The organism is Okibacterium endophyticum, from assembly GCF_054780075.1.
The window spans coordinates 57326-170537 of sequence record NZ_BAAGXA010000008.1 but is presented as its reverse complement, the minus strand read 5'-3'; the positions used below and the strand labels follow the sequence as shown (position 1 = coordinate 170537).

Sequence of the window (113212 nt, the reverse complement as noted above, 5' to 3'; positions counted from 1 at the left end):
TGTGTTCGTTCCGAGGGTTCACGTGGTTCGCCTTCCGGATGAGGTGACAAGGAGCCAGACGAGATAGGGTGCGCCGATGATCCCCGTCACGATGCCCGCAGGAACCTGAGTCGCGGCTGAGAGCAGATTCTGCGCTGTCAGGTCGGCGAACAGGACGATCAGGATGCCGACCAGCGCGCTCTGTGGAAGGGCGAGCGACCCGTCGCGGAGCATCCGTCGCGCAATCGGCGCCGAGACGAAGGCGACGAACGCGATAGGCCCGGCGAAAGCGGTTGCGACCGCCGCGAGGGCCACGGCGACGACGAGCAGCAGGAGCCGCGACCGCTCGACAGGAACACCGAGTCCCGCCGCAGACTCGTCGCCCAGCTGGAGCATCCGCAGTCTCTGCGCAAGTATCGCGACGAGGGGCAGCAGGACGACGAGCGCGACAGCCACCACGGAGATGCCCTGCCATTCGGCTCCGCCGAGCCCGCCCACCGTCCAGGCGAGTGCTGCGGACACCTCGCGCTCGTCTCCGCGGCTGATGAGATAGCCGACCACCGCCTGCGCGACGAAGGCGAAGCCCACGCCGATCAGGACGAAGCGGAACCCGCTCACTCCCCCGCGCCAGGCGAGGAGGTAGATGGCGAGCGCGACGAGCATCGCCCCGCCGAACGCGATAGCCGAGACGACCGGGCCGCTGACCCCGAGCACGAGGATGCCGAACGCGGCGGCCGCGCTCGCACCCCCCGAGATGCCGATGATGTCCGGGCTGGCGAGCGGGTTGCGGAGAAGGGTCTGAAAGATCGCGCCAGACACGCCGAAGGCGACGCCCACCAGCGCGCCGAGCAGGATCCGGGGCATCCGCAGCCTCCAGACGACGAGCGCGTCTGCCGGTGAGCCGTGACCGAAGAGGGTCGCGACGAGATCGGCGGGAGCGAGCGCATACGATCCCAGTGTCAGGCTGGCCACCACCAGCGCGGCCACGATCACACCGAGTGAGATCGTCACGATCGCCCGCCGGCCGGATGCCAGACGGATGCCGCTCGTCTTCTCGCCCGCCTCGTGCCGGATGCCGCTCTCGTGCGACGCGGCCGGAGCGGTCCGGGCGGTCTCATCGGTGTCGCTGTTCATCACAGGCCTCCCGTCTTGACCCGGCGCACAAGGGCGATCATCGCCGGTGCTCCGAGCAGGGCGACGACGATCCCGGCCTCGAGCTCGCCCGGAGGGACGATAAGCCGGCCCACGACATCCGCCGAGAGCAGCAGGATCGGGCCGACCACCGCCGACCAGGCCAGGATCCAGCGATGGTCAGGGCCCGTGAAGGCACGGCACAGGTGCGGCACAACGAGACCGACGAAGACCATCGGCCCGGCGAGAGCGGTCGCCGCACCGCAGAGCAGCACAACGGCGAGTCCCGAGACGATGCGTGAGATGACGATGCTCTGACCGAGGCCCCGCGCCAGGTCGTCTCCGAGCGAGAGCAGGTTGAGCATCCGGCCCGAGAACGCGGCGAGCACGGCGCCGATCAGCAGGAAGGGCAGCAGCGCGGTCAGTGTGCCGAGGTCGCGCGAGGCGAGCGAGCCCACCGCCCAGAAACGGTACGTGGTCAGGGTGCCCGATCCGCTCAACAGAACGAGAGTGATGACCGAGGTGAGACCCGCTGTGACCGCCGTGCCGGCGAGGGCGAGGGTCACCGGGCTCGACCCCTCCCGGCTCAGCGTGCCGATCGCATAGACGAGCGCGGCCGCGAGCGCCGCTCCGCCGAGCGCGAACCAGATGTAGCCGGCGGGGCTGGTGATTCCCAGAAGCGTGATCGCGAGCACAACCGACAACGAGGCGCCCGCGTTGACGCCGAGCAGTCCCGGGTCCGCGAGCGGGTTCCGGGTGATACCCTGCATCACCGTGCCGGCCAGGCCGAGTGCGCAGCCGACCGCGAGGCCGACCAGGGTGCGCGGAACCCTGAGCTCACGGATGACCAGGTGATCGTTGTTCCCCAGCTGCGGATCGGCGAGGGCTTGGATGACCGCGCCGATGCCGACATCCCTCGTGCCGAGCGCGAGGCTGGCCCACACGACGACGGCGAGCACCACGAGGGCGACGACGATACCGAGCAGCCTGACCCGGCCCCCATGTGACCTTTCCGGACGGCGGGGCCCGTTGCGCCGGGCACCCCCGTCCGGAAAGGTCACATGGGGCCTGCGAGAGGGCTCACCGGGTCGAGCTGCGCTCGGGGTTGTGCCGTTCACTCCTGTGCTTCGACCTGGCCCGTGCCGGCGCGCAACGGGTTGCGGCGGCCGGCCTGCAATCGGTGCCGCACGATCGCCGCCGCAGACACTCGATACGGCCCGCATCCCGGGCACATGTCGTTCATCGGATGAGAGGTAAGCATCACCTAAGTATGGCATCCCCCGGCTACTCGGACACCGCTGCTGTCAACAACGAGCGGGATCCACCTCACCACGACGGGAGCGGGCCCTCGTCGTCCGAGGCCACGAGGTTCACCTTCAGGGAATCCACTCGTGTGGCGATGATCTCGTCCACCGCCCATCGCTGCGCGAGCCGCCGCATGATCGCGTCGAGCTCGTCGCGGCTGAGGCCATGCACCAGCTCGAGCTGCACAACGAGCTCCGGTCCGTGCAATCTGGCCCCGGGGTCACCTGGGGCCAGACGAACCCCGATCACACCGAGCTCAGAGCCGATCGACCGCACGAACGCCTCTGTCACAAGCGGGTCGGCGAAGCTCGGCGTCCACGGTGCCGACTGGGCGACAGCCCACACCGCCGGCCGTCGGAGGGCGAACTCGGTCTCGCTCGTCGGATCGATCACAACCAGGTCGGTCTTCTCACTCGCAGCCGCCAATGCCACACGGATGCCGTCTGCCGGCACAGGGCGCGCCGCGCGATTCCACCTCTGCATGGCGTCGACGGACGAGAACACGGGAAGAACACGGCGACCGTCAGGCCCCTCCACGGTCACTATGGAGAGTTCCTGCGTCTTGTCGACTTTCACACCGTCTTCGGTGTGGCCGATGTCTCCGGCCTGCGCGATCAACGGAATCAGAAAGCGCGAATCGCGCACCGCGTCGACGACCTCGACGTCACTCCCCTGACCGGAATGGAACCGGGAGATGGCGGTCATCAGGTGTTCGGGAGCGGATCCGTCATCGGCAGCGTGTGCGTTCTGTTCGAAGCTCCGTCCCGCCCAGGGCCGGCCGGCGGAGTCAGACGGATCAGTCCGATGCAACATCCAGCGCCTCCGCGAGCGTGAACGCCCCCGCGTACAGTGCCTTGCCGACGATGGTGCCCTCGAGACCGAGTGGAACAAGCTGCCGAAGGGCGGCGATGTCATCGAGGCTGGACACTCCGCCCGACGCGATCACAGGACGATCGGTGCGGTCGAGGATCTGCCGGAGCAGGTCGATGTTCGGGCCCTGCAGAGTGCCGTCTTTCGTGACATCCGTCACAACGTAGCGCGCGCATCCAGCTTCTTCGAGCCGATCGAGGACGTGCCAGAGATCACCGCCGTCGCGCGTCCAGCCGCGAGCGGCAAGGGTTGTGCCACGCACGTCGAGGCCGACGGCTATGGACTCGCCGTACTGGCCGATCACGTTGGCCGCCCACTCGGGGTTCTCAAGCGCGGCGGTGCCGAGATTGATCCGCTTGACGCCGAGCTCAAGTGCCGCTTCGAGACTGGCGTCGTCGCGGATGCCGCCAGACAGCTCGACGTTGACCCCGCGCACCTGCCTCACGACTTTGCGGATGACGCCGCGGTTCTCACCGCGACCGAACGCCGCATCGAGGTCGACGAGGTGAATCCACTCGGCACCCTGGGCAGCCCAGTCGGCAGCGGCATCGATCGGGCTGCCGTAGCTGGTCTCGGTGCCCGCCTCACCCTGGGTCAGCCGCACGGCCTTCCCGTCTGCAACGTCGACGGCCGGGAGCAGCACAAGCTTCGGTGTGGTGCTGAAATCATTCATGTCTCATCCTGGTTTCTCTCTCGCCACCGCCGCTGCGCATGACGGTCCGGTCCCTGACCGTTGTTCTCTTCGCTGCCGTTCACACCGGCCGATCTCAATGCCGCCGATATCAGAACCAGGTGCGATCTTAGCCCGGATCCAGCGATGATTCCGCGGCCAAGGAATCGGACCATGACGTTCCTGTCACCGATCCGCCCGCGGATGCCGGAGCATCCGCGGGCGGATCGGCGTCAGACTGAACTTAACCGCAGGTGGAGCGGTAAACCGCATCCGCACCTTCACTATCGATGTTGTCGGCCGTGAGAACGGTGAACCCGGTCTGGATCTTCTCCTCCGTTTCTTCACCGTCGAGGGCCGCGATCGCCTGGCCAACACCGTCGGAACCGATGGTCGCCGGCTGCTGGGCGACGAGCGCGTGAACAATCCCGCTGCGCAGCGCCTCAACCTGTGCCGGGCCCGCATCGAATCCCACGATCGTGACGTCATCCGCCTTGCCTGCCTGTTGGATGCCGGTGGCGGACCCCTCCGCGGCGAAGAGGTTCGCGGCGAAGATGCCGACAATGCCGGGGTCCTTCTGCAGTGCGGCCGTAACGATACGCGCCGCCTCGGCCGGGTCATTGTGGCTGTACTGCACCCCGAGCGACTCGAATGTCGAGTCGTCGGCCACGGCACCCTCGAAGCCTTCGGCCCGAGCATCCGTCGTCGAGATGCCGGGCTCATTCGAGACGACGAGCACCTTGCCGCCCTCGGGATGGGCATCCTGGATCGCCTGGAACGCGGCCTCTCCGCCGCCGAGGTTGTCGCTCGCGATCTGGGACACCGCCATCGACGGGTCATCCAGTGTGGTGTCGACAAGGACGACCTTGATCCCGGCATCCGCCGCCGCCTGGATCGGCGCCTGCATCGCCGCGACGTCTGTCGGCGCGATGAGCAGGGCGTCTGGCTTCGAGCCGACGACCGCGTCGACCACCGGTTTCTGCAGCGTCGGGTCGAACTCTGCGGGGCCCTGCGTCGTCACCTTCGCTCCAGCGGCCTTGGCCGCCTCTTCCACACCGCACTGCATGGAGATGTAGAACTCATCGCCGGCAACGCCCTGAACGAACGCGATGGTGTATCCGTCATCGCCGCCGTCGCCTCCGCCTGCAGACTGGGGCGAGGAGGAACATCCTGCGAGGACGAGCGTTGCCGCAGCACCGATGCTGAGAGCTGTCTTGCTCCACTTCATTGTGATCTACCGTTCTTGTCGTGATGGATGGATGGATGGGTGGGAGAGTAAAGCGTGGGGTCTAACCGGAATTGCCGCGGCTGAGCAGTCTTCGCCAGAGACCTTGCGTGTTGCCCCGGAGTGCAGCGGAACGACGCAACTGGTCGACGTAGACCGCGATGATCAGCACCGCACCGACAGCGACCTGCTGCCAGAAGGGTTGAACGCCGTTGATGACGAAGCCGTTCTGCAGCACGGCGGGGATGAACAGACCGACGACAGTGCCCACGATCGTGCCGACGCCGCCGAACAGCGAGGTGCCGCCGATCACGACCGCAGCGATGACATTCAGGTTCGTCTGCGACTGCCCGGCGATCGCCGTGGTACTGAACTGCGACAGCGACAGAATGCCGGCGAGACCGGCGAGAGCACCCGACATGGCATAGATCTTGATGAGCTGCGCATCGACCTTCACACCGACGCGACGGGCGGCGACCTCGCTGGATCCGACCGCGAACGTATACAGACCGAACCGTGTGAAGGCGAGCACGATCGCACCGATCACCACCACGACGAGGGCGATCACCGAGATGGTCGGAATGGTGCCGAACACGTTCCCGTATCCAATGCTCTGCGTGAGGACGACCGGGACCTCACGGATGTCCACGCCTCCGGTGATGATCTGAGCGAGGCCGAGCGCCATGCCGAGCGAGCCGAGCGTGACGATCAGCGGGGGGATTTTCGCCTTCGCGATGAGGAACCCGTTGAGCAGCCCCCAGGCGAGACCGGAACCGACAGCGACCAGAACGCCGACCGCGGCCACCCCCCAGCCCTGGCCGCCCATTTCGCGCATGACGAGTGCCGAGATCACGCCCGAGAACACGAGCACCGATCCGATGGACAAGTCGATTCCAGCGGTAATGATGACGTAGGTCATGCCAACGCCGAGCACGGCGAGGATCGAAGCATTCTGGATGATGAGGCGGAAGTTCGACCATTGCGCGAAGGTGCCGGGAGCAAGGAGGCTGAACACGACGATGATGGCCAGCAGCACCAGCAAGATCTGCAACGCCTGCGTCCGCAGGGCTCGTCGAGCGAAGCCGACCTTCGGCTCAAGGGTGCCGATCGTCACCGTCTCGGTGGGTGGCTGCGTGATGCTCATGCGTTCTCTTCTTTCGTGACCGCACCGGTCATCAGGCCCACGAGTTCCTCCATGCTGGTCTCCTGTGTCGTGACATTCGCGACGCGCGTGCCGAGACGCAGCACCTGCACGCGGTCGGAGACCTCAATCACGTGCGGCATTGAGTGGCTGATGAACACGACGGCGATGCCCTTGTCGCGCACGCGCCGAATGGTGTCGAGCACGTTCTTCGTCTGGCGCACACCGAGCGCGGCCGTCGGCTCGTCGAGGAACACGACGCGGCTCGCCCAGTGCACGGCCCTGGCGATGGCGATCGCCTGGCGCTGCCCCCCGGACATGTCTCCAACGGGTGAAGACAGTGAGCGCACGGTTGCCCCGAGCTCATCGAACGCGGCGCGGGACTGCTCCCGCATCTCTTTCTTCTTCATGAGGCCGAGCCATCCGCCGATTCCGTCTGCGGCGAGCTCCCGGCCCAGATACATGTTCTGCACCGGGTCGAGGTGCGGCGCCAGAGCGAGGTCCTGATACACCGTCTCGATCCCGAGTGCGCTCACCGCCGACGGAGTGCTCATGTCGAGCTCCCTGCCGTCGAACTTGATCGTGCCGGAGTCGACCGCGAGGTTTCCGGAGAGCGCCTTCACGAGCGTGGACTTGCCCGCACCGTTGTCTCCGATCAGCGCGGTCACTTCACCCGGATAGACCTCGAAGTCGGTATTGCTCAGGGCACGAACGTGCCCGAACTGCCGGGATAGCCCCCTGGCTTCGAGGACAGGCGCAGCTGCGGTCGTCATCGCGCAACCCTTTCGTCTATAGTGGCGGACGCTGCCGGATTCGGCAGGACCGAGGTCTCTGTGTGACGTGGACGGTCAGGTCGGCTCTGTCACAGCAATGCTCCCCCGAGGCGAGTTGACGAGATCGACATCGCGCACGATCGACCCCGGAATGATGCGGTCGGATGCCGGGACGTAGATCGCACCATCGGTCTGCACGCGCAGTCTGAAGAGCAGGTGCGCGTACCCCTGCGCTGCAACGCTGTTTCCGGCGGGTGCCGTCAGTGACGGGGAGTGAATACTCATGACGCCGCGTTCCTTCCCGATGGCTTCATCGCTCGACAAGTGGGTGTTGAGCAACGTACGCCGTCCATGTCACCGGTGTCAAGCCTGTTTCGGGAAAACCGTGTCACCGGTGTCTTTCGCTCGTTCCCTGAGGGAGGACATGACGACGGCATCGCCCCGTTCCGATGGCGGCTACAGCAGCCACTGACGAGTTCTCCGGTCCCAGAGTCAGCTCTCGGACCGGAGAACCCCCAGCACGCGGTCGAGCTGTCGCTCGGTCGACAGGCGTGCGTCGACCCTGATGTTGTCCACAACGACGCACATGCGAGCATCATCCGGCCGATGGGCGTCTCTCACAGCCCCGCGCTGAGCGCGTCGAGCCGCGAACAATTCCGCATCGCCGTCGAGATGCACGACATGGACCGTGGCGGGCGCAAGCGCCTCGGTGAGCGCTGCCCATTCCGCGCCACCCTGCAGCTCGGCGGTGAACGGCGCAACCATCACGACGGAACCTGCGCTGCGCAGCACATCCGCCGCCGTGTCCCGCATCACCGCGTATCGACCTGCCCTGATCTGGGCCGCGTGGGCGCTTTCCAACCAGTGCCCTCCGAATGCTTCAGCGAGGTGGTCGAGCAGTGGATTCGTGAGTGAGTCCAGGTCCAGGAGCGGAGCACCCAGGGCGCCCGCGATGGCGCGCCCCAGCGTCGTCTTACCGCTGCCGGCAATCCCGGTCACGGCGACGGCGATCGGATGCGGCAGTTGACAGATCGTGGCCATACACTCACGATAGACCTATCGAGACACCGGTGTCATGGCTGATTTTCCGGCGTTATTCAGAATTCGACCTCGACGAAGGAACTGCCCGTGACCAATGACGTGAAGGCGCTGTTCGGCGTGCCATCGCTGCCCCCGAGTCCCGCGGGACCGAGCCGGCTGGTGGCGGGGATCGACCTCGGGAGCACGGGGTTGAAACTCCTGGTGCTCGATCGCGAAGGCGACGAGGTGCTCGTAGAGCAGCTGCCGACCCCCTGGCGCTCGGGCGCTGGCGGAACGGCCGAGCTGGATGCCCGGAACCTGCTGTCAGCTGTGGAGACCCTGCTGCAGCGCGTATCGGAGCGCCTTGCCGAGACCACCTCGCACCGCATCGACGCCATCGGCGTCTCTGGGATGGGTGAGACCGGAATGGTCATCGATGAACGCGGGAACGCGATCGCGCCCGCATTCGCCTGGTTCGATCCGCGAGGCGCCGAGCAGGTCGCGAGCTTCCCGGCATCCGTCCGCGATGCGTTCGCCGGCCGAACCGGCCTTCCACTCGGCGTTCAGGTCACGGCGACGAAGATCGCCTACCTCCGCGATGCAGGGGTTCCGCTCGCCGGCACGCGCTGGCTGAACCTTCCCGAGTTCCTCGCCGCCGCACTCGGGGGCGACATCGCCCTCGAGTACTCGCTCACCTCTCGCACCGGACTGCTCGACCAGGACCGCGGCGTCGCCTGGGCGGAGATGCTCAACGCCCTCGGCGTCGACGAGTCGTTCCTGCCGCCGCTACGCGATGCCGGGAAGCCTTGGGGCCGAGTCTCCGAATCGTACGGCCCGACGTTCGCCGGAGCCCGACTCACCGTGGCCGGCCACGACCACCTGGTCGCCGCCCAGGCCAGCGGGGCATTGGAATCCGGCAATCACCACGTCTCGCTCGGCACAGCCGAGGTACTGCTTCGCGTGATCGACGGTCCACTCGGTTTCGATGCACGGCAGCGCCTCGCCGAGCACCTCATCAACGAGGTCCGCCACGTCGTTCCAGGCAAGCAGGTGCTCGTGGCCGGCGTGAAGACGGGACTGCTGTTGCGGCGGGTGCTGCAGCTCGCCGGCATCAACGATCGGGCGGGGCGAGACGCGCTGGATGCCGCAGTGATGGCGCTTCCGTTCGAAGGCGACATCGCCGCCGGCGGGATCGAAGCCACGGGCGCCAGGAACGATGACGGCGTGCTCGGGCTGACGCTCCGGACCGACGGCATCAGCCCGGCCGAGGTCTTCAACGCCGTGCTCCGCCACAGCAATGACGAGATCCAGCTCCTGATCGACGCGATGGATCGAGAGGTCCCGCCCGCACACGCGACAACCCTCACCGGAGGGTGGGCCGGCATGGCATCCGTCCAGCGCGCCCGGTCCCGAGTCCTTCCGAACGTCACCGTCTCAACCCGCGATCAGGACACCGCATACGGCGCCGCGCTCACGGCATCCCGCCTGCTCGATCACGTGTCGAAACAGCACCCAGATCACCACAGAGGAGATAACAGAATGTCAACGCTCACCACACTCGAACGCCGGGCGATGCAGTCGATCTCGACGGCGGATGGCCACATGCTCATCGTCGCCGCCGACCAGCGCAACGGCATGAAGGCAGCCGTGAAGGATGCCCCGAGCGGCTCAGACGCCATCACCCGCGACGAGCTCGCCGAGATCAAGGCCGACCTCGTTCGCCACCTCGCCAACAACGCTCCGGCCGTTCTGCTGGACCCCGAGGTCGCACTCCCCGCAATCGTCGACGCAGGAGTGCTCGCGCGCAGCACCGCACTCGTCGTCGGCATGGATGCCTCGGGCTTCGATACGGTCGACGGCCTGAGGTACACGCGTTACGTGCCCGGTGTCAGCGCTCGCACCGTGCGCGATCTGGGTGGCAGCGTCGCCAAGATGCTCTTCTACACGCGTCCCGATCGGCAGGATGCCGACTCCCGCGTCGCGCAGGAGATCCGTGACCTCGTCACCGCGTGCGACGACGAGGGGCTGCTCCTCATCGTCGAGCTACTGACCTATCAGCTCGAGGACGAGAGCGACGACGAGTACACGGCGAAGTTCGCATCGCTGGTGATTGACGGCGCGAAGCTCGCCGTCGAGGCGGGGGCGAAGGTGCTCAAGCTGCAGTACCCCGGCTCTGCCGAGGCATCCGCTGCGGTGACGGCCGCTGCCGCCGGCGTCCCGTGGGCCGTCCTCTCGGCCGGTGTCGACCACGAGACGTTCGTCGTTCAGGTCGCGACGGCGATGGCCAACGGTGCCAGCGGAGCGATGGCCGGCCGCTCACTGTGGAAGGACAGCCTCTCATTCGACGAAGCTTCCCGTGAAGACCTTCTCGTCCACCGTGCGCTGCCGCGCCTCCACGAGCTGCGGGCCGCCGTCGACGGCTCAGCCGCCTGATTCGCCCGGGTCCGGCGCGGGGCCCGTTGGCCCAGACGGTAAAGTATCCCCTGGGTCCAGCCCGAATGACGAATCCAGAGGTGCACAGTGGCGACGATGCGCGAGGTCGCAGCGCGCGCGGGAGTGAGTGCGAAGACCGTGTCCCGTGTCTTCAACGACGATCCGCACGTGCTTCCAGAGACCAGAGCACTCGTCGAGCGCGTCATGCGCGAGCTCAACTACGTGCCCAATGTGCTGGCGACCACGTTCCGCTCCGGGCGGGCCTGGGTCATCGGCGTCGCTGTGCCCGATATCGTCGATCCGTTCTTCGCCGCGATCGCTCGCGCCGTGGAGAAGATCGCCAGGGAACAGGGGATGTCCACGATCGTCACCAGCGTCGGAGACGATCCGGACAATGAGCGGCCGGCTCTCGAGTCGCTGCTCAGCCGACAACTCTCGGGGCTCGTCGTCGCCCCCGTCGGCAGAGATCATTCGTGGCTGGAGCGCTGGCAGGAGCACACTCCCATCGTCTGCGTCGACCGTGCGCCGATCGGGCTGAGAGCTGACACGTTCACCGAAGACGATGCGACGGGTGGCTACCTGGCAACGCAACACCTGATCGAGCACGGACACCGCCGCATCGCCTACCTCGGCGACGCCATCCATCTGTCCACCGAGACCAAGCGACTCGGAGGCTGGCGACGCGCTCTCAGCGAGGCCGGCCTCTCGGATGATGACGACCTCGTCGCCGTGCACGCCTCGGATCTCACAACGACGAGGTTTGCTGTTGAGCGGTTTCGCTCGTTGGATGATCCGCCGACGGCTGTCTTCTCGGCGAACGCTCGCTGCACCATGGCACTCGTCCACGTGCTGCGCGACGATCCGCTCCCGCTCGTGAGCTTCGGCGACTTCCCGATGGCAGACGTCCTCACTCCATCGATTACGGTCATCGACCAGGACCCCACCCGCATCGGCACCCTGGCCGCCGAACGAGTCCTCGCGCGCCTCACAGAGCCGACCGCCGAACTCGAACGAGTGAACGTCATCGACGTCGCCCTGGTCGAGCGCGACTCCTGCCGTATCGGCTCTTAAGACCAGCGTCTAAGACCAGCGCTCGCGATAGCTGACCGGCGTCCGACCGCATTCGCGGGACAGAGCAGCGAAGAAACGAGGGACGCAGCTCTGCGCGCCCGACTCACGCTGCGGAATCGGTGGAACGAGGCTATCCGGTGCGAAGGCTGGCCAGCCAATTCGACAGCAGACGGATGCCCGCATCACCTGACTTCTCGGGATGGAACTGCGTTGCAGAGAGCGGTCCGTTCTCAACAGCGGCAAGAAAGCGACAGCCGTGCGTCGCCCAGGTGAGGTGAGGCTCGGGAAAGGGCCGGGTCACCTCGAGTGTCCAGTTCCTGGCAGCAAACGAGTGCACGAAGTAGAAGCGTTCGTTGTGAAGGCCGTTGAAGAGCACCGAGTCCTCGGGCGCCTCGACGGTGTTCCATCCCATGTGCGGGAGCACTGGAGAGTCGAGCTCGTCGACGACGCCAGGCCACTCGCCGAGGCCCTCGGTGTCGACACCACGTTCCACTCCTCGTTCGAACATGACCTGCATGCCGACACAGATGCCCAGGACGGGGCGACCTCCGGCGAGACGTTTGTCGATGAGGTCGTCGGATGCCGAATCCCTCAGCTGCGCCATCACGGCGCTGAATGCACCGACGCCGGGCACGACCAGCCCGTCGGCTTCGAGGGCGCGCCTGCGGTCGGCTGTGAGTTCGACGTCCGCGCCCGCACGCTCGAGTGCCTTCACGGCAGAGTGCACGTTTCCGCTGCCGTAATCGAGCACAACGACGTTCGAAGCGCCACCGCTCACAGCGCGCCCTTCGTCGACGGGATGCCGGAGACAAGAGGATCGTATGCCTTCGCCTGCCGGAATGCGCGCGCGAACGCTTTGAACTCCGCTTCGGCGATGTGGTGGGGATCACGGCCGGAGATCACGTTGACGTGAACGGTGAGTGCCGCGTTGAACGCGATCGCTTCGAAGACGTGCCTCACCATCGAGCCGGTGAAGTGGCCCCCGATGAGGTGGAACTCGAATCCGGCCGGTTCACCGTCGTGCACCAGAAAAGGCCTGCCCGAGATGTCGACGACCGCCTGCACGAGCGCTTCGTCGAGCGGCACGAGCGCGTCGCCGAAACGCGAGATTCCCGCCTTGGTGCCGAGGGCCTCCCTGATGGCCAGGCCGAGCGCGATTCCGATGTCTTCGACCGTGTGGTGCACATCGATCTCGATGTCGCCCGACGCCCGCACGGTGAGATCGGTGAGCGAGTGCTTCGCGAACGCCGTGAGCAGGTGGTCATAGAACGGAACCGTGGTCTCGATATCGCTCACCCCGGTGCCGTCCAGATCGAGCGTCAGGTCGATGCTCGACTCACTGGTTTCGCGCTGGATGCGCGCGACGCGCTGCGAAGGACTCATGGCGTCGAGTCTAATGCGGCGATCGCCTCGAGGAACGCTGTCGTCTCGGCTTCCGTGCCCGCCGAGACGCGCAGGTGGCCGCGTATTCCGACGTCTCGGATGAGGATGCCGCGCTCGAGAAGCGCCTCGAAGGTCTGCTGAGGATCGTCGACTCCGCCAAACAGCACGAAGTTGCTGTGCGTGCGGTGCGGGCTGTACCCCAAACCACGAAGCCCTGTCGAGATGCGATCGCGTTGCTGCGCGATGTCGTCGACCATGGCGAGCATCTCGTCGCTGTGCGCGAGCGCGGCGGTCGCCGCCGCCTGCGTGAGCGCCGAAAGGTGGTAGGGCAGCCGCACCAGGCGCAGCGCGTCTGTGACGGCGGGGTCCGCCGCCAGATAGCCGAGGCGGGCGCCGGCGAACGCGAACGCCTTGCTCATCGTGCGAGAGACGATGAGCCGTTCGCGCCCGTCGAGCAGCGTGAGTGCGCTTGGGGTGCCCACCGGGGCGAATTCGGCGTATGCCTCATCGACGACGACGATGCCGGGCGCCTGGTCGTAGACAGCGGCGATGGTCTCGATCGAGAGCGGAGTACCCGTTGGATTGTTCGGTGAGCAGAGGAACACCAGGTCGGGCTGCTCGCGCGCGACGGCGGCCGCGGCCGTCTGCGGCGACACCTCGAAGTCGTCGTCCCGGTCTGCGCCGATCCAGCGTGTTCCCGTGCCGGATGCGAGCAGCGGGTACATCGAGTAGGTCGGGCTGAACCCGAGCACGGAGCGACCCGGGCCCCCGAATGCCTGCAGAACCTGCTGGAGGACTTCGTTGGAGCCGTTCGCCGCCCATACGTTGTCTCGTGTGAGCCCGTGTCCGAGATAGGCGGCCAGGCTGTCGCGCAGGCCGGTGAACTCACGATCCGGGTACCTGTTCACCCCGATGACGGCCGCTGCGATGCGCGCCACGATGTCGTGGGCGACTGCTTCGGGAATGGTGTGTGTGTTCTCGTTCACGTTGAGCGCGACAGGCACGGCCTTCTGGGGAGCACCGTACGGGGACTTTCCGCGCAGATCGTCGCGGATAGGAAGGTCGCTGAGTGAGGTCACCCCGCAAGTTTAGCCAGCTAAATTGCCCAGGTTTCACTCGGCGTCTGACGTCACCCCGACGTTTAGTCGACTAAATCGCCCGGAGTTCACTCGGTGTCTGACGCCGAATAGCTCGCCGGGATCGCGATCTGCTGCCCGGGCACGACGTTCGATGAAGACAGACGGTTGAGATCGAGGATCTCGTTGATGACGTCTCTGGGGTCCGCCTGGGGGGCGATGCGAACCGCGACCTGCCACAGCGACTGTCCGGCCTCGATCGTGACGTATTCGAACGACGCGCTGCTCGCCGTCGACGTGGCGACCGCACCGTCGGCATTCAGTCCGAGATAGGCGGCGACGGCGATCACGGGCACGGCAGCGAGTGTCGTGAGCACGAGGCGACCACGACGCGTGATCCGCAGACGTCCCGATGCGCGAGGTGCGGATACGCGAGGTGCGGATACGCGAGGTGCGGATGCGCGAGGCACAGACGCTATGGGCACAGACGCTATGGGCACAGACGTTGTGGGCACAGACGTTGTGCGCTGTGCGCCGACGAGGCCGGCGTGCTCTGCGCCCGCCATATGGGTGACGTACGCGCGTGGTCGGTTCATCCGGTGTCCGCTCATTGTGTTCGTCCTTCCGCCTCTGCTCGTTGTCACGGGCTCTTCCTCCTACAGGCTGCTTCTGTTACGTCCTGCGGTCATCCACCGTCTTCGTATGACCGGCATCCGCAGAGGCCGGTTATAAGAAGATGTGTTCCGAATCTATCTTCGATTGTTCGAAGATGCAAGATGCTTTTCGAAAACCGATGAGAAGAGAGTCGCGACACACTCGAACAGATGTTTGCCTCGCGCCCTTTTCACCGATACAGTTCGTGTGATGGTTGACACTCAATCAGCAACCACCGACACGGGTATCAGCGGCGGCGCCGCGTGAGCGAAAGAAGCACAATGACGGTCAGCGGAACACCGGCAGGCAAGGGCACAACGCGGCGGCGCAAGACCCTGAGCGACAAGCAGCTGGCGATCCTCGAAGTCATCCAGCGATCCGTGAGTCAACGGGGCTATCCGCCGAGCATGCGCGAGATCGGCGACGCGGTCGGCCTTGCCTCGCTCTCGAGCGTGACCCACCAGCTGAACCAGTTGGAGCTCAGCGGATACCTTCGGCGGGATCCGAATCGTCCACGTGCCCTGGAGGTGCTCATCGAGCTGCCGTCGGTCGCGTCCGAGTCGCTCGACTACGAGAACACCACCCCGATCGGCGACGCCGCGATGGTACCCCTGGTCGGCAACATTGCCGCCGGGGTTCCGATCACTGCAGAGCAGCAGGTCGAAGAGGTCTTCCCTCTGCCGCGGCAGCTCGTCGGCAAGGGCGACCTCTTTATGCTGAAGGTCAAGGGCGAGTCGATGATCGACGCCGCCATCTGCGATGGCGACTGGGTGGTCGTACGACAGCAGAGCACCGCCGAGAACGGCGACATCGTTGCGGCCATGCTCGACGGTGAGGCGACAGTCAAGGTGTTCCGCAAGCGAGACGGCCACGTCTGGTTGCTGCCGCGGAACAGCAACTTCGAACCGATCGTCGGTGACCTCGCCGACGTGCTCGGCAAAGTGGTCGCCGTTCTTCGATCCGTCTGACGCGTCACAGTTCGCCCGGATGACGCCGCCGTCGCGGTCATAAGCCTGAGGGTCCGACAAGCAGCCGACGGCGGTCGTTGCCGCCGACGTGGCTGCTGGTGGACGCTCGGCCGCCCTCAGACGGGTGACGCGTCAGGCAGTCACGCCGTCGCGACGCTTGACGATGAACTCATCCACCGATGCGGCGATTTCTTCTGACACCAGTGCGCGAACACGTGTTCCGGCCTCGAGATAGTCGATGTGCATCACACGCGCCCTGCGGTGAAGCATAGAAATGACCTCACCCCTGTCATACGGCACAAGCAGGGTCACCTCGATCGACGGGCTCGGCAAGAGAGCGGAAACCGCCTCGAGAATCTCGTCGATCCCCTCACCAGTGCGAGCTGACGCGAAGACCGCGTCAGGCTCGAGTCCGCGCAGCAGCAGCCGGTCGTCTTCGCTGATCAGATCGGATTTGTTGAAGACGACGAGCTCGGGGATGTCTCGTGCGCCGACGTCGCCGATGACGTCCCTCACCGTGGTCAGCTGTGACGCGGGGTCGGGATGCGACGCGTCGACCACGTGCACGATCAGTTCGGCGTCTGCCACTTCTTCGAGCGTCGAGCGGAAGGCCTCGACGAGCTGATGTGGGAGGTTCCTGACGAAACCGACAGTGTCGACGAGCGTGTATTGACGCCCGTCTTCGGTGCGGGTGCGGCGCACCGTCGCGTCGAGAGTGGCGAAGAGCGCGTTCTCGACCAGCACTCCTGCCTTCGTGATGCGGTTGAGCAGACTCGATTTGCCGGCGTTCGTGTAGCCGGCGATCGCGACGGAGGGCACCTCGTTGCGGTGGCGGTTCGCCCGTTTCGCCTCGCGTGACGGGGCGAAGCCCTTGATCTGCTTGCGCAGCTTCGCCATTCGTGTGTGGATGCGGCGTCTGTCGAGCTCGATCTTCGTCTCACCGGGGCCACGGGAACCCATGCCGGCTCCTGCGCCGCCGACCTGACCACCTGCCTGGCGGCTCATGGATTCACCCCATCCGCGCAGCCGAGGAAGCAGATACTCGAGCTGGGCAAGTTCCACCTGGGCCTTGCCCTCCCTGCTCTTGGCGTGCTGGCTGAAGATGTCGAGGATCACAGCTGTGCGGTCGATCACCTTGACTTTGACCACGTCTTCGAGTGCGCGCCGCTGACTCGGCGCCAGCTCCGTGTCCGCGATGACCGTGTCGGCGCCGAGCGACTGCACGATTGCCCTCAGCTCCTCTGCCTTGCCCCGGCCCAGGTACGTGCTCGGGTCCGGGTGGGGGCGCCGCTGCAGCATCCCGTCGAGCACAACCGCGCCGGCCGTCTCAGCGAGTGCTGCAAGCTCGCGAAGCGAGTTCTCTGCGTCATCGAGCGAACCCTGCGAGTAGACGCCGATGAGAATGACATTCTCGAGTCGCAGCTGGCGATACTCGACCTCTGTGACGTCTTCGAGCTCGGTCGAGAGCCCGGCGACCCGCCGAAGCGCCTGCCGTTCTTCACGATCGAGCTGCTCGCCATCCCGCTCATCATCCTCGCGCAGGGGCCTCTCATCGTTCAGAGCCTCTGCTCGAGCACGTCCAAAGAGGGTGTATCCGCTCGCGTGCGTGTCCGCGCGGTCGAGCACCCGGGACACAACATCGTTGTCTGGGGAGCTGCCATCGGCCTGGTGACGGTCATCGCCGGAATTCTCTGTCATTGACGTTAACCCTAGTTCGTTCTGGTCGAGTACGTTCTTCACTATGGGTAGCGATCACTATTTCACCGGGTCCCCAGGCAGTGACCTGAAGCAACGCAGGATCCGGGTCCGTCTCGCGGGCCGCGAGATCGAGGTCACGACCGCCGGTGGCATCTTCAGCCCCGACCGCGTCGACACGGGCACACAGGTCCTGCTCTCGAACACACCGGCGCCTCCCCCGAGCGGCAATTTTCTCGACCTCGGCTGCGGCTGGGGACCGATCGCCCTGACCCTGGCTATCGAATCGCCCCTCGCGACCGTGTGGGCTGTCGATGTCAACGAACGCGCCCTCGATCTCGTGCGCACGAACGCCGGATCCCTTGGACTCGAGAACGTTCGCGCGGTTCTTCCCTCCGAGGTTCCAGACGAGCTTCGGTTCAGGACGATCTGGTCGAATCCGCCGATCCGGGTCGGAAAGAACGAGCTCCACACGATGCTCGAGCACTGGCTCCCCCGTCTGACGTCCGGATCGGACGCGTGGCTGGTCGTGCAGCGGAACCTCGGGTCAGACAGTCTGCACCGATGGCTCAACGGAGCGCTTCCCGACGACTTCACCGTCACCAGGGCCGCCACGGGCAAGGGGTATCGGGTGCTTCGCGCCAAGCACAGAGTGGCGTCGCCCGCGTGACCAGAGCATCGGCGTGACCGTTCCTACACGAGCATCAGCTCACCGGTATAGACGAGCTCTGCCGGTCCGCTGAGAGCGACGTGTTCGCCGTCCTCGGTCGGGAACATCCGAACGCCGAGCGAGCCGCCCGCGACATCGACCCGCCACTGATTCGGTGCGCCGGCGCCCGCCCAGTGCCTGGTGGCCAGCGCAGCTGCCGCGATGCCCGTCCCACATGAGAGGGTCTCGCCGCTTCCCCTCTCGTGCACACGCATCCTGATTCTCGCGACGCCGTTGCTGATCAGAGGCTCGTGCGGCACAACGAACTCGACGTTCGCACCGTCTGCGGGAACCGGTTCGAGCCGTGGGGCATACGACAGGTCGGCCGCGTCGAGCTCTGCGTCGTCTGCCAGGGCGACGACCACGTGAGGGTTGCCCACGTTGATGCCCAGACCGGGCCGCGCAACCTTCACCTCTTTGGCACGGACGAGTGGCTCACCACCGTCGAGCGACCAACGGCCGAGATCGACCTGGTATCCCGCAGCGGAGAGCTGAACATCCCTCACCCCCGCACGCGTGCCGACGGCAAGCGTCTCGCCCTGGCCGAGCTCGGCCAGCCCGCGATCGATCAGATAGTGCACAAAAACGCGGATGCCGTTCCCGCACATCTCTGCGACCGAGCCGTCGGCGTTGTGGTAATCCATAAACCATTCGGCGTGCGGGTCCTCCGCGAGGGCGGCTGAGCCGGCATCGAGTGCGCGGGACCGCACTGCCCTGATCACACCGTCCGCGCCGATGCCGAAATGGCGGTCGCACACAGCGGCGATCTGCTCAGACGTCATCGGATGTTCACCATCGGGGTCGCTGTAGAGCACGAAGTCGTTGCCGGTTCCGTGGCCCTTGGTGAAATTCAGGGTGAATGACATGGCGTCAAGTCTACGGTTCACCGGAGGGCGGACCGCTGCCGCCATACATCGTGCCCGCACCCTCGTTCGCGGCTCAGAGGATCGACTGCAGTACCTGCTGCAGGAGCATATCGCTGTCGTAATCGAACCAGAGTGCGTCTCGGTATCTGGTGAACCAGCTCATCTGCCGCCTCGCATAACGCCGGGTGAGCTGTTGGGTCAGTTCGATCGCCTGTGCCCGCGTGAGTTCCCCGGTCAGTTCGCCGAGGGCCTGAGCGTATCCGATAGCCCGTCGCGCGGTGACGCCGCTCTCAAGCCCCCGGTCCCGCAACCTCGATACCTCGTCGACGAGCCCGTCGCGCCACATCTGGAGCACACGCCGATCGAGTCTCGTCGTCAGCTCGTTCCGGGGTGCACGGAGCCCGATGATCGTCGCCGGGGTCCAGTAGACCGGTTCATCCGGCAGCGAACCCGACACGGGCTCGCCGGTGATCTCGGCGACCTCGAGCGCCCGAACGATACGCCGTGCGTTCTGCGCGCCGATGCGCGCCGCCGCATCGGGGTCCACGTCTCTCAGCCGGCGATACAGCGCACCGCTTCCCTGCTGCGCCAGTTCATCTTCAAGACGCGCGCGGATCATCGGATCGGATCCGGGGAACTGAAAGTCGAAGATCACGCTCGACACGTACAATCCGGAACCGCCCACGAGGATGGGCCAGTTGCCCCGGTCGAGGATCGCGCCGACGACAGCACGCGCCTCGGTCTGGTATCGGGAAACCGTCGCCTCGTCGGTGACGTCGAGCACGTCGAGCAGATGGTGCGGAACACGTTGCCTGAGCTCGGCCGGGAGTTTGGCCGTGCCGATGTCCATGCCGCGATAGAGCTGCATGGCGTCGGCGTTCACGATTTCGGCACCGGCGCCGCGAGCGTGGAGCTCGCGGGCCAGGTTGAGCGAGAGGTCAGATTTTCCGGTGCCGGTCGGCCCGACGATCGCGATCAGCCTCGGGTCGGGCAGGTCTCGGCTGCTCAGCGGTCGCCGTCGTTCTCGTCTGAGGGGCGCACCGTGTTCGCCGACGGCTCGGCCGGGGCTCCCACTCTCAGTGCCGGAAGCCCGAGCGAGACCCGGCCGGGTTCGGCAGACTGCCCGTGCGCAGGGGTCGCACACGATTCGGCCTGTGCACGATCCCAGGCGTCGCCGGCCTGTGTGCGTCTGATGCGCAGCGGCGCACCGTCCTGTGAGTCTGCGATCAGGTGGAACGGCGCCGCCTGCGTGACGGTGACGGTGACCACGTCGCCAGGTCGCGGCAGGTCCGACCCGTCTGGAATGTCGAAATGCACGAGACGGGAGTCCTCCGCCCGACCCGACATGCGACGTGTTTCCGAGTCCTTCTTGCCCTCGCCCGTGGCGACGAGGAGCTGCACTTCTCGCCCGATGACGGATCGGTTCTCTTCGAGGCTTATCCGCTCCTGCAGCTCGATGAGCCGCTCATAGCGTTCCTGCACAACGGCCTTCGGCACCTGGTCGGGCATGGTGGCCGCAGGGGTGCCGGCTCGAATCGAATACTGGAAGGTGAACGCCGTCGCGAATCGCGCGGCTTCCACCACGCGCAGCGTCTCTTGGAAGTCTTCTTCGGTCTCGCCCGGGAACCCGACGATGATGTCTGTCGAGATCGCCGCATGGGGGATGCGGGCGCGCACACGATCGAGGATGCCGAGAAAACGTTCGCTCCGGTACGAACGCCGCATCGCCTTGAGGATCCGGTCTGAGCCTGACTGCAGGGGCATGTGCAGCTGCGGCATCACATTCGGCGTCTCTGCCATGGCGTCGATCACGTCGTCGGTGAAGGCGGCCGGGTGCGGGCTCGTGAACCTCACGCGCTCGAGGCCGTCGATGTCGCCGGCCGCCCGCAGCAGTTTGCCGAAGGCCTGCCGATCGCCGAACTCGACGCCGTAGGAGTTGACGTTCTGCCCGAGCAGCGTGACCTCGATGGCGCCGTCGTCGACGAGTGCCTGGATCTCGGCGAGAATCTCGCCTGGGCGCCTGTCTTTCTCTTTGCCGCGCAGCGATGGCACTATGCAGAACGTGCAGGTGTTGTTGCATCCGACCGAGATCGACACCCATCCGCTGTAGCTCGAGTCCCGTTTCGTCGGAAGTGTCGAGGGAAAGGTCTCGAGCGCGTCGAGTATTTCGATCTGGGCGTCGTTATTGTGACGGGCTCGCTCGAGAAGGCTCGGCAGCGAACCCATGTTGTGTGTTCCGAAGACGACGTCGACCCACGGCGCCTTCTCGAGAATGGTGTTCTTGTCTTTCTGCGCGAGACAGCCGCCGACGGCGATCTGCATCCCCTCGTGGCGCTTCTTGACCGACGCGAGATAGCCGAGGTTGCCGTACAACTTGTTGTCGGCGTTCTCGCGGACCGCGCAGGTGTTGATCACGACGATATCGGGTTCGTCACCCTCGGCCTTCACATAGCCGGCCGCTTCGAGTGATCCGCTCAGCCGCTCGGAGTCGTGGACGTTCATCTGGCAGCCGAAGGTCTTCACCTCATAGGTGCGCGTGTGGCCGGTCGCGTCGACCGAGGCTGCCGAGCGCTCGATGAGAGCTGGGGATTCAAGCAGGGAACTCATGATCCATCTAGTGTACGTTCTCGCTGAAGTGCACCCCTGAACGGCGGCGCTCGAGGGCGGTTGTGATGGCCTGTCTGGCGATATGCCCCGGATACCCGCGGCGGGCGAGATAGCCGACCAGACGGCGCTCAGCGGTCTCTGCGTCGACACGGGTGAGGGTCGACGCCCGCTTGGCGGCGAGTTCTGTCGCCTGTGCGAGTTCGTCATCGTCTGCGATGTCATCGAGAACCTCGCCGACGATCTCTCGGTCGATGCCCCGCGACGACATCGTCCGGGCGACGACCGCCCTGCTCTGGCCCTTGCGCCCGTGCAGGGTGAGCCTCAGCTGCTCGGCAAGCGCACGGTCATTAACGTATCCGAGCTCACGCAGGTGATCGAGCACGTCATTCGCCGAACGCGGTTCGAGACCGTGCGTCTTTATGGCCAGATCGAGCACCTCTGACTCGCTGAGCGAACGACGGGCCAACGAACGGACGATCACGGACTCGACTGTCGCGGCATCCGCTGGCTCGTTGTCGGCTTCGTTGTGGCCGGTTTCGCCTCGTGTTGAGACACGAGCTGTCGAGCTGCTCCGTTGTGAGCTGCGTGTTCCTGCGGAGCCCGACGATGAGGAACCGGGCATCGAGTCGCGGGAAACACCGGGAAGATAGGTCACGGGTGCCAGGGAGTCGTGCGCGTCTTCGGTGTGGGCCGCACCTTCTGGGTTCGCCGAATCGGATACATCTATGAACTTCACCACTACCGTGACCTTCTTCCCGTGTGTGCGCTAGGCCCCGCGGCGTGCCGCGAGCTGGTCTGCGCTCTTCGCGTCTGAGTCCATTACGGCTGGGCTCTTTGTGGCTGGACCCTTGGCCTGTGCGCCCGCAACCGCTGCATTCTGCGCTTCTGCCTTCTCGAGTGCCTGAAGTCCGATCTTCGCCTTGATCTTGTTCTCGATGTCGGTGGCGATGTCAGGGTTTCGCAGCAGGAAGTTACGCGAGTTCTCTTTGCCCTGGCCGAGCTGCTCGCCCTCGTAGGTGTACCAGGCTCCCGACTTCTTGACGATCGTGTGCTCGACGCCGAAGTCGATCAGGCTCCCCTCACGCGAGATTCCCGTGCCATAGAGAATGTCGAACTCGGCCTGCTTGAAGGGCGGGGCCATCTTGTTCTTGACCACCTTGACCCGTGTGCGGTTTCCGACGGCATCCGTGCCGTCTTTCAACGTCTCGATGCGCCGGATGTCGAGGCGGACAGACGCATAGAACTTGAGCGCCTTACCACCGGCGGTGGTTTCTGGGCTTCCGAAGAAGACGCCGATCTTCTCGCGGAGCTGGTTGATGAAGATCATCGTGGTGTTGGTCTGGTTGAGTCCACCGGTGAGCTTGCGCAGTGCCTGGGACATCAGGCGCGCCTGCAGGCCGACATGCGAGTCACCCATCTCACCTTCGATCTCGGCACGCGGCACGAGGGCAGCCACCGAGTCGATGACGATGAGATCGATGGAACCGGAGCGGACGAGCATGTCTGCGATCTCAAGCGCCTGTTCTCCCGTGTCTGGCTGCGACACGAGCAGTGCGTCGATGTCGACTCCGAGCTTCTGCGCGTACTCGGGGTCGAGCGCGTGTTCCGCGTCGATGAACGCGGCGATTCCGCCCGCTCGCTGGGCGTTCGCGATGGCGTGCAGTGTCAGGGTGGTCTTACCCGAGGACTCAGGACCGTAGACCTCCACGATGCGACCCCTGGGCAGGCCTCCGACACCGAGCGCGACGTCGAGAGCTATCGATCCGGTCGGAATGACCTCGACCGGGGCACGCTCGTCGCTGCCGAGGCGCATCACCGATCCTTTGCCGAACTGGCGATCGATCTGAGCGAGTGCGCTTTCCAGGGATTTCTCGCGGTCTGCTGCTGATGGCATGTCGTGCTCTCTTTCGTGCTCGTGTTCTGTGCGCCTGTAGGCTGTCGCGCCGCGGTTCGTGCGCTGCTGCGACAAGGCTGGGAGCGAGTGTCGCTGACAGTTTCGACTGTAAACGGAACATCTGACACGAAGGTCTCAGATGCCGAACAGTGGATAACGTGTGAGCGCCATGCCCTTGTGCAGGAGCTTATCGCGTCTCGAACGCATGTTCGAGGCCATCGGCGCGGCGTGTCGAAGAAGCCTTCGGGCTCAGATCGCTTCCCAGTCCACGCGCGCCTGATGGTTCGCGCCTCGCGATGCGAACACGGTGGGATGCACGGCGGGGCCGGAAGGCGCAACGGTGTGAGTGTCGGAGTATGACGGAAAACCGCATCGCCTCGAAAGCGACGCGCGGGAGGGAACCGCCCGACGGCTCAGCTCTCTTGCGGCTCCGGCCGCCCCGCCCCATACCAGCGCTCTTCCGGAACACCGAGCTCTCGGCACAGAGCCAGCCACACGACGCGCGGCTGCTCGCCCGCGCTGATTGCCGCGTTCGGTGTTCGACCGCCGAGTGATCCGAGAACCAGGTCTGACGCGAGCACCGACGCATACGACGTTCCGAACTCCTCGTTGAGTGCCTGGCGCAGTTCGCTCTGTTTCATCGTTCTCCCGTTTGTTCGGCGCCCTCACACGACGTCACCCCGAAGCGAGACGCTTCGGGGTGACGTATGGCCACAATCGGCGAACGGCGTAATGCCGATCTGGCTACTGTGTGACGAGGTCTGCGTCGAGTGCCGCCACGAACTCGTCTGGGACGGTGTCGGGAATCGGATCGATCCCCTCGATGACGGCCAACCTGTCGCCGACCTCTCGCATGATCACAGAGATGGGCGTTTCAAGCGCCTCTGCGACCGAGGCGAGAATCTCGCTCGAGGCCTCTTTCTGGCCGCGCTCGACTTCACTGAGATAGCCGAGCGCAACACTCGCCTTGCTGGCAACCTGACGGAGGGTACGCCCCTTCTGCAGGCGGAAGTCACGGAGAACATCGCCGATTTCTTGTCGAACCAGTACCACAGGACCCTCCTTCGTTCTGCTCGTCAGCCGCGAGCTGCGGGCTTCAGGATGGACAACACTACTACATCCAACCGTTACGAAAACCCTAGTGCGACTGACTGATTTTTTGTTGTGAGACCGACAGGAGTAACGCGAATGTAACACCGCCTATTCCGCGGCGGATCGCGCCTCGACGATTTCGAGGCGCAGCAGTTCGAGAGCATGCGAAACGGTCGCCGATCTGATGTCGTCGCGCGACCCTGAAAGGGCCAGGGCAACGGCGTGAGCGCCACGCTCGGAGCTGACACCGATGTAGACAGTTCCTGGCGCGTGCCCGCTCTGCGGGTCCGGCCCCGCAACACCGGTCGTCGCGATGCCTATCGAGGGGAGCACACCGGCGACGGCCAGACGCCGCCTGACACCCACCGCCATCGCCGTGGCGACATCCGGATCCACGGGTCCGCGCACGGCGAGCAGCTGTTCGTCGACACCCAGCACGGAACACTTGAGGTCTGTGGCGTAGGCGACCACACCGCCGATCACAACCGCCGATGCACCCGCGGGACGGATCAGCTCGCTCACCAGCATCCCGCCGGTGAGCGATTCGGCGACGGCGACGGTCAGGCCTGCCGCAGTGAGGTCGGCGATGAGGTCAGAGACGCCTCGGCCCGACGGCGACTCGTTCACGGCCGCCTGGACCTCGCGGCGGTCACGATGTAGTCGATTCCGCTCGCGACCGTCAGGGCGACGGCGATCGCCATCAGAACACCATTCGCCCAGAAGATCCAGTCTCCGACGAGGTTCCACAACGGCACAAGGGCGAACGACAGCGCAACAGCCTGGAAAACGGTCTTGAGCTTGCCCATCCACGCGGCCGCCACAACGTGATCCTGCGCAACGAGCATCCGATGGACAGTGATCCCCCACTCTCGCACGAGCACCACTATGGTGATCCACCACGGCAGTTCGGCGAGGATCGAGAGCACAACGAACGCGGCCCCCGTCAGCACCTTGTCCGCGATCGGGTCAAGAAGTTTGCCGAGATCGGTGACAAGGTCCCTGCTGCGTGCGATGGCGCCGTCGAGGCCGTCTGTGGCGATGGCGACGATGAACAGCACGGCGGCCCACCAACGCAACGCACCGTCTGCGCCTGCGTCCGCCAGCAGCATCCAGATGAACAGCGGAGCGCAGAGGATGCGGGCGACGGTGATGACGTTGGGCAGGTTCATGTTGCCTGATGGCGTGCGATCTGGAGCGCCGGGTAGCGCCATGCCTACTCCCTGCCGGTCAGCTGCCAGGCGTCTTCGTGCGAATCGCCGTCGTCAACATCGTAGCCCTCGTACTGCGCCTCGACGGGATCGTTTGCGTACCGGTCTTCGGTGTGAGCGGATGCCGTAGCCGCCGATGACGATGCGGAGGTCTGAGACGCGCCCGCGGCCGACGACGCAGACGACCCGGACGGCACCGGACCCGGCTCCTCACCCCGCAGCCGTGCGAGCACCGCGGGAAGCTGCTCAGCCGTGACGAGCACGTCGCGTGCCTTCGACCCTTCAGACGGACCGACGATCTCGCGGGATTCGAGCAGGTCCATCAGCCGCCCCGCCTTGGCGAAACCGACGCGAAGCTTGCGCTGCAGCATCGATGTCGAGCCGAACTGGGTCGAGACCACGAGCTCGGCCGCCTGCAGGAGCACGTCGATGTCATCTCCGATGTCTGCATCGATCTCTTTGCGTTCGGTGACGGCCTCGACGTCTTTGCGGTATTCGGGACGCGCCTGCTGCGTGACGTGCTTGACGACCTTCTCGATCTCTGCCTCGCTCACCCACGCACCCTGCACGCGCAAGGACTTCGACGTGCCCATCGGCAGGAACAGCCCGTCGCCCTGACCGATGAGTTTGTCTGCGCCCGGCTGGTCGAGGATCACCCTGGAGTCCGTGACGCTCGTGACGGCGAACGCCAGCCTCGAGGGCACATTCGCCTTGATGAGCCCGGTCACGACGTCGACGGACGGGCGCTGCGTGGCGAGCACGAGGTGGATGCCGGACGCGCGAGCGAGCTGGGTGATCCTGACGATGGAGTCCTCGACGTCACGCGGGGCGACCATCATCAGGTCGGCGAGCTCGTCGACGACGACCAGCAGGTACGGGTACGGCTTCAGCACCCGCTCGCTGCCGGACGGCAACACGATCTCGTTGTTGACCACGGCCCTGTTGAAGTCGTCGATGTGGCGGAAGCCGAAGCTCTCGAGATCGTCGTACCTCATGTCCATCTCTTTCACGACCCACTGCAGCGCTTCGGCAGCTTTTTTGGGGTTTGTGATGATGGGCGTGATGAGGTGCGGAACACCCTGATAGGCGGTGAGCTCGACCCGCTTCGGGTCGATCAGGACCATACGGACCTCACTCGGCTTCGCCCGCATAAGAAGACTCGTCACCATCGAGTTCACGAAACTCGATTTTCCCGAACCTGTCGAACCGGCGACGAGAAGGTGAGGCATCTTGGCCAGGTTCGCCACGACGTAGCCACCACCGACGTCTTTGCCGACGCCGATCGTCATGGGATGGGCGCTGTTCGTCGCGGCTGTCGACCTGAGCACGTCTCCGAGCGTCACGATCTCACGATCGGTGTTGGGGATCTCGACACCGATGGCGCTCTTGCCGGGGATCGGCGCGAGAATGCGAACCTCGTTCGACGCGACGGCGTAGGCGATGTTGTTCGTCAGCGCTGTGATGCGCTCGACCTTCACACCGGGCCCGACGGCGATCTCGTACTGGGTGACGGTCGGTCCGCGCGAGAACCCCGTCACGCGCGCGTCCACCTTGAACTGTTCGAGCACACTCGTGATGGCCGTCACGATGGCGTCGTTCGCTGCGGAGCGCTCTTTGTGGGGCGGGCCAGCCGCAAGGGTGGATGCCGACGGCAGGCGATACGGCGCGGGCGGCGGAGTCGGCCGCGATATGCTTCCCGGCTCGACATCGCCGAGCAGGCCGATGCTCTCCATGCCGGGGAGGATGTCTGTGTTGTCGTCTGGGCCGTCGTCGTGCAGCCCGCTCGTTCCCGTGCCTGTGCCGTACTGTCCCACCGCCGCCTCTGCGGCCGAGAGATCGCCGATCACCTCGGTGAGCGATTCGTCTGCGGACGCAGGGCGCTCCGCGGGCGCGACGGGCTCGAGCGCCGAGTCGAACTCACCGTGGCCACGCGACGCGGTGGTCCCGAGCAATTCGGTTATGTCATCCGACGGCGCCGACGAGTCGAAAGCGGGGTCCTCTTCACGCTGGCTCTTGTTGCGGCGCCACCATGGAAGCGAGTCGTCTTCCGTGTCGTCCGTCGCGCGCTCTTCTTTGGCCTGCCTGCGCTCGTCTTCGCTCGGCAGCTCAGCGCCGAAGGTGTAGGCGTAGAGCTGCCTGAACCTCGCGCCGACGCGATTGGGCGGTGTCTTGGTGATGATGAACAGGCTCAGCAGCAGCAGCAGCACCAGCACGAAGCCGGCGCCGATCGGGGTGATGACGAGAACGAGCGGTGCACCGACGACCCACCCGACGAGACCTCCCGCCACGGCGAGCTGCGGCATCCCCTCGCTCGGATTCGGTGTGCCGCCGAACACATGGCACAGGCCGGAGACCGCGACGAGAGCCAGGATGAGACCGACGCCGATACGTCCGTTGTCGTTGACGGAGCTCGGGTGACGGAACATCCACACGGCGAGCAGGAGCATCACAACGGGGAGCGCAAACGCCAGGCGGCCGAAGATGCCGCCGAAGGTCCACGCATCCAGGCTCTGTGCCACCGGGTTGTTGACGCCGAACCATTCGACGACCATCCCGGCGACAGCGAGAAGGGTGATCAGGAACGGGATGCCGTCACGACGCTCGTCTTTGGCCAGCTGCTCGGGACCGAAGGCGCGCGCGGCTCCGCCGACCAGGTGGGCGAGCCCCAACCAGAGTTTCACAAGCGCATTGTCGTGTGACTCTCTGGGATACGGCACGGTCTTCGCCGTCGACGTCCTCGACGTGTTCCTCGCAGACGTCGCTTTGGCGCGCGTCACGTCTGCGCGAGACGACGCACGACGCCCGCGGCCTGAGGATTTCGTGCTCGCAGCCATGCATCCACGATAGGTCGCACCGGCGTCATCCCCCGGTAACGACGCGGGAGTTGACGATCACCGCGTTTCGCCGGGGCGAGCTCGGCAGAGCCGTTGTCAGAACCTGATGGCGTCGATCACTTTCACCCTGAGTGCGATCGTCGCGGGAAGAAGCCCGGCGAGTGCGCCGACGACGACGGCAGAGACGAGGCCGAGCACAGCGGCGTCGACCGGGAAGGGCGGCAGATCGGCGACCATGCCCTGCGTCACCATGTCTCTGATGAACGGATTGCTCACGACCAGCACCGCCACGGCGACGCCGACCACGCCGGCGACGGTTGTGGCGACCACACTCTCCATCATGACCGAGAAGAACACCCTCCCGCCCGTCGCCCCGAAGCTGCGACGGATGCCGATCTCCCTGATGCGCTGTCTCACCGTGACGAGGGCGATGTTGAGCAGGCCGAGCGCACCGAGCACCAGGATGATCCCGGCGACCACCGAGGTGACCGTCTGGAACACGGCTGTCGGGTCTCCGGCATATGTGGCGTAGTCCATCCGGTAGACCGAGACCGAGGCCCCTTCACCGAGCTGCGTGGTCATCTCACCGGCGATGAGGCCGGAGAGCTCTTCGGAGATGTCCTCCGGCACCCACATCTCGAACTGGACGCTCGATTGAGAGGCCTGTGCAGGGTCGGTCAACGCCGGATACGTCGCCGCCATCATGTACATCGCCGGAGACGTGTCCCAGATTCCTGATGCATACACCCCGACGATGACGGCATCGATGCCGCCGAGCCCCGGCACGCTCACGATCGGATGCGTCGACAGGTCGGGCGAACCCAGGTTCTCCCAGAACGCCGTGTTCACGACCAGCGCGGGCACGAGCCGCTGCCCGTCGCCCGCGGCGAACCATGATCCTTCCGCGATCCGCGCCCGGTGCATCTCGGCGTACGGCTGGTCGACCACGGTCACCTGCGTGTCGAGGCCTCCCGTGGGAAAGCGCACCTGCCTGGTGTCGTGCAACACTCTGGACGCGTAGTGGATCTCGTGGCGCTCGAGCACGGTGAACCAGGCATCGGTCACATCCGTCGGGCTCGTCGCGGCAGCCGGATCCGTCGGGCCGGCATACATGGCGAGCATCGCGGGTCGTCCGCCTGAGCTCTCGCTCTGCTCGATGATCGCCTGCTGGGCGATCGCCGACACCGCCGCGGATGCCGAGAGTGCGCAGACGGCCACCGCGACTCCGACGAGGGAGAGCAGCACCCTTCCACGGTGGATGCGCACCTCTTGCCACGCCTCTGCAACGGCTCCCGCGATGCCCGTGAAGAAGCGGCTCATGCGTCGGACTCCGCTGGAGCGTGCTCCGTCGCCACGTGCCGGGGTTCGAGAACGGGCACCGCACGGGCGTCGATCTCTGCGGCCTCGAGAACGCCGCTGGTGAGGCGGAAGGTGCGGTCGCTGCGCATCGCGATCGCGGGATCGTGTGTGATGGTGACGAGAGCGGCGCCCTCGTGTTCGACGATCTCTTCGAACACCTCCATCACGGTGAGTCCCGTCTCGACGTCGAGCGCGCCGGTCGGTTCGTCCGCGAGGATCAAACGCGGGCGTCGCACGATGGCCCTGGCGATCGCGACGCGCTGCTGCTCGCCGCCGGACATGCTCGACGGAAGCGCGTTCGCACGATCTGCGAGCCCGACCTTGTCGAGTGCCTCCCTGGCGATCCGTTCGCGGTTCCAGAACTCGCCGCCCTTCGCATAGAGCAACGGCACCGCCACGTTCTCCCACGCGGTTCTGCCGTCGAGCAGATTGAACTGCTGAAAGACGAAGCCCACATTGTCGCCGCGCAGACGGTCACGGCGACGAGACCTCATCGACGCGACCGCCGACCCGTCGAAGAGAACCTCTCCGGTCGTCGGCAGATCGAGCAGCCCGAGAATGTTGAGCAGCGTCGACTTGCCAGAGCCGGAGCGACCCACGATCGAGACGCGCTCACCGGAATCGACGGTGAGGTCGACCCCGTTGAGGATCGTGAGGGGCTGCGCATCCGCAACCCCGACCGTGCGCGAGACAGAGGACAGCTCGAGAAGGCTCATCCAGCGAAACCAGCCTCGTCGCAGTACATCGAGCCGTCGGGCTGCTCGATGCACCCCTGGCCGGGTTCATCACTCGGATCGTCGACGGGAATGAACTGCAGCACCTGATCGTCTTCGGTCACACCCTCCACGATCTCGACGTTCGTCCCGTCGCTGAGGCCGAGTGTGACCGGGCGTTCCTCCTTCTGACCTTCTGCTCCGAGCACCCACACACTCCCTGACGCGGAGTTGCCCTTGACCGCCGTTGCAGGAAGCACGAGCACGTTCTCAGCGCTGCCGCCCGGCAGCGTGATCGTCGCGGTGAGCCCGGCGAACACACGGACGTCGGCCGGAACGTGGCATCGCACGACCGGCCCGGATGCTCCTCCGGCATCGGGCGCGGAGCCCGGGTCCGTCTGCCCCGCACCGGACTCGGAGCCGGAGAGCGGAGAGGTGATGGTGAGACCGGTGCACGTGAAGGCCGCCGGACCTCCGACGACGGTGACCTGTGCGTCGAGCGGCTGCTCGATGAGCCGGAACTGATCCTCTGGACGGATGCTGCCGGTCACGCTGAAACTCGGCGGCGCGACGTTGGCAACGAGATCACCGACGGCGAGCACCTGAGCGACGACGACCGGCACAGAACTCACCGTCCCCGACACCGGCGCCGTCACCGTCGCCGTCTTGTAGATCGGTTTCGGCTGCGTGAGCGTCGGGTTGCCCTCCGCGTCGACCCCGGCGACCGGTTCGACGGGGATATCCTGCCTGATCGTCGCGATCGGCGCGTCCAGCTCGACCTGCTGTCCGACCGCGACGAATACCTCGAGCACCTCACCGGCAAGCGTCGCCTTCGCCTGCACGGCGTCGTCAGCGACGACGGAACCCGCGACCTCGACGGTGTTGACGATCGAGCCGATCGACGCGGTTGTGACCTGTTCGGCGATCGAGGCGGTCGGCGTCGTCGGTTCGTCCTTCGCCTGCACGTCGGGAAAGAACGCGACCTTGACCAGGGCGACCGCGATGGCGCTGAAGATCACAATCCGGAGGATCGGGAACACCCATTTACGCCATACGCCCACCGTTGTGCACCCCTCGTCGTCGGACTCAACCGGCCCAGCCTAGCGAAGGGGAAACCCCCGGCAGATCATCCTCTCGGATGAGAATCGCGGCGCTGTGGTGCCGATGCGCTCCGGCCCCGGTCCTGTGCACGGCCACCCTCGACCGCGTCGAAGAGCGCTACGCCTCGATCCGTACCCACGCTCATCGACGCTCCGCTTCGCTACGCCTCGATCCGAGCCCACGCTCATCGACGCTCCGCTTCGCTACGCCTCGATCCGTACCCACGCTCATCGACGCTCCGCTTCGCTACGCCTCGATGACGAGCGGCACGATCATCGGACGACGACGGTACGACGTGTTCACCCAACGACCGACGGTCCGACGGACCACCTGCGAGAGCGCATGAGTGTCCCTCACGCCGTTCTGGGCGGACTCCGCGAGTGCGGCAACGATCTTGGGCTTCACATTGTCGAATACGGCATCGTCCTCGGCGAAACCCTTCGCGTGGATCTCGGGCCCGACAACGACTCTGCCGGTCTGCGCCTCGACCACAACGATGATCGAGATGAATCCCTCTTCACCGAGGATGCGACGATCCTTGAGGTCGGCATCCGTGATCTCGCCGACGGTGGCACCGTCGACATAGACGTAGCCGAGGTCGAGCTGTCCGACCACCTTCGCGACGCCGTCGCGCAGATCGACGACCGTGCCGTCTTCACCCACTATCGTGTTCTCGGCCGGAACCCCCGAGTCGATCGCGAGTTTCGCGTTCGCGACCAGATGCCTGTGCTCCCCGTGCACGGGGAGCACGTTCTTCGGCTTGAGAATGTTGTAGCAGTAGAGCAGCTCACCCGCTGCGGCGTGTCCGGATACGTGCACCTTCGCGTTCCCCTTGTGCACAACACTGGCGCCCAGTTTCGTGAGGCCGTCGATCACCCGGTACACGGCGTTCTCGTTGCCAGGGATGAGGCTCGACGCGAGGATGACGGTGTCGCCCTCGCCGATCTCGATCGCGTGCTCGAGGTTCGCCATGCGGCTGAGAACGGCCATCGGCTCGCCCTGCGAGCCCGTGGACATGTAGACGATCCGGTCGTCCGGAATGTCTTTCGCCTTCTTGTATTCGATCAGCACGCCGTCCGGCACGTTGAGGTAGCCGAGCTCGGCGGCGATGGTCATGTTCCGCACCATCGATCGCCCGAGGAGCGCAACGCGCCTGCCGTTCTCGGCGGCGGCGTCGAGCACCTGTTGCACACGGTGCACGTGACTCGAGAAACTCGCGACGATCACACGGCGTGGGGCCTTCGCGATGACCCTGTCGAGAACGGGACCGATCGTGCGCTCCAACGGGGTGAACCCGGGAACGTCTGCGTTCGTGGAGTCGACGAGGAACAGGTCAACACCTGCCTCGCCGAGGCGGGCGAAAGCACGCATGTCTGTGAGCCTGCCGTCGAGCGGCAGCTGGTCCATCTTGAAGTCACCCGTGGCGAGAACGGTTCCCGCTTCGGTGGTGATCGCGACGGCGAGGGCATCCGGAATCGAGTGGTTGACGGCGATGAACTCGAGAGAGAACGGCCCGAGCTTCTCGTGCTGGCCCTCTGTGACCGTGAGGCTGTACGGCTGGATGCGGTGCTCTTTGAGCTTCGCCTCGACCAGGGCGAGTGTCAGGCCCGAGCCGATCAGCGGGATGTCCTGTCTGAGACGAAGCAGGTAGGGAACTGCACCGATGTGGTCCTCGTGACCGTGCGTGAGCACCACGCCGACGATGTCGTCGAGACGATCGCGGATCGGAGAGAAGTCCGGAAGGATCAGGTCGACGCCCGGCTGGTGCTCCTCGGGAAACAGCACACCGCAATCGACGATCAGGATCTTGCCGTCTATCTCGAAGATCGTCATGTTCCGGCCGATCTCACCCAGGCCGCCGACCGGAATGACCCGCAGCGTGCCCTTCTCGAGGGCAGGCGGGTTGTAAACGGAATCGGGCATAGCCCCTCCTTGTGAGGTACGTGTGTCTCTAGCGGGTGGTGCCGTGCACCTTGGGCAGTGCGCCGCCGGCAGCCGCATTGCGGTCAGGGCGGAAGTTCGAAGCGTCGACACCCTGGATCTGCGTCACGAGGTCGAGCTCGTTCTCGATCTGCGCGGCCTCTGTCTCTTCTGGGCCGACGAGCGGCAGCCGAACACGTGGGCTGGCGATGCGGCCGAGACCATGAAGGATGTATTTGGCGGCGACAGTGCCAGGCACGTGGGTCATCACAGCGCGCACAAGCGGTTCGAGTGTCTTGTGCGCGGCGGTCGCCGTGGCCAGGTCGCCGGCGTTCACCGCGTCGACGATCTGGCGGTATGGCGCCGCAGCGATGTTCGCGGTCACCCCGATCAGGCCCGTGGCGCCGATGGACATGTGCGGCAGCGCATTGGCGTCGTCTCCCGAGAAGTACATCAGGTCTGTCTGGTTGAGCACACGGCTCACCTCGGAGAAGTCGCCCTTCGCGTCTTTGACCGCCAGGATGTTCGGGTGCTTCGCCGCGCGCAGGATCGTCTCGTATCGGATCTCGACACCCGTCCGACCGGGGATGTCGTAGAGGATGACCGGCAGATCCGTTGCGTCTGCGATCATCCTGAAATGGGTCAGGATGCCTGCCTGTGTCGGCTTGTTGTAATAGGGCGTGACGATCATCACACCGTCTGCACCGGCCTTCTCGCTGGCCTTGTAGAGCTCGATGGCGTGAGCTGTCTCGTTGGAGCCGCCACCGGTGATGATCTTCGCCCGGCCGGCGGCAACCGATTTTCCGACCTCGACGAGCTTCAGTTTCTCTGGGTCGGTCAGCGTCGACGTCTCTCCCGTGGTGCCGGTGACCACTATGCCGTCGGCGCCGGCAGAGATCACGTCGTCGATGTGCTTCTCGACCCCGGGCCAGTCGACCTCACCGTCCGCGGTGAACGGGGTCACCAGTGCGACCAAAAGCTGACCGAAGGGATTCACGACACTAGACACCCCTTTAGATTAGCCCGTCTGCGGGCTCACGGTCAGACAGGCACCCGTTTGCGACCGCCCGCCCGCGGCATCCTGTCGCAGACAACAGGTGCGAAAACACCGCACACGCCCTACGCTCGAGTCGACGGCGCGCTACGCACTGTCACCCGCCCTCGCAGAAGCGGAACCGGCAATCGATCCTGTTGGAGGACCACAATGGCTGTCACAAGCGAAGCAACGACCGTATGGAACGGAACCCTGACGGAAGGGTCGGGAGACGTCTCGCTCGACTCATCGAAGGCAGCGTCGCTTCCGGTCGACTGGAAGGCGCGTTCAGAGGGATCTGAGAGCGTGACGACGCCGGAAGAGCTGCTCGGCGCCGCACACGCGGCGTGCTTCTCGATGGCATTCGCCAACGCCCTCACAGACGCCGGCACTCCCCCGGAGAAGATCCAGACGACCGCCGCCGTCACATTCCAGCCGGGAACCGGGATCACCGGCAGCCACCTTCTCGTGAGCGCCCAGGTCCCCGGCATCACCGAAGAGGACTTCGAGCGCATCGCCAACGAGGCCAAAGCCGGCTGCCCGGTGTCGCAGGCCCTTGCGGGCATAGACATCACCATCGAAGCCAGCCTGGCTTAGCCTGCGACACGACCGGAGGCCCAGATGCGCGTTGTGATTGCGGGGGCCTCCGGACTCATCGGCGGTCACCTCACAGAAAGGCTGCGTGCGCGCGGCGACACGGTCGTCCGGCTGGTGCGCCGCCCGCCACGCGGTGACGACGAAGCCGCGTGGCAGCCGGCCGAGCATCGGCTCGACCCCGCTGTCGTCGACGGGGCGGATGCCGTCGTCAACCTCTCGGGCGCATCCATCGGCCGTCTTCCCTGGACGCGCGGATATCGTCGTGAGATCCGCGCATCGCGGGTGGCTGCGACGTCCACCCTCGTCGAGGCCATCCACGCGGTGCCCACGCCGCCGCAGGTGTTCGTGAGCGCCTCGGCAGCCGGTTTCTATGGTTCCCGCCCCGGAGAGATCCTCACCGAGCAGAGTGCAGCGGGTACCGGGTTTCTCAGCAACGTGTGCGCGCAGTGGGAGTGGGAGGCCCGCCGCGCCGCGGACGTCACGCGAGTGGTCATCGCCCGAAGCGGCATCAACATCGCCAGGGGCGGCGTGCTCGATCCGCTGATCCTGCTGACGCGGCTCGGGGTGAGCGGCCCGTTAGCGGGTGGTCGCCAGTACTGGCCGTGGATCAGCGTGTATGACGAGGCCGCTGCACTTGTGCACCTGATCGACTCCGACCTCGAGGGACCGGTCAATCTCGTCGGGCCGCACCCGTCGACGGCAAACCGCCTCATGACGCATCTCGCGTATCGTCTGCACAGGCCGTTCGTCGTACCCGCGCCCGGCTGGGCGATCGAAGGGCTGCTCGCCGACGCAGGCAGGGACCTTCTGCTCTCGAGTCAGCGACTCGTTGCGGCCAAGCTGCTCGCCAGCGGATTCCAGTTCGAGCACACAGACGTCGAGCAGGCCATCGACGCGGCTCTCGCGGTCAGCTGAGCCGTCGGGTTACGAAGACGCGCCGTGCAGCCTGATCGCCTCGCGGACGGCCCGGCGCGCCCGCCTGCGGTCCCCGGCGCCGTCATAGACGAGCCCGAGTCGGTACCATGCGCGCCAATCATCGGGCGACTCTTCCACCTCTGCGCGATATGCGGGAAACAGGGCATCTGCGGCTCCTCGTTCGGGGCGACCGCTCGGCCTCACCGGCACCTGCTCACCAGGGAGTGCGTGGTCTGCAGCGAGCTCGCGCCCCAGACGATCCGCCCGCACACCGAACATCAGCTCACGCACAAGAGCCCACGCGCCGATGACGGGGAGCACGATCAGCGCGACACCGATGGCGATGGCTATCGGCTCACCGGTCTGAACGAACCGCAACGCCTGCCCGGCGACGAGAACGAGGTAGACCAGCAACAGGAGCGTCATCACCGCGACGCCGATCCGAGTCGTCATGGGCGGGCGATCCCCAGATCGATGATCTGGTCGAGGCCGACAGTGATGCCAGACGCGGACCGCGCCGCATCGAGAGCGATCATGATGCCCCGCTCGTATGCCGTCGAGTCGAGGGTGTCGTGCGTGACCGTCAGGGTCTCCCCCACACCGCCGAGGATCACACTCTGTCTCGCCACAACACCCTGCAGGCGCAGGCTGTGCACGGGAATGCCCGCGATGCGGTCACCTCGTGCCCGCTGATCGATGTGCGGCGCCTCAACCGGGCCGAGTCCCGAACGCCTCTCTGCAATGAGCTCGGCCGTGCGCACAGCCGTTCCGCTCGGTGAGTCGACCTTCGTCGATCGATGGGCCTCGATGATTTCGATCGAGTCGTAGAAACGGCCGGCGATGACCGCGAGAGCGGTTCCGAGCACCGAGCCGAGCGAGAAGTTCGGAATGATCACGACTCCGACATCGGAGTCACCGAGCTCGTTCCGGAGCATGCCTATGCGGTCTGCGTGCCACCCCGAGGTGCCGACGAGCACATTGATGCCCTGACCTGTCGCATGCGTGACGACACCGTGGCTGACCCCCGGATGCGTCACGTCGACGACCAGGTCTGCCCCGTTCATCTCGTTGAGATCGCTTGACGACCCGAGAGCGGAGTGCATCTCGTACTCGGGGGAAGCGTCGATGAGCCGACGGAAGACACTGCCCAGCTTGCCGCTTGCACCGACGAGGGCAACAGTCGTAACCATGCTGCCAATCTACCAACCGTGGTGCGGGTGCCAGACACGGGCCAGACGAATACACTGTGTTCGTGCCGACCTTCGAGCCCGTTCCCGTCACCGATCCACGTGCTCAGCGGGCTCTCGACGAGTACTTCCACGGCCGCGAACTCGGCTTCATCGGGGGCGAATACCGGGTGACCTACCCGGATCCGCACAGCTTCGAACCTCCGGCCGGGCAGTTCCTGCTCGTGATCGACGATTCGGGAGACGCGGTCGGGTGCGGTGGCATCCGTCGGATCGGGCCAGATCGATACGAGGTCAAGCACCTGTACCTGCACGAGAAGACGAGGGGCAGGGGCTGGGGTCGCCTGCTGCTCGCCGAACTCGAGCGGCGAGCGTCTGTGCTGGGTGCTCTCGAGGTCGTTCTCGACACGAATGCCACACTCGCCGCGGCCGGCGGTCTCTACAGATCGGCGGGCTACGAGTCGATCGAGGCGTACAACACGAATCCGAACGCGACCAACTGGTACCGCAAACAGCTCTGAACGGTGACAGACCCGGCCTCACCCTCGATGAGTTGCGGTCTTCTGCTGCTCACGCTCGACATGAGCAACAGAAGACCGCAACTCGAGAGAGAACGGGCACGGGGTCAGACCGGCGAGGGATCAGGAAGCCCCGTGCGCAGCTCGACGGGCAGGTGCGCGAGGTCGTTGTGCGTGAGAAGCGTCCACGGACGCCCGGGCTTGCGCTGAAGCACGGTGAGGCCGCAGTGCGCCTGGTCGAGCGTCATCCACCGCCACGCCGGCGCGCCGAGCACTTCTCGCACGAACCAGGCGATGACGAAATTGTGGGTGATGACCAGCTCGTGGTGCTCTCCGGAGTGCGGTGCGAGGAACTCCGCGACGGCATCCGACATCTGCGCGGCCCCCGCTTCGACCTCTGCCTCGGTCACAGCACCGAAAAAGGGCTCGTAGGCCGATGGCGTCTCCGGCGTCTTGCCGGTCGGGATGCAGTCGAACAGGAGCGCGCTGGCCTCAGGTTCGAGAGACGGAAGGCGTTCAGCGATGATTGCGGCTGTCTCTGCCGCGCGCTGCAGCGGAGAGTGCCTGGCCGAGGTCAACGGAAGGCCCCCTATGCGTTCTGCGAGCAGCTGCGCCTGGCGCTGACCGCGGGGCGACAGCGGTCCGTCTGGAAGGCCGTGCTCGGCGTTCTGCTGCTCGCCGTGGCGAACGAGATAGAGATACTGCGTCATGGTTCTACTCCTGGATAGCGCTGCCGAAGCCGGCGAACACGTCATCATCGATGGCGCCGACGGCAGCGAGGGAAATCGGGCGAGACACAAGATCGTGGGCGAGCTCTTGCACGTCTCGAGCGGTCACAAGGGCGAGTCGGCGCAGGTTCTCGTCGAGATCGGTGAATTCTCCGAGGGTGATCTCGGCTCGGCCCAGCCTCGACATACGCGTATCGGAATCTTCGAGCGCGAGTGCCGACGCTCCTGACAGCTGTCCGTTCGCCCTGCGCATCTCGTCGTCCGTGACGCCATCGCGTGCAAGGCGTCTGAGCTCGTCGAGCATCAGCTGGGCGACATCGCTCGCCTTCGCCGGTGTGCACGCGCCGTACATCCCGAACACCCCGGCATCCGAATATGCGGGAGCGAACGAATACACCGAATAGGCGAGCCCCCGCTTCTCGCGCACCTCCTGGAACAGCCGAGACGACATTCCGCTGCCGAAGATCGAGTTGAGCACACCCATCGTCACACGCCGGTCGTCGGTCGCGGTGAGCGCGGGGACTCCCACGAGCAGGTGGGTCTGCTCGGTTGGCCTCGCCACCGTGCGAACGACATCGCGGCGGGCGATGGGAGCCGGAGCGGACGAGCGACGGGAAACAGGCGTCGCGTCGATCCGCAGGTCCCATCCGGCGGATTCGAGCGCGGCCGTCACCCGGGAGACGAGCACGTTGTGGTCGACAGATCCAGCTGCCGTGATCACGAGGTCCTGGGGACGATAGGTCGCGCGATAGTGCGCCATCACCGCGTCGCGAGTGGTCTGCGCCACTGTCTCGGGGGTGCCGCCCACCGGGCGCCCGAGCGGATGCTCACCGAACACCGCTTCGAAGAGGGTGTTGCTGGCCACGTCTCCCGGGTCGTCTTCGCTCATCGCGAGCTCTTCGAGGATCACACCACGTTCGGTCTCGAACTCGGCGGGGTCGATGAGCGATGACGTGAGCATGTCTGCGATCACGTCGACGGCCATCGGAAGATCGATGTCGCGCACCTTGGCGTAGTAGCAGGTGTACTCCTTCGAGGTCATCGCATTGTGCTCGCCTCCGACCGCATCGAAGGCCACAGCGATGTCGAGAGCCGTGCGGTTCGGTGTGCCCTTGAACAGCAGGTGCTCGAGAAAATGGGTGGATCCGAAGGCCGACTCCCTGGCGGGCGTGTGCGCCGTCGGCGGTCGGAACGGCAGCTCATCCCGTGATCCGACGGCCACCCAGTACCCGAGTGTCGCGCTGCTCGAGCCCGGCACGTTCTCGCTGAGGATCCGCACACCGCTCGGAAGTATCGTGCGCCTCACGAGCGCGTTTCCCGATGCCGGATAGGTCAGCTCGGCCATATCGAGCGGCAGGTGAACTGAGCCAGTCATCGCACCCAGCCTATGTCAGCCGGCTCCGCTTCACGCACCCGATCACGCACAATCACCGCAATCGCGTGATTCTGCGCGCCACATCTGCACACCGCAGACGCGCCCGAAGGCCGGCTGGATCGCTCAGCGCAGTGCCCTATCGAGCTCGAGCATCTGGCCGCGGGTGAGCTGCAGCGCGACGGCAGTGATCAGCGCGTCGACGTGCTCGGGACGGGATGCACTGGCGACGGGTGCCGTGACACCGGATTTGGCCAGCAGCCAGGCCAGGGCGACCGAAGCCTGTGGAGCGTTCTGCTGAGCGGCCACCGCGTCGATCGCGTGCAGCACTCGCAACCCGTGTCTGTTGAGGTGCCTCGCGACACGGGTCCCCCGTGTCGCGCCGCGCACGTCTGCCTTGCTGCGGTATCGGCCGGTCAGGAACCCGTTCTCGAGGGCGAAGTACGGCATCACGGCGAGGCCCTGCCCGATGACGACCATACGGAGGTCACCCTCGTACTCATGCCGGTGCAGCAGACTGTAGTGCATCTCGAGCGCCTCGATGCGCGGGTAGCCGGTTGCGGACAGGATACGCGCCTCGACGAGCCTGGCCGCTGTGTAGTTCGACGCACCGAGCGCCCTCACCTTTCCCGTCTCGATCAGCCACTGTGCCGTGCCGAGGGAGTCCTCCAGCGGAACGCTGGGGTCGTCTTCGTGAAAATAGAGCAGGTCGATGTGGTCTGTCTGCAGTCGCTCAAGGCTCGCTTCGACGGCTCTCACCATGCTGACCGGTCCGAGACCCGGGTTGTCGGGGTGACGACCGACTTTGGTGGCGACGACGACGGCGTCGCGGTTCTTGCGCTTCGTCATCCAAGAGCCGATGATGTGCTCACTGCGGCCGGCCGAATAGCTGTCGGCCGTGTCGATGAAGTTCCCGCCGTAGTCGACGTAGCGATTCAGCACCGCCTCACTCGTCTCGGTGTCGGCTGTCCAGCCGAAAACACTCCCGCCGAGCGCGAGAGGGAAAACGCTGAGGCCGCTGTGACCCACCGGGCGCCGGAGGTCGTTGCCGAGCCCGTCTGCCGACACCGGGATGGGCTCGGACGGGTGCTGGGCTAAGATCCGTGGAGCCGTCGACGACGCGTCAGGGTGCGCAGAACGTGTCATCGTGCCCCCCGTGCTTCTGTGATCGACGCTTCTGTGATCGGCGCTTCAATGGTCGACGCGAGTCGATCGATGGTCCCGGTCGCGCCCCCGCGCTTGGCTCGATGTTATGTCACCCATCAGACATCACCTGACATTTGGGTGAACACCGGGGATATCTGCAATAACGATTTCATAACGGACGCCGCATTTGCGCCCGGTTCAGCCGGATTCCCGTCAAACGAGCGCTAAAAAACCAGCCAACCGGGTGGAAAAGCAGCGCTGTGGCTGCTCTTGTGGACACTTGCGCGGCACAGGGACAAAGCGGATGCCCGCCCCGACAACGCGGGGCGGGCATCCGTTTTCGTTCGGTCGGTCGTTACGCCTCGACCGGAGCGGCCTGCTCGTCGCCGACGGCGGCCTCGGCCTCTTCGGCGACGACCGGCTGCAGGGACAGCTTGCCCCGGTCGTCGATCTTGGTGATCTCGACGAGGATCTTCTGTCCGACACCGAGCACGTCTTCGACGTTCTCAACACGCTTTCCGCCGGCGAGCTTGCGCACCTCTGAGATGTGCAGCAGCCCGTCTTTGCCCGGGAGGAGCGAGATGAACGCGCCGAAGGCGGCGATCTTGACGACGGTGCCGAGGAACTGCTCACCCACCTCGGGGTTCGTCGGGTTCGCGATGGCGTTGACCTGCGCGCGCGCCGCTTCAGCCGACGGTCCGTCGACGGCACCGATGTAGACGGTTCCGTCTTCTTCGATCGAGATGTCGGCGCCGGTCTCGTCCTGGATCGAGTTGATCGTCTTGCCCTTGGGCCCGATCAGCTCACCGATCTTGTCGACGGGGATGTTGACCGAGATCACACGAGGCGCGGTCGGAGCCATTTCATCGGGAGCGTCGATCGCGGCGTTCAGCACCGAGAGGATCGTGGTGCGCGCCTCTTTCGCCTGAGTCAGAGCGGCCTTCAGCACCGAGGACGGAAGCCCGGAGAGCTTTGTGTCGAGCTGGATCGCCGTGACGAACTCAGAGGTGCCCGCGACCTTGAAGTCCATGTCTCCGAGCGCGTCTTCCGCACCGAGGATGTCGGTCAGTGCCGCGTAGCGCGTCTGGCCGTCGACCTCGTCAGAGACGAGGCCCATGGCGATGCCGGCGACAGGTGCCCGGAGCGGAACACCCGCGTTGAGCAGCGACAGGGTCGATGCGCAGACCGAGCCCATCGAGGTCGACCCGTTCGACCCGAGTGCCTCTGACACCTGGCGGATGGCGTAGGGGAACTCCTCGCGGCTCGGCAGAACCGGAACGAGTGCGCGCTCGGCGAGGAAGCCGTGCCCGATCTCGCGACGCTTCGGCGAACCGACTCGACCGGTCTCACCTGTCGAGTACGGCGGGAAGTTGTAGTGGTGCAGGTAACGCTTCTTCGTCACCGGGCTCAGGGAGTCGATCTGCTGCTCCATCTTGAGCATGTTCAGCGTGGTCACGCCCAGGATCTGGGTCTCGCCGCGCTGGAAGATCGCCGAGCCGTGAACGCGGGGAATGACCTGCACCTCTGCGTCGAGCGGGCGGATGTCTGCGAGCCCACGACCGTCGATGCGCACACCCTCGGTGAGGATGCGGCCGCGCACGACCTTCTTCGTCACCGACTTGTAGGCGGCGGACACCATCGGCGGAACGTCTCCGCCGAGTTCACCGGCGTCGACCTTCTGCTGAACGGCAGCCTTGACGCGCTCTTTGAGCGCGTCGTCTGCGTTCTGGCGCTCCTGCTTGTCTGCGATCTGGTAGATCGAGCCGAGCTCGTCCTTCGCCAGCGCCTCGACGGCGGCGAGGGCCTCGTCTGAGTACGGCAGGAAGACCGGGTAGTCCTGCACCTCTTTGGCGGCCTGGGCGGCGAGCTGCTTCTGCGCCTTGGCGAGCTGGGCCAGGAACGGCTTGGCTGCGTCGAGGCCTTCTGCGACGACCTCTTCGTTCGGCTTGATGGCGCCGGACTGGATGAGGTTCCAGCTGCTCTCTGTCGCCTCTGCTTCGACCATCATGATCGCGACGTCTTCGTTTCCGTCAGCGTCAGTCACCAGACGGCCGGCGACGGTGAGGTCGAAGACGGCGTTCTCGAGCTGCGACGCCTTGGGGAATGCCACCCACTGGCCGTCGATGAGCGCGAGGCGCACACCGGCGATCGGGCCGTTGAACGGCAGACCCGAGATCTGCGTCGACATGGATGCCGCGTTGATCGCCAGAGCGTCGTAGAACTCGTCGGGAGCGATGCTCAGGACGGTGATGACGATCTGGACCTCATTGCGGAGACCTTCGACGAATGTCGGCCGCAGTGGCCGGTCGATCAGGCGGCAGACGAGGATCGCCTCTGTGGACGGGCGGCCCTCACGGCGGAAGAACGAACCGGGGATCTTGCCCGCAGCGTAGCTGCGCTCTTCGACATCCACCGTCAGGGGAAAGAAGTCGAAGTTGTCTTTCGGGTGCTTCGACGCGCTTGTCGCGCTCAGCAGCATGGTTTCTTCGTCGAGGTAGGCAGCGATGGCACCCTGTGCCTGCTGTGCCAGGCGACCGGCCTCGAAACGAACGGTACGCGTACCGAACTTTCCGTTGTCGAGGACTGCCTCGGCGTATGTGATTTCTGGACCTTCCAAAGGTCTCTCTCCTTATTTCGTGCGCCGCGACAGCATTGTGGCGCGACACTACTCAAGGAGCAGGAACGGTCAGTACGTACTCAAGCCGTCCACAGCGTGTGGGGCCTGGCTGATCTCCAGTAGAAAATCGCCCTCACCGTGCAGTTTCTAAACCCTGTTCTGAAACGTTGTGAGAGAAATCCACCACCGAGGACCAGCTTCCTGCCGGCCTGCTCCGTTGTCTTGCTCAGCCGACCACGAGGTCGACCAGCCTTCAGTCTAACAGAGGCGCCGTTCGCATCCTCGGAGCAGCGCGTCATACGCCCCGGGCGACGGCGGTTACGCTTGGCACCGAGAGGAACCCGGCTGACCGCACGGCGGGCTCCGCAGTTCGAGGGAGTCGCAGTGGGTTCTGAAGCGGCCGAGGCACGCGCTCCGCGAGCGCCGCAGAAGACCAGGGTGCCGTTCTGGGACAACGCGAGGTTCGCCTGCATCGTGCTCGTCGTCATGGGGCACGCCATTCAGCGGCTCACCTACGACTCAGACAACGCGCTTGTCATCTATCTCGCGATCTACGCCTTCCACATGCCGGCGTTCGCTCTGATCAGCGGCTACTTCTCGAAGGCGGCTCCCCCCGGGGTGTCTCAGATGAAGCGTCTCATCACCGACATCATCCTGCCCTACGTCATCTTCGAGTCCGTCTGGACGCTCGTGCAGTTCCTCGTCGAGGGCAAGCGGGAGCTCAACCCCACGGAACCGTCGTGGACCCTGTGGTTCTTGCTCGCGCTCGGCATCTTCCGCTTGATCCTCCCCTATCTCGCGTTGATCCGCTGGCCGCTGCTCTGGTCGATAGTGGTGTCTGTGGGCGTCGGGTACCTCGACAACATCGACAGCACGTTCTCGCTGTCGCGTGCCCTCGGCATCCTGCCGTACTTCGTGCTGGGCTGGCAGTTGCACAGATGGAAGATCGTCGACACCTGGCGGTTCGCCGAACGCCAGACCTGGTGGGTGCGCGGCGCCGCGTTCGCGTTCTTCGCCGCGTGGGTCACCGTTCTCGTTGTGTTCATCGACACCTGGCGCGCGATCGACCTGCGCTTCTGGTTCTTCTACGACGACTCCTACCACGCCCTCGGTGACGACGAGTGGTGGGCTGGCGGGATCCGACTGGCGCTCATCGTGCTCGCCGTGCTGCTCATCGCGGCGTTCTTCGTTCTGCTCCCGCGGCGGAAGACCCGGCTGACGCGCTTCGGTCAGTACACGATGTATGTGTACCTGCTGCACAGCTTCGTTCTGTATCCGCTCCGCGAGAGCGGGATCCTGGGCGATCCCGAGTACAACGCCCTCTGGCTCATTGTGCTCGTCGTCGCGTCGGTGATCATCAGCGTGCTGCTGTCGAGCTCGCCGGTGCGGCGGGTGTTCGCGCCGCTGATCGAACCGAGACCGGCGTGGCTGTTCTCAGACCATGACGTCGGCCGCCGGCCGGGGTCATCACCTCGAGACCCCACCGGCGCCAGGCGCGAAGACTGACTCGGTCTCTGCGACGACGCGCTCGACATCGCCGAGGTCGAGCTCGAGCGTGCGCTGGCGCTCTTTGCCCGTCACCCTCGCCGGAACAGCCACGTAGAGACCGCTCTCACGCAGGGGGGTGAGAAGCTCCCGCCAGCGCGCGTTGTGCTCGGGCGAGAGAAAACCGGCGCGTGAGGCACGCCCGTCGACATCGACGATCTCGACGCCGACGCGCAGCAGACGCCCCAGCCACCTGGTCGCGTCCGGCACGAGAACCGCACGCGTCTCGCCGCTCCCGAACCGCGCGACGCGGTCGAGAGACGCCTGGTAACGGTGTGTGTCGTGCACGCGTGTGCGATAGCCGTCCGTCGGGTGGGCTTCGGCCAGGCGGATGCCGTCGAGCGACGTGAGCGCACCGTCGCGGTTCGGATTCCCCTGTCCCCCGCGACCGGCGACGAGCATCCAGACGACGATCGCGACAGCGCCGGCGCAGACGACGACGAAACTCACCGTCTGCCACGGCCCTCTGGTGAGCGGAATCACCGCGGAGCCGAGCGAGAGGTACAGCAACACGCTGATGTAGGGAGTGAGCTCCCACTGTCTCAGTGGTTTGCGCGGTCTTCGTTCCATGGCTCGTCGTCCCCGTCAGCCGATGCGGAGCACGATTTTGCCGCGCAGGTGACCGGCCATCAGCCGCTCATACGCTTCACGCGCCTTGTCGATCGGATACTCCGCTTCGATGGGCAGCTGCAGCTCGCCGTCTGCCACGAGCCGCGCGATCTCGTCGAGGTCACCCGGTTCTGCTTCATTGCCGCCGGCGATCTTGAACCCGTGCTCTGAGCCGTAGGGCTTGTCTGCGATCGTGTTCACCCGGTCCGGAGAGACGCGGAGCTCGATCGCTGCGTCGAGTGTGTCGCGGCCGTGCTGGTCGAGCACGGCCGTGATGGGCTGCGGTGCCGCCTGGCGCAGCCGCTCGACAAGGTCACCGCCGTAGGTCACCGGAATCACGCCGAGGCTCCGAAGGAACTCGTGGTTGGCCTCGCTCGCTGTGCCGATGGCCGTTGCGCCGATGCGCACGGCGAGCTGGCTGACGATCACGCCCACTCCCCCCGCGGCGGCGCTGATCAGCACGGTGTCGTCTGCGGTGAGCCCAACGGATGCCACGACTGCCGCCGCTGTTCGACCTGCGATGTCGAGAGAGCCGGCCTGCTCCCAGCGCAGTTGATCCGGTTTGCGGTGCAGTGTGCCGGGGTCGACGACGATATGCTCTGCGACAGCACGGTGGCGTGCGCCGCCGAAGACTTCGTCACCGACGGACCAGCCCGTGACCTCTGCGCCCACCTGGTCGATCACACCCGCGAAGTCGTTGCCGGCGCCGGCGGGCAGTTCTGTTTTGTAGTGCGGTGCGAAACCGGTGAAGATCTTCCAATCCACCGGGTTGAGGCCCGCGGTGACGACCTTGACCCTCACCTCGGATGGCGCAGCCTGCTGCTCCTCTCTCTCGACGAGGCGCAGGACCTCGGGGCCGCCATTTCTCTCGTACACCACTGCACGTGACACGTTTTTGCTCCTTGATGGATCGATGGATCGAATGAGGTCTCGGCTCAATCGTCGTCGCGGCGACGAGCGCGAAGCCACCAGATGCCGACGATGACGACCAGCACAAGCGCGACGACCAGCACAAGCGCGAACTTGAAGATCGCGGTGAGGAAGGCGAGCGCGATGTCGACGATCAACCACGCGACGACGATCGCCGCGATGACAACGATCGTGCCGATGACGAGGGTCTTTGTGCTTGGCTTCATGCCTCCAGTTGATCACACTGTCGGCGCAATCCCGAGAACGCACAACGCAACAGGCCGCCACCTGAGGGTGACGGCCTGTTGTGAAGAAGATCGCGTTGTCGACGAAGACGCCGGCGCCGGATGCCTGTGTGTTATCGGCGCAGACCGAGCCGGCCGATGAGGGCGCGGTAACGGTCGATGTCGATGTCGGCGAGGTAGCCGAGCAGACGACGACGCTGGCCGACCAGCAGAAGCAGGCCACGACGTGAGTGGTGGTCGTGCTTGTGCTCTTTCAGGTGCTCGGTGAGGCCGATGATCCTGTGGGTCATGACCGCGACCTGGACCTCGGGGGATCCGGTGTCACCTGGGTGGGTAGCGTATTCTTCGATGATCGCCTTCTTGGTCTCTGAATCAAGTGCCATAGATGGGATCCCCTTTCTCACTCGTTGCGCGGTGCCCTGGGCGGTATGCCTGGCTCTCTTTATCCGCGGCCGTTCGACGGCAACCTCAAGAGTCTAACAGCTCGAGTGCCGGTTGCGGCCCGGCCGTTCAGCATCCCGGGCCCTCGGGGTTCCGTGTGCATTCCCGGTCCACGAGCACGGATTTCGCGGTGCCGGCCACCGCAGCGGCGACGCTCGCCGGACCGTCGAGTGAGCCGCTGACGGAGCGCCACGGCAGACCTGCGATGCTGAAGTCGACGGAATAGGACACGGTCGCAGAAATCGTGTACGAACCCGAGGCCGCGTAGACGTGGCTTGTCTGGGTGGGAGCGAACTCCGGCAGACCGAGCGCCTGCCACGACGCACCGCCCGTCGACGTTGTCGACGACGCGCCGTCGCCCCAGTTCCAGTGGAACGCGGTCGGGGTGAACCGCACAGACACCGGGTGCTCGAAGAGCGATCCATCGACCGAGTGGATGCCTGCCGAGACGAAGAAGTTCGCCGGCAGCCCCACGATCATCCAGCCCTCCGGCTCCATCGACAGCGATGCCTGAACCGGAGAGAACCGTGCGAGGTCGCTGATCGTGATCGCATCGGCTATGCACGCGGCGCCGCCGCCGCAGGTGATGAGTTGATCGCTGTCATCGATGCCGTCGCCGTTGCCGTCGGTCTCGACCGGTCCTGACCCCGGATCGTGGACACCGTGGTCACCGCCGCCCCCGTGTTCCTGATCACCGCCGATGACGACCTCGCCGTTGCCGATACTTCCGCCGGGGCAGAGGCCGAGACTTGCTTCATACTCGTCGCATGAGCTCGACAACGCGAGAGCCGCCGTCTGCGAGGATCCAGCTACGGCCAGAATCAGCACTAGCAGAAGTCTTCGCCAGGCCATGTTCCACTGTCCGCGAGAAGTAGTTGATTCTCGTGTGAGGAGCTAGATACGAAGTTCACCTCAACTGGAAATCGGTCATCGCGTGAAGCAGGGGTGACATCATTGCCACCTTCGTCAATCAATCGAACCTCTGAGACGTCGCGGCAGAGCGAAAGCGTGATGTTAGCGACGCTCGCATCCATGTTGAATGCGACAAGTGTTTCACTATCGAAGGTCGATGTTCCCTGTGATTTCCAACCGCGTTCTTCCAGCCCGTTTGTCTCGCTGAGTTCAAGCCAAAACTCTTCGGTAACGAGGCCTTGTAAGCCGGATTCCTTACGATCTTCCCCAGCCAGTACCGCATCGAGCGCAGCGTTGTATTTCGTATATGCGTCCACAGCAGCAGCGAGCGCTTCGTCGTCTGACGCGAACACGGTGGTCTTGGTGGGAGTCGGCTCCGGTGACGGGGTGGTGCACGACGTGAGCGCCATCGCCAGGAGCACGGCCACGGCGGCCGAGGCTTTTCCGCTCGGCCGGTGCCACGGCATCCGGTCACCACGAAGACTCATGCAGCACACAGTAGATCAATCCGAGGTGGTGGGGCGAAAGTTATCCACAGACCGTCTCGGTTGTTCCACCACTTCATGCTCTGACGGCACAGAGCCCGTTGGCCACCCCTGACGCGCACGTAGAATGGGTGGAGTCGCACACACTGCGCACAGCGGCGACACCGCCGAACATCACGCAGAGAGGACACCTCATGAGTTCCGATGAGACCGCCGGCGCCAATGAAGCCGGCGCAACGCCGACAGGCACAGGGGCATCAGAAGAGACCAAACGCAAGTTCCGTGAGGCGCTCGAGCGCAAGAAGCGGCAGTCACGGGGCACGGGCGAGGCTCACCTCGACGGTGGCTCTGCCATCAATCACACCCAGGGGCCTGCGGATCACTCGCGCGAGTTCCGGCGCAAGAGCGGGTAACGAAAGCGAACACGAACACAGTGCGAACACGAACACAGTGCCGCGGCGCCCGATGGGCTGCCGCGGCACTGTTGTTCCGGCGACCGGCGACCGGGCTGATCAGCGGGGCTGGAATCCGCCGACGCGGCTCAGTGAGCCAGAGAGGTCGAAGGGGTCTTTCACCCGGCTCGAACGATCGGAGTCGACCATCAGGCGAGCCAGTTCAGCCGCCGCACGATCGATGCGGTCGGGAAGCGTCTTCAGGGCGTCCGCGCCGCTCCCCCAGTCCTCCGACGCCGCGAACACACCGGTCGGCGCCACAACCGCGTGCAGGTAGGTGAACAGGGGTCGAAGCGCGTAGTCGAGCGCAAGCGAATGGCGGGGCGAGCCGGCCGTCGCGCCGATGATCATCGGGATTCCGCCGATCGACTCGTTGTCGATCACGTCGAAGAACGACTTGAACAGGCCACTGTAGCTCGTGGTGAAGATCGGTGTGACGGCGATGAGGCCGTCCGCGCCCGTGACCGTGCTGATCGCCGTCTCGAGCGAGGCGCTCGGAAACCCGGTGAGCATGTTGTTCGTGATGTCGTGGGCGTGGTCTCGCAGTTCAACCGTCGTTCTCTCGACCTCGATGCCCTCTTTGCCGAGCAGGCCGGTGACGGCGTCTGCGATCTTGTCTGCGAGCATCCGTGTGGACGACGGTTGGCTGAGACCGCCAGAGACGACGGCGAGTTGACGGGTGGTCACGACGCGGCCTCTTCTTTCTGCCCAACGGGTCGGTTGGAGTCGATGCCCGCTGCATTCACGAGCGATGCGTGGGTCGGAGCGTCTGGCACATCTGCCGGCCGGTTCTTGGTGAACTCCTCGCGCAGAACGGGAACGACCTCGCCACCGAGAATGTCGAGCTGTTCGAGCACTGTCTTGAGCGGCAGGCCCGCGTGGTCCATCAGCCACAGTTGACGCTGGTAGTCGCCGACGTAGTCGCGGAACCCGAGGGTGCGGTCGATGACCTGCTGCGGGCTCCCGACCGTCAGCGGGGTCTGCGCGCTGAAGTCCTCGAGCGACGGTCCGTGTCCGTAGACAGGCGCGTTGTCGAAGTACGGGCGGAACTCGTTCACGGCGTCCTGCGAGTTCTTGCGCATGAACACCTGCCCGCCGAGCCCCACGATTCCCTGTGCGGCGGTGCCGTGGCCGTAGTGCTCGAACCGCTGACGATAGAAGGCAACCATCTTCGCCGTGTGGTCTGCCGGCCAGAAGATGTGGTTCGAGAAGAAACCGTCACCGTAATAGGCGGCCTGCTCGGCGATCTCCGGGCTGCGGATGCTTCCGTGCCAGACGAAAGGCGGCACACCGTCCAGCGGTCGCGGTGTGGACTGGAACCCCTGCAGCGGGGTGCGGAACTGGCCCTCCCAGTCGACCGTCTCCTCACGCCAGAGGCGACGGAGCAGCCCGTACTTCTCGATGGCGAGCGGGATCCCCTGCCTGATGTCCTCACCGAACCACGGGTAGACCGGACCTGTGTTTCCCCGGCCGAGCGTCAGATCCATCCGTCCTCGGGAGAGGTGCTGCAGCATCGCGTACTCCTCTGCGATGCGCACCGGGTCGTTTGTGGTGATGAGCGTCGTCGCCGTCGAGAGGATGATCCGCGATGTCTTCGCGGCCAGATAGCTGTTGATGGCGACCGGACTCGAGGGGAAGAAGGGAGGGTTGTGGTGCTCGCCCATCGCGAAGACGTCGAGACCGACCTCTTCGGCGTGCTGGGCGACCGTCAGCACGTTCTGCAGACGTTCTGCCTCTGTGGGGGTTCTGCCGGTGGTCGGGTCCCGGGTGATGTCGCCGACACTGAAGATTCCGAATTGCATTGCGCGTTCCGTTCGCTTGTGGCTGTGCAATGACTCTATGCATTTGCATGGATATCGTCAACAACGGATGCCCCGTCCGGGTTATTCCCGGTCCGCGTACTCGCTATGCGTCGCCGGCCTGACCACGCCTCTCGACGGACACCGGGGTGGAACGCAGACCGAGAAAGACCCGTTCGTCAACGGCGACGCGCTCAGAGGCCGGGTGCTGGATCAGAAGCTCTTCACCATCCGCGGTGCGGACGGCGGTGCGCCTGATGGAGCCGAGAAAGATGCTCGAGGTGACAACCGCGGGGATGCCGTCGGAGGCGAAGAATATCTGCTCTGGGCGAAGATAGACACGGGCCGGCCCGTCGGCGGCCGGGGTGTGCAGAGGGAGGGGCTGCCCGTGCACAGTGGCGGTTCCCGCGGAGATCACGGCGGAGATGAGGCTGGATCGGCCGACGAAGTCCGCGACGAAGTCGCTTGCCGGACGGGAGTACAGCTCTTCAGCCGTTCCGTGCTGCTCGATCCGGCCGCCGTTCATCACTGCTATGCGATCGGAGACGGCGAGCGCCTCCTCCTGATCGTGTGTCACGAACACCGTGGTGATGCCCAGGCGAAGCTGGATGCGCCTGATCTCGTCTCGCAGTTGCACCCGCACCTTCGCATCGAGAGCGGACAGCGGTTCGTCGAGGAGCAGAACGCGCGGTTCCGTGACGAGGGCGCGGGCGAGCGCCACGCGCTGCTGCTGTCCACCGGAGAGCTGATGGGGGTAGCGCGACGTGTGTTCGCCGAGCCCGACGAGATCGAGCACGGCGGCGACGCGAGCCTCGATGGACGCGCGCGGCACCTTGCGCATCGTGAGGCCGAATGCGGTGTTCTTCGACGTGTTGAGATGAGGGAAGAGCGAGTACGACTGGAACACCATCCCCATGTCTCGTTTGTTGGCGGGAACCGCTGTGGTGTCCTTTCCGTCGATGAGGATCTCTCCATGGTCCGGCGACTCCAGCCCGGCGAGCAGACGCAGAGCGGTCGACTTGCCGCAGCCGGACGGACCGAGGATCGACAGGAACTCACCTGGCTCGATGGTGAGATCGAGAGACCGCAGCACCGGGGTGGAGCCGAAGCTCTTGGCGACGCCGGAGAAGGTCACCCGGCTGCCGGAGTTCGCCGAGGGGGGACGCACGCCGCTGTCTGATTCGAGAGCGGTTTCGATGGCGGAGCCGGGAAGGGCGGTGTATGACATGGGGACTGCTTCTTTCTTCTGTTCTCTCGCCGGAGCGCTCAGCGTGCACGGCGCATCATCGACCTGCTGACCCGATCCACAAGAAGGAGCAGCACGAACACGAATCCGAGCGAGAGCAGTGAGACGATGACGGCGGTGTAGGGGTCTTGTTTGCTGACCACCAGGAGCGCGGTCTGCAGGTTCTGTCTGTTCAAGAGCGAGGCGATCGTGAACTCGCCGAGCACTGCGGCGAGGGAGATGAGCGACGCGAGAAGCAGGCCGACGCGGATGTTCGGTGCGATCACGCGAATGAGGACCTGGGTCCAGCTCGCTCCGAGGGACCTGGCTGCTTCAGCGAGCGTCCGTGTGTCGACCGCGTCGAGGTTCGCCTGGATCGCCCGGTACGCGAAGGGAAGGCAGGTGATGCCGTAGGCGAAGGCAAGCTGCCACACGCCGGCGCCGATCACCCGGCCGATGCTGAGGTAGACCGGGGCGAGCCCGACCACAAGGGCGACGGCGGGAATCGAGAGGGGCAGCAAGCAGACGAACTCCACCACTCTGCACAGCCTCGGGAACCTGAGCGTGACGAGCACGAGGGTGGGAGCGAGGACGAAGAGGATGATCGCTATCGTCACAAGAGCGAGCACAAGGGAGTTCGAGAGCCCGATCCACACCGGCGCGAAGAGCCCGGGGCGCTCCGGCGCGAGAAGGTTCAACCAGTGGTCGGCGGTCATGCCGCCTTCACCCCGGAGAGTGAACGCGAACATCGACACCATGGGGATCAGGAAAACCGCGCCGATGACGCCGACGATGAGTCCCGCCGCCCAGCGACGCGGGGCGATCGTGTTTGTGCTCATCGTTGCCACCTCGATGCCCGCCGCTGCACGAGGGCGTACAGCCCCCAGGCCGCGGCCATGACCACGATCATCCCGAGGGAGAGCGCACCGGCGAGGTTCTCGCGGCCCAGAACCGTTTCGCTGGTCAGCGCCCCCCGGATCTGCAGGGGGACGATCTGCGCTCCCTGACTCGCCAGCGCTGCCGCGGTTGCGTACGACGAATAGGCCATGGCGAACAGGAGGAGGACCGACGCGAGAAACGAGGGGGCAAGCACGGGGATGCCGACGCGACGCCAGAACGAGGCCCTCGTGCCCCCGAGGATGAGCGTCGCCTCCACCCACTGTGACTTGAGCGCGGTCAGCGCCGGCATGAAGGTGATGACCATCAGGGGGGTGAGAAAGTACACGTACGGCAGATACAGCCCAGGAAGCGCATAGATCCAGGCTCCCTCGGCGAAGATGTCGATGCCGAGTGCATCCCTCAGCCACAGGGTGACGACACCTTGCAGGCCGATCGCCGCGATGAACGCGAAGGCGAGCATCACCCCGCCGAACTGCGCGAGAACACTGCTCGCCGCGTCGATGATCGCACGAATGGCGCCGTTCTCTCTCAACGCCAGCGCGGCGTAGCAGATCAGCGCTCCCAGCACGGCGCCGATGACGGCGGTGATGAGGGAGAGCCAGAACGAGTTGGCGAAGGTCTGGACGATCACCGGGTCGAAGAGCCCCTCGATGTTCTCCCAGGTCGGAACGCCCTCGCCGTCGAAGAATCCGGTGGCGACGGCCAGCACGGTCGGGAGGGCGAGGAAGACGAGGACGTACACGGTGAACGGCAGCAGCCCCAGGGCGGGGAGGTACCGGCGGAGGCGGGAACCGGCTCTTGCCGGTGGGGCCGGGGCGACGCCCGCCCCCACCGGCTTCGAGTCCGTACGATCCGATGCGATCACGGAAGACGTCGTCCTAGCCGACGGTGGAGGCCCAGATGTCGCCCAGGAGCTCACCGGCCTTCTCACTCTGCTCCTCCGTGGGAACAACCGTCTCTGCCGGGGTCTCCGGAAGGGCGTCGTAGGCCTCTTCGTCGATCGTCCCCGCCTCCGCCATCGCATCCGCGCGCACCGGACGGGCGCCACCCTGCAGCCAGAGGTTCTGCACCTCGTCGCTGTAGAGGAACTCCTGCCAGAGCCGCGCGGCGGCCGGGTGCGGTGCTCCCTTGTTGATCGCCTGGTTGTAGTAGCCCGCGTAGCCGACGCCGTCGAACACCACGACCTCCCAGTTCGGGTTGTCCGCTCGATGCGAGACGTTCAGGTAGTCCCAGTCGAAGACGACGGGCGTCTCACCGGACGCGACGGTCGCGGTGGTCACGTCGACCTTGAGCATGTTGCCCGCGGCGTTCAGCTCACCGAAGAACTCGATGCCGTCGGTGAAGTCGTCGAGCGCACCCCCGGTCTGCACGGTGGCCATCCCCACCGCGGCGAACGCTGCGCCGGCCTGGGTCGGGTCGCCGTTGATCGCAACCGACCCCTTGTACTGCGCCCCGAGCAGGTCCTCGAGCGCCTCAGGGCGATCGAACTTCGACGAGTCGTAGCCGATCGACATGTACCCGCCGTAGTCGCCCGTGAAGAGACCATCCGGGTCCTTGAGCTCCTCGGGGATGTCGTCCCATCCCGCGACCTTGTACGGCGCGAAGTAGTCCGTGTTCTGCAGCGCGACCGTCAGGCCGAGGTCGAAGACATCGGGCGCTGTGTCGAGCCCTTCGTTCGTGCGAGCCGCCTCGATCTCTTCGGCGCTGGACGCATCCGGAGACGCCTCGTTGACGGTGATCTCCGGATAGGTCTCCATAAACAGATCGATGATCTCGCCGTAGTTCGCCCAGTCGCGCGGCAATGCGATCACGTTCAGCTGCCCTTCGGCGTTCGCGGCCTCTTCGAGTGCCTCCATCGAACCGAACGCATCGAGGGTCTCGGCCTCTGCCGCGTTCACGCCGTCCGACGTGCTTCCGTCCGCGGGACCGGCGGCGCAGCCAGCCAGAAGGGCCACTCCAGCGGCGAGCCCGAGCAGCGCACTCAAGCGCTTTCGTGTCGTCTGTGTGTCTCGGATCATCAGTGAGTCTCTCTTTCTCGGTGTCTGACGGTGCACACTCAGAAACGCTCGGCGCTCTGGGCTGCGTCTCGCACATTACGAAACCCCGGGGATCCTCACATGAACGGAAGGAGAACAACGTGCGGCCATCGTCTGGTCAGCTGCCTCAACCCTGGACCGGTGACGACACCTGGCCATCTGCGGGCCCCGCAGGCATCCGTCTCACCCGATGGCGTTCCCGCGACGACGAGACGTGGAAGGCCATGACGCCCGGCGCGTAGCGATCGTCGGAGGACTCGATCGGCCGGCCACCGGTGTCGAAACTCGTCCGTCGCATTCTCAGCAGACCGCTCGAGCGACGCACCCCGAGCTGCTCGGCATCGAGGGAGGATGCTGCGACGACATCGATCACGTAGTCCGCGTGTTCAGTGGCGACTCCGAATCGCTCCTCCATCGCGCGCGTCACCGAGGGAAGCCCCTCATCGAGCGACTCGATCCTCTCGACCAGATGGGGAGCATACGTCGACCGCTCGAGCATAACCGGCTGATCGGCAAGTGTCCGCAGTCTGGTCACCTCGAGTACGGAGTCGAAGGGCGCCGCCCGCAGACGGCGTGCCTCTCCCGGTGTCGGCTTTCGTCTTCTGCTCCGTATCACGATGCCGCCGACGGGCAGCCGCTGGGCCTCGGCCCACTGCGCGAACGACCTCAGCTCGGTGAAACTCTGATGCGGGAGCTGCGAGAGAATCGCCCAGCCCGTGCCCGGTTGCGCTGCGACGACTCCCTGGCGCGCCAGGGAGTCGAGCGCTCTCCTGATCGTTCCACGCGCCACGCCGTAACTCTGCGCGAGCTGGGATTCCGACGGCAGAGTCGCTCCGAACGGGAACTCGCCCGATGTGATCCGGCGCACCAGATCCGAGGCGATTTCTCTGCTTCCCCGCCGCATCTGCCGGCGTTCTGCACCCCGTTCATCGTCATCGGGTATCCCGTTCATGAAACGAGTCTGCGTGATGCGGACCGGCGGGCTCGTCGCATGTTCCGAAGCGTTCACGGACTGTTCACGATGCACAGGCTCTCTGGCGCGGACAGCACGGAGGTGCTGCACGGAGCAGGGTCCGTGCAGCACCTCCGTCGCCGTCATTGCGGATCACTGACGCTCGGCACGCCTCCGCCTGCGGAGCACGCTCAACGTCAGCACGAGACCCGCGACCACGGTGACCGTTCCGATCAGGAGAGCCGCCAACGGCGATGCGCCTGTCACGGGCAACGAACCGACCTTCGCCTCGGCCCCTGTCGGCGCCTCATCCGACGGTGTGGGAACGGGGATGACAGGGTCGGGCGAGGGAGAGGGCTCCGGGTCCGGGGTCGGATCGGGAGTGGGCTCCGGATCAGCCGCGTCGTCCCACACGAACTCCGTTGTGAACGAGCCGTGGTCTGAGGCCCAGTCGTCCATCGACGCACCGTGGAAATAGACGGAGTCGACGGGAGTGATGGCGTCTCCCCGAAGGTGGATGAAATCGATCCGGTCCTGCGGCTCCTCGGGGAACCGGGGGGTCCACGACGTCGCCGGGTCGGTCAGCGGGTCGAGATGGATCGCCCGGTACGTGTCGACGAAACCCGCCTCTTCGAGCGCGACGGAGGTCGGCCACGGCACGATGAGGCCACCGTGCTCCGCACGGTTCCCCTCGACCCAGTCCAGGTGGGACGGCACGTTCAGATCGCCCGCGTAGATCATGGGCGCACCGGGATGCTCGGCCGCCACCTGGTCCATGACCTCGATCGTCTGGCGGGTCTGCGGCCCGCGCTGAGCCTCCTCCTCGCTCAGGATGTACTCGATCGACCTGCCCTCCTGTGCGTAATACGGTCCGTAGCGCGTGTACCCGAGGTGAGCAGACCAGATCCAGAGGCTGCGGTCCTTGACCGGGTCGACGAGGACCTCTGCGCCCACGGCGGCCGAGCCTGATGCGCTCCCGCCGAACGGGTAGCGGCTGATGATGGTGCAGTTGCCGCACTCCGGCCCTGAGTGCGAGTACCACCCGAGCGCATCGGCGAGCGCTCCGGCGTGTGCCGCGCTCGACTCCTGGAGGGCGACGATGTCGGCGCCCTGCTCGAGGAACGCCGTCAGCTCCTTGTCTTGGCCCTCCGCCACCTGACTGCCCTCGTGCCACGCGTTGTAGGTGACCACCCGCAGATCGTCGCCGAGGGCGGCATCCGCCGCCACGACGGGCACTGTCACCTGCGTCTCGGCCGTCTTCCCGCCGGCCTCCGCCCTGACGGTGAACACGAACTCCCCTTCTGAGGCGGGTGTCCCGGTGAGGATGCCGTCGCTCAGCGTGGCCCAGTCGGGTGCGTCCACGACCGTGACCGACGCGGGGTCCGCTCCCGCGACGTTGAAGAGAACGTCGAGCTTCGCGGAGAACGTCTCTCCGACCCGCGCGTCTCCTGTGGTGTAGTCCGCCACCCTGCTGGTGACGTCGGCCGGATCCGGCAGCACTGTGAACGGAACCGGTGCGGTCAGCTGCTCGTAGCCGTCGTCGGCGAGAAGGTACACGAGATAGGAGCCGGCGGACAGGCTGATGGGAAAGCTGACCGTGCCCTCTTCCTCCGGCGCATACGACCAGATGCGCGATCCGGGGTCGGCGTCGGGCGTTCCATCCGACTCCCGGTAGATTCCGATCCAGTTCGTCTGGGAGGGGTCCGAGGTTCTGTAGTCGACGCGAAGCGTGTCTCCGCGGTGCACCTCGGACGACGACAGCGTGATCCCGGATGCCGCGGGGTCGGGCTCCGGCTCCGGCTCCGGCTCCGGAGCTGAGTCGGGGTCGGCGACGGTCAGCGCGACGGGCTCCGTCAGGGCGCCGTAGCCGTCTTGAGCCAGGAAGTAGATCCGGTATTCGCCGGGCAGGAAGGTGGACGCCGTGAGCGTGAAGCTCACACGCCCCTGTTCGAGAGGCGCGTACGCGTATGCACGGGATGCCGGGTTTCCATCGGGAGTCCCGTCGCTCGCCCGGTAGATCGCTATCCAGTTCTTCGAGTCCGGTGCGTCCGTCGTGTAGTCGACGGTAATGGTCTCGCCCTGCTCGGCCACGGTGGCCGACAGCGTGAGCGTCGAGCCCGCTGCATAGGCGGCCGATGCGGGCAGAAGTGTGGCGAGCAGGGCGAGAAGCATCGCCGCCGCTCCGGCGAGCGCGGCGAACCACCGCCGTTCGAGTCTGATTCTCCGATGCATTGTGGTCAGCCTTTCGGTGAGGGGTGCCCGGCGTCCGGCACCGGATCGAGGAGACGGCGCAGGCGCGCCGTCGAGAGGTCTGAGAGCGTTTCAACACCGGTGACCGTGCTCTGCCCGGAGGAACGAGCCGGCCCGACCCTGACCACAACACAGCCCGCGGCGACGGCAGAGTCGACTCCGACGACCGAATCCTCGAGAACAACGCACCGGGCGGGCGGCAGCCCGAGCAAATCGGCAGCACGAAGGTACGGGTCAGGGTGAGGTTTGGCGTTCCGGACATCGTCTTCGGTGACGAGCACGGCGAATCCGCTCAGATCGGCGCTCTGTGCGCACCGTTGCACCCAGCGCATCGACGAAGAAGTGACAAGCGCCGTGGGGATCCGGTGCGCCCAGAGCTCGGCCAGCAGCGCCTGGGCACCGGGCATCCAGCCGACACCACGCCGGAATCGAGACAGGACACGTTCCTCCACCTCGGCTTGAATCCGATGGATGCCAGGGGCGTTTCGTCCGCTCATGTTCAGATACGTTGTGTTCAGATGCGTCGCGATCGCGCGAGCGGTGAGACCCTCGATCGATTCCCCCGAGACGGCATCACCGAACCCGTGGCTCTCGGCGACCTCGAGCGCGGATTCGATCCAGAGGTGCTCCGTATCGAGAAGGGTTCCGTCGAGATCGATGAGAACACCCCACCGTGCCCGGTGGTCGTTGTGTCTTGTCGGCGATTCGACCGCGTGGGAACTCACATCCCACAGTCCGCATCCGCCCTGTGACGGCAGTGCGATCAGCAGATGAACGCGGCGTGAACAAAACCGGCGAGGGTTCCGATGCCCGTGGCCCGATGCGCGCACCTGTGCCGCGTCGGATCAGGGGGCCCGATTCGCTCTGCCGTCCCGCGCACGCATGGACGCCAGCTGGAGGGCGACGCCGACGAGCGTCCCCAGTGAGTTGGCGACGAGGTCGCGCGGGTCGCTCACCCGATCGGGCAGGGCGAGTTGCACGGTTTCGATGATCAGGGTGCAGGCGCAACCGGCTGCGAAAGCGACCCACCACCTGCGCTGACCGGCCAACGCCGCGGCGAGAACCCCGAACGGCACGAACATCGCGATGTTCGCGACGAACTCGATCAGGCTGTAGGTCAGCCAGCTGGTGATCGGCGACCCGGCAAGCCAGTCGAGCACCGTTCGCAACATGCTGCCCCGTGTGTCGTCGACGGGCTGCGGACCGCAGGTGAGCGCCGCGATGAACAGCGTGTACAACGCAGTGGCACTCCACAGCATCATGCGGCGAGGAGGCATGCTCCCATCATGCCGCAGCTTCGCCTCCGAGCTTGCTGACCGCGGGTGGGGGCGTGCGGCACTCCGGCGTACCGTGACGAACGGGTCCGGAGATACCGGGCCGCGAGACCCAGGAGCACCTGATGACGAACACCACCCTCGAGAACAAAACAGTCGCCTTTCTGCTCACAGACGGATACGAGGACTCTGAGCTCACCAGCCCGTGGCATGCCGTGACGGATGCCGGCGGCACAGCCGTTCTGGTCGCTCCACGATCGGGCTCGGTCTCTGGCAAGAAGGGGCATACCCAAAACGTCGACCGCACGGTCTCTGACGTGACCGCATCGGAGTTCGACAGCCTCGTGCTGCCCGGTGGCGTCGTGAACGCCGATCACCTGCGGATGGATCAGAACGCCGTGACATTCGCGCGCGAGTTCTTCGAGCAGAAGAAGCCCGTTTCGGTGATCTGCCACGGCGCGTGGATCCTGATCGAGGCGGGCGTGGTCGACGGGCGGAAGATGACGTCGTATCCCAGTCTGCGCACCGACCTCACGAACGCCGGAGCGAACTGGGTCGACGAAGAGGTTGTGGTCGACGCCGGCCTCGTGTCGAGCCGCACACCCGACGACCTCCCCGCCTTCAATGCCAAGGTCGTCGAAGAGACCGCTGAGGGAACACACCGCAAGCAGTCGGCATAGCCGCGCCACGAGCGCAGATGCCGCATTCGCCCTCGCGACACGGTCGTGGAGTGTCACAAAAGCAGCCGAACACGACTTTCCGGTCGTGTTCGGCTGCTTTTCGAGACACTCACGGTGCTCAGGCGAGCCGCTTCTCGCCTTTGCGGAGCACCCGCAGCCAGCGGCATCCGTAACCGTCGAGCACCAGCTCGCATTCTCCGTCATCCGTCGGCCTCACGATGCTCTCTTCACCGAGCAGGTCGATCAGCTGCACTGTCGAGTCCATTCCGTCGAGCACGAGTGTCACCGATGCCGCCTCGGCGCCGAAGTTGTGCAGGGCCAGCATCTGACCGGCGGTGTCCGAGACCAGGTGCGCGAGCACCGAGTCGTTCTGCTGGGGCAGCACGGTGAGAGCGCCCCAGCCGAGTTCGGGTGACGACCGATACCTGCTGGTGAGTCGCTGGACGAAATGCCACAGCGAGTCCGGGTCGTGACGCTGATCAGACGCGTTCACGTGCGCGGGACCATATGCCCCTTCAACGACGGGAGAGATCAGATCGTCTGCATCTGCCTGCGAGAACCCGGCGTTCTGCGTGTCGGCCCACTGCATCGGCGAGCGCAGGCACTTCGTCCTGGCAGGTCGGGGTTCTCGCCCATACCGATCTCTTCGCCGTAGAACAGGGCGGGAACCCCTGGTAGTGAGAACAGCAGGCTATAGACCATTCTGATGCGACGCGGGTCGCCGTCGAGCATCGGGGGGAGCCTGCGCACGATGCCCCGCCCATAGACCCGCTGGTGTTCTTCTGGGGCGAACGCATCGAAAACCTCACCGCGTTCTTCCTCGCTCAGCTGATCGAGAGTGAGCTCATCGTGGTTGCGCACGAAGTTGACCCACTGCGATGTCTCATCGATCGCGGGCCGCTCGGCCAGGGCCGCCGCGAACGGCCGTGCGTCTTCGCGCGCCAGCGACAGGTAGAGCTTCTGCATGCCGAGAAAGTCGAACTGCATGGTGAGCTGGTCGCCGTCTTCACCACCGAAGTAGAGCAGTTGATCCTCTCGGGGAAGATTGACCTCGCCCAGAAAGATGCCGTCGCCCGAGCGCCGTGAGACGAACGACCGGAGCACGTTGAGGTAGGCGTGCGGGTCTCCGAAGCCGTCGGCGGTCGACACCGTGTCGAGAAGGAACGGGACGGCATCCACCCTGAACCCGGCGAAGCCCATCTGCAGCCAGAACCCGATCGCCTTCGTGATCTCATCGCGAACGTCCTGATTCGCCAGGTTCAGGTCGGGTTGATGACTGTAGAAGCTGTGGCGGTAGTACTGCCCTGATCCCTCGTCGAACTCCCAGACGCCGCTCTCCTCGCCGGGGAACACCGTCTGCTTCTCATCCTCGGGCGGTTCATCGCGCCACACATAGAAGTCTCGATACGGCGAGGATCTGCTCGACCTCGCATCGACGAACCACGGGTGCTCGTCTGACGTGTGATTCACCACGAGGTCCGCGATGACGCGGATCCCGCGGTCATCCGCCATTCTCAGCACCTCGACGACGTCGCCCAGATGCCCGAGCCGGCCGTCGACGCCGTAGAAATCGCTCACATCGTATCCGTCGTCTCTGTCTGGTGTGGGATAGAACGGCATCAGCCAGAGGCAGGTGACGCCGAGCTCCGCGAGATAGTCCATCCGGTGCGCGAGCCCGACGAAGTCGCCGACACCGTCTTCGTTCCAGTCCATAAAGGTCTCGACGTCGAGGCAGTAGACGACAGCTGTCTTCCACCACAGGTCGCCGGTGTGCGGCATGGTCATACGTTGCGCACCTGCTCGACTGGCGCCTCTCGGAACTGCTGGAGCACCCGCTCGCCGAAGGCATCGATGAAGTGTCGCTGCGGTTTGCCGACGTGGTGCAGATAGATCTCGTCGAACCCGAGAGCTCGGCGCTCCGCGATCCAGTCGGCGTGCTGCTGCGTGCTCGACGACACAAGTACCGTGTCGTGCAGATCAGGAGGACGCACGTGGCGTGCGGCCTCTTCGAACCCCGCCGGCGTCTCGATGTCCCAGCTCAGAGGCTCGCCGAACACGTTCGTGCGCCACTGTTCCCAGGCGATGTGCAGTGCCTCGTCGTCGCTGTCGGCATAGCTCAGGTGAAGCTGGAGCATCAGCGGCCCCCGCCCCCCGCCGTCGCGATACGCGTCGACAACTCCGCGAAGAGCTGCCATCGGCTGGCCGACCGTGATCAGCCCGTCTGCCCAGGATGCCGCCCAGCGCGCCGTCTCTGCGCTCACGGCCGCCGCATGCACAGGTGGCGGAGCATCCGGTCTCGACCACACCCTCGCGCGGTCCACGGTGATGTGACCCGACGTGCTCACCTCGTGGCCCGCGAGCAGCGAACGGATGACACGCGCCGATTCGCCGAGACGCTCGACGCGCTGCTCTTTCGGCAGCCAGCGGTCACCGGTGATGTGCTCGTTCACCGCTTCTCCCGAACCGAGTGCCGCCCAGAACCGCCCGGGGTACATGCTTTCAAGTGTGGTCATGGCCTGCGCGATGACCGCCGGGTGGTATCGCTGCCCCGGTGCTGTCACCACACCGAACCGCAGGGAGGTGGCCTCGAGCGCCGCACCGAGCCAGGCCCAGGCGAATCCCGATTCCCCCTGCCGTTCGCTCCACGGCGCAAAGTGATCTGAGCACATGGCCGCGCCGAAGCCCGCCTGCTCTGCGTGCCTCACCGAGGCCAACAGGTCTGCGGGAGCGATCTGCTCGTGCGACGCGTGGTACCCGATGATCGTCATAGGCGTGTTTCCTCCGCTCAGCTCTGATTCAGACACTAACCAGAGTCACCATGCCGCCCCAGCCTCAGGGGATGCAGGAGGCGACGGTCGGCGCGCACTCGCATCGTCACGGGTCTCGGCTCACTGCTGGCGCATAGCAATGACACAGCCGTCGATCATCTGCCGGTCGTAGCCTGAGTCGTCAGCATCGAGAACAGGGATCCAGATGTCCCCCCATCCAGATCCCGTCCGCCAGGAAGAGCGAATTCGATTCGCCGTTCTGCGCGCGCCCGGTGCTCACGCGGTCCGCGAGCAAGGTTGTCCCCCGAAACTCCTTGCTCGCGGGCCGTCCTCAGCCGGTCGTCTGCGGAGCCCGCGCGCCGCTACGGCAGAAGGCGCTCCCCCAGCAGGTCGATGGTCTGGAGACGAGCCGGGCTCTGCGATGCATCGACGTCTGCATGTTCTGAGGCACCGGCCGAGATCATGACCTCGTCGACCCCGAATCTGCGCGCGAGCTCACGCACTCGCCAGGCGGCGGCATCCGGTTCGTCGATGATCCACGACCCCCGCATCTGCTCCACGATCTCGTTCTGCAGCCCGGTGAGCGTGGTCTCTGCGGCGTCCTCCACCGTCGGCAGTTGCGACAACGGCTGGTTGGTGCGCAGCCTCGCCATCTGCTGCAGCTGAGGCAGTGCGAGTGCCTGCGCCTCGTCCGCTGTCTGCGCGACAACCACGTTCGCCGTCACAAAGGTCTTCGGCGACGGATGCTCGTCAGACGGCTGGAACTGCGACCGGTAGATCTCGAGCGCTCGCTCTGCGCCCGCACCGGCGAAATGATGAGCGAAGACGTAGGGAAGCCCCATGGCCGCTGCGAGGGTTGCCGAGTAGTCGCTCGACCCGAGCAGCCAGAGCTCTGGCACTCCACTCGCGGTGGGAGTGGAGCGCAACTGATACTCGGGGCCGCTCGTCAGGCGCACGGTGGCCCCCTCGCTGCTGAGCAGGGCGGCGATGTCGCTGATGGCGTTCGGAAACTGGTTGACATCGCTCGTCGCGCCAGAGCGATTGAGCACGGCCGTGACAACGGGGTCGCTGCCGGGCGCGCGGCCGATCCCGAGATCGACGCGCCCCGGTGCTGCCGCTTCGAGGAGCGCGAACTGCTCAGCCACCACAAGCGGTGAGTGGTTCGGCAGCATCACACCACCCGATCCCACCCTGATACGGGTGGTCTGCGAAGCGAGCAGTGCGATGATCACCGCCGGATTCGTCGAGGCGACCGACGGCATATTGTGATGCTCGGCCACCCAGTACCGCGTGTACCCGAGCTCATCCGCCCGCCGTGCCATGTCGAGCGACGCCTTCAGCGAATCCGCTGTCGATTGCCCGCGTCGCACGGGCACCAGGTCGAGGACAGAGAGCTTCACGTGATCGTTCATCACTGTCTTCAAGCCCAGGGTCACGCGGTTCATTCCCGAGCGACGGATCAGGGCGAACCGAAGACGTTCTCATCGTCGAGCAGTCCGTACCAGCCGGTTCCCGCCGCGTGTTCGAACACCAGGTTGGTCTCGGTGTGCGACACCGCCGGATGCCCCGTGAGATACCGCACCACAAAATCACGCAGGTCTTCGGTCGTCCGCGCGGCGATGTGCAGCAGGTAGTCGTCGCGGCCGCCCATGTGGAACAGCGCGAGCACACCCGGCCAGGTCGGTGCCTGGCTCCTGAACTCCTCGATGTCTGTGCGGACGTGCTTGGACAGCCGCACGGCGATCAGCGCCTGCAGCGGCGCGCCGAGCGCCGCCAGATCGATGTCGGCGTGATACCCGGTGATGTGACCGGACTGCTGCAGCCTGCGCAGCCGCAGCGACACGGTCGACTCGGCGATGCCGAGCTGGTTCGCGAGCTGGGATCCGGAGGCACGCGCGTTCGCGGACAGCGCTTTCAACAGGGCGCGATCGATGGCGTCGAGCTGCGCCTTCTTCGCGTCCACTGTGTTCCCGTCGGTCGTTTCGCATGCTGCGGTTCTGCCACTCATTATGGCAGTGTGCACAGTCGCCGTCGCCGACGTGCGAGGGTTGCGCCGATGACCGGCTGCCGGATCACAACGCAGACGGCATCGGCCGGACGGCACAGGAATCCGTGCAGTCCGGCCGATCCAGGTCGCCGTCGCCCCGCGCAGAGAAGGGCAATCGGGTGAGGTCAGCTCACGCCGAGCAGATCGATGACGAAGATCAGGGTCTTGCCCGAGAGCTGGTGACCGCCACCGGCAGGGCCATAAGCGAGCTGCGGCGGAACGGTGAGTTTCCGACGTCCGCCGACCTTCATACCGGGGATGCCCTCCTGCCAGCCCGCGATGAGGTTGCGCAGGGGAAAGTTGATCGACTGCCCGCGACTCCACGACGAGTCGAACTCCTCTCCTGAGTCGTACTCGACACCCAGGTAGTGCACGTCGACAGTAGACGACGCCTGCGCCTCGTCTCCGTCGCCGACGGTGATGTCGACGACCTGGAGCTCATCTGGTGCGGGCCCTGTCGGAGCATCGACCTCTGGTTTGGTGTTCTGAGAATCAGTCATGGATACATCCAACCTCTTCTGCCGCGCGGCGTCAAAAGACGCCACGCCACGCGTCAAAGACACCGACCCCATGCTGGTGCTCACCCTGGCTGAGCACCCGTGCATCCGCGAGGTGTCCCCGTTTCGGGCAGACCCTCCGGCGTGCGGGGAACGGCAGCCGCCTCGCACGCTCTCGCCGGGCAGAACTAGACTCGTGCCGATGACCGGCGCCGACTACTCTGCCCTGACCAGACCCGTTTCGAAGGACGAGGTCAGGCAGTTCACCTTATGGGCCAGATCATCGGGATGGAGCCGCACGGTTCTTCCGCCGCTCACACCGGCATCGGTCATCGGGCTCGTCATCGCGGGCCTGACCGTGCTGATTCTGCTACCGATGTGCGGCATGATCGTGATCGCGAGCAGCAATGCGGGTGTGGCTGCGACGGCTCTTCTGTTCGCCGTGCCGACCTGCCTCATGGTCATCGGCGCCGTCACCGCGTTCAGGCACGGCCGTCGTCCATCGGACTGGGAACGGCGTTTGAGGCTGCGTGAGTTCGCCGAACGAAACGGCGCCGTCTACCACGGATACACGGACGCACCGGGTTATGCGGGCATGATCTTCGGCGTCGGCAGCAACCGACACGCACACGACCACCTGCGCGCAGCCCATGGTCGCCCGCTCGACATCGGCAACTATCGATACGACGTGAAGCAGGGCAAGAGCTCGCGCACCTACCAGTGGGGCTTCATCGCGATGCAGCTCGATCGTCGCCTTCCGCACATGGTGCTCGACGCCACGCAGAACAACCTGCTCCTGGGCAGCAATCTGCCGCACTACTTCGGAAAAGATGCGGTGCTCTCGCTCGAGGGCGATTTCAACAGGCACTTCACGCTCTATTGCCCGCCGCGGTATGAACGCGACGCTCTCTATGTGTTCACCCCAGACCTCATGGCGCTGCTCATCGATCACACGTCGGCGTTCGACGTCGAGATCGTCGACAACTGGATGTTCGTCTATTCGACGGCTCCGTTCGATCTCACCCAGCCGGCCGTGTGGCAACGACTGTTCGCGATCGTCAACATCGTCGGCTCGAAAGCCGTCAGACAGACCGCGCGATACGCAGACGAGCGGGTGGCGGATCGCACCCTCGATGTCGTCGCGCCCCAGGGGCGACGAATGTCACGGAAAGTGCCGGGTGCGACCCTCGTTGTTCTCGGCTTCGCCGCCTTCGGCGCATGGATCGCCTTCCAGGCGACAGGAATTCTCACATGACCCTTGCGCTCGTGGCGGACGAGAGGCATCCTTAATGCACAAACTCATCGCCCAGGGAGTCTTGCAGGCAGCGCCGCAGCACCGGGCGATGAGTTCTTTAACGCAGGCATCATTACGGCCCGAGCAGCACGGCCCTGTCGGTTGCGACCGACTCGAGCAGCTCCCGCTCCGTCCTGCGGTGAACGAGCTGGTTGCGCCCCGTGATGATGCGCTGCCTGGTGTAGGCGAGACGTGTGGCGTCTGTGATGAAACGGCGCATCACAAGCCGCTTGTCCCCGGGGAGCGACGCCGCCCACGAGCGAGCCTGCCGTCGCCCGGTCCAGCTCGCGAGCATCCTCACCTCAGCAGGCGTGAACCAGCCGGCCGCTGCATACTCGCTCAGTCTCGCTTCGGTGATCCTGATCTCATGGCGTCTCACGAACACGGTGAGCAGAATCCATCCGATGAAGAGCGGGACCTGCACGAGCACGTAGTAGAGCACGAACCCTTCGATGCTGCTCACCAGAAAAAGCGCCCCGTTCCACAGCGAGTGCAGGGCGACGGCGGAAGCCAGGCCGATGGCGAACCATCCGAAAACGCCACCCACACCGGACCGGCGAGCCGCGATCCCCACCGTCAGACCGGTCAGAGCTGTGAACATAACGTGCGCGAACGGCGACATCATCGCGCGAACCACGAACACCATCCCGAAATCGCTGATGCCGCCCTCCACCACGGCCGCGGCGAAATAGAGGATGTTCTCGGTGAAGGCGAACCCGGCCGCGATCACCGCGCCATACACGAGGCCGTCGAGCGGTCCGTCGAAATGCTTGCGTGCCACAAAGAAGATCAGCAGCACACCGAGACCCTTGGCGAGTTCTTCGACAAGGGGGGCCTGGATGGCTGCCGCGATGAACCCGTTGACGCCCTGCCCCGTTGACAGCACAGAAGCGATCTCGAGTCCGAGGCCGACAACGAGCGCCATCAGAACCGCGGCCGCAGCGCCCCACATAAGCGCGAAGAAGAGGGCGAGGCGCGGCTCCGGTTCCCACCTGTCGATCCAGAGCACCGCTCCCATCACAACCGCCAGCGGCACAAGTGCGGCGACCAGCGACAGAGAGACCGCAAGGGCGCCCATCGAGGCCACGAAAAAGACCAGCAGACCGATGAGTACAACAACGAGCACACTCACGCCGATGATTCCTAGCACCGCACCCGCAGACGTCTTGCGCACCGGTTGCGACCAGACCGGCTGCTGATACACGGGCGCGAGCACCGGCTGCTGGTACGGCGGACGGCCGAATCCGGCAGGTCGAGTGTATGACGGTCCCGTGTAGATCGGCTGCGGCGGATAGTACGCCTGGCGGGCGGGCCGAGAGAAACGCGGCTGCTCCGAATACGACGGCAACGCATCGCCTGTCGACGGAGGGAAGGTCATCCCATCAGGCTAATGCGGGATGCTGGGCGTCTGCCCGAGGAACGCTGCACAGATACCGTTCATCGACCGTCGAAAGCTGCCGATAGCCTAGAGCAGTGAGATTCGCACATCTGATCGACGAAGATTCCCCCGAGGCCGGCGCCAGGCTCGCCGTCGTAGAGCACGCGGGCGCGCTCTTCGTCGACGAGGTCCTCGCCGACGCTCCACGCACCCTGCAGGCGCTCGTCGAGGCCGGGCATCCGGAACTCGAGAGGGTGCGCACCGTCACCGCGACCGCCCTCGCACAGAATGTGCCATTGACGTCGCTCGACGCGGTCAGCCATGCCTCAGCCGTGCTCGCACCGCCCCAGATCATCGCGATCGGGCTCAACTACGCGGCCCACTCGAATGAGCTGAACCTCAAGGCCGACAACGCCCCCACGGTGTTCTCGTTGTGGACGAACTCGCTCACGGGTCACAACCAGACGACCACCTGGCCCCGTTCTCTCAGCGAGTCGATCGACTACGAAGCAGAGCTCGGCGTGATCATCGGCACACCGGCGAAGAACGTCTCGGCCGAGAATGCCCTCGACCACGTGTTCGGATACACGGTGGTGAACGACATCACGGCCAGGGACATCCAGTACTCAGAAGCTCAGTGGACACGGTGCAAGTCGTTCGACGGCTTCACTCCCACAGGACCCGTCGTCGTCACAGCGGACGAAGTCCCCGATCCCCAGAACCTGCACATCAGCACGGTGCTCGACGGGCACCTGATGCAGGACTCCTCGACCGCGCTGATGGTGAGGTCGGTCGCTACCCTCATCGAGCATCTGTCCCAGTCGATCACGCTACTGCCCGGCACGCTGATCTCGACCGGCAGCCCCGGGGGAGCCGGATACTCGCGCGATCCACAGGTCTTTCTGCGCGACAGGTCGAAAGTCACGGTGGCCGTCGATGGGATCGGCGCCTTGACGACCCACTGCCGGATGCTCTGAGGCAGTTCCTCAGGCAGTGTGCAACGCGTGTATGGCACCGGTCGTTAGAGCGCGGCGTCCCTGTTCTTCTGGGTTGTGCGGGTCTTCTGAGCCGCACGGGGCGGGGAGTCGTCGACATCGATGACGGGAATGGCCGTGGTGACGGCTTCGAGCCCGCTGAGCCGCGCCGGCGACAGCTGCTTGGTGACCTCTTCGCGTGTCATCAGTCTCGATTCCACAACGAGATCGGCGATGTTCCGGCCGGTCAGGAGCGCCGTCTTCGCGAGTGCTGCCGCCGCCGAGTAGCCGATGAACGGCGTCAGCGCGGTGATCACGCCGACAGACACCCCGACCATGTTCTCGAGCCGTTCTTCGTTGGCGGTGATTCCCTCGACGCAGTTCACGCGCAGGGTGTAGCAGGCTTGTGCCATCCACATGATCGACTGCATCAGGGAGTGCGCGATCACGGGCTCGAAGGCATTCAGCTGCAGCTGCCCGGCCTCGGCGGCCATCGTCACGGTCATGTCCGCCCCGACCACGGAGAACGCGACCTGGTTCACCACTTCGGGAATCACGGGATTGACCTTGCCCGGCATGATGCTTGACCCGGCCTGTTTCGGGGGCAGGTTGATCTCACCGAACCCCGCCTGTGGCCCGCTCGAGAGCAGCCGCAGGTCGTTGCAGATCTTCGAGAGCTTGATCGCCGAGCGTTTGAGAGTGCCGCTGAACGACATAAAACCGCCCGCATCGCTCGTCGATTCCACAAGGTCAGGGGCTGTCTCGAGACGCAGTCCCGTGATCTCGATCAGATGCCTGAGAACAACTGCCGCGTAGCGGGAATCAGCGGTGATGCCCGTTCCGATCGCCGTCGCGCCCATGTTGATCTCACCGAGCAGCCCGACGGTCTCGGTCAGGCGGGCGTGGTCTTCACCCAGTGTCGTCGCGAATCCGTGGAACTCCTGCCCCAGCGTCATCGGCACGGCATCCTGAAGCTGTGTGCGACCCACCTTCAGCAGGTGCCGGAACTCCCCCGCCTTTGTGCCGAACGACTGACGAAGCAGATCGAGCTCGGTGAGCAGTGTTCTGAGCGAGAGCGCCAGCGCGATCTTGAGCGACGTCGGGTAGACGTCGTTCGTGCTCTGGCTTCGGTTGGTGTGATCGATCGGCGACAGGTATCCGTAGTCGCCCTTCGGCCGCCCGGTCAGCTCGAGCGCGACGTTGGTGATGACCTCGTTCGCGTTCATGTTGGTCGATGTGCCCGCACCGCCCTGGATGACGCCGACCACGAACTGGTCGTGGAACTCTCCGTCGATCACGCGCTGGCATGCCCTGTCGATGAGGTCGCCCTTGGTGCGGCTCAGGGTGCCGAGCTCGACGTTCGCTCGAGCGGCCGCCTGCTTCACACACGCGAGGGCGGTCACGAGGTCGGGGTACACAGAGATCGGGCGCTTGCTGATCGGAAAGTTCTCGAGCGCCCGTGCGGTATGGATGCCCCAGTAGGCCTCAGCGGGGATCTCAAGCGAACCGAGCGAGTCGGTTTCAGTACGAGTCTCGCCGGACACCTGCTGCATATCGAACCTCCGTGGTTGATCCCTGTTCCTCGACTCTACGTCAATGCCCCACGTCGATGCCCGGTGATGATGCTCTGTGTGACATTCCCCTCCGCTCTCACGCGCGAGTGCCCGGAAAACCATCCAAAACCCACGACTCTCGCGCAGCTCTTCTGGCACGATCAGCGCTTGCGCGAGAACGCCTCGAGCCGCTCGTCTGCGGTCATCGCCTCGAGCTCCTGCACGAATTCCTCGGTGAACGTGTCTGCCGTGACGAAGTCGCCGATCGGCACCACCGAGTGGGTGATGCGGTCGTCGTAGACATGCACAAGCTGGAACGACTGGCCGCCGTTCATGCCGTTGACGACCCGAGGCGGGAGTGAGAGATTCATGGTGTAACACGTGGCGGCCGCCACCGAGACGGGCACTCCGGCGAACATCGAGTGCGTCGAATAGTGCAGGTGCCCCGCAAGAATCGCACGCACGTCGCTGCCGCGAACGACGTCGGCGAACCGCGACTGATCGCGAAGCTCGAGAATGTCGAAAATCGGCTGAGGCGCGGGCACCGGCGGGTGGTGCAGCCCGAGTATGGTGCCTCTGGGCGCGGGAACAGCCAGTTCCGCATCGAGCCACGCGAGCTGTTCCGGGCTCAGCTCCCCGTGGTGATACCCGGGCACACTCGAATCGAGCCCGATGACGCGCAGGCCGTCCAGGTGCCAGACACGGTCGAGCGGATGCTCCGACTCCGGTTCGCGGAGCAGGTCGCGGCGCAGCGCGGCGCGTTCATCGTGATTGCCCATCAGCAGGATCAGCTCTGCTCCGAGCTGCTCAGCACGAGGCTCGACGATCGCACGCAGGCGACGGTAGGCATCCGCTTCACCGAGGTCTGCGAGGTCGCCGGTGAAGACGAGTGCAGACGGCCGGATGCCCATGGTCTCGACCTGGGCGAGCGCCTGCAGCAGGTTCGCCTCTGTCGCGATGGTCTGATGCAGCGGTGCTCCACCCGCGAGAAAGTGAGTGTCGCTGAGGTGGACGAGAACCTGCTGCGCCGGAGGATGCTGGCCAAGCTGAACGCTCATGCGAACGAGTCTATGTCGCACCGCCCACACCCGTCTCGTCGCTCACCGCCGCGCCGGCACGGCATCCCGCCGGCAGCACGACTATGACATCAGCGGTCAGCCGAACAGGGCCTCGATCGGTCCGCGCGCGAAGTAGATCAGGAACCCGAAGGCGACGATCCAGAGCAGGGGGCTGATCTGGCGTGCCTTGCCGCTCAGTGAGCGCAGCACGACCCACGCGATGAAGCCGGCGCCGATCCCGTTCGCGATCGAGTAGGTCAGCGGCATGATCGTGATCGTCAGGAACACGGGCAGCGCGAGTGAGAAGTCACTCCAGTCGATCTCACGGATCTGCGCCATCATCAGGGTTCCGACCACAACGAGCGCCGCAGACGCGACCTCGCTCGGAACGACCTGCGTCAGGGGCGTCAGGAACATCGCGAGCACGAAGAGCAGACCGGTGACCACGTTCGCCAGGCCGGTTCGGGCTCCTTCGCCGATGCCCGCTCCCGACTCGATGAAGACCGTGTTCGACGAGCTCGACGCCGCTCCGCCCGCAACGGCGCCGATCCCCTCGACGATCAGCGCGGACCTGAGTCGCGGAAAGTTGCCCTTCGCGTCGTCGAGACCCGCCTCTTTCGACAGTCCGGTCATCGTGCCCATGGCATCGAAGAAGTTCGTGAAGACGAGGGTGAAGACGAGCATCACAGCCGCGAGCACGCCGATGCGCTCGAAACCCCCGAACGAGAACTGGCCGACCAGTCCGAGGTCGGGCAGACTGACCACCCGGGTGGGCAGAGCTGGCACCGAGAGGCTCCACCCTCCGGGGTTCTCTCCTCCGTTCGAGGCGCCCACCCTGAAGATCGCCTCGAGAATGACGGCGAGGATGGTGCTGACCACGATTCCGATGAGCAGCGCCCCCTTGACCCTGCGTGCGACGAGGGTGCCGGTGAGCAGCACGGCGATGACGAAGGTCACGGTCGGAAGCGTCGCGATCGAGCCGCCGGAGCCGAGGCCGACGGGCGGAGACGTGATTCCTGTCGCCGTGACGAACCCGGCGTTGACGAGGCCGATGAACGCGATGAACAGCCCGATGCCGACGGTGATCGCGACCTTGAGCTGCACGGGAACCGCATCGAAGATCATCCGCCGCAGGCCGGTCGCGGCGAGCAGCACGATGATGAGCCCGTTGATCACAACGAGGCCCATGGCCTCCTGCCAGGTGACCTGACCGACGACGCTGACGGCGAGAAAGGAGTTGATTCCGAGACCGGCCGCGAACGCGAACGGCAGCCGGGCGACGATGCCGAACAGAATGGTCATCACGCCGGCCGTCAGGGCTGTGGCCGCAGAGACCTGGGCGAAATCGAGCGAGGCGCCGTCGACGTCAGGGCTGCCGGACAGGATGATCGGGTTCAGGATCACGATGTACGCCATCGCCACGAACGTGACGATTCCGCCCCTGATCTCTGCTCCGAGAGTTGAGCCGCGCTTGGTGATCTCGAAGAAGGAGTCGATTCGATTCGACGCGGGCGGTGCGGATGTCTGTGCCACCGATGAGCCTTTCTGGGCGGTGAGGACGTAGGTGTTGCGAACTCGCGGATTCCAGCTTATTGGCCGGCATGCATCCGCGCGGCGCCGTCAGCCGCCGTGCAGGGCGGGGACGATCAGGTAGATGCCCCACAGCACAGCGACGCCGCACAGTGTGAAGCAGGCGTACGCCCCAGCCTGCGCGAGTCGCCTGAGCGCGGGGCTCAGGGGATTCTTGCGCGCGGCTTTCGCCGCCTTCTTCTCGGCCTTTCGAACCTGCTCGGCGGTGAGCACTGTTATCGCGTCGGTGAACTCGGCGGGAGTGACGACCGGCACACGGCCGGCCGCGACGAGCAGTGTGAGACCGAGCGCATACAACCCGACGACCACAACTGTCGCGACGAGGGCAGACGCGAGCACAACAACGAAAGCGAACCAGTCGATCATGGCAGGTTCACCCGCTTCGGCTCAGGGTCGTCCTCGATCTCGACGACTTCGCCAGAGGCCGCGACCTCGCTCAGCACGTTCCTGTGGTTGATCTCGTTGAGGCGCGATCGCCAGAAGATGAACCAGATCACCGCGATACCCACAACAGCATCGAAGACGATGCCCCAGGTCCCGAGATGCGCGATGAATGCGGCGAGTGCTCCGACGAGCCCGGCTGCCGGAAGGGTCAACAGCCAGCCCATGCCGATGCGTCCGGCGGTGCCCCACTTCACTTTGGATCCGCGCCTTCCGAGGCCGGAGCCGATGACCGAGCCAGATGCGACCTGTGTCGTCGACAGGGCGAACCCCAGGTGGCTCGAGGCGAGGATCGTCGACGCGGTGGCGGTCTCGGCGGCGAACCCCTGCGCCGGTTTGACCTCGGTGAGCCCGGTGCCGAGGGTCTTGATGATCCTCCACCCGCCCATGTAGGTTCCGAGTGCGATGGCGAGGGCGCAGACGGCGATCACCCAGAACTCCGGTCCGGTCCCCGTTGCCTGTGCACCCACGGCGATGAGGGTGAGCGTGATGACGCCCATGGTCTTCTGGGCGTCGTTCGTGCCGTGTGCGAGCGCGACCAGCGACGACGAGAAGATCTGGCCATAGCGGAACCCGGAACGGCCGTCCGGCTTGCCGTCGTAGCGCCTGGTGATCGCATACGCCATCTTGGTGGCCGTGAACGCGACGAGCCCGGCCGTCGCGGGAGCGATGAGGGCGGGAAGGATCACCTTCGACATCAGCACAGAGGGATCGATCGCCTGGAATCCGAAGCCGACGAGTGCAGCGCCGATGAGCCCGCCGAACAGTGCGTGTGATGAACTCGACGGCAGCCCGAGCAGCCAGGTCAGCATGTTCCACACGATCGCGCCGATGAGCCCGGCGAAGATGAGCTCGGGGGTGATGAAGACCCCGCCCTCACCCTCGCGGATGATCCCGCTCGAGATCGTGCGGGCCACCTCCGTCGAGAGGAACGCGCCGACGAGATTGAGAATCGCGGCGAGGCCGACGGCGATCTTGGGTTTCATCGCGCCGGTGGCGATGGGCGTCGCCATCGCATTCGCCGTGTCGTGAAAACCGTTTGTGAAGTCGAAGAAGAGCGCGAGTGCGATGACGAGCACAACGATGAGGGTGATGTCCACCGGCATAAGTCCTGAGTCTGGGCTCCCGCGCAGACGCATCCACCGACATGTTCATGGGGAATTCATCTGGAAGAGGTTGCCTGTTAAGCGGCCATCACGATGATTACACCCGCGCCACCGCCCGTCAACTCGATCTGCCGCCGCCGGTCATCCTCTCAACGGCCTCCTCCGCCGCCGCCTCCGCCTCCGCCCCCCGCGAATCCCCCGCCGCCGGAGCCGCCAGACGCGCTCGACACCGCGCTTCCAGACCACGGTGTGCTTCCCCCTGAGGCAGAAAGTCCGGCCAGCGAGCTTGCGAAGACGACAGACGAGAATCCACGATCGCTGTGATACCAGTCCGGCGAGGAATGCGACCGGTCGTAGTAGTCTCCGAGCTCCTGTGCCCATTCCTTCTCGACGCCCCAGAGCACCGCATAGGGCAGCAGCTTCTCATAGAACGTGACCATCTCGAGGTCGTCGCCGACGTTCACGCGCTCTGCACCCGTCGGGCTCTGCAGCATCTCGATCCGGTCTTTCTCTGCGAGTCTGAGATAGTCACGCAGCCCGAGCAGGTGTTCCCTCGTCTCTGCCCCAGCCGGAGTGAGCGCTTTGCGCGGCGAGACGGCGATGAACGTGCCGATGGCCAGCACGATGCCGGCGATCATACCGCCGATCGTGAATGCGTTCGTTCCATAGAGCACAGCAGAGGCCACGAGCAGCCCGACGGCGCAGAGCACGAGCGCGATCGCGATCGCGACGGTGATCCACGCTTTCGGAACACGACGTGTGACCCGATAGCCGGCCGCGACCGAGCGGGCTGGCGCCTGAGTGAACCACTCGACGACGACTTTTGTGAGCGCAGTGTCTTTCGCGGTGATGTCCCTGAGCGTTCCCGGCGCCGCTCCGGCGCCGAAGAGCTCGTCGACCACCTGCCGATCTCCCGCAGAGAGACCATCTGGATTCAGCAGTTGCAGGCGGTAGCCGTCGCTCCCGGTTGCGGAGCCGTCGATGATGCGCAGGTGCCGCCGAACGGCGAGCGAGATCAGGCTCGCCGGCATGGCCAGGTTGACCCTTCCGATGAGGTCGCCCGCGACGAAGAGGTCGAGGTCCTTCGGGGCCGCGTATTGGGCGACGACGATTCCGCGCCCGCGTGCATCCCGGGTGTGACGGTGCCTCAGCACCATACCGGTGACGAGAGTCGCGACGAGGCCCGCGACGACGACGAGGGGCACCCAGGTGAAGATCGGCCATGTCGAGGGGATCTCGGGCTCGGTGAAGGTGCCCGGCTCGAAGGCGATGGCCATCGTGAAGGTCTCATGGGCGGCGAGCACAGTATCGGGTGAGCGGAGCACGTGCGCATCACCCGAGTCCGACTCGCTGATCTCGCACTGCCGGTCTGAACCTTGCGAACCCAGATAGCACGTGTTCTGCCCCGTCAGGCTGTCGCTCAGTTCGTTCGGCACCACAACACTCATCTGCGCGCCGTCGAACGGCTGCGCCCATCCGGTGCCAGGCGCATTCCAATAGAACTCGGCTGCGTCGGTGTCGTCGAAGCTTCGCACCACGTCACGCTGGGTATAGGTGACCACGTAGGTCTGCGTGCCGTGCACATACTCGTCGGTTCCCAGCGAGAGCAGGATGAAGCCGTCCTCGGTCTCGGAGTCGTCATAGGGGATGTCATTGCCAGAGGCATCCGTCACCGATTCGATCTGCGTCTTCCAGTGCACGCCGTCGGAGCCCTCTGGGATGGCACGGATGATCCCGCGATTCTGATCGAACTCGGGGAACTCGGCCACGAAGGTCTCGACGCTGCGCAGCGTCGAATGCCCCTCATCGTCTCGCCCGAGGGTGTACTCCCCCTCGAACGACGAGAACCTGAAGTCGTCGACACCGGCTGGCACGGCGGCGGCCGTCACCGTATCGGCTCGTTCACTCGCCTCCGCGGGTGACGACCACAGGCCGCCGACGAGTGCAGCGGCGAACGCGATGCCGAGCACCACCGCTGTCAGCGGGGCGAAGCGAAGGATGAATCTGCTGCTGACTGTGATCACCCGGACAGCCTAACCAGTGTCTATCGGTGAGAGGAGGTGAGAGGAGAAGAGTGAGGGCACGTGCGCGCTACATCTCTTCGTGGGAGTTCGGGTCACCGCCGAAGAGACGCCCGTCCCGTTTCGCGAGCCCCGTGATCGCCTCGACCTCGGTGTCGCTCAGTTCGAAGTCGAAGACGTCGAAATTCTCTCGCTGCCGTTCTGCCTGACCGGATTTCGGGATGGGCACCACCCCGCGCTGCAGATGCCACCGCAGAACGACCTGGGCGGGAGTGCGCTCCCTGGCGTCTGCGATCTGACGCACCACCGGCTCCTCGTATGGCTGGGCGCGCTTGCCGAGCGGGCTCCAGGCCTCTGTGACGATGTCGTGTTCGCGGTGGAACTCGATCAGTCCCTGCTGCGGAAAGTACGGGTGCACCTCGATCTGGTTGACGGCGGGCAGAACACCCGTCTCTGCGGCGATGCGCTCGATGAACTCGCGGGTGAAGTTCGAGACGCCGATCGATCGCACCCGGTGCTGCTTCTGCAGCTCGACCATGGCTCGCCACGACGCCGCGTACTTGTTCACACTCGGATTGGGCCAGTGGATGAGGTAGAGATCGATCTTGTCGACGCCGAGTGCCGCGCACGATGCGTCGAACGACCGCATCGTCTCGTCGTATCCGTGATCGCGCCCAGGCAGTTTGGTCGTGACGACGAGCTCATCGCGGTGGACGCCGGACTCGGCGATCGCACGGCCGACGATGTCTTCGTTCCGGTAGTTCACGGCTGTGTCTATCAGACGGTAGCCGACATCGACGGCCGATCGCACGGCGGCAACGCCCTCGTCGCCCGTCAGCGGATAGGTTCCGAATCCCAGCAGCGGCAGGGTCGTTCCGTCGTTGAGTCGGTGCACAGGCTGTCTTGTCATGTCTCGACCATACGTGAGGCACGACGGTGCCGACCAGGGCGTGCGCAGGAGGTGACGGTCACCGGTAGCGTGAGTGCATGGCCGAAACGATCGCATCACCGCCCGCCGCGCCGAAGCATCCCACCGTCAGGGAGCATCACGCAGACACGTTCGTCGACGATTACGAATGGCTGCGGCAGAAGGACGACGAGGCCGTCATCGAGCATCTGAAAGCCGAGAACGCGTGGACCGAGCAGCAGACCGCGCACCTCGCCGATCTGCGACAGAGGGTCTTCGACGAGATCACGTCGCGGACTCTCGAGACCGACCTGTCCGTTCCCGTTCGCGAGGGCGACTGGTGGTACTACTCGCGCAGCATCGAGGGAAAGCAGTACCGGCTGCACTGCCGCGCTCCGATCGCGTCTGCTGACGACTGGACGCCGCCACCCCTCGACCCAGAGACGCCCGTCGACGGCGAGCAGGTTCTGCTCGACGGCAATGCTGAGGCCGATGGGCACGAGTTCTTCTCGCTGGGCTCGTTCGACGTCTCCCGAGACGGCGCACGACTGGCGTGGGCCGTCGACACGGAGGGCGACGAGCGCTTCACCCTGCGGGTGCGCGACCTGGCGACGGGCCAGGACCTCCCGGATGAGATTCCGGGCACCTCCCACGGTGCCACGTTCTCGCCCTGCGGCCGGTACGTGTTCTACACGACCGTCGACGCGTCGTGGCGGCCAGACACCCTGTGGCGGCACGAGGTCGGCACGGCGCATGCCGACGACGTTGTTGTGCTGCGCGAGCCGGATGAACGCTTCTGGGTCGGCGCCGGCACAACGCGCAGCGGCCGCTACATCGTGATCGCGCTCGGCTCGAGCGTCACAAGCGAATGGCACCTCATCGACGCGGCTGACCCGACCGGTGAGCCCCGCGTCGTCTGGCCGAGACGCGACGGCGTCGAATACGCGGTCGAGCACGCGGTGATCGGCGGTGAAGACCAGCTGCTGATCGTGCACAACGTCGACGCCGAGAACTTCGAGCTTGTTATGACAGACCCCGTTGCCCCCGGCACCGGACCGCAGGACTCCCGCATCGTGCAGGCACACAGCCTCGAGATGCGTATCGACGATGTCGAGGCGTTCGCCGGGCACCTGCTGCTGAGCTATCGGCGCGAGGGGCTGACCCGCATCGGCGTCGCAACACTCGATCAGGTCGCAGCGCCGGCCGATGTCCGTTTTCAGGAGCTCGCATTCGACGAGCCGCTGTACACGGTGTCGTCGAGCGGCAACCCGGAATGGGCGCAGCCGACGGTCCGGCTCGGCTACGGCTCGCTCGTGACACCGGCGACGGTGTATGACTACTCGGTCTCGACGGGCGAGCTCACCCTCCTGAAACGGCAGCCCGTGCTCGGCGGCTTCGACCCGGCTGACTACGAACAGACACGCGAGTGGGCTCAGGCAGACGACGGCACACGCATCCCGATCTCGCTGGTCTGGAAACGCGGCGCCTCGAGGCCGGGCCCCGTTCACCTGTACGGTTACGGCTCATACGAGGCGAGCATGGACCCCTCGTTCTCTGTGTCCCGTCTCTCGCTGCTCGATCGTGGGGTGACCTTCGCGATCGCGCACGTGCGTGGCGGCGGTGAGCTCGGACGCTCCTGGTATGAGCAGGGCAAGGCACTCGCGAAGAAGAACACGTTCACCGACTTCGTCGCCTGCGCCAGGCACCTCGTCGACGCCGGCTACACCACTCCGGACGCGCTTGTCGCTGAAGGCGGCAGCGCGGGCGGCCTGCTGATGGGCGCCGTCGCGAACATCGCACCGGATGCCTTCGCCGGCATTCTCGCCAGTGTGCCGTTCGTCGACCCGCTCACCAGCATCCTCGACCCGACACTGCCGCTCACCGTCATCGAATGGGACGAGTGGGGAAACCCCCTCGACGATGCCGAGGTGTATGCCTACATGAAGTCGTACTCGCCGTACGAGAACGTTCGTGACGACGTGGAGTATCCGCGCATCCTGGCGGTGACGAGCATCAACGACACCAGGGTGCTGTATGTGGAGCCCGCGAAGTGGGTGGCCAGGTTGCGCGAGGCGGGTGCGTCAGTGCTGCTGAAGACGGAGCTGAGCGCCGGACACGGCGGCGTCAGCGGGCGTTACAACGCCTGGCGCGAGCGCGCGTTCGAGCTCGCCTGGGTGCTCGACGTGCTCGGGCTCGCCGACTGAGTCGCGCCACTCGTCGCCCTGCGCCACTCGGGGCGGCATCCCGCGTGCTTCCAGGTGACCTTTCCGGACGCAGGTGGCCGGCGAAGCGAGCACATCGGTCCGGAAAGGTCACATAGGGGGCGGATCAGCCGATAGGGGGCGGATCAGCCGAAGAGGATCGCAGCCTCGTCGTAGCGCTGCTGCGGCACGGTCTTCAGGCCGCCGAGGGCATCCGCGAACGGAACGTTCTCGATGTCGGTGCCGCGCAGCGCGAGCATCGTGCCCCACGCGCCGTCCATCACCGAGTCGATGGCCGCCATGCCGAGACGTGTGGCGAGTACCCGGTCGTAGGCACTCGGCACTCCCCCGCGTTGCAGGTGCCCGAGCACCGTCGCACGCGACTCGATGCCCGTGCGCTCCTCGATGGTGGGCGCGAGCACCTCGGCTATGCCGCCGAGCCGCGGGCGGTTGAACGCGTCTAGCCCCTTCTCGGAGTGCGGTGACTCCATCGTGTCGAGGGTGAAGCCCTCTGACACCACGATCACCGGCGCGCGACCCCTGTTGCTGACGCTCTCGACCCACTCGCAGATCTGCTCGATCGACTGGGGCTGCTCCGGAACGAGAATCGCGTGTGCTCCGGCAGCCATGCCCGCGTGCAGGGCGATCCATCCGACGTGCCTGCCCATCACTTCGACGACCATGCAGCGTTTGTGCGACTCACCAGTGGTGCGGAGCCTGTCGATGGCTTCTGTCGCGATCTCGACGGCCGTGTCGAAACCGAATGAATAGTCCGTCGCCTCGAGATCGTTGTCGATGGTCTTCGGCACGCCCACGATCTTCAGGCCCGCGTCTGTGAGGCGCTTCGCCGCAGCGAGGGTGCCCTCTCCGCCGATGGCGATGAGCGAATCGACGCCGAGGCGGTCGAGGGTCGCCTGCACGTTCTCCGGCCCCCCGTGCGGGCCATCGAAGGGGTTGGTCCTGCTGGTGCCGAGGATCGTGCCGCCCTGCTTGCTGAGACCTCTCACACTGTGGCGGTCGAGCGGCATCGTGAGCCCGTCGACGACTCCGCGCCAGCCGTCCCGCATGCCCACGAACTCCTGGTTGTGGATCCTGGTGCCTTTCAGAACGGCACCTCGGATGACGGCGTTGAGTCCGGGGCAGTCGCCACCGCTTGTGAGCACACCAATTCTCATGTCGTTTCGGTTCCTCTGCTGGGGGTCGGGAATGAAATGATCAGCGCCGTTGCTGCATATGCAGACTACCGTGAGCGAAATGGGCACCGCGCACCGTCAACGGCTCAGCGGTCCATCGTTCGGAAAGATGAGGCTCTCAGCATGGATTACCTGCCCGCAGAAGGAACGATCACGATGTTCACCACATCGTGGTGCGGCTACTGCTCCCGCCTCAAAACGCAGTTGGCCTCTTCGGGCATCGGATACACCGAGGTCAACATCGAAGACGTCGCCGGCACGGCAGAACTCGTCGCCAGCCTGAACAGCGGCAACCAGACGGTGCCGACGGTCATTTTTCCCGACGGCACTGCCGCGACGAACCCGTCGCTCCGCGAGGTCAGCGAACGGCTGTCGGGCTGACGAGAACCTTGTCCCGTCCGGCCGCTTTCCGGCTGAGCCGTTGCACCCCCCGTTCCTCGACCGAGGGGCTCGTTGTTCGGCGCCCGCGAGCGTAGCCTCGTGGCATGAACGCACACGACGATGAGCGACACCACGATCCGCAAGAGGACAGCGCCTTCGTGCAGGGAACACGGGTGAACCGCGGCGACGGGGAATCCGGCAACGACCCGTACTCGGACTTCAGCGTGCCCCAGGACGCCGACATGACGGCAGATGCGCCGGCCGGTGCTCCCGCCCAGGTTGAGAGCGGCTCAGGCGACGACGATCACCCGGACACGGTCACGGACGAGGGCAGCGAGCGCAGCGGCGAGGTTGCAGAGAATCCGTCGACAACTGCGGAGACCCCGGCCGAGGCCGAAGAGATCCAACCGGAATCGCCCGGCTGACCCCGCATGACACCGACGGCCTCACCGGAACAGGCCCGCACCGCACCAGCGATCGATCAGCTTCGTGGCTGTCTCTCACCCGAGCCGCGGCGGGCATCGTGCGGTGTGACGGGCACTGTGATCATCACACCCGCCGCGACGAAGAGGATCGGCGCGATCAGCTGCGCCGAGAACCATCCGGGGCCTGACAGCGGAAGCGGAAGCACAGGGTTCCAGAGAACGATGATCGGCACCAGGACGATCAGCCACCAGTACGACCGCCCCTTGAGGGCGAACCACGCGACGATCGCGGCGAGAATGGCGACCGCATAACGCACGGCGGTAAACCAGTCGGTGCCGATGAGCGCCGCGCCGATGAACAGCACGATCGCGGCGAGCAGACCGGGGGCGAGCGCAGGCCTCGTGAACCCCGGTTCCGCCCGCCTGCTGTCTGCTGCACGCGGTGCCGTTGCCATGTCTAGGCCTCGAGCGCTTCGCGCAGGAGGTGGATGAGCGCGTTGAGCTGCACGGAGTCGCTCGTGGTGACGGGCTGGTCGCTTCCGTCGAGCGCTCGCGCCGCGAGGCCCTCTTTGGAGTCGATGAGCTCTGCGATCTTGGTGTCGATCGTGTGAGCGGCGATGATGCGCCATGCGGTGACCGGCTCCGCCTGCCCGATGCGGTGCACGCGGTCGATAGCCTGCGTCTGCTCGGCCGCCGTCCACGACAGCTCCGCGAGCACCACGTTCGACGCCGCCTGCAGGTTGAGCCCGACGCCCGCGGCCGTCAGGGAACAGACCGCGACCGAGACACCGGGGTCGGTGTTGAACGCGTCGATCGCGAGCTGACGAGCGGGGGTGGTCTGATCGCCGCGAATCGACACGGTGCGAAGCCCGCGTTCGGCGAAAACGCGCTCCGCGGCATCCATCACGTCGATGTGCTTCGCGAAGAAGACGACCTTGCCGATGGACCTGACCAGTTGCGCCGTGTAGTCGGCGGCGAGGCCGGCCTTCGCCTGACCGATGCGCCTGACCATCGAGAACACGTTCTCTGCGCCGCCCGTGGCCTTCGACTCGTCGAGTTCACCCTGCGCGACGAGTCGCATGATGTCGAGGTCCGGTTCGCCCTGCAGCGAAGCCCGTTCACCGCGTGCGTCGACGATGCGGCGGTATTTGGCGAGGAGCCGTTGGCCGAGCTCGTGTTCGGCATCGCGGATGGAGCGCCCGATGTCGTCGTCGAGCTCGACCGGTAGGTCTGCGACGAGCTTGTCCGGCAGGTCTTTGGCGACGTCGACCTTTTTGCGCCTGACGATGCCCATGTCGATGACAGCCGATCTGGCTTCAGGGTAGAACCCGTGGTCGGCAGGGGTGAGACCCGTCGCCTCGAGGCGTTCCATCAGTGCGGGAGCCGGCTTGTCACCCTCGACCCAGCCCAGAAAGCGCCAGATGGCATTAAAGTCTTCGACGTCGTTGATCAGCGGGGTACCGGTGAGCGCCATCAGCAGCGGGTCTCCGCCCGGCGCGTTCCTGCGGATGCGCTGCGACAGCGAGAGGACGTGCTGCGAACGCTGGGAGCTGAGGTTCTTGATGAAGTGCGCCTCGTCGACGACCATCGATCGGAATCCGAGCGTCGACAGCCACGAGAGGTGGCGGTCGAGCACCTCGTAGTTGACGATGATGACGTCAGCGAACGCGTCGACGTCCTGACCGTCGCCGTGGATGACCGTCGCCCGACGCTGCGGCGTCCACCGTTCGACCTCTCTCGCCCAGTTCATCTTGACGACGTTGGGCACAACGGCGAGCATCGGATAGGCATTCGCCACCGATGCGGCGAGAACGGACTGGGCGGTTTTTCCGAGACCGGGCTCGTCCGCGAGCAGGAAGGTGCGATGCCCGAGCCTGACACTCTCGAGAAAACGGGCCTGGTGCCTCATGATCTCGAGGTTCTTCGGCGAGAGCCTGTCGATCTTCGGCGCCTCTGGCAGGTCCATGGAGGCGGCGCCGCCTCCCGCACCCTGCTCGAAGGCCTTGTAGAGGGGGCTCATGAGCTCCCAGTTGGCGAGCCGGCCCCGTCCCGAGCCGTTCGGGGCAGGACGATCGATGTCTGGAGCGAGAAAGGGATTCGCGAGAAGCTTGGACCTGACCGACTGCGGCACGACCTGCCGCTGGGCCAGCTCGGCGGGAACCACCGGCTCCGCCTGAGGTTTCGTTGTGGTGATGATGAGCTCGTCTGCGCTCAGTTCCGCACCCGATTCGAGCAGCCAGTCCCTGCGCATCCGCTGCGCCACCGGGCTCGTGGCGGCGTCGGCCTCGAGAAGCGTGATGAGCGAGGTGTCGCGCGCCGCGGTCTTGGCGAGGATCGTCGCGACGCCGTCGAGGCGTTTCAGCAGCTCGGTGCGGCTCGAGTCGCTGAGCGTGGTGTCTGCCTTGACCCTGGCGCGCTCCTCGCGCACCAGGAAGGCGATGACCTGGAACTTGGTGCGATTGGTCGGGCCGACCTTGCCCTTCTGGGCCTTGGCCTCGACCTCGCGCACCTTGCGGGCGAGGATGGGGATGATGGGTGCTTCGTCATCATGGCGCGATGACGACGTTCGTGTGCCTGAACGACCCGAAGAACGGCGTTGGCCGGTGTGCGGCATGCTCCTCCTGAGCAATTGAAAATACCAGTGCGGTCGAAGACCGCGCGCGGGCGGCTCTCGGCGCGCCGCGCTGAATGCGAAACACAGAGGGCCGAATCGAGGTCGTCGAGAAACCGTCGAGGCCGCTCCGCAAGCGGCGAGCGCACATACATTCTATGTCACGAAGGCCCTGACGGGCACCGCAAGGGCAAAAGAGGTTCCTCTCGAACCCGGCTCCCGCGCCTCAGGCTCGGGCTGAGACGTGCGCAGGCTGTTGTGGATGCACTCGAGCCGATGGACCGCAAGCGCATACTCTGCAACGCTCGATGCCCATGAGCTCTATAGGCGAGCGGGTTTGGTGAGTCACCCAGACCCTCGGCGACTGATGATCCTGGATGCCGCCCAAATCGGGGTGACGAGTGCTCGGCCTGTGCCTCAGCGGGCCGCCCGGAACCGCCGCAGGCGCAGGCTGTTGAGCACAACGAACACACTCGAGAACGCCATCGCCGCACCCGCGATCATCGGATTGAGTAGGCCGCCGGGTCTCTTCGCCGATGCGATCAGGGCATCCGCTTGGGTGCCTCGACGGCAGCCGTGTATCCCGCGGCCGCGACGGCCCGCACGAGGTCGTCGACGGTGACCTTCCCCGTGTACTCGACGTGGGCCTTCTCTGTGGCCAGGTTGACGGCCGCCTCGACGCCGTCGGACGCCGCGAACGGTTCCGTCGTGACGTGCGTGGTTCTCGCGATCTCACCCACTTCGGTCGTTTTCATCGCGTATAACCGGTGAAAACGTCCGGACGAGGTGAAAATGCGTGAGGAGGTCAGTCAGAACCGCCACCGCCCGCGCGGGACGCACGCCCGGCGAACTCGCGCACGAACGCCGCGAACTCCGTGTTCCCCTCGATCGTGTACTCGACGCCGGGCTCGATCCAGGCCAGCGCACCGATCATCGCCTCGAAGCCCTCGCCAGAGATCGGCCATCTCGTCGTCGTCTCACTGTCCGCCGTCGCACCATTCGCCCACGGGCCGAATCGCTCGAGCATCTCGTCGAGCGGCACCCGCATCACGACGTCGGCGCTCTGGCGCACGGGACCGAGCCTCGCGATCGCCGCCTGAATGTACTCCGCAGCGTCTGCCACAGGAAGTTCGCGCGACTCGAACCTGACCCTGGTGTTCCTGAATCCGCCCATGCGGTCGACGCGGAACGTGCGCCAGTCGTCACGCACGACGTCCCAGGCGAGCAGAAACCAGTACCGCGCCGATGAGACGAGTGAATACGGCTCGATCAGGCGATCGGTCTCAGCGCCATCACGCGCCACATAGTGAAAGCGGATGCGTTCACGGTCGCGACAGGCGAGGGCGAGCATCCCAAGAAGATCCGGTTCGACCCTGGGAACCTCGCGACGCATCGGCCGGAGGTGATCGCCGAGAGCGTTCACCCGTCTGCGAAGCTCAGGAGGCAACAGGTTCTCGAGCTTGGCGAGCGCCGTGAGCGCCGTCTGCTCGCCGTCTGCGATTCCCTCCGTGGCGAACGACCGGAGCCCGATCGCCATCGCGACTGCTTCGTCGTCGGTCAGGAGCAGTGGTGGAAGCTCCGCTCCGGCCTCCAGCTGGTAGCCGCCGGCGGCTCCCTTGCTCGCCGTCACGCGATAACCGAGATCACGCAGCCGCTCGATGTCACGGCGCAATGTCCGTGCTGTGACTCCCAACCGAGACGCGAGCTCCCGACCTGGCCAGTGGCGGTGGGTCTGCAGAAGGTTGAGCAGTTCGAGAGCTCTCGAGGTTGTCTCCGACATATCTCCATATTCGCGCATCAAGCGGACACATTTTGACCTATATCGAAGCGAGGCTGGGTGCATGACCACAGAATCGATCATCAGCGCCCGGGGACTCACCAAAGAGTTCACCGCGAAGAAGACCACAACACAGGCCGTCACCGATCTCAGCCTCGATGTCGGGCGGGGCGAACTCGTCGCCTTTCTCGGACCGAACGGCGCAGGCAAGTCGACGAGCCTGAGGATGCTCACCACCTTGACTCCGCCGACGAGGGGCACAGCGCACGTCACGGGCTTCGACATCCTCACCCAGCCCGCAGAGGTGAGACGCCGCATCGGCTACATCGGCCAGGGCAACAGCGCGGGCCACAACTTCCGCGTGCGAGACGAACTGCGCAGCCAGGGCGCCTTCTACGGCATGCGTCGCCCCGTGGCAGAGCGACGGGCAGACGAGCTCATCGAGTCCCTCGACCTCACGGCCCTCGCCACAAGACCCGTGCTCACCCTGAGCGGCGGGCAGAAACGACGCCTCGACATCGCGCTCGGTCTCATCCACTCCCCCGAGCTGCTCTTCCTCGACGAACCATCCACCGGGCTCGACCCGCAGAGCAGGGCGAACCTCTGGCATCACCTCATGGACCTGCGCCGCGAGCACGGCACAACGATATTCGTGACGACGCACTATCTCGAAGAGGCAGACCAGTACGCGGAGCGCGTGATGGTGATGGACCACGGACGCATGATCGCGGACGACACGGCTTCGGCCCTCAAGACGAACCTGGCCGGTGACGTTATGACCCTCGGCTTCACTGACGACCGCGACGCGGCGCGTGCTCTCGAGATCGTACGCCGCATCGCCGGCCGGAGGGTCTCCGCAGACGGCGCCACCGTCGTCGCCACCGTCGAGAAGGGTGACCGGATGCTGCCCACCGTGCTCCGCGAACTCGACGCCGCGTCGCTGCCCGTCCAGACCAGCACACTGCGTCAGCCGACACTCGACGACGTGTTCCTGGCGCTCACGGGGCGCACCCTTCGCGAAGAGGCCACCATACCGGCCCCCGAACCCGTACCGACAGCATCCGCCAGCACAGAAGGAGCATCCGCATGACCACGATCCAGGCACCAGGCCAGGCCACCGCCCGCTCGACGAGTGTCGTCAGAGACACCTGGACGGTCTTCATTCGAGAAGTGCGCCCTCTCACACGCGATCCGTTCTCGCTGATCTTCAGCCTTCTTCAGCCCGTTGTGTTTCTCGGCCTCTTCGGGCCGCTGCTGGTCGCCGATTCCGGTGGGCGCGCCGCCGAGACGCTCTCGTGGTTCGTGCCGGGTATTCTCGTGATGATCGCGCTGTTCGGCACTGCGGCCACCGGGTCGAACCTGCTCAACGAGATGCAGACCGGCTCGCACGAGCGCACACTTGTCGCGCCCGTCTCGCGATCTGCGCTGCTGATCGGGCGCGCGCTCAAAGAGATGCTCCCCATCGTCATCCAGGCCGGAGTGATCGCACTCGTGACGATACCGTTCGGCTTCTCGGTCAATGTGCCCGGCCTGCTCGTCACCCTGGTGCTGCTGGCCATTTTCGGAATGGGATTCGGTTCGCTCAGCTATGCGCTCGCCCTCGCCAGCCGCGCCAGGGATTGGATGTTCTGGGCCGTGCAACAGGCACTGATCTTTCCCCTGATGATCCTGTCTGGAATGCTGCTCCCGATCGAACGTGGGCCCGAGTGGATGCAGGTCGCGGCCGCGATCAACCCGATCAGCCACGTCGTCGCCGCTGCCCGCAGCCTCTGCGCGGGTGACTTCGCGAGCACAGAGGTGCTCCCGGGGTTCACCGCGGCGATCGTGCTGGCGGCAGTCGGGCTTGCCGTCGGGATAGGCGCGATCAAGCGCAGCAGCTGAATCCCGGCCGTTTCCCGGCTGCGCTTCAGGACTGCCGCGAAGGGCCGTATCGGGACCGACCTCACGTCAGGCCGGTCCCGATACCGTCATCGACGGCATCCGGCGTCCAGGTCGCGTTGCTGAACCGCTGCAGAGTTGTCGCGGCGCAGAGCACGGTGTGGTGGTTCCGCGCGGTCTTGCCTGATCTCATCACGCTCCCGGGCCTCCGAACCATCGCGCGAGATGCTCGCGGACATCGCCCGCGCCGCTCAGCCACGCGACGTGTCCGTCCGGTCGCAGCAGCACGGCATCCGCATCGAGTTCGTCGCTCGTCCCGATGACGTGATCGACGCGCCCTTCCCAACCCGCTGCCGAGAGACGCCCGGTCTGGTCGAGGAGGAGTCCCCGCCCCTCGTGCATGAGCTCGTAGAGACGCACGCCGTTCTCGAGGCGCACATCGCGCATCCGGCGACCAAGCAGGTTGTCGCCGTCGCCGAGGTCGTAGCGGATGCCCAAGGCGGTGACCTTCTCGATGAGGTGCCGGGTCACACCCGGCAGATCCATGAGCTCGGAGAGCAGGCGGCGCACCGCGAGCGGGCCCGGCTCGAGCCGCAGTAGCTCGGACTGCGCCCGCGTGTTGTCGAGCACACCAGCGGCCACCGGGCGGCGCTCGGTCTCGTAGGTGTCGAGCAGACCCTCTGGCGCCCACCCGCCGACCTCGGTGGCGAGCTTCCAACCGAGATTAAACGCGTCTTGCATGCCGAGGTTGAGTCCCTGCCCGCCGAGCGGCGGGTGGACGTGCGCGGCATCGCCGGCGAGCAGCACCCGCCCGATGCGATAGCGCTCGGCGAGTCGAGTGGCGTCGCCGAAGCGCGAGAGCCAGCGTGGGGAATGCGCGCCGAAGTCGGTGCCGGCAACCGACCGCACCCGTCTTGTGAACTCCTCGAACGTCGGCGGAGTCGCCCGGTCGCTCACCCCTTCCGCGGGGACGACGCCGCGGAAGGTGCCCGTCCCGGAGGGACCGACTCCGAACCCAAGGGTCGTCGTGCGCACCTCGGCCACAACGGCCGCGACCTCCTCCGGCGGCACGTCGACGTCGAACTCGGCGAGCAGCCACTCGTTCGAGGCCGGCTCGCCGGGGAATTCCACGCCGAGCAGCTTGCGCACCGTGCTGCGGCCGCCGTCGCACCCCACGACGTAGCGCGCCCGCAACCGCTCGCCGTCCGCGAGCTCGACCGTGACGGCCTCGTCGTCCTGGCTGAGCCCGACGATCTCCCGCTCGCGCTGGATCTCGATGCCGCGCTCCGCGGCGTGCTCGAGCAGCAATCGCTCCACCTCGGTCTGCCGTAGTCCGAGCACGTACGGGTACGTCGTGTCCAGCTCGGGCGCGGGCTTCTGGATACCGGCGAAGTGCCCGCCCAGCGGGTACGTCTGTCCGGCGTCGAGGAAGCGGTCAGCGATGCCGCGTTGAGCGAGCATCTCGATGCTGCGGGCGTGCAGGCCGAGCGAGCGCACAACCCTCGTCGGTTCCGGGTCGCGTTCGAGCACAACGGCGTCCACGCCGTGCAGCGTCAGCTCGGCGGCAAGCCAAACCCCGGTCGGCCCGGCCCCCACCACGATCACGTCACTCATGTCAGCTCCCTCGTTCGGATCGGACGACCAGTCTGTCTGTCTGAGGGGGCCTTGCGGCAAGAGGGCAGGTGAGCTATATCCTGATAGTGGCAAGGAGTTCCAGTCTCTTTGCCCTTGTTGTTTGTGCCGGGGAACGTGCGTGATCACGCGGCTGGATCGAATCCCATACCGACGCCGTGCTCCAGCACCTCACACCCTGAGCAATACGCCCTAGAGCAGGCTCTTCGTGTGCCACACGGTTTTCATCTCGGTGAATGCGAGGATGCGCTCGAGGCTCGGCATCGCCGCACGCGCACTCCCGGACTCTGGCCGCACGACCCGTTTCAGGGTCTCTGCCGCGCTGATCTCGAGATCGACCCAGTCGATGTCACCAGCTCCTGTGAGGTCGAGCGCGTTGACGTCTGCGTGCGAGGCCAGCCACGGCGAGATCTCCGCCGCGGAGCCGGTGAGGATGTTCACAACGCCACCGGGAACATCACTCGTCGCGAGCACTTCGGCCAGGCTGATCGCCGAGAGCGGGTATGCCTCGCTCGCGATGACGACGACGGCGTTGCCTGAGACGAGGGCGGGGGCGACAACACTCACAAGTCCGAGCAGGGACGAGCCTTGCGGGGCGACGATCGCGACGACACCCGTCGGCTCCGGCACCGTCAGGTTGAAGTACGGGCCGGCGACCGGGTTGGCGTTGCCGGCGACCTGGGTGTATTTGTCCGACCAGCCTGCATACCAGACCCAGAGGTCGATGGCCTCGTCGACCTGCCTGGCGGCGACGGATGCAGAAACCCCCTCCCCAGACGCGATCTCATCGATGAACTGGGCACGTCGCCCCTCGAGCAGCTCGGCGATGCGGTAGAGCACCTGCCCGCGGTTGTACGCTGTCGCACCAGACCACCCGGAGACGGCCGACCTGGCGGCGACAACCGCGTTTCGGGCATCCTTTCGAGACGCCTTCGCCGCATTGGCGAGAAAATCCCCGCCCGCGCTGACCACGTCGAAGGTGCGGCCGGATTCGGAACGGGGGAAGGCTCCGCCGATGTAGAGCTTGTATGTCTTCGGAACGGACAGACGGCTCATGCCGGCACCCCCTTGGTACGCGTGCGTTTCGCCGGCTTCTTCTGGGCTTCTTCCCGCTTCGAGGACGACACGGCAGGGGTCGCCTGCGCCGTTTCGGAGCGTGTCAGAGCGGCAGCCTGGCCAGCCGGCTTCAGGTAGGCCGTCAGTCCGCTGCGGCCGCCCTCGCGCCCGTAGCCTGACTCCTTGTAGCCGCCGAACGGGCTCGCGGGATCGAAACGGTTGAACGTGTTCGCCCACACCACACCCGCTCGCAGTTTGTCGGCCACGGCGAGGATCCTGCTGCCCTTCTCGCTCCAGATCCCCGCCGACAGTCCGTACGGGGTGTTGTTCGCCTTCGCGATCGCCTCAGCCGGTGTGCGGAAGGTCAGCACGCTCAGCACCGGACCAAAGATCTCTTCGCGGGCGATGCGGTGGCTTGTGGACACACCCGTGAAAATGGTCGGCGCGAACCAGAAGCCGTTCTGGGGCAGCTCGCAGTCCGGGCTCCAGCGCTCGGCGCCCTCTGTCACGCCGACGTCGCTCAGTGTGCGGATGCGCTCGAGCTGAGCGGCGGAGTTGATGGCGCCGATGTCTGTGTTCTTGTCAAGCGGGTCGCCGACGCGCAGGGTCTGCAGGCGCTGTTTGAGCCTGTCGACCACCTCGTCGTGGATGTTCTCCTGCACGAGCAGACGTGAGCCCGCGCAGCAGACATGGCCCTGGTTGAAGAAGATGCCGTTGACGATGCCCTCGATCGCCTGATCGATGGGCGCATCGTCGAAGACGATGTTCGCCGCCTTGCCGCCGAGTTCGAGGGTGAGCCGCTTGTCCGTGCCTGCGACGGATTTGGCGATCTCACGGCCGACCGCAGTCGATCCGGTGAACGCGACCTTGTTGACATCCTGGTGCCTGACGAGCGCCTGGCCGGTCGCGCCTGCGCCGGTCACGATGTTCACAACGCCCGCGGGCAGGTCGGCCTGCTGCACGATCTCGGCGAACAGCAGAGCTGTCAGCGGCGTCGTCTCGGCCGGCTTCAGCACAACTGTGTTGCCCGCGGCGAGCGCCGGGGCGATCTTCCAGGCGAGCATCAGCAGCGGAAAGTTCCAGGGGATCACCTGACCGGCGACGCCGAGGGCGCTCGGAGCGGGGCCGAGCCCCGCGTGGTCGAGTTTGTCCGCCCAGCCCGCGTAATAGAAGAACCAGGCGGCGACGAGGGGAACGTCGACATCCCTGCTCTCTGTGATGGGCTTGCCGTTGTCGAGGCTCTCTGCGACGGCGAGCTCCCTCGAGCGCTCCTGCACGAGCCGCGCGATGCGGAACAGGTACTTGCCGCGATCCGACCCGCTGAGTCTCGACCAGACGCCGTCGTACGCGGCCCTGGCTGCCGCCACAGCCCTGTCGACATCGGCGTCCGACGCCGTTGCGATGGTCGCTATCCGCTCTTCTGTCGCGGGCGAGATGGTCTGGAACGGGGTGCCGGATCCTTCGACGAACTCACCACCGATGAAAAGCCCGTAATCGCTTTTGAGATCGAGGATGGCCTTCGACTCGGGTGCCGGGGCGTATTCGAGAAAACTCATGGAGAAAACCGATCGTTGATGGGTGCGTGGGATGGACGTCGGGCAGTGGCCACAAGAGTTCAGTCGATGGTCACGTAGGCCGCGCCCGAGTAGTGGCCGCTCGTCATCCTCTGGCGCTGCAGAAGCACGTCGTTGAGCAGGCTCGAGGCGCCGAAGCGGAACAGGTGCGGCTGCAGCCATTCTTCGCCGACGGTCTCGGCGACCGTCACGAGATAGCCGATGGCGTCTTTGGACGTGCGGATGCCACCTGCCGGCTTCACGCCGACCTTCTCGCCCGTGAGGCGGTGCCAGTCGCGGACCACCTCGAGCATCAGCAGGGTCACCGGAAGTGTGGCCGCCGGAGAGACCTTTCCTGTGGAGGTCTTGATGAAGTCACCGCCGGCGAGAATGGCCAGCCACGAGGCACGCCTGACGTTGTCGTAGGTGTTCAGCTCGCCGGTCTCGAGAATCACCTTGAGATGCGCGTACGTGCCGTCGCCGCGCCTGCACGCCTCTTTGACGGCGACGATCTCGTCGTAGACCTGTCCGTAGCGCCCCGAGAGAAAAGCACCGCGGTCGATGACCATGTCGATCTCGTCTGCGCCGGCGTCCACGGCGTCAGAGGTGTCTGCCAGTTTGACGGCGAGCGACGCGCGCCCTGAGGGGAAAGCGGTCGCCACCGCGGCGACGTTGATCCCGGTGTCCGTTCCGGCCGAGTGAGCGGTGCCGAGCGCCTCGACGGCATATGGAACCATGTCGCCGTACACGCAGACGGCCGCGACGCGCGGTGTGCTCGGATCAGTGGCGTCCGGCGTGAGCGCCTTCGCGGCGAGCGACCTGACCTTGCCGGGTGTGTCCGCGCCCTCGAGTGTGGTGAGGTCGATCAGTTCGATGACCTTGTCGAGCGCCTTGCGCTTGCTCGTGGTCTTGATCGACCGTGTCGCCAGCGAGGCCGCGCGCTGCTCGAGCCCAACGGCATCCACACCAGGTATGCCGTCGAGGTAGCGTCTCAGGCTCGCGTCGGTGATCGGACCGTCGATCAGTTCGATGGCCGCGGGTCTCGGCAGGGCCAGCCGCGATGTGCCCGTCGCTGTCGAATCGGTCATGGTGTCCTCACTGTGTGCTGCTGCATAGCGGAAATCGGGTTCGTGTTGTTGTGGGCGGTCACGGTCGACGTCTGTCGAGCAGATCAAGCGCGATCGCCTCGTCGGTGATCAGAACGGTGCACAGGCCGCTGGTGACGACAGCCCGCGCGATCCCTTGCTTGCCCGCACCCGCGATGACGGCGATCGCCGTCTGCGCATCGCGGACGACATCGAGCGGGATGCCGAGGGTGCGCTCATCGAGAGAAGGACTCACGATCATGCCGTCGGCGCCGATGTAGCGCCCGATGACATCGCCGACGGCCCCTCTCCTCACGAGCTCATCGATGTCGGCGGTCGTGAGGTAGCCGCTCTCGACCAACGCCGAATCGTGGCCGGCGACGCCCGCGCTGTAGAGATAGGCAGATGCGGCAGTTGCCATGGCGAGCACCGACGCGACTGTGCGATCGGCTTCGATGCTTTCCTTTGTCTCGACCAGCTCGAGGATCGCCGGGCTGGGCAGCAGCGTCGCCTGACCGGATGCCTTCCTGGCGATCTCGACGGCGGTCGCCGCTGCCGTGCCCGCGCGCTGGTTGACACTCACTCCGCCGTTGATCTGCACGACGTTCACACCTGTCGCCCACCCGCCGCCGAGGTGCTGGGCGACGTCGTGAAGGGTGCGGCCCCAGCTGATGCCGAGCGTCCGCGGCACCGGCCTGAGGCTCGCCAGGTAGTCGGCAGCGGCCTGCGCTGCGCGATCACGCACGTCATCCGATCTCGAGGCGCCCGCGAGAGGGACCACAACGGCATCCGCTATGTCGAATCGCTCGCGAAGCTCACGTTCGAGTGTGAGCTTGCGCGCGCGGGGGTGCACGATCTCGATGCGGATGAAGCCCTTGTCTTTCGCCGATGCCAGCAGTCGGCCGACCTTCCACCGCGTGAGGCCCAGGATCCGGCCGATCTCGTCTTGCGTCTTGTCTTCGTCGTAATAGAGCTCTGCGGCGCGGATCGACAACAGCTCATCGCTGTCGGCTGGTTGCACGGCGGACCCACTCACCCGCCAAGCCTAAGTCGATCACGCCCGCAGAACAACACCTGTTGCGGTCTCTGCTCATAAGAGCACGCATGGCGAAGGGGATGCTCACCTGCTGCGCCAGCGACAGCGCCGGCGATGCCCGTGCCGGTCGCAAGACCAGCGGCAGACGATCATCGCCCCGAGCACGTCGCTCGACCTCGCTCAGCCCGCCCTTCTTTGCGCTACACCTCTTGTGACGCGCTATCCGAAGTAGGAGCGCGCGTCACAAATCGTGTAGCGCTCGGTTCTGCAGATGGTTCTCGTCGGCACACTGAGCGTAGGCTGGTGCCATGCCAGCACCCGGTGCGAAGGACGACCGCTCGCAGCGTCTCGCAGACACGCTCTTCGCCGTTGCAGACACCCTCGACACGCTCACGTCGCAGCAGTGGGCTTCACCGAGCCTGTGTGAGGGCTGGAGCGTGAAAGACGTGGTCGCGCACCTCACCTGGCGTGTGGGCAGCTCGAACCGGGCCTTCGCGAGCAGTCTGGTGAAGGCATCCGTTGCCGGTCGGCACCTCAACCCGATGCGGTCCATGGATGACATCGCCAGGTCGCTGGCCGATGCCCGTTCGCCCGACGAACTGCGCAGGCAGATCAGGTTCATCGCGACGCAGAAGGCTCGAGGGCTCGGCCGCACGGGAACGGGAGAACTCGCCGAGGTTGTTGTGCACGGCTACGACGCGGCGCAACCGTGCGACAAGGCGATTCTCTTCGCGCACGAGACCACGGAACGGGTGGCACGAGCGGGCGCGAGGATCGCTCCCCTCAGGGTGAGGACCGTGCTCGCGAACCGACAGCTCGTCGCGGCCGACGCCGGCTGGAGCATCGGCGAGGGGTCGGAGATCATCGCGACAGCCGCGAGCATCGTGCTCTTCATCTATGGGAGACGGGCTATCGATCCACAACGCCTGCGTTCTGGCCTCGATGCCCCTCTTCCCGCACCGCGGCCCGCATAACACTCTCGCGCCGTCGGTGAGTTGCGGGATTCTGTTGCAGAACCCCGGGTGGAGCAGCAGATATCCGCGACTCACCGAACAGACCCCGGTATCAGCGCGGGCCGGGCAGATGGCCTGGGCAACTCACCCGAGGATCTCGCGCACACGCTCAACATCGTCTGTCATCTGGGCGATGAGCGGCTCGATGCCCGTGAACGCGACCATTCCCCTGATGCGCGTGACAAAGCGCACATCGACGACCTGACCGTACAAATCGAGGTTGGTGCGGTCGAGAACGTACGCCTCCACCTGTTTCTGCGCCACTCCGTCGAATGTCGGGTTGTTGCCGACAGAGATCGCTGCAGGGTAGGTCGTGTCCCCCGCGCGCAGCCACCCTGCATAGACACCGTCGGCAGGTATGAACCCGTGCGCCTGCGCGGACAGGTTCGCGGTCGGAAACCCGAGTTCGCGGCCCCGTTTGGCCCCGTGCACAACAACACCGCGGACTGTCGGCTCGCGCCCGAGCAGCTCTGCGGCCTCTTCGATCCGCCCCTCTGCGAGAAGGCCGCGGATCCACGTGGACGACGCACGCCTGAGGTCGCGCGGCACGACATCCGCGATCGTCTCGACGACGAAACCGTGGGTCTCGCCGAGCTGCCTGAGCGTCTCAACGGTCCCGGCGCCCTTGTGCCCGAATCTGAAGTCGCCCCCCACAAGAACGGCGCGAGTGTGCAGCGCGTCGACGAGCACACTCCTGACGAACTGCTCAGGCGTGAGATGTGACAGCCGCTCGTCGAATGGGAGCATCACAGTGGCGTCGATGCCGGTCTCGGCCAGCAGGTCGAGCTTCTGGTCGGTGCCGACAAGGCTCTGCGGAGCCTTCTCGGGGGCGAACAGCGCGAGCGGATGCCGATCGAAGGTGACGACGACGCTCTCGAGCCCCCGCTCCGCCGCGACCTCTCGCAACCGTGCGATGACTGCTCGATGCCCGGCGTGCACACCGTCGAACTTGCCGATGGTCACCGCGGACTCCGAGAAGTCCGCCGGCACCGACTCGAGGCGGGTGAAGACTCTCATACGCCGGTTCCGCCGCCGCGGACCTGTGCGTCTGTGCCCGCCGACCCCGGACGAACCGGCCGATGGCGCGCAAGCCACCACATCCCGAGGAGCGGGAGGACAAGGGGGATGAACAGGTAGCCCCGGCCGTAGAACGACCAGACGGTGTCGTCCGGAAAGAGCGCGGGGTCGACGAGGCTGACCGTGCCGATCGCGATGACCCCGAGAAACTCGAAGACGATGGTCGCCCAGGCCAGGCGATACCATCCGGGCGTGCGCCTGACGAGCGCGACCGTCGCCACGATGTAGACGACCGCGGCCAGTGCCGAGAGCAGGTATGCGACAGGCGCATCATCGAAGTGCGTGGCGATCTGCGAGAACGAGCGTCCCGTCGCGGCGAGGGCGAGGATGCCGTAGACGACGACAAGCAGGCGCCCGAGGCCGGCGATCATCACCGGTCGCTCTGAGGAAGCGGTGGTGTTGTGTTGAGTCTTCTCGTTCGTCATGTCACACCAATTCTAGGGACGCCGCATGCGCGATGCGTGCCGGGCGGGCGATTCGCCCACAGCTCTCCGCCGCTCGAGCTCACGCGAGCTGCGCCGACCAGATCTGGCCCATCCGGTAGACCATGACCGCTATCGCGAGCGATGACGCGCCCAGAACCACCGTGCTCCAACGCGATCTGTCGATCAGGGCCCAGAATGCCGCTGCAGGCGGCACGAGGAGTGCGGAGATCAGGTAGGTGTAGAACTCGAGCACGTTGCCGGTGGGCTGGTTGCCGACCGCCGGGGCGATCAACGCGACGACGAGCTGAGCGATCAGGAGCACCTCGACGAGTGCCGTCGCTCCGAGGGTGAGATCGCTCGGAGCACGACCCGTCAGACCGATCACGATGCAGAGCAGCCCCGCGAGCACCGCCACCGCGACCTGAGTGATCGTGAACCACTCGATCACTGTGCACCCGGTCTTCCGGCAGCCGCTTCTGCATCGGGAAAGTTGACGATGCTCTTCGCCTGCCCGTTCCGCAGCTCGATCACGCCGACGAGACGGCCCGTCGGCGAGACGGCTGCGAGCGGACCGTCGAGCTGCGGGAGGCGATGCGAGTCGATCCGTTTGCCGTGCCCGAGATCCGTCGCCTGCTGCTCGCTGACATCCGCTCTGGGGAGGATCGCCGTCGCGGCCTCTGCGGCGCCGATGAGGTGCAGGGCAGGCTCCACGCTCTCGATCTCGTGGGCGTCGTCGATCGAGAACGGGCCGATTCGGGTGCGGCGGAGGGCTGTGAGGTGTCCGCCGACGCCCAGCCCCGCGCCGAGGTCGCGTGCAAGCGCCCTGATGTAGGTGCCCGACGAACAATCGATCCGCACCTCAAGGTCGATGACGCCGCGCCCTCGGATGCGACGGCTCACGTCGAACCGCGAGATCGTGACGCGTCTGGCAGAGAGCACGACCTGTTCGCCAGCTCGCACAAGCGCGTAAGCGCGTTTTCCGTTCACCTTGATGGCGCTGACACTGCTCGGCACCTGGTCGATCTCACCGGTGAGTTCGCGAACACCCGCATCGATGTCGTCGTCGGCCACCTGAGCAACCGCGTCTTCCGCGGCCGTTGAGGCCAGCTCTCCCTCTGCGTCGTCCGTCGACGTGCTCTGACCGAGCCTGATCGTGGCGAGATAGGTCTTGTCCTGACCGACGAGATACGTGAGCAGTCGCGTCGACGAGTTCACTCCGACGATCACGAGCCCTGTCGCCATCGGATCGAGTGTTCCGGCGTGGCCGACCTTGCGTGTGCCCGCGAGGCGGCGAACCCGAGCGACGATGTCGTGGCTGGTGATGCCAGACGGCTTGTCGATGAGCAGGATTCCTGAACTCACCACTTGCTCCTTCTCGTCGACACGGCCCTGCCATCTTCCCACATCGCCGGCCGGCGACGTCGCGAGCTGTTCAGCAGCTGTCGAGGAAAGTGCGCCGGGGGTGGTCCTCGTCGACGTTGTCGATGATCACACCTGCAGCCCTCGCCGGGTTCACCTCGGCACGATAGAGCGTCTGCCCGCCGACGTAGCGCGCGTTCGACATGGCATCCGGCCTGGGATCTGCGCCGATCGACGAGTGCAGACGGCTGTATGCGACGTCGAACGGAACGTCGAGCCACACGGAATAGTTCCAGGCCCCTCTGATCTCGGGCCGGTGCAGGAATACCCCGTCGACGATGAGAACAGCGTCTTTCGGCCCCGTGACCCAGCGGGCCTCCTCCATGGTGTCCCGCATCTCGTCGAAGCCCACGAGCTGGAAACCCGCGCTCCCTCCGAAGCGAAACGGCTCGATGAGCACCCGTCGCAGCAGCGAATAGTCGAACGAGTCGACGTAGAACCCCTCTGGCGAATCCTTGCCCCGTCGGTATCTGTCTTCTCGCGGGCGGTGGAAGTCATCGATCGACGCCCTGAACGCCGTGTGATCGGCCTCGCGGAACACCTCGGCGAGGCCGTCTGCAAAGCGGGCGGTGCCCGAGCCGCCCACACCGTCGACGGCGACGATGACACGGCCTCTCGGGTAGTTGTGGGTGATCTCGTCGCGCAGCTCGCGCAGGAGTGCGATGCGTGGAGTCGTGACGAGCCTCATGCTGCGAGCATACCCTCGGCCTCACGCCTGCCCTCGAGACCCTGCGTGCGGTTAGGGTAGCGGGGTGACCATCAGCACCACCTCGGCGGATCAGGCATCCGCGCGCTCTTCCACCCCCGCGATCGCGCCCCTGGTCAACGACTGGTATCGCGCCTCCGCCAGGGACCTTCCCTGGCGGAGACGGGAGTTCACGGCATGGGGAACACTCGTGAGCGAGTTCATGCTTCAGCAGACACCGGTGAACAGGGTCATCCCCCGGCTCGCCGAGTGGCTGGAACGCTGGCCGACTCCTGCCGACCTCGCGAGCGTGCCGCCCGGCGAAGCCGTCCGCGCCTGGTCGAACCTCGGGTATCCGAGACGCGCGCTCTGGCTGCACAGCGCAGCCGTTCAGATCACCGAGCGGCACAACGGGGTCGTGCCGGCCGCCGTGCCCGAGCTGCTCGCGCTCACGGGCGTCGGCGACTACACGGCACGAGCCGTAGCCGTCTTCGCATATGGACACAGGCATCCGGTCGTCGACACGAACACACGACGCGTCATCGCACGCGCCGTGCTCGGCCAGGGCGAACCCGGTCCCCCGCACAGGGGGAAAGACCTGGCGACGATGGAGGACCTGCTGCCGCAGGACGACGCAGAGGCGGCCGTGTTCAATGCGGGCGCCATGGAGCTCGGCGCCCTGGTCTGCACGGCTCGTGCTCCTCGCTGCGACGCGTGCCCGCTCGTCGAGCACTGCGTGTGGCGGTCCGCCGGCTACCCGGCCTATCTCGGTGCGAGAAAACCCGTGCAGAAGAAGTACGAGGGCAGCGACAGGCATGTGCGAGGGCTGATCATGCGGGAACTGCGTGCCTCTGACGTGCCCGTGACGACGGCCGAGATCAAGACGCTCTGGCCAGACGCCGTCCAGCGCGATCGCGCCGTTGCCGGTCTCATCGCCGACGGGCTGGCCGTCGACACCGGCTCCGGATACCTTCTGCCCTGACTCGCATACAGCGCCACGGATGCAGCGACCCGTGGATGAGCGCCCCGCACGCAGTGCTGCCGGCGGCAGTGCATGCCCGGCGCTGCGACTCGGAACGCCGGGTCCGGTCAGACGGGGCGGTCTGCTTCGTCGTCGTCTTCCCGAGGCTTGACGTAGGGATCCTCGTCGCCGGCGTACGCAGCAGTCGCCGCGAGTCCGGCGACCTCGGTGTCCCTGTCCCTCGCCTCGCGAAGCAGCTCTTCGATGTGCTGAGCGTTCTCGGGGATCGCATCGTGGATGAACTCGAGCGACGGCGTGAGCCTGGCGGTGATGTTGCGGCCGACTTCGCTGCGAAGCATCCCCTTCGCGCGTTCTAGGGCGGCCGCGGTGTCGGCCCGCTCCTCGTCTGTGCCGTAAACGGTGTAGAAGATGGATGCGTGCTGCAGGTCACCCGTCACCTGAACATCGGTGATGGTGACGAAGCCGAGGCGCGGATCGCGGAGACCACGATCGAGGCGCTTCGCGACGACCTCTTTGATGCGATCTGCGAGCTTGCGGGCCCGTGGGTTCTCAGCCATGGTTCTCTCTTTCGGCGGTGCACCGGACGGTGACTCTCGGTGCCGGAGGCCAGACGGCCGGGGCAGCCCTTCGAAAGAGGCTGCCCCGACCGGTGACCGTGGTTGTCAGACGCGAGTGATCAGCCGCGAGGCTTCTCGATGAGCTCGGTCGTCTCGATCTCGTCGCCGATCTGGATGTCGTTGAACTTGCCGAGGCCGATACCGGCTTCGAAGTCCGTGCGCACCTCGGTGACGTCGTCTTTGAAACGACGCAGCGACTCGATGGCCAGGTTGTCGCCGACCACAACGCCGTCGCGGATCACACGCGCCTTGGCATTGCGCGTGATGGTTCCCGAGCGCACGATGACACCGGCGATGTTGCCGACCTTCGAGGAGCGGAACACCTCGCGGACCTCGGCGACACCGGACTGGACCTCTTCGTACTCTGGCTTGAGCATGCCCTTCAGCGAGCTCTCGACATCGTCGATCGCGTTGTAGATCACCGAGTAGAACCGGATGTCGACACCCTCGCGGCTCGCACGTTCGCGGGCCTTGGTGTCCGGTCGCACGTTGAACCCGATGATGATCGCGTTGTCGATCGTCGCCAGGTTCACGTCGGACTCCGTGACGGCACCGACACCGCGGTGGATGATGCGCAGCTGCACGCTCTCGTCGACCTCGATCTTGAGCAGCGACTCTTCCAGAGCCTCAACGGCACCGGAGACGTCACCCTTGATGATGAGGTTGAGCGACTCGACCTTGCCCTCTTCGAGCGCCCTGGTGAAGTCTTCGAGGCTGATCCGCTTGCGCGCCTTGGCCAGCTGGGCATTGCGCTCGGCGGCTTCACGCTTCTCGGCGATCTGGCGGGCGGTGCGGTCTTCTTCTGTGACGAGGAAGGTGTCGCCCGCTCGGGGAACGCTCGAGAGGCCCTGGACCTGGACCGGACGCGAGGGACCCGCTTCGGGAACAGCGTCGCCGTTCTCGTCGATCATCGCCCGCACACGGCCGTATGCCGTGCCGGCGACGATCGCGTCACCGATACGGAGCGTTCCGGACTGGATGAGCACTGTCGCAACCGAACCGCGGCCCTTGTCGAGCTTCGCTTCGATGGCAACACCACGTGCGTCCTTGTTCGGGTTCGCACGCAGGTCGAGACCGGCGTCAGCTGTGAGGAGCACAGCATCGAGCAGCTCGGTGATTCCGATGTTGTCTCGAGCAGACACATCGACGAACATCACGTCGCCGCCGTACTGCTCGGCGACAAGACCGTACTCCGTGAGCTGCTGGCGCACCTTGTCCGGATTGGCGTCGGGCTTGTCGATCTTGTTCACGGCGACCACGATCGGCACATCGGCCGCCTGCGCGTGGTTCAGCGCCTCGATCGTCTGCGGCATGATGCCGTCGTCCGCCGCCACCACGAGGATGGCGATGTCCGTGACCTGCGCACCACGAGCACGCATGGCGGTGAACGCCTCGTGCCCGGGTGTGTCGATGAAGGTGATCGCGCGATCTTTGCCCTCGTGCTCGGCGTGCACCTGGTAGGCGCCGATGTGCTGGGTGATTCCGCCGGCCTCGCCCGCGACCACATTGGCGTTCCGGATGGCGTCGAGCAACCTGGTCTTACCGTGGTCGACGTGACCCATCACAGTCACCACCGGTGGGCGCGCCACGAGATCTTCGTCGTCTTCGGCCTCGAGCTCGGCATCAAGGTCGATGTCGAAGCCTTCGAGCAGCTCGCGGTCCTCGTCTTCGGGCGACACCATCTGGATCTTGTAGCCCAGTTCAGAGCCGAGCACCTCGAATGTGGCCTCGTCGAGCGATTCGGTCGCCGTTGCCATCTCACCGAGGTGGAACAGCACGGTCACCAGGTTGCCCGGCTGGACCTGCATTCCCGTGACCGACTCAAGGCGGTCTGCGAAGTCAGAGATGGATGCTCCGCGGCGCAGTCGGATCTGTGTCTTGCCGTCACCGCGGGGAACGCTCACGCCGCCGAGCGACGGAGCCTCCCTCAGCTCGAATTCCTGCCTCTTGGTGCGCTTCGACTTGCGCGACTTGCTCTTTCCGCCGCCGCGGCCGAAGGCGCCTGCTGTTCCTCCACCCGGTCCGCGACCACGACCGCCACCGCCACTTGGACGACCGGCGAAGCCGCCTGGGCCGCCTGGGCCGCCACCCGGACGCTGGAAACCGCCAGCGGTGCCCGGGGCACCGCCCGGGCGCTGGAAACCGCCGCCACCGGGACGACCGGCGCCGCCACCGCCACCTGGGCGCTGGAAACCGCCGCCGCCGGGACGACCGCCGCCGGCGGGGCGTGGTGCCCCTGGCCTCGGTGAACCGGGACGTGGAGCCTGCGGACGAGGAATGTTCGCCGGGGTGGGACGCTGGCCCATGCCCTGGGCGCTGGCGAAGGGGTTGTTTCCCGGGCGGGGTTGACCGGCAGGACGCTGACCCATGCCCTGCGAGGTCGTGAACGGGTTGTTGCCTGGACGCGGCTGCCCCGGCCGGGGAGCACCTGCTCCCGGAGCCGACTTGTCGCCCGATGCCGCAGGTTCCTCCGGCCTCTCCGCCGGTTGAGCCGGAGGCGTCTCAGACGGGCGGGCTGCCCCCGGGCTCGGCACTGTGCTCTTGGGTGCGGAACTCACCGGCTCTGCCTGTACGGGCTCTGCACTCGCGGGCACGGCGCCCTGGGGCTCCGCGCTCTTCGGCGCAGCCGGCGTTCCGGCCGACGGGCGTCCGGCTACGGGACCGGGTGTGCTCGCAGTGGGCTTGGCCGCAGCGGGCTTCGATCCTTCTGCGTCTTTCTTCGGCGCCGCTCCGGCGCCGTCTGCCTCAAGCGCGGCGCGAAGCTTGCGCGCGACCGGAGGTTCGATCGTTGAGGACGGAGACTTGACGAACTCGCCGATCTCCTTCAATTTCGCAAGGGCTACCTTGCTGTCGACACCGAGTTCGGATGCGATCTCGTGTACGCGTGGTTTTGCAGCCACTTCTCTCCTGTCTGGGCCCGCCCAGACAGGGCAGACCGTTAGTTACGGACGGGTCTCATTTCGAGCCGCTCATTAGTTGTCCATTAGCCGTTCAGCCTGTTCTCCAGTGTGTGAGTGTCGAGTGCGGTCTTCACTCGCAAAGCACGCCCGAAGGCCCGCTTCTTGAGTGCGAGTCGAAAGCACTCTCGCGTCGGATGAAGCCACGCACCACGCCCGGGCAGCGTCGCTGACTCGTCAACAACAAGGTGTGATTCCCGGGATACGACCCTCAGAAGAGAGGATCGTGCGGCACGTGCTCGGCATCCGACGCACGTTCTAACGGGTTCCATCTTACACGTCCAAACTGTGCTTTCATCTGAGCCCGTGCGGGGCTCTCGACACGCCGCTCTCGTTCCTCGCGAAGCTGCCCGACCACCGGACCCCTAGGCATCCTCGAGAATGGAATCGGGCTGAATGTCGATTTTCGCGCCCGTCAGCTTCGCGGCAAGCCTGGCGTTCTGCCCCTCTTTGCCGATGGCGAGCGAAAGCTGGTAATCGGGCACGAGGGCACGGACAGCCTTCGTCGACTCGTCGAGGATGAACGTGGACGTGACCTTCGCCGGTGACAGCGCGCTCGCGACGAAGACGGCGAGGTCAGGCGAATAGTCGACGATGTCGATCTTCTCCGTTCCGAGCTCTTCGGTCACGGCGCGAACGCGGCGTCCGAGCTCTCCGATGCATGCGCCCTTCGCGTTCACGCTCGGGTCGTTTGCCTTGACGGCGATCTTCGTGCGGTGGCCGGCCTCGCGCGCGAGCGAGATGATCTCAACGACACCCGCGGCGATCTCGGGAACCTCGAGCGCGAACAACTTGCGCACGAGTCCGGGATGCGTTCTCGACACGGTGATCGATGGGCCTTTGAGACCCTTCGAGACACTCGTGACATAGACCCTGATACGACTGCCGTGCTTGTAATCCTCACCGGGCACCTGCTCTTCAGGAGGCAGGATCGCCTCGACGGTGCCGAGGTCGACGTGAATCATTCTCGGGTTCGGCCCCTGCTGGATGACACCGGCGACGATGTCGCCTTCACGGCCTTTGAACTCACCGAGAACCGCGTCGTCCGCAAGGTCGCGCAAACGCTGGTTGATGACCTGTTTCGCTGCGAATGCGGCAATCCGGCCGAAGTCGTCAGGGGTTGATTCGGCTTCGCCGATGACATTGCCCTCGTCGTCGAGCTCTGGCACGAGCACGGCGACATGCCCGGATTTGCGGTCGAGCTCCACTCGCGCAACGGGCGGCTCTGCGCCGACCTGCGTCTGGTTCTTGAGATATGCAGTGAGAATGGCCTGCTCGATGATCTCGACGAGTTCGTCGAACGGGATTTCCTTCTCGCGCTCCATCATCTTCAAGACACTGAGATCGATGTCCACAGAAGGCCTCCTCTATTCAACTGTGCCGGTGTGGTATGCCACCCGGCGAAGTTCCAGAATACCCGACCCGTGCTTGTCCCGTCACCATCTGAGAGGAGCAGCTGCATCCTCTGCCGGCGACGCCCTCGCCTCAATCGAACGGGATCACGGCCAGCGAGTCCTTGCCGTTCACCACGGTTCCTCTGCAACGGGCCCCGAGCGCCGCAGCAGAGAGCTTCGATGTCGGAGGGGCGTTCAGTCGCCGGTCGTCCATCGGTAGGCTCGGCGAGGATCGTGACCGTGGCCGCCACCGGGCGACTCGGCAATCATCTGCGCTGTCTCTATCAGGCGCTCCGCGAAAGCCTCCGCGTCGAATTCCACGAACGAGACGAGGGCCACAACGAGCCTCACACCGGAGACGGCGGTAGCGGGGACAACGGCGGCCGCTGCGTGGCGGACCGGTGTGGTCGTCCCGTGCGCGACAGCATACCCGCGGCGCCTGGCGTCCATCACAGCCTCGGAATCGCCCTCAGCCGGAGGCATTGACGCTTGCAGGGCGATGAGAGGGGCGAGCGGTCCATCTGGGTGACGGAACCCCGGGGGCGTGAACACGTGCTCGGCATTTGTGCTCGGCGTCACGGACAACACGGTTGTCAGGACGTCGCCTTCCGCTGATATCAGCGTGGCCGTGACACCCACGTCGTTGGCGAGTTCGGTGAGAAGCTGTTCCATGCCCGCCGGGAACTGGGACGAGTACGCACGCGCGAGCGCTAGGGTGCCGATGCCGAGACGATAGCGCTTCTGATCGTCCCTGCGCACCAAACGATAACGGATGAGCGCGTCGAGGATTCGGTAGAGGGGCGCTCGTTGCGTATGGAGATGGCGAGTGAGTGCCGTGACGCCGAGTCCTTCCGGGTGATCGGCGAGCAGCTGGAGCAGAGCCCCCGCGCGAGCCACCGTTGTGGATACCGGCGGTCCGGAAACCGGGTCAGTCAATCACACACTCCCTTTGCCGAGCGATCGGCGATCCGACTGCGACATGGGACCCGCTGGTCCCGCTTGCCACAGGATAGCGCAGAGAGCAAGCCCGGTTCGGAGGTGTGTGTCGCCCCGGTCGAGAAGCGGACGACCGGGGCGACACATGAATGAGACGGTCAGCCCCCGAAGAAGGAGATGACCTCCTCGACGTAAGGGCCGTAGGCCGTAATCGATTCCTCATCGGAAAGCGCGTGCAGCAGGTCTATCTCTTCAAGTGCGGGCAGGCCACCGGGACCGGGCATGCCCGGCATCGTCGGGTACCAGCCGGATTCGGCGAGCACGGTCTGCCCCTCGAGGCTCGTCAGCCAGTTCATCCAGAGCTGCGCCGCGTTCGGGTGAGGTGCGTTCTCAATCAGACAGTTGCCGCTTTTCGTCCACATGTTGCCACCGCCTTCGGTGAACGGGAACACGAACTCGATGGGTGCGCCCTGCGCAGCGGTCTCCAAGAAGTAGGGATAGTAGGCGAGGGCTCCAATCGGATAGGTGCCCTGGGCCACCTCTTGCAACACGAGGGCGTCTCGCGCGACAAGGGAGACGTTGTCTCGAATGCCCTCTTTGATACCTTCGTACTTCTCGGCGTTCTCCTCGGGCGTCTCCATCATGGCGAAGGTGAAGGCCGCCGCACCACCTGCGGCCGGGCTGACCATAACGACCTTCCCCTCCCATTCGGGTGAGAGAAGTTCCTCCCAGCTCTTCGGCGCGTCCGCTGGATCGAGCAGGTCCGTGTTGATGACAAGGCCGAAGACCGAGACGTACGGGTACATCGCACGCGAGTCAGGGCCCATCCACTCCTCTGGAACGTCCATGATCGGGTCGACCTGCTGACACCATCCGTCGAGCGCCATCGAGACGATCGGCGTACGCCCGTCAGCGGCCACATCGGCGACGAAGTTCCCGGTCTGCTTCTCCTGTTCCAGTTTCGCGATGCGCTCCGCCGTTTGAAGCTGTTGGTAGTTCACCTCGATGCCGGGGAACCGCGTCTGGAAGGCATCGATGAGCGCCCGCGCCGGCGGTGGGCCGTATGCGACGATCTGGTTCTCGCCCGCCGCGAGCGCGTCCTCGTAGAGCGTCGCGAACTCGGCCTCCTCCTCTGCAGTGCCGAGCGCACCGTCGAATCCACTCACAGAACCGGAGCCCCCCGGTTCCGATCCGACCCCGGCCGAGCACCCTCCCAGCAGTGCGAGGGGAACGACCAGCGCAGTTGCCGCAAGCCATCGTTGGCGTCTAAACATGCACAACACTTCCTTTCGTTGAGAGAGCGTGCTCGATGCGAGCGAGTCGTATCGTCTTGATGAGGCGGCCTGTCACCCATGCCAGCAGCCAAGCCACAGCCCCGACCACCACGATGGAGGCCATGAGGAGCAGGAACAGGGCAGCCGCCTCAGAGGCGTAACCCTGTCGATAGGCGTCGTACGCCTGCACCGCGACCGTCTGCATGCTGGGAGACGAGAGCAGCACCGGGAGGCTCAAGTTGCCTGCGATTCCGACCCCGGCGATGAACCATCCGGCGAGGAAGCTCGGCAGAACCAGAGGCACGACCACAGTGAAGAATGTGACGAGCCGAGATGCCCCGGAGATTCGCGCCGACTCCTCGAGTTCCGGTGCAATCTGCAGCACACCGCCCTCGATCGCCCTCGTCGCGATCGGCGTGACGACCACAACGAAACCGAGGAGAAGCATGGCCGGAGTGCCGATCAGGTTTCGCAACCCGGGAACAGGGAGGTACGCCGTGATCAGGGCGAGGCCGACGAGCACGCCGGGGATCGCCACCGGGGCCCAGCTGACCGTCGACACAACAGAACGAACGAACCGGCCCGAGTGCACGGAGAGATGGCTCATAGCGAGTGCGACGGAGGCCGCGATGAAGCCGCCGACCGCCGCGAGCACGAGAGTGAAGGCGACGAGAGAGCCGGTCCCGGGATTTCCGAGCAGCTTGTCATAGTTCGCTGTGGTGAACCCGAGCGACAGCCCGAACATAGGCTGGAAAGAGCCGATGACCATCTGTATCAGCGGGATCACACCTGCCCAGCACACGACGACGACAAAGAAGGCAAGGAACAGCCATTGGACGTTGCCGTAGCTCTTCGGTTCTGGCCGGAAGCCCTTTCCGGTGATCGTCGAGAAGCGGCGTCCGCCCAGTATGCCCGAGCGCACGATCACGAGGACTATGACCAGCGCCATCAGGATCAGCGACAGCGTGCTCGCCCCCGCGTAGTTGGGCACTGCTTCCTGCGCCGTCAGGGTCGTGTACACCGCCGTCGAGAAGACATGGATGTCTGCTTGAATGCCGAAGAGCAGCGGCAGCTCGAAGGCACTGAACCCGTAGGACGTCATAAGCACGAAAACGCCGAACATCGTGGGGCGCAGCAACGGCAGCGTCACGGTGAGGAAGGCACTCCCGCGTGTCGCACCGCTCATTCGGGCAGCGTCGTCGAGCGCTGCGTCCATCCTGGCCATGGGTCCGACCATAAAGAGGTATCCCACCGGGAGGACGAAGCCGATGACGACGAACAACATGATCGGCCATCCGGACCCGAGGGGGGAGCCCGCGATGCCGAAGAGCTCGCGCAGGACGACGTTGGCTGGGGCGGCGTTTCCGTTCACCACCAGGTACCAGCCGAGGCCGTAGAAGAGCGAGGGGATGACGAGGATGACCGCCATGACCGGTGTCATCCAGCGTCGTAGCGGTGTCGTCGTGCGAACTGCCACCCAGGCGAGGAACGTGCCGATGGCGAGTGCGCCGAGGCTGGACGCCGCGGACAGGATGACCGAGTTGAGCGAAACCGTCCATGTGCTCTCTCGCGCGAGAGTCTCGAGGAAGGGCGCGATGCTCCACTCGCCCTGTCCCGCAAGGTTGCCGACACGGAATGCCGCGAGAGCCATCATGATGGGAGGCCAGAGGAAGAGTGCGAAGAGAATGACGAGAGAAACGCCGAGCAGCAGCTTTCCGAACAGCCGTTCGCCGCGCCATTCCACTGGAAGACGTCTCATGTGAGCACCTCTGCGACCTCGGCCTCGTCGGAACCCGGATGCGGGGAGCGTCTGCCGGTCGTGATCACGGAGCACAACTCCGCATCCACCTCGACGCCCACAAGGGCCCCGGCTTCCCGTCGAAGCTGCTGACGGCGGTAGTCGCGTTCGGATTCCGCGACGCGCACAGTGGCCCCGCCGCACGCTATGCGGAACTCATTGCGCGAGCCAAGGAAGTCGACGCGCTCGACGACGCCGCGCAGCTCGAGGCGAGGCCTCCCTGGCTCGCTCTTCGAGGCGATTACAGCATTGGCGGAGCGGAAGGCGAGCACAACGTCGTCGCCAGCAGAGACCGGGCCGGTCGCCGTCGCGATCGGCAGTGTGGCGTCCACGCCGATGTCGTTCATCCTCAGGGTGAAGGCGTCAGTGAACACGCTGACCACCGTGGCATTGAGGAGGTTCTCGAAGCCGACGAACCTCGCGACGAACTCGTTCGTCGGTCTGGCGAAGATCTCGGCGGGTGTGCCGGACTGTTCGAGAAGTCCGGACTGCATCACGATGATGCGATCGGAGAGATGCATCGCCTCTTCGAGATCGTGCGTCACATAAATGGAGGTGGTGCCGTTGACCCGGTGCAAACGGAGGATCTCGTCGCGCACCTGGCGGCGGAGCGACGGATCGAGGTTCGACAGCGGCTCGTCGTAGAGCATCAGGTCGGGGCGGCTGACCAGAGCCCGTGCCAGCGCGACACGCTGCTGCTGGCCGCCCGACAGCGACGTCGCGGGGCGGGCAGCGAGCTGCTCCAGTCCCACGGTCTGCAGCACCTCGCGTGCCCTCTCCAGCGCCTCTTTGCCCCGCACCTTGCGGCGCCGCAACGGGTACAGAACCGTTTCGAGCACCGTGAGATGTGGCCAGAGCGCGTAGCTTTGGAAGACCATGCCCGTCTTGCGGCGCTCAGGCTGCAGGTCGATGCGCTGTTCGCTGTCGTAGACGACGCGGGCGCCGATCGACACATAACCGGATGTCGGAGTCTCCAGTCCGGCGATGCAACGGAGGGTGGTGGTCTTGCCGCACCCGCTCTCCCCGAGCAGCGTCACGAACTCGCCCTCGGTCGCCGAAAGGTCGGCTCCTCGAATCGCCCGGTAATTGCCGAACCTCTTGTCGAGGCTGCGCACGGTCACTGAAGACAAGGTAAACTCCATCGTTTGCCAGAGGAACCCTCATCGAGAAGGGCAGTAAGTCGTCGTCTCGTAAAGCTCATAGATCGGACGTTTGAAACGGATCGACTCGCGTCGGTCGGCGGTCACCGGCGGTTATGCGGTTGCGGGCGGGGGTTGGCCGCCCGCAACACAGGTCAAGCGTCTGCCCGGTCCCGCTTCTTGCGGTCGTGCTGCGGGTGAGGCCCGGGAATGAAGCCGAGCTCGTGAAGCTCGATCTCCGGGCCGGTCGGACTGTCCTTGGACATAAGGTACTGACCGATGCGGTCGTATGACGATTCGGCCATCAGCGCGTGGTTCGCCGCGGTGAGCATGTCGCGGTGAATGCGCTCCAGCCGCCTGCCGCGGAAGACGGCCGGAGCACCGGCCTGTTGAAAGATCATGTCGACGGCCGTACGTGCAGTGTGAACGGCGTTGATCGTCGCCGCGTGAAGCTGAACGCGTAGCTCGTAGTCGACGGGCCATTGCTTCTCCGCCGACTCGTATGCCTTGCCCACCAGGTCCCAGAGATGTGCCCTCGCGGCGCGCACCATCGTGTCGGCTTTGCCCAGTGAGTACTGGTGCATAGCCTCCTTGCCGAGACGCGCCTGGCGATACGATCCGCGCTTGGCCGACATCTGAACGAGGGTGAGGAACTCTTCGATCGCACCTCGGGCGAGGCCCAGCGCGTGCGCGCCGTGCGCCATGACGTTGAACCAATACCGATAGAGGGCGCGGTCGTAAGGACGCTCCCAGATGCCCGCCTCGTTGACCATCTCTGACGGAACGAAGAGATCGTTCACTTCGAAGTCGCCGCTGCCCGACCCACGGAGGCCGTGGCCGTCCCACGTGTCGTACAACGTGACGTCGGACGCCGGGAAGAAAGCCACGATGAACCACGGCAGGCCGTCGTGCGGGTGGATCACGGGCTCGTCGTTCTCGTCGTACAACACCGAACGACCCGATAGCCAGTTCGCCTCTGGGGAACCGCTGGTGAACGGCCAGCGGCCGCTGATGCGGTATCCGCCCGGCACGCGAACGGCTTTGCCTGCAGCGCGACCGACGTTGGACGCTGTGATCCACCGGTTCTGCTCGAGCAGGCCACGCATCACATCGGCTTCGATGAACGTGCTGCCCGTGTGGAGCATGCACAGCCAGCCGACGGAGCCGTTGACGCGAGAGATCTCCTCGACCGCGTCGAGCCACTCGAGCGGGTGCGCTTCCACACCACCGAGCTCGGCCGGCAAGAATGCACGATAGATGCCGTTCTCATACATCGCATCCGTGATCTCTTGAGGCACACGGCGCTCGTTCTCGATGATGCCCTCGGCCGCAAGGAGCGCCGGTTCCATCGCGCGGGCCGCCTCGAGCAGCGATGGCCTGTCTGTGCCCTGAACGGGCGGCGCGTGCGGACTGTCGATTGTGCTGCTCATCCGTTGCATCCTTCCTTGGAAGCGTCAGAAGTCTATTTATGAGACTCGGAGGATACTTTTTGTCCCCATTCGCCATTGTGAAGGACAGGTGCCTGTTCGTCAAGCGCGAAAAATACGGATCATTATTATACGCCTTGTATATTTTCTGATACTCTTTTACGCTAAGGCATGGTTGAACGAACAGAGATGAGGTCTCGACGATGAGCGCCACTGCTCGCCCCGCGGTCACTCCGCTCCCCGGTACGATCGACGCCCATCGCGACTCGCGTGCGTTTCGCGATGCCTTGGGCCGTTATCCCACGGGGGTGGCGATAGTCGCGGCGTCGACTCCAGGCGGACACGTCGGGATGGCCGTGAACTCTTTCACCTCGGTGTCGCTCACGCCTCCGCTGATCGCGTTCTGCGCGATGAGGAGCAGCACCTCCTGGGCAGGCATCCGCCCGGGAGGACGCTTCGCCGTATCGGTGCTTCAAGCACACCACGAGCCGGTCGCACGGCTCTTCTCCCAGAGAGGAATCGACCGATTCGCCGGATCAACCTGGCGGTCGAGCCCTTCCGGTCAGCCGGTTCTCGAGGACGCATTGAGCTGGTTCGACGCGACGATCGAGACCGTGGCAGACGCGGGCGATCATGAGCTGGTCGTCGCCCGCGTCGATTCCTGCTCCGAACCGGGCGACGGCGAACCCCTCGTCTTTTTCAGCGGCCGGTACGGGAACGTGGCGCCATACGAGTCCGCACGCTGATCGTCGCAACCGACGACCACACGGTCACGACACGCTCTCCTCACGATCGATGCGAGGCATCCTGGCTCTGACGCGAGGCATCCGGGCTCTGAGGGCGGCGACGGGCCAGTTCAGGGAGCGGACCGTGCCTGGCCGCACCCGGCGCCCGGCGGCCGGGTGTCGCCGGCGCTCGCGTTAACCTCTCGGCGACCTGTAGTGTGCCCGACATGGACACCGATGACCTGAACGCCTTTGTGCTCGACGCGGGAGACCTGCTCTGGACCTGGGCGGTGCTCCCGATAGTCGTTGTGCTCGGGCTCTATTTCACCTTCCGAAGCGGTGTCGTGCAGTTCCGGAT

Annotated in this window: 114 protein-coding genes (2 of these 114 cut by a window edge); 22 read left to right on the top strand and 92 right to left on the bottom strand. The window is 65.6% G+C overall.

The features are described from left to right. The 11 genes from ACYVF5_RS12760 to ACYVF5_RS12710 all read right to left on the bottom strand — a co-directional run. Positions 1-22, bottom strand: partial view of an ABC transporter ATP-binding protein gene (locus tag ACYVF5_RS12760; protein ID WP_460946967.1) — the start only. Its footprint begins 854 nt before the window's first position; the window shows 22 of its 876 coding nt (coding positions 1-22); the start codon lies at positions 20-22; its stop codon lies off the left edge, out of view. After that, positions 19-1113, bottom strand: a complete 1095-nt coding sequence (locus tag ACYVF5_RS12755; protein ID WP_460946965.1) for a FecCD family ABC transporter permease — start codon at positions 1111-1113, stop codon at positions 19-21. The genes ACYVF5_RS12760 and ACYVF5_RS12755 overlap by 4 nt, the downstream gene beginning before the upstream one ends. Next, positions 1113-2171 (bottom strand): FecCD family ABC transporter permease, encoded by a 1059-nt coding sequence (locus tag ACYVF5_RS12750; RefSeq protein ID WP_460946963.1) that lies wholly within the window; start codon positions 2169-2171, stop codon positions 1113-1115. The genes ACYVF5_RS12755 and ACYVF5_RS12750 overlap by 1 nt, the downstream gene beginning before the upstream one ends. A 53-nt stretch (positions 2172-2224) precedes the next feature. After that, the gene (locus tag ACYVF5_RS12745; RefSeq protein WP_460946961.1) at positions 2225-2371 is read right to left on the bottom strand and encodes a hypothetical protein; all 147 of its coding nucleotides are present in this window, start codon (positions 2369-2371) and stop codon (positions 2225-2227) included. A gap of 65 nt (positions 2372-2436) precedes the next feature. Then, positions 2437-3228 carry an SseB family protein gene (locus ACYVF5_RS12740; RefSeq protein ID WP_460946959.1) on the bottom strand — a complete coding sequence of 264 codons (792 nt, stop codon included), beginning with the start codon at positions 3226-3228 and terminating at the stop codon, positions 2437-2439. Continuing rightward, positions 3212-3958 (bottom strand): bifunctional 1-(5-phosphoribosyl)-5-((5-phosphoribosylamino)methylideneamino)imidazole-4-carboxamide isomerase/phosphoribosylanthranilate isomerase PriA, encoded by a 747-nt coding sequence (gene priA, locus ACYVF5_RS12735; RefSeq protein ID WP_460946957.1) that lies wholly within the window; start codon positions 3956-3958, stop codon positions 3212-3214. The genes ACYVF5_RS12740 and priA overlap by 17 nt, the downstream gene beginning before the upstream one ends. Before the next feature lie 241 nt (positions 3959-4199). Further along, a complete protein-coding gene (locus ACYVF5_RS12730; RefSeq protein ID WP_460946955.1) occupies positions 4200-5183 on the bottom strand; it encodes an ABC transporter substrate-binding protein in 984 nt (327 codons plus the stop codon). A gap of 61 nt (positions 5184-5244) precedes the next feature. Then, positions 5245-6324: an ABC transporter permease gene (locus tag ACYVF5_RS12725; RefSeq protein WP_460946953.1), complete on the bottom strand. Its 1080-nt coding sequence runs from the start codon at positions 6322-6324 to the stop codon at positions 5245-5247. Then, positions 6321-7094 (bottom strand): ATP-binding cassette domain-containing protein, encoded by a 774-nt coding sequence (locus tag ACYVF5_RS12720; protein WP_460946951.1) that lies wholly within the window; start codon positions 7092-7094, stop codon positions 6321-6323. Before ACYVF5_RS12720 ends, ACYVF5_RS12725 begins: the two co-directional genes overlap by 4 nt. A gap of 75 nt (positions 7095-7169) precedes the next feature. Next, positions 7170-7379 (bottom strand): hypothetical protein, encoded by a 210-nt coding sequence (locus ACYVF5_RS12715; RefSeq protein WP_460946949.1) that lies wholly within the window; start codon positions 7377-7379, stop codon positions 7170-7172. A 207-nt stretch (positions 7380-7586) separates the two neighbouring features. Next, positions 7587-8135 (bottom strand): AAA family ATPase, encoded by a 549-nt coding sequence (locus ACYVF5_RS12710; protein ID WP_460946947.1) that lies wholly within the window; start codon positions 8133-8135, stop codon positions 7587-7589. A gap of 87 nt (positions 8136-8222) precedes the next feature. On the opposite strand from ACYVF5_RS12710, the gene ACYVF5_RS12705 reads away from it, so the two are divergent. Both ACYVF5_RS12705 and ACYVF5_RS12700 read left to right on the top strand, forming a co-directional pair. Then, on the top strand, positions 8223-10547 hold the full coding sequence (locus ACYVF5_RS12705) for an FGGY family carbohydrate kinase (RefSeq protein WP_460946945.1): 2325 nt from the start codon (positions 8223-8225) through the stop codon (positions 10545-10547). Between the two features lie 96 nt (positions 10548-10643). Then, on the top strand, positions 10644-11618 hold the full coding sequence (locus ACYVF5_RS12700; RefSeq protein ID WP_460946943.1) for a LacI family DNA-binding transcriptional regulator: 975 nt from the start codon (positions 10644-10646) through the stop codon (positions 11616-11618). Positions 11619-11748: 130 nt separating this feature from the next. On the opposite strand, the gene hisH is transcribed toward ACYVF5_RS12700, so the two are convergent. From hisH to ACYVF5_RS12680, 4 genes are all read right to left on the bottom strand, one after another. Further along, the gene (hisH, locus tag ACYVF5_RS12695; RefSeq protein WP_460946941.1) at positions 11749-12396 is read right to left on the bottom strand and encodes an imidazole glycerol phosphate synthase subunit HisH; all 648 of its coding nucleotides are present in this window, start codon (positions 12394-12396) and stop codon (positions 11749-11751) included. Continuing rightward, positions 12393-13001, bottom strand: coding sequence for an imidazoleglycerol-phosphate dehydratase HisB (gene hisB, locus ACYVF5_RS12690; protein WP_460946939.1), 609 nt, complete (start codon positions 12999-13001; stop codon positions 12393-12395). Before hisB ends, hisH begins: the two co-directional genes overlap by 4 nt. Then, positions 12998-14080 carry a histidinol-phosphate transaminase gene (locus tag ACYVF5_RS12685; protein WP_460946937.1) on the bottom strand — a complete coding sequence of 361 codons (1083 nt, stop codon included), beginning with the start codon at positions 14078-14080 and terminating at the stop codon, positions 12998-13000. Before ACYVF5_RS12685 ends, hisB begins: the two co-directional genes overlap by 4 nt. Positions 14081-14166: 86 nt before the next feature. Continuing rightward, complete coding sequence (locus ACYVF5_RS12680; RefSeq protein ID WP_460946935.1) at positions 14167-14673, bottom strand: LysM peptidoglycan-binding domain-containing protein; 507 nt, start codon at positions 14671-14673, stop codon at positions 14167-14169. Positions 14674-15012: 339 nt separating this feature from the next. Here ACYVF5_RS12680 and lexA point away from each other — a divergent pair, with 339 nt between their 5' ends. Continuing rightward, the gene (lexA, locus tag ACYVF5_RS12675) at positions 15013-15699 is read left to right on the top strand and encodes a transcriptional repressor LexA (RefSeq protein WP_460946933.1); all 687 of its coding nucleotides are present in this window, start codon (positions 15013-15015) and stop codon (positions 15697-15699) included. Between the two features lie 132 nt (positions 15700-15831). Here lexA and hflX read toward each other — a convergent pair whose 3' ends face one another. Beyond that, a complete protein-coding gene (hflX, locus tag ACYVF5_RS12670; protein WP_460946931.1) occupies positions 15832-17397 on the bottom strand; it encodes a GTPase HflX in 1566 nt (521 codons plus the stop codon). Positions 17398-17440: 43 nt separating this feature from the next. On the opposite strand from hflX, the gene ACYVF5_RS12665 reads away from it, so the two are divergent. After that, on the top strand, positions 17441-18064 hold the full coding sequence (locus ACYVF5_RS12665) for a class I SAM-dependent methyltransferase (protein WP_460946929.1): 624 nt from the start codon (positions 17441-17443) through the stop codon (positions 18062-18064). A 23-nt stretch (positions 18065-18087) separates the two neighbouring features. On the opposite strand, the gene dapF is transcribed toward ACYVF5_RS12665, so the two are convergent. The 10 genes from dapF to ACYVF5_RS12615 form a co-directional block, all read right to left on the bottom strand. Continuing rightward, positions 18088-18969 (bottom strand): diaminopimelate epimerase, encoded by an 882-nt coding sequence (gene dapF, locus ACYVF5_RS12660; protein WP_460946927.1) that lies wholly within the window; start codon positions 18967-18969, stop codon positions 18088-18090. A gap of 73 nt (positions 18970-19042) precedes the next feature. Next, positions 19043-19963, bottom strand: coding sequence for a tRNA (adenosine(37)-N6)-dimethylallyltransferase MiaA (gene miaA / locus ACYVF5_RS12655; protein ID WP_460947027.1), 921 nt, complete (start codon positions 19961-19963; stop codon positions 19043-19045). An 11-nt stretch (positions 19964-19974) separates the two neighbouring features. Continuing rightward, positions 19975-21576, bottom strand: a complete 1602-nt coding sequence (gene miaB / locus ACYVF5_RS12650; protein ID WP_460946925.1) for a tRNA (N6-isopentenyl adenosine(37)-C2)-methylthiotransferase MiaB — start codon at positions 21574-21576, stop codon at positions 19975-19977. 7 nt (positions 21577-21583) lie between these two features. Continuing rightward, positions 21584-22315, bottom strand: a complete 732-nt coding sequence (locus ACYVF5_RS12645; protein WP_460946923.1) for a regulatory protein RecX — start codon at positions 22313-22315, stop codon at positions 21584-21586. A 27-nt stretch (positions 22316-22342) separates the two neighbouring features. Beyond that, positions 22343-23470, bottom strand: coding sequence for a recombinase RecA (gene recA / locus ACYVF5_RS12640; RefSeq protein WP_460946921.1), 1128 nt, complete (start codon positions 23468-23470; stop codon positions 22343-22345). A gap of 413 nt (positions 23471-23883) precedes the next feature. Further along, a complete protein-coding gene (locus ACYVF5_RS12635; RefSeq protein ID WP_460946919.1) occupies positions 23884-24111 on the bottom strand; it encodes a DUF3046 domain-containing protein in 228 nt (75 codons plus the stop codon). A gap of 103 nt (positions 24112-24214) precedes the next feature. Further along, positions 24215-24523 (bottom strand): helix-turn-helix domain-containing protein, encoded by a 309-nt coding sequence (locus ACYVF5_RS12630; RefSeq protein WP_460946917.1) that lies wholly within the window; start codon positions 24521-24523, stop codon positions 24215-24217. A 147-nt stretch (positions 24524-24670) separates the two neighbouring features. Then, complete coding sequence (locus ACYVF5_RS12625) at positions 24671-25189, bottom strand: CinA family protein (protein WP_460946915.1); 519 nt, start codon at positions 25187-25189, stop codon at positions 24671-24673. After that, positions 25186-25773, bottom strand: a complete 588-nt coding sequence (gene pgsA, locus ACYVF5_RS12620; RefSeq protein WP_460946913.1) for a CDP-diacylglycerol--glycerol-3-phosphate 3-phosphatidyltransferase — start codon at positions 25771-25773, stop codon at positions 25186-25188. Before pgsA ends, ACYVF5_RS12625 begins: the two co-directional genes overlap by 4 nt. Positions 25774-25775: 2 nt before the next feature. Next, entirely contained in the window at positions 25776-28451 is a 2676-nt protein-coding gene (locus ACYVF5_RS12615) for an FtsK/SpoIIIE family DNA translocase (RefSeq protein WP_460946911.1), read from the bottom strand. 7 nt (positions 28452-28458) lie between these two features. On the opposite strand from ACYVF5_RS12615, the gene ACYVF5_RS12610 reads away from it, so the two are divergent. Then, positions 28459-28617 carry a hypothetical protein gene (locus tag ACYVF5_RS12610; RefSeq protein ID WP_460946909.1) on the top strand — a complete coding sequence of 53 codons (159 nt, stop codon included), beginning with the start codon at positions 28459-28461 and terminating at the stop codon, positions 28615-28617. A gap of 83 nt (positions 28618-28700) precedes the next feature. On the opposite strand, the gene ACYVF5_RS12605 is transcribed toward ACYVF5_RS12610, so the two are convergent. From ACYVF5_RS12605 to dapA, 5 genes are all read right to left on the bottom strand, one after another. Continuing rightward, positions 28701-29924, bottom strand: coding sequence for an ABC transporter permease (locus tag ACYVF5_RS12605; RefSeq protein WP_460946907.1), 1224 nt, complete (start codon positions 29922-29924; stop codon positions 28701-28703). Further along, the gene (locus ACYVF5_RS12600; RefSeq protein ID WP_460946905.1) at positions 29921-30679 is read right to left on the bottom strand and encodes an ABC transporter ATP-binding protein; all 759 of its coding nucleotides are present in this window, start codon (positions 30677-30679) and stop codon (positions 29921-29923) included. Before ACYVF5_RS12600 ends, ACYVF5_RS12605 begins: the two co-directional genes overlap by 4 nt. Beyond that, the gene (locus ACYVF5_RS12595) at positions 30676-31695 is read right to left on the bottom strand and encodes an efflux RND transporter periplasmic adaptor subunit (RefSeq protein WP_460946903.1); all 1020 of its coding nucleotides are present in this window, start codon (positions 31693-31695) and stop codon (positions 30676-30678) included. Before ACYVF5_RS12595 ends, ACYVF5_RS12600 begins: the two co-directional genes overlap by 4 nt. Before the next feature lie 328 nt (positions 31696-32023). Further along, positions 32024-33700 carry a ribonuclease J gene (locus ACYVF5_RS12590; RefSeq protein WP_460946901.1) on the bottom strand — a complete coding sequence of 559 codons (1677 nt, stop codon included), beginning with the start codon at positions 33698-33700 and terminating at the stop codon, positions 32024-32026. Between the two features lie 28 nt (positions 33701-33728). Then, positions 33729-34706: a 4-hydroxy-tetrahydrodipicolinate synthase gene (gene dapA / locus ACYVF5_RS12585; protein ID WP_460946899.1), complete on the bottom strand. Its 978-nt coding sequence runs from the start codon at positions 34704-34706 to the stop codon at positions 33729-33731. Positions 34707-34901: 195 nt separating this feature from the next. On the opposite strand from dapA, the gene ACYVF5_RS12580 reads away from it, so the two are divergent. Both ACYVF5_RS12580 and ACYVF5_RS12575 read left to right on the top strand, forming a co-directional pair. Beyond that, the gene (locus ACYVF5_RS12580) at positions 34902-35327 is read left to right on the top strand and encodes an OsmC family peroxiredoxin (protein ID WP_460946897.1); all 426 of its coding nucleotides are present in this window, start codon (positions 34902-34904) and stop codon (positions 35325-35327) included. Positions 35328-35351: 24 nt separating this feature from the next. Continuing rightward, on the top strand, positions 35352-36242 hold the full coding sequence (locus tag ACYVF5_RS12575) for a TIGR01777 family oxidoreductase (RefSeq protein WP_460946895.1): 891 nt from the start codon (positions 35352-35354) through the stop codon (positions 36240-36242). A 9-nt stretch (positions 36243-36251) separates the two neighbouring features. Here ACYVF5_RS12575 and ACYVF5_RS12570 read toward each other — a convergent pair whose 3' ends face one another. Further along, positions 36252-36695 carry a hypothetical protein gene (locus ACYVF5_RS12570; protein WP_460946893.1) on the bottom strand — a complete coding sequence of 148 codons (444 nt, stop codon included), beginning with the start codon at positions 36693-36695 and terminating at the stop codon, positions 36252-36254. Then, positions 36692-37432, bottom strand: coding sequence for a 4-hydroxy-tetrahydrodipicolinate reductase (gene dapB, locus ACYVF5_RS12565; protein ID WP_460946891.1), 741 nt, complete (start codon positions 37430-37432; stop codon positions 36692-36694). The genes ACYVF5_RS12570 and dapB overlap by 4 nt, the downstream gene beginning before the upstream one ends. A 62-nt stretch (positions 37433-37494) precedes the next feature. Between dapB and ACYVF5_RS12560 the strand changes: the two genes are divergently transcribed. Next, a complete protein-coding gene (locus ACYVF5_RS12560) occupies positions 37495-37950 on the top strand; it encodes a GNAT family N-acetyltransferase (protein ID WP_460946889.1) in 456 nt (151 codons plus the stop codon). Between the two features lie 104 nt (positions 37951-38054). On the opposite strand, the gene ACYVF5_RS12555 is transcribed toward ACYVF5_RS12560, so the two are convergent. The 4 genes from ACYVF5_RS12555 to ACYVF5_RS12540 form a co-directional block, all read right to left on the bottom strand. Then, complete coding sequence (locus tag ACYVF5_RS12555) at positions 38055-38657, bottom strand: histidine phosphatase family protein (RefSeq protein ID WP_460946887.1); 603 nt, start codon at positions 38655-38657, stop codon at positions 38055-38057. 4 nt (positions 38658-38661) lie between these two features. Continuing rightward, on the bottom strand, positions 38662-40050 hold the full coding sequence (locus ACYVF5_RS12550) for a M16 family metallopeptidase (RefSeq protein ID WP_460946885.1): 1389 nt from the start codon (positions 40048-40050) through the stop codon (positions 38662-38664). Between the two features lie 123 nt (positions 40051-40173). Then, positions 40174-41193 carry an aldo/keto reductase gene (locus tag ACYVF5_RS12545; protein ID WP_460946883.1) on the bottom strand — a complete coding sequence of 340 codons (1020 nt, stop codon included), beginning with the start codon at positions 41191-41193 and terminating at the stop codon, positions 40174-40176. 355 nt (positions 41194-41548) lie between these two features. Continuing rightward, on the bottom strand, positions 41549-43810 hold the full coding sequence (locus ACYVF5_RS12540) for a polyribonucleotide nucleotidyltransferase (protein ID WP_460946881.1): 2262 nt from the start codon (positions 43808-43810) through the stop codon (positions 41549-41551). A gap of 384 nt (positions 43811-44194) precedes the next feature. On the opposite strand from ACYVF5_RS12540, the gene ACYVF5_RS12535 reads away from it, so the two are divergent. Then, positions 44195-45316: an acyltransferase family protein gene (locus ACYVF5_RS12535; RefSeq protein WP_460946879.1), complete on the top strand. Its 1122-nt coding sequence runs from the start codon at positions 44195-44197 to the stop codon at positions 45314-45316. Here the strand turns inward: ACYVF5_RS12535 and ACYVF5_RS12530 are convergent. From ACYVF5_RS12530 to ACYVF5_RS12505, 6 genes are all read right to left on the bottom strand, one after another. Continuing rightward, a complete protein-coding gene (locus ACYVF5_RS12530) occupies positions 45278-45925 on the bottom strand; it encodes a hypothetical protein (RefSeq protein WP_460946877.1) in 648 nt (215 codons plus the stop codon). The two genes, ACYVF5_RS12535 and ACYVF5_RS12530, sit on opposite strands and share 39 nt — an antisense overlap. A 15-nt stretch (positions 45926-45940) precedes the next feature. Continuing rightward, positions 45941-46855: an NADP-dependent oxidoreductase gene (locus tag ACYVF5_RS12525; protein ID WP_460946876.1), complete on the bottom strand. Its 915-nt coding sequence runs from the start codon at positions 46853-46855 to the stop codon at positions 45941-45943. 44 nt (positions 46856-46899) lie between these two features. Then, a complete protein-coding gene (locus ACYVF5_RS12520; protein ID WP_460946874.1) occupies positions 46900-47100 on the bottom strand; it encodes a hypothetical protein in 201 nt (66 codons plus the stop codon). A gap of 131 nt (positions 47101-47231) precedes the next feature. Beyond that, on the bottom strand, positions 47232-47501 hold the full coding sequence (gene rpsO, locus ACYVF5_RS12515) for a 30S ribosomal protein S15 (protein ID WP_460946872.1): 270 nt from the start codon (positions 47499-47501) through the stop codon (positions 47232-47234). Positions 47502-47628: 127 nt separating this feature from the next. Then, the gene (locus ACYVF5_RS12510; protein WP_460946870.1) at positions 47629-48387 is read right to left on the bottom strand and encodes a hypothetical protein; all 759 of its coding nucleotides are present in this window, start codon (positions 48385-48387) and stop codon (positions 47629-47631) included. Further along, positions 48387-48959, bottom strand: a complete 573-nt coding sequence (locus ACYVF5_RS12505; RefSeq protein WP_460946868.1) for a hypothetical protein — start codon at positions 48957-48959, stop codon at positions 48387-48389. The genes ACYVF5_RS12510 and ACYVF5_RS12505 overlap by 1 nt, the downstream gene beginning before the upstream one ends. 191 nt (positions 48960-49150) lie before the next feature. On the opposite strand from ACYVF5_RS12505, the gene ACYVF5_RS12500 reads away from it, so the two are divergent. Continuing rightward, positions 49151-49369, top strand: coding sequence for a DUF5302 domain-containing protein (locus ACYVF5_RS12500; RefSeq protein ID WP_460946866.1), 219 nt, complete (start codon positions 49151-49153; stop codon positions 49367-49369). Between the two features lie 99 nt (positions 49370-49468). On the opposite strand, the gene ACYVF5_RS12495 is transcribed toward ACYVF5_RS12500, so the two are convergent. From ACYVF5_RS12495 to ACYVF5_RS12450, 10 genes are all read right to left on the bottom strand, one after another. Further along, entirely contained in the window at positions 49469-50095 is a 627-nt protein-coding gene (locus tag ACYVF5_RS12495) for an FMN reductase (protein WP_460946864.1), read from the bottom strand. Continuing rightward, complete coding sequence (locus tag ACYVF5_RS12490) at positions 50092-51210, bottom strand: LLM class flavin-dependent oxidoreductase (protein ID WP_460946862.1); 1119 nt, start codon at positions 51208-51210, stop codon at positions 50092-50094. The genes ACYVF5_RS12495 and ACYVF5_RS12490 overlap by 4 nt, the downstream gene beginning before the upstream one ends. 103 nt (positions 51211-51313) lie before the next feature. After that, complete coding sequence (locus ACYVF5_RS12485; protein ID WP_460946860.1) at positions 51314-52435, bottom strand: ABC transporter ATP-binding protein; 1122 nt, start codon at positions 52433-52435, stop codon at positions 51314-51316. Between the two features lie 38 nt (positions 52436-52473). Further along, positions 52474-53271, bottom strand: a complete 798-nt coding sequence (locus tag ACYVF5_RS12480; protein WP_460946858.1) for an ABC transporter permease subunit — start codon at positions 53269-53271, stop codon at positions 52474-52476. Further along, positions 53268-54197, bottom strand: a complete 930-nt coding sequence (locus ACYVF5_RS12475; protein ID WP_460946856.1) for an ABC transporter permease — start codon at positions 54195-54197, stop codon at positions 53268-53270. The genes ACYVF5_RS12480 and ACYVF5_RS12475 overlap by 4 nt, the downstream gene beginning before the upstream one ends. A gap of 13 nt (positions 54198-54210) precedes the next feature. Continuing rightward, the gene (locus ACYVF5_RS12470; RefSeq protein WP_460946854.1) at positions 54211-55350 is read right to left on the bottom strand and encodes an ABC transporter substrate-binding protein; all 1140 of its coding nucleotides are present in this window, start codon (positions 55348-55350) and stop codon (positions 54211-54213) included. Between the two features lie 145 nt (positions 55351-55495). Continuing rightward, positions 55496-56320: a GntR family transcriptional regulator gene (locus tag ACYVF5_RS12465; RefSeq protein ID WP_460946852.1), complete on the bottom strand. Its 825-nt coding sequence runs from the start codon at positions 56318-56320 to the stop codon at positions 55496-55498. Between the two features lie 153 nt (positions 56321-56473). Continuing rightward, on the bottom strand, positions 56474-58552 hold the full coding sequence (locus ACYVF5_RS12460) for an endonuclease/exonuclease/phosphatase family protein (protein WP_460946850.1): 2079 nt from the start codon (positions 58550-58552) through the stop codon (positions 56474-56476). Positions 58553-58557: 5 nt separating this feature from the next. Beyond that, the gene (locus tag ACYVF5_RS12455; protein WP_460946848.1) at positions 58558-59295 is read right to left on the bottom strand and encodes an HAD family hydrolase; all 738 of its coding nucleotides are present in this window, start codon (positions 59293-59295) and stop codon (positions 58558-58560) included. 120 nt (positions 59296-59415) lie between these two features. Then, a complete protein-coding gene (locus tag ACYVF5_RS12450; RefSeq protein WP_460946846.1) occupies positions 59416-59847 on the bottom strand; it encodes a VanZ family protein in 432 nt (143 codons plus the stop codon). A 122-nt stretch (positions 59848-59969) separates the two neighbouring features. Between ACYVF5_RS12450 and ACYVF5_RS12445 the strand changes: the two genes are divergently transcribed. After that, positions 59970-60524 (top strand): type 1 glutamine amidotransferase domain-containing protein, encoded by a 555-nt coding sequence (locus tag ACYVF5_RS12445; protein ID WP_460946844.1) that lies wholly within the window; start codon positions 59970-59972, stop codon positions 60522-60524. 118 nt (positions 60525-60642) lie between these two features. Here ACYVF5_RS12445 and ACYVF5_RS12440 read toward each other — a convergent pair whose 3' ends face one another. The 6 genes from ACYVF5_RS12440 to ACYVF5_RS12415 form a co-directional block, all read right to left on the bottom strand. Further along, complete coding sequence (locus ACYVF5_RS12440; protein ID WP_460946842.1) at positions 60643-61017, bottom strand: hypothetical protein; 375 nt, start codon at positions 61015-61017, stop codon at positions 60643-60645. 38 nt (positions 61018-61055) lie between these two features. Then, complete coding sequence (locus ACYVF5_RS12435; RefSeq protein WP_460946840.1) at positions 61056-62309, bottom strand: alpha-amylase family glycosyl hydrolase; 1254 nt, start codon at positions 62307-62309, stop codon at positions 61056-61058. Beyond that, positions 62306-63292 carry a TIGR03885 family FMN-dependent LLM class oxidoreductase gene (locus ACYVF5_RS12430; protein WP_460946838.1) on the bottom strand — a complete coding sequence of 329 codons (987 nt, stop codon included), beginning with the start codon at positions 63290-63292 and terminating at the stop codon, positions 62306-62308. The genes ACYVF5_RS12435 and ACYVF5_RS12430 overlap by 4 nt, the downstream gene beginning before the upstream one ends. Before the next feature lie 362 nt (positions 63293-63654). After that, entirely contained in the window at positions 63655-64704 is a 1050-nt protein-coding gene (locus ACYVF5_RS12425) for an LLM class flavin-dependent oxidoreductase (protein ID WP_460946836.1), read from the bottom strand. Between the two features lie 47 nt (positions 64705-64751). After that, entirely contained in the window at positions 64752-65300 is a 549-nt protein-coding gene (locus tag ACYVF5_RS12420; RefSeq protein WP_460946834.1) for an Lrp/AsnC family transcriptional regulator, read from the bottom strand. Between the two features lie 164 nt (positions 65301-65464). Next, positions 65465-65839 (bottom strand): FKBP-type peptidyl-prolyl cis-trans isomerase, encoded by a 375-nt coding sequence (locus ACYVF5_RS12415; protein WP_460946832.1) that lies wholly within the window; start codon positions 65837-65839, stop codon positions 65465-65467. Between ACYVF5_RS12415 and ACYVF5_RS12410 the strand changes: the two genes are divergently transcribed. Continuing rightward, on the top strand, positions 65838-67091 hold the full coding sequence (locus ACYVF5_RS12410; RefSeq protein ID WP_460946830.1) for a hypothetical protein: 1254 nt from the start codon (positions 65838-65840) through the stop codon (positions 67089-67091). The genes ACYVF5_RS12415 and ACYVF5_RS12410 overlap by 2 nt on opposite strands. A gap of 112 nt (positions 67092-67203) precedes the next feature. Here ACYVF5_RS12410 and ACYVF5_RS12405 read toward each other — a convergent pair whose 3' ends face one another. Continuing rightward, on the bottom strand, positions 67204-68508 hold the full coding sequence (locus tag ACYVF5_RS12405; protein WP_460946828.1) for a PrsW family intramembrane metalloprotease: 1305 nt from the start codon (positions 68506-68508) through the stop codon (positions 67204-67206). A gap of 95 nt (positions 68509-68603) precedes the next feature. Between ACYVF5_RS12405 and ACYVF5_RS12400 the strand changes: the two genes are divergently transcribed. Beyond that, on the top strand, positions 68604-69485 hold the full coding sequence (locus ACYVF5_RS12400) for a fumarylacetoacetate hydrolase family protein (protein WP_460946826.1): 882 nt from the start codon (positions 68604-68606) through the stop codon (positions 69483-69485). A gap of 44 nt (positions 69486-69529) precedes the next feature. Here the strand turns inward: ACYVF5_RS12400 and ACYVF5_RS12395 are convergent, their stop codons facing one another. The 7 genes from ACYVF5_RS12395 to ACYVF5_RS12365 form a co-directional block, all read right to left on the bottom strand. Next, positions 69530-71035: an aspartate ammonia-lyase gene (locus ACYVF5_RS12395; RefSeq protein WP_460946824.1), complete on the bottom strand. Its 1506-nt coding sequence runs from the start codon at positions 71033-71035 to the stop codon at positions 69530-69532. 161 nt (positions 71036-71196) lie between these two features. Continuing rightward, the gene (locus tag ACYVF5_RS12390; protein WP_460946822.1) at positions 71197-72093 is read right to left on the bottom strand and encodes a phosphodiesterase; all 897 of its coding nucleotides are present in this window, start codon (positions 72091-72093) and stop codon (positions 71197-71199) included. A gap of 96 nt (positions 72094-72189) precedes the next feature. Further along, positions 72190-73626 (bottom strand): NCS2 family permease, encoded by a 1437-nt coding sequence (locus tag ACYVF5_RS12385; RefSeq protein ID WP_460946820.1) that lies wholly within the window; start codon positions 73624-73626, stop codon positions 72190-72192. Between the two features lie 87 nt (positions 73627-73713). Then, positions 73714-74049 (bottom strand): peptidase, encoded by a 336-nt coding sequence (locus ACYVF5_RS12380; RefSeq protein WP_460946818.1) that lies wholly within the window; start codon positions 74047-74049, stop codon positions 73714-73716. Further along, positions 74046-75224 (bottom strand): inorganic phosphate transporter, encoded by a 1179-nt coding sequence (locus ACYVF5_RS12375; RefSeq protein WP_460947025.1) that lies wholly within the window; start codon positions 75222-75224, stop codon positions 74046-74048. The genes ACYVF5_RS12380 and ACYVF5_RS12375 overlap by 4 nt, the downstream gene beginning before the upstream one ends. A 155-nt stretch (positions 75225-75379) precedes the next feature. Further along, positions 75380-77254 carry a DUF2207 domain-containing protein gene (locus ACYVF5_RS12370; protein ID WP_460946816.1) on the bottom strand — a complete coding sequence of 625 codons (1875 nt, stop codon included), beginning with the start codon at positions 77252-77254 and terminating at the stop codon, positions 75380-75382. A 67-nt stretch (positions 77255-77321) separates the two neighbouring features. After that, complete coding sequence (locus ACYVF5_RS12365; RefSeq protein WP_460946814.1) at positions 77322-78161, bottom strand: aldo/keto reductase; 840 nt, start codon at positions 78159-78161, stop codon at positions 77322-77324. Between the two features lie 77 nt (positions 78162-78238). Between ACYVF5_RS12365 and ACYVF5_RS12360 the strand changes: the two genes are divergently transcribed. After that, a complete protein-coding gene (locus ACYVF5_RS12360) occupies positions 78239-80362 on the top strand; it encodes a S9 family peptidase (RefSeq protein ID WP_460946812.1) in 2124 nt (707 codons plus the stop codon). A 143-nt stretch (positions 80363-80505) separates the two neighbouring features. On the opposite strand, the gene ACYVF5_RS12355 is transcribed toward ACYVF5_RS12360, so the two are convergent. Further along, a complete protein-coding gene (locus ACYVF5_RS12355; RefSeq protein WP_460946810.1) occupies positions 80506-81534 on the bottom strand; it encodes a 6-phosphofructokinase in 1029 nt (342 codons plus the stop codon). A gap of 141 nt (positions 81535-81675) precedes the next feature. Between ACYVF5_RS12355 and ACYVF5_RS12350 the strand changes: the two genes are divergently transcribed. Together ACYVF5_RS12350 and ACYVF5_RS12345 are read left to right on the top strand one after the other, a co-directional pair. Beyond that, positions 81676-81933 (top strand): mycoredoxin, encoded by a 258-nt coding sequence (locus tag ACYVF5_RS12350; RefSeq protein ID WP_460946808.1) that lies wholly within the window; start codon positions 81676-81678, stop codon positions 81931-81933. A gap of 104 nt (positions 81934-82037) precedes the next feature. After that, positions 82038-82358 (top strand): hypothetical protein, encoded by a 321-nt coding sequence (locus ACYVF5_RS12345; protein ID WP_460946806.1) that lies wholly within the window; start codon positions 82038-82040, stop codon positions 82356-82358. 56 nt (positions 82359-82414) lie between these two features. Here ACYVF5_RS12345 and ACYVF5_RS12340 read toward each other — a convergent pair whose 3' ends face one another. The 4 genes from ACYVF5_RS12340 to ACYVF5_RS12325 form a co-directional block, all read right to left on the bottom strand. Further along, positions 82415-82813 carry a DUF6804 family protein gene (locus ACYVF5_RS12340; protein WP_460946804.1) on the bottom strand — a complete coding sequence of 133 codons (399 nt, stop codon included), beginning with the start codon at positions 82811-82813 and terminating at the stop codon, positions 82415-82417. 2 nt (positions 82814-82815) lie between these two features. Next, complete coding sequence (locus ACYVF5_RS12335; RefSeq protein ID WP_460946802.1) at positions 82816-84972, bottom strand: DEAD/DEAH box helicase; 2157 nt, start codon at positions 84970-84972, stop codon at positions 82816-82818. Between the two features lie 539 nt (positions 84973-85511). Next, positions 85512-85724, bottom strand: a complete 213-nt coding sequence (locus ACYVF5_RS12330) for a hypothetical protein (protein WP_460946800.1) — start codon at positions 85722-85724, stop codon at positions 85512-85514. Positions 85725-85774: 50 nt separating this feature from the next. Continuing rightward, positions 85775-86749: a helix-turn-helix transcriptional regulator gene (locus tag ACYVF5_RS12325; RefSeq protein ID WP_460946798.1), complete on the bottom strand. Its 975-nt coding sequence runs from the start codon at positions 86747-86749 to the stop codon at positions 85775-85777. Between the two features lie 61 nt (positions 86750-86810). Here ACYVF5_RS12325 and ACYVF5_RS12320 point away from each other — a divergent pair, with 61 nt between their 5' ends. Beyond that, on the top strand, positions 86811-87836 hold the full coding sequence (locus ACYVF5_RS12320; RefSeq protein ID WP_460946796.1) for an ATP-binding cassette domain-containing protein: 1026 nt from the start codon (positions 86811-86813) through the stop codon (positions 87834-87836). After that, positions 87833-88627 (top strand): ABC transporter permease, encoded by a 795-nt coding sequence (locus tag ACYVF5_RS12315; RefSeq protein ID WP_460946794.1) that lies wholly within the window; start codon positions 87833-87835, stop codon positions 88625-88627. Before ACYVF5_RS12320 ends, ACYVF5_RS12315 begins: the two co-directional genes overlap by 4 nt. A gap of 61 nt (positions 88628-88688) precedes the next feature. Here the strand turns inward: ACYVF5_RS12315 and ACYVF5_RS12310 are convergent, their stop codons facing one another. The 6 genes from ACYVF5_RS12310 to ACYVF5_RS12285 all read right to left on the bottom strand — a co-directional run bounded on the left by ACYVF5_RS12310 (position 88689) and on the right by ACYVF5_RS12285 (position 94986). Then, a complete protein-coding gene (locus tag ACYVF5_RS12310) occupies positions 88689-88817 on the bottom strand; it encodes a hypothetical protein (RefSeq protein WP_460946792.1) in 129 nt (42 codons plus the stop codon). Beyond that, positions 88817-90238: an FAD-dependent monooxygenase gene (locus tag ACYVF5_RS12305; protein ID WP_460946790.1), complete on the bottom strand. Its 1422-nt coding sequence runs from the start codon at positions 90236-90238 to the stop codon at positions 88817-88819. The genes ACYVF5_RS12310 and ACYVF5_RS12305 overlap by 1 nt, the downstream gene beginning before the upstream one ends. 210 nt (positions 90239-90448) lie before the next feature. Then, positions 90449-91312: an aldehyde dehydrogenase family protein gene (locus ACYVF5_RS12300; RefSeq protein WP_460946788.1), complete on the bottom strand. Its 864-nt coding sequence runs from the start codon at positions 91310-91312 to the stop codon at positions 90449-90451. Beyond that, positions 91309-92868 carry an aldehyde dehydrogenase family protein gene (locus ACYVF5_RS12295; RefSeq protein WP_460946786.1) on the bottom strand — a complete coding sequence of 520 codons (1560 nt, stop codon included), beginning with the start codon at positions 92866-92868 and terminating at the stop codon, positions 91309-91311. Before ACYVF5_RS12295 ends, ACYVF5_RS12300 begins: the two co-directional genes overlap by 4 nt. Before the next feature lie 59 nt (positions 92869-92927). After that, positions 92928-93953: a deoxyribose-phosphate aldolase gene (gene deoC / locus ACYVF5_RS12290; protein WP_460946784.1), complete on the bottom strand. Its 1026-nt coding sequence runs from the start codon at positions 93951-93953 to the stop codon at positions 92928-92930. 58 nt (positions 93954-94011) lie between these two features. Continuing rightward, the gene (locus ACYVF5_RS12285; protein ID WP_460946782.1) at positions 94012-94986 is read right to left on the bottom strand and encodes a sugar-binding transcriptional regulator; all 975 of its coding nucleotides are present in this window, start codon (positions 94984-94986) and stop codon (positions 94012-94014) included. A gap of 308 nt (positions 94987-95294) precedes the next feature. Between ACYVF5_RS12285 and ACYVF5_RS12280 the strand changes: the two genes are divergently transcribed. Continuing rightward, positions 95295-95960 carry a maleylpyruvate isomerase family mycothiol-dependent enzyme gene (locus tag ACYVF5_RS12280; protein WP_460946780.1) on the top strand — a complete coding sequence of 222 codons (666 nt, stop codon included), beginning with the start codon at positions 95295-95297 and terminating at the stop codon, positions 95958-95960. Positions 95961-96083: 123 nt separating this feature from the next. Here ACYVF5_RS12280 and ACYVF5_RS12275 read toward each other — a convergent pair whose 3' ends face one another. From ACYVF5_RS12275 to ACYVF5_RS12255, 5 genes are all read right to left on the bottom strand, one after another. After that, entirely contained in the window at positions 96084-97016 is a 933-nt protein-coding gene (locus tag ACYVF5_RS12275) for a bifunctional riboflavin kinase/FAD synthetase (RefSeq protein ID WP_460946778.1), read from the bottom strand. Further along, a complete protein-coding gene (locus ACYVF5_RS12270) occupies positions 97013-97501 on the bottom strand; it encodes a hypothetical protein (protein WP_460946777.1) in 489 nt (162 codons plus the stop codon). Before ACYVF5_RS12270 ends, ACYVF5_RS12275 begins: the two co-directional genes overlap by 4 nt. A gap of 79 nt (positions 97502-97580) precedes the next feature. Next, complete coding sequence (locus ACYVF5_RS12265) at positions 97581-97949, bottom strand: hypothetical protein (RefSeq protein WP_460946775.1); 369 nt, start codon at positions 97947-97949, stop codon at positions 97581-97583. Next, positions 97946-98866: a tRNA pseudouridine(55) synthase TruB gene (gene truB / locus ACYVF5_RS12260; protein ID WP_460946773.1), complete on the bottom strand. Its 921-nt coding sequence runs from the start codon at positions 98864-98866 to the stop codon at positions 97946-97948. Before truB ends, ACYVF5_RS12265 begins: the two co-directional genes overlap by 4 nt. Positions 98867-98933: 67 nt before the next feature. Next, entirely contained in the window at positions 98934-99608 is a 675-nt protein-coding gene (locus tag ACYVF5_RS12255) for a nucleoside/nucleotide kinase family protein (protein WP_460946771.1), read from the bottom strand. A 64-nt stretch (positions 99609-99672) separates the two neighbouring features. On the opposite strand from ACYVF5_RS12255, the gene ACYVF5_RS12250 reads away from it, so the two are divergent. Further along, positions 99673-100587: an HhH-GPD family protein gene (locus ACYVF5_RS12250; protein WP_460946769.1), complete on the top strand. Its 915-nt coding sequence runs from the start codon at positions 99673-99675 to the stop codon at positions 100585-100587. Positions 100588-100694: 107 nt separating this feature from the next. Here the strand turns inward: ACYVF5_RS12250 and rbfA are convergent, their stop codons facing one another. The 9 genes from rbfA to ACYVF5_RS12205 form a co-directional block, all read right to left on the bottom strand. Continuing rightward, positions 100695-101144: a 30S ribosome-binding factor RbfA gene (gene rbfA, locus ACYVF5_RS12245; protein WP_460946767.1), complete on the bottom strand. Its 450-nt coding sequence runs from the start codon at positions 101142-101144 to the stop codon at positions 100695-100697. Positions 101145-101263: 119 nt separating this feature from the next. Beyond that, on the bottom strand, positions 101264-104104 hold the full coding sequence (gene infB / locus ACYVF5_RS12240) for a translation initiation factor IF-2 (protein ID WP_460946765.1): 2841 nt from the start codon (positions 104102-104104) through the stop codon (positions 101264-101266). Between the two features lie 83 nt (positions 104105-104187). Beyond that, positions 104188-104433, bottom strand: a complete 246-nt coding sequence (locus ACYVF5_RS12235) for a YlxR family protein (protein WP_460946763.1) — start codon at positions 104431-104433, stop codon at positions 104188-104190. Positions 104434-104526: 93 nt separating this feature from the next. After that, positions 104527-105516 (bottom strand): transcription termination factor NusA, encoded by a 990-nt coding sequence (nusA, locus tag ACYVF5_RS12230; RefSeq protein WP_460946761.1) that lies wholly within the window; start codon positions 105514-105516, stop codon positions 104527-104529. 234 nt (positions 105517-105750) lie between these two features. Beyond that, positions 105751-106491, bottom strand: coding sequence for a helix-turn-helix domain-containing protein (locus ACYVF5_RS12225; protein ID WP_460946759.1), 741 nt, complete (start codon positions 106489-106491; stop codon positions 105751-105753). A gap of 158 nt (positions 106492-106649) precedes the next feature. After that, positions 106650-107765, bottom strand: a complete 1116-nt coding sequence (locus ACYVF5_RS12220) for an ABC transporter substrate-binding protein (RefSeq protein WP_460946757.1) — start codon at positions 107763-107765, stop codon at positions 106650-106652. After that, positions 107758-109524 carry an ABC transporter permease gene (locus tag ACYVF5_RS12215; protein ID WP_460946755.1) on the bottom strand — a complete coding sequence of 589 codons (1767 nt, stop codon included), beginning with the start codon at positions 109522-109524 and terminating at the stop codon, positions 107758-107760. Before ACYVF5_RS12215 ends, ACYVF5_RS12220 begins: the two co-directional genes overlap by 8 nt. Beyond that, the gene (locus ACYVF5_RS12210; RefSeq protein ID WP_460947023.1) at positions 109521-110684 is read right to left on the bottom strand and encodes an ABC transporter ATP-binding protein; all 1164 of its coding nucleotides are present in this window, start codon (positions 110682-110684) and stop codon (positions 109521-109523) included. The genes ACYVF5_RS12215 and ACYVF5_RS12210 overlap by 4 nt, the downstream gene beginning before the upstream one ends. Positions 110685-110857: 173 nt before the next feature. Further along, entirely contained in the window at positions 110858-112132 is a 1275-nt protein-coding gene (locus ACYVF5_RS12205) for an acyl-CoA dehydrogenase family protein (protein WP_460946753.1), read from the bottom strand. A gap of 200 nt (positions 112133-112332) precedes the next feature. On the opposite strand from ACYVF5_RS12205, the gene ACYVF5_RS12200 reads away from it, so the two are divergent. Both ACYVF5_RS12200 and ACYVF5_RS12195 read left to right on the top strand, forming a co-directional pair. After that, entirely contained in the window at positions 112333-112875 is a 543-nt protein-coding gene (locus tag ACYVF5_RS12200; protein WP_460946751.1) for a flavin reductase family protein, read from the top strand. 206 nt (positions 112876-113081) lie between these two features. Beyond that, a protein-coding gene (locus ACYVF5_RS12195; RefSeq protein WP_460946749.1) for an alanine/glycine:cation symporter family protein crosses the window boundary here: on the top strand, positions 113082-113212 show its 5' portion. It continues 1345 nt past the right edge of the window; only the first 131 of its 1476 coding nucleotides appear in the window; it begins with the start codon at positions 113082-113084; its stop codon lies beyond the right edge, outside the window.

Bases quoted from the DNA above. Each gene is read 5' to 3' on its own strand.
- ACYVF5_RS12755 (WP_460946965.1), bottom strand. From the start codon at position 1,113: ATGAACAGCGACACCGATGAGACCGCCCGGACCGCTCCGGCCGCGTCG.
- ACYVF5_RS12745 (WP_460946961.1), bottom strand. From the start codon at position 2,371: ATGCTTACCTCTCATCCGATGAACGACATGTGCCCGGGATGCGGGCCG.
- ACYVF5_RS12740 (WP_460946959.1), bottom strand. From the start codon at position 3,228: ATGTTGCATCGGACTGATCCGTCTGACTCCGCCGGCCGGCCCTGGGCG.
- priA (WP_460946957.1), bottom strand. From the start codon at position 3,958: ATGAATGATTTCAGCACCACACCGAAGCTTGTGCTGCTCCCGGCCGTC.
- ACYVF5_RS12730 (WP_460946955.1), bottom strand. From the start codon at position 5,183: ATGAAGTGGAGCAAGACAGCTCTCAGCATCGGTGCTGCGGCAACGCTC.
- ACYVF5_RS12725 (WP_460946953.1), bottom strand. From the start codon at position 6,324: ATGAGCATCACGCAGCCACCCACCGAGACGGTGACGATCGGCACCCTT.
- ACYVF5_RS12720 (WP_460946951.1), bottom strand. From the start codon at position 7,094: ATGACGACCGCAGCTGCGCCTGTCCTCGAAGCCAGGGGGCTATCCCGG.
- ACYVF5_RS12715 (WP_460946949.1), bottom strand. From the start codon at position 7,379: ATGAGTATTCACTCCCCGTCACTGACGGCACCCGCCGGAAACAGCGTT.
- ACYVF5_RS12710 (WP_460946947.1), bottom strand. From the start codon at position 8,135: ATGGCCACGATCTGTCAACTGCCGCATCCGATCGCCGTCGCCGTGACC.
- ACYVF5_RS12700 (WP_460946943.1), top strand. From the start codon at position 10,644: ATGCGCGAGGTCGCAGCGCGCGCGGGAGTGAGTGCGAAGACCGTGTCC.
- hisB (WP_460946939.1), bottom strand. From the start codon at position 13,001: ATGAGTCCTTCGCAGCGCGTCGCGCGCATCCAGCGCGAAACCAGTGAG.
- ACYVF5_RS12680 (WP_460946935.1), bottom strand. From the start codon at position 14,673: ATGAACCGACCACGCGCGTACGTCACCCATATGGCGGGCGCAGAGCAC.
- lexA (WP_460946933.1), top strand. From the start codon at position 15,013: ATGACGGTCAGCGGAACACCGGCAGGCAAGGGCACAACGCGGCGGCGC.
- hflX (WP_460946931.1), bottom strand. From the start codon at position 17,397: ATGACAGAGAATTCCGGCGATGACCGTCACCAGGCCGATGGCAGCTCC.
- ACYVF5_RS12665 (WP_460946929.1), top strand. From the start codon at position 17,441: ATGGGTAGCGATCACTATTTCACCGGGTCCCCAGGCAGTGACCTGAAG.
- dapF (WP_460946927.1), bottom strand. From the start codon at position 18,969: ATGTCATTCACCCTGAATTTCACCAAGGGCCACGGAACCGGCAACGAC.
- miaB (WP_460946925.1), bottom strand. From the start codon at position 21,576: ATGAGTTCCCTGCTTGAATCCCCAGCTCTCATCGAGCGCTCGGCAGCC.
- recA (WP_460946921.1), bottom strand. From the start codon at position 23,470: ATGCCATCAGCAGCAGACCGCGAGAAATCCCTGGAAAGCGCACTCGCT.
- ACYVF5_RS12635 (WP_460946919.1), bottom strand. From the start codon at position 24,111: ATGAAACAGAGCGAACTGCGCCAGGCACTCAACGAGGAGTTCGGAACG.
- pgsA (WP_460946913.1), bottom strand. From the start codon at position 25,773: ATGGCGCTACCCGGCGCTCCAGATCGCACGCCATCAGGCAACATGAAC.
- ACYVF5_RS12605 (WP_460946907.1), bottom strand. From the start codon at position 29,924: ATGAGCCGCTTCTTCACGGGCATCGCGGGAGCCGTTGCAGAGGCGTGG.
- ACYVF5_RS12600 (WP_460946905.1), bottom strand. From the start codon at position 30,679: ATGAGCCTTCTCGAGCTGTCCTCTGTCTCGCGCACGGTCGGGGTTGCG.
- ACYVF5_RS12590 (WP_460946901.1), bottom strand. From the start codon at position 33,700: ATGCCCGATTCCGTTTACAACCCGCCTGCCCTCGAGAAGGGCACGCTG.
- ACYVF5_RS12580 (WP_460946897.1), top strand. From the start codon at position 34,902: ATGGCTGTCACAAGCGAAGCAACGACCGTATGGAACGGAACCCTGACG.
- ACYVF5_RS12575 (WP_460946895.1), top strand. From the start codon at position 35,352: ATGCGCGTTGTGATTGCGGGGGCCTCCGGACTCATCGGCGGTCACCTC.
- ACYVF5_RS12570 (WP_460946893.1), bottom strand. From the start codon at position 36,695: ATGACGACTCGGATCGGCGTCGCGGTGATGACGCTCCTGTTGCTGGTC.
- dapB (WP_460946891.1), bottom strand. From the start codon at position 37,432: ATGGTTACGACTGTTGCCCTCGTCGGTGCAAGCGGCAAGCTGGGCAGT.
- ACYVF5_RS12555 (WP_460946887.1), bottom strand. From the start codon at position 38,657: ATGACGCAGTATCTCTATCTCGTTCGCCACGGCGAGCAGCAGAACGCC.
- ACYVF5_RS12550 (WP_460946885.1), bottom strand. From the start codon at position 40,050: ATGACTGGCTCAGTTCACCTGCCGCTCGATATGGCCGAGCTGACCTAT.
- ACYVF5_RS12545 (WP_460946883.1), bottom strand. From the start codon at position 41,193: ATGACACGTTCTGCGCACCCTGACGCGTCGTCGACGGCTCCACGGATC.
- ACYVF5_RS12530 (WP_460946877.1), bottom strand. From the start codon at position 45,925: ATGGAACGAAGACCGCGCAAACCACTGAGACAGTGGGAGCTCACTCCC.
- ACYVF5_RS12520 (WP_460946874.1), bottom strand. From the start codon at position 47,100: ATGAAGCCAAGCACAAAGACCCTCGTCATCGGCACGATCGTTGTCATC.
- rpsO (WP_460946872.1), bottom strand. From the start codon at position 47,501: ATGGCACTTGATTCAGAGACCAAGAAGGCGATCATCGAAGAATACGCT.
- ACYVF5_RS12505 (WP_460946868.1), bottom strand. From the start codon at position 48,959: ATGAGTCTTCGTGGTGACCGGATGCCGTGGCACCGGCCGAGCGGAAAA.
- ACYVF5_RS12500 (WP_460946866.1), top strand. From the start codon at position 49,151: ATGAGTTCCGATGAGACCGCCGGCGCCAATGAAGCCGGCGCAACGCCG.
- ACYVF5_RS12490 (WP_460946862.1), bottom strand. From the start codon at position 51,210: ATGCAATTCGGAATCTTCAGTGTCGGCGACATCACCCGGGACCCGACC.
- ACYVF5_RS12485 (WP_460946860.1), bottom strand. From the start codon at position 52,435: ATGTCATACACCGCCCTTCCCGGCTCCGCCATCGAAACCGCTCTCGAA.
- ACYVF5_RS12480 (WP_460946858.1), bottom strand. From the start codon at position 53,271: ATGAGCACAAACACGATCGCCCCGCGTCGCTGGGCGGCGGGACTCATC.
- ACYVF5_RS12470 (WP_460946854.1), bottom strand. From the start codon at position 55,350: ATGATCCGAGACACACAGACGACACGAAAGCGCTTGAGTGCGCTGCTC.
- ACYVF5_RS12465 (WP_460946852.1), bottom strand. From the start codon at position 56,320: ATGAACGGGATACCCGATGACGATGAACGGGGTGCAGAACGCCGGCAG.
- ACYVF5_RS12460 (WP_460946850.1), bottom strand. From the start codon at position 58,552: ATGCATCGGAGAATCAGACTCGAACGGCGGTGGTTCGCCGCGCTCGCC.
- ACYVF5_RS12450 (WP_460946846.1), bottom strand. From the start codon at position 59,847: ATGCCTCCTCGCCGCATGATGCTGTGGAGTGCCACTGCGTTGTACACG.
- ACYVF5_RS12445 (WP_460946844.1), top strand. From the start codon at position 59,970: ATGACGAACACCACCCTCGAGAACAAAACAGTCGCCTTTCTGCTCACA.
- ACYVF5_RS12435 (WP_460946840.1), bottom strand. From the start codon at position 62,309: ATGACCATGCCGCACACCGGCGACCTGTGGTGGAAGACAGCTGTCGTC.
- ACYVF5_RS12430 (WP_460946838.1), bottom strand. From the start codon at position 63,292: ATGACGATCATCGGGTACCACGCGTCGCACGAGCAGATCGCTCCCGCA.
- ACYVF5_RS12425 (WP_460946836.1), bottom strand. From the start codon at position 64,704: ATGAACGATCACGTGAAGCTCTCTGTCCTCGACCTGGTGCCCGTGCGA.
- ACYVF5_RS12420 (WP_460946834.1), bottom strand. From the start codon at position 65,300: ATGAGTGGCAGAACCGCAGCATGCGAAACGACCGACGGGAACACAGTG.
- ACYVF5_RS12410 (WP_460946830.1), top strand. From the start codon at position 65,838: ATGGATACATCCAACCTCTTCTGCCGCGCGGCGTCAAAAGACGCCACG.
- ACYVF5_RS12415 (WP_460946832.1), bottom strand. From the start codon at position 65,839: ATGACTGATTCTCAGAACACCAAACCAGAGGTCGATGCTCCGACAGGG.
- ACYVF5_RS12405 (WP_460946828.1), bottom strand. From the start codon at position 68,508: ATGACCTTCCCTCCGTCGACAGGCGATGCGTTGCCGTCGTATTCGGAG.
- ACYVF5_RS12395 (WP_460946824.1), bottom strand. From the start codon at position 71,035: ATGCAGCAGGTGTCCGGCGAGACTCGTACTGAAACCGACTCGCTCGGT.
- ACYVF5_RS12390 (WP_460946822.1), bottom strand. From the start codon at position 72,093: ATGAGCGTTCAGCTTGGCCAGCATCCTCCGGCGCAGCAGGTTCTCGTC.
- ACYVF5_RS12380 (WP_460946818.1), bottom strand. From the start codon at position 74,049: ATGATCGACTGGTTCGCTTTCGTTGTTGTGCTCGCGTCTGCCCTCGTC.
- ACYVF5_RS12365 (WP_460946814.1), bottom strand. From the start codon at position 78,161: ATGACAAGACAGCCTGTGCACCGACTCAACGACGGAACGACCCTGCCG.
- ACYVF5_RS12360 (WP_460946812.1), top strand. From the start codon at position 78,239: ATGGCCGAAACGATCGCATCACCGCCCGCCGCGCCGAAGCATCCCACC.
- ACYVF5_RS12355 (WP_460946810.1), bottom strand. From the start codon at position 81,534: ATGAGAATTGGTGTGCTCACAAGCGGTGGCGACTGCCCCGGACTCAAC.
- ACYVF5_RS12350 (WP_460946808.1), top strand. From the start codon at position 81,676: ATGGATTACCTGCCCGCAGAAGGAACGATCACGATGTTCACCACATCG.
- ACYVF5_RS12345 (WP_460946806.1), top strand. From the start codon at position 82,038: ATGAACGCACACGACGATGAGCGACACCACGATCCGCAAGAGGACAGC.
- ACYVF5_RS12340 (WP_460946804.1), bottom strand. From the start codon at position 82,813: ATGGCAACGGCACCGCGTGCAGCAGACAGCAGGCGGGCGGAACCGGGG.
- ACYVF5_RS12335 (WP_460946802.1), bottom strand. From the start codon at position 84,972: ATGCCGCACACCGGCCAACGCCGTTCTTCGGGTCGTTCAGGCACACGA.
- ACYVF5_RS12330 (WP_460946800.1), bottom strand. From the start codon at position 85,724: ATGAAAACGACCGAAGTGGGTGAGATCGCGAGAACCACGCACGTCACG.
- ACYVF5_RS12325 (WP_460946798.1), bottom strand. From the start codon at position 86,749: ATGTCGGAGACAACCTCGAGAGCTCTCGAACTGCTCAACCTTCTGCAG.
- ACYVF5_RS12320 (WP_460946796.1), top strand. From the start codon at position 86,811: ATGACCACAGAATCGATCATCAGCGCCCGGGGACTCACCAAAGAGTTC.
- ACYVF5_RS12315 (WP_460946794.1), top strand. From the start codon at position 87,833: ATGACCACGATCCAGGCACCAGGCCAGGCCACCGCCCGCTCGACGAGT.
- ACYVF5_RS12310 (WP_460946792.1), bottom strand. From the start codon at position 88,817: ATGAGATCAGGCAAGACCGCGCGGAACCACCACACCGTGCTCTGCGCC.
- ACYVF5_RS12305 (WP_460946790.1), bottom strand. From the start codon at position 90,238: ATGAGTGACGTGATCGTGGTGGGGGCCGGGCCGACCGGGGTTTGGCTT.
- ACYVF5_RS12300 (WP_460946788.1), bottom strand. From the start codon at position 91,312: ATGAGCCGTCTGTCCGTTCCGAAGACATACAAGCTCTACATCGGCGGA.
- ACYVF5_RS12295 (WP_460946786.1), bottom strand. From the start codon at position 92,868: ATGAGTTTTCTCGAATACGCCCCGGCACCCGAGTCGAAGGCCATCCTC.
- deoC (WP_460946784.1), bottom strand. From the start codon at position 93,953: ATGACCGATTCGACAGCGACGGGCACATCGCGGCTGGCCCTGCCGAGA.
- ACYVF5_RS12280 (WP_460946780.1), top strand. From the start codon at position 95,295: ATGCCAGCACCCGGTGCGAAGGACGACCGCTCGCAGCGTCTCGCAGAC.
- ACYVF5_RS12275 (WP_460946778.1), bottom strand. From the start codon at position 97,016: ATGAGAGTCTTCACCCGCCTCGAGTCGGTGCCGGCGGACTTCTCGGAG.
- ACYVF5_RS12270 (WP_460946777.1), bottom strand. From the start codon at position 97,501: ATGACGAACGAGAAGACTCAACACAACACCACCGCTTCCTCAGAGCGA.
- ACYVF5_RS12255 (WP_460946771.1), bottom strand. From the start codon at position 99,608: ATGAGGCTCGTCACGACTCCACGCATCGCACTCCTGCGCGAGCTGCGC.
- rbfA (WP_460946767.1), bottom strand. From the start codon at position 101,144: ATGGCTGAGAACCCACGGGCCCGCAAGCTCGCAGATCGCATCAAAGAG.
- ACYVF5_RS12235 (WP_460946763.1), bottom strand. From the start codon at position 104,433: ATGGAACCCGTTAGAACGTGCGTCGGATGCCGAGCACGTGCCGCACGA.
- ACYVF5_RS12220 (WP_460946757.1), bottom strand. From the start codon at position 107,765: ATGTTTAGACGCCAACGATGGCTTGCGGCAACTGCGCTGGTCGTTCCC.
- ACYVF5_RS12215 (WP_460946755.1), bottom strand. From the start codon at position 109,524: ATGAGACGTCTTCCAGTGGAATGGCGCGGCGAACGGCTGTTCGGAAAG.
- ACYVF5_RS12205 (WP_460946753.1), bottom strand. From the start codon at position 112,132: ATGAGCAGCACAATCGACAGTCCGCACGCGCCGCCCGTTCAGGGCACA.
- ACYVF5_RS12200 (WP_460946751.1), top strand. From the start codon at position 112,333: ATGAGCGCCACTGCTCGCCCCGCGGTCACTCCGCTCCCCGGTACGATC.